101 protein-coding genes and 2 riboswitches (1 of these 103 running past the window's edge) are annotated in these 115,343 nt (G+C 42.3%); of the genes, 47 read left to right on the top strand and 54 right to left on the bottom strand.

Translation table 11 applies throughout. The features are described 5' to 3' along the window. The 3 genes from JMX95_RS04515 to JMX95_RS04505 all read left to right on the top strand — a co-directional run. Positions 1 to 913 carry the 3' portion of a pyridoxal phosphate-dependent aminotransferase gene (locus JMX95_RS04515; protein ID WP_201560110.1) on the top strand. The gene continues 140 nt to the left of window position 1, outside the view, so 913 of the gene's 1,053 nt are visible here — the last part of the coding sequence; its start codon lies beyond the left edge, outside the window; its stop codon occupies positions 911 to 913. Positions 914 to 1,440: 527 nt separating this feature from the next. Continuing rightward, the gene (locus JMX95_RS04510; protein ID WP_227675964.1) at positions 1,441 to 2,493 is read left to right on the top strand and encodes a pyridoxal phosphate-dependent aminotransferase; all 1,053 of its coding nucleotides are present in this window, start codon (positions 1,441 to 1,443) and stop codon (positions 2,491 to 2,493) included. Positions 2,494 to 2,770: 277 nt separating this feature from the next. After that, positions 2,771 to 3,148 (top strand): hypothetical protein, encoded by a 378-nt coding sequence (locus JMX95_RS04505; protein WP_201560109.1) that lies wholly within the window; start codon positions 2,771 to 2,773, stop codon positions 3,146 to 3,148. 153 nt (positions 3,149 to 3,301) lie between these two features. Here JMX95_RS04505 and JMX95_RS04500 read toward each other — a convergent pair whose 3' ends face one another. Both JMX95_RS04500 and JMX95_RS04495 read right to left on the bottom strand, forming a co-directional pair. Next, complete coding sequence (locus JMX95_RS04500) at positions 3,302 to 3,691, bottom strand: hypothetical protein (RefSeq protein WP_201539954.1); 390 nt, start codon at positions 3,689 to 3,691, stop codon at positions 3,302 to 3,304. A 196-nt stretch (positions 3,692 to 3,887) separates the two neighbouring features. Then, positions 3,888 to 4,121: a hypothetical protein gene (locus JMX95_RS04495; RefSeq protein ID WP_201560108.1), complete on the bottom strand. Its 234-nt coding sequence runs from the start codon at positions 4,119 to 4,121 to the stop codon at positions 3,888 to 3,890. Positions 4,122 to 4,325: 204 nt separating this feature from the next. Here JMX95_RS04495 and JMX95_RS04490 point away from each other — a divergent pair, with 204 nt between their 5' ends. Continuing rightward, entirely contained in the window at positions 4,326 to 4,640 is a 315-nt protein-coding gene (locus JMX95_RS04490) for a hypothetical protein (RefSeq protein ID WP_201560107.1), read from the top strand. Between the two features lie 109 nt (positions 4,641 to 4,749). Here JMX95_RS04490 and JMX95_RS04485 read toward each other — a convergent pair whose 3' ends face one another. Beyond that, a complete protein-coding gene (locus JMX95_RS04485) occupies positions 4,750 to 5,265 on the bottom strand; it encodes a hypothetical protein (RefSeq protein WP_055123847.1) in 516 nt (171 codons plus the stop codon). 317 nt (positions 5,266 to 5,582) lie between these two features. Here JMX95_RS04485 and recJ point away from each other — a divergent pair, with 317 nt between their 5' ends. Then, positions 5,583 to 7,412 carry a single-stranded-DNA-specific exonuclease RecJ gene (recJ, locus tag JMX95_RS04480; RefSeq protein WP_201560106.1) on the top strand — a complete coding sequence of 610 codons (1,830 nt, stop codon included), beginning with the start codon at positions 5,583 to 5,585 and terminating at the stop codon, positions 7,410 to 7,412. A 73-nt stretch (positions 7,413 to 7,485) separates the two neighbouring features. Here recJ and JMX95_RS04475 read toward each other — a convergent pair whose 3' ends face one another. The 7 genes from JMX95_RS04475 to JMX95_RS04445 form a co-directional block, all read right to left on the bottom strand. Next, positions 7,486 to 8,151, bottom strand: coding sequence for a trimeric intracellular cation channel family protein (locus JMX95_RS04475; RefSeq protein ID WP_201560105.1), 666 nt, complete (start codon positions 8,149 to 8,151; stop codon positions 7,486 to 7,488). Between the two features lie 118 nt (positions 8,152 to 8,269). Beyond that, on the bottom strand, positions 8,270 to 8,905 hold the full coding sequence (locus tag JMX95_RS04470; protein ID WP_201560104.1) for a trimeric intracellular cation channel family protein: 636 nt from the start codon (positions 8,903 to 8,905) through the stop codon (positions 8,270 to 8,272). 116 nt (positions 8,906 to 9,021) lie between these two features. Then, on the bottom strand, positions 9,022 to 10,176 hold the full coding sequence (locus JMX95_RS04465) for a multidrug resistance efflux transporter family protein (RefSeq protein WP_201560103.1): 1,155 nt from the start codon (positions 10,174 to 10,176) through the stop codon (positions 9,022 to 9,024). A gap of 61 nt (positions 10,177 to 10,237) precedes the next feature. Continuing rightward, complete coding sequence (gene queE / locus JMX95_RS04460) at positions 10,238 to 10,969, bottom strand: 7-carboxy-7-deazaguanine synthase QueE (RefSeq protein WP_201560102.1); 732 nt, start codon at positions 10,967 to 10,969, stop codon at positions 10,238 to 10,240. Positions 10,970 to 11,210: 241 nt separating this feature from the next. Then, entirely contained in the window at positions 11,211 to 12,032 is an 822-nt protein-coding gene (dapD, locus tag JMX95_RS04455) for a 2,3,4,5-tetrahydropyridine-2,6-dicarboxylate N-succinyltransferase (RefSeq protein ID WP_193007586.1), read from the bottom strand. Between the two features lie 143 nt (positions 12,033 to 12,175). After that, on the bottom strand, positions 12,176 to 13,132 hold the full coding sequence (locus tag JMX95_RS04450) for an alpha/beta fold hydrolase (RefSeq protein ID WP_201560101.1): 957 nt from the start codon (positions 13,130 to 13,132) through the stop codon (positions 12,176 to 12,178). A 135-nt stretch (positions 13,133 to 13,267) separates the two neighbouring features. Further along, on the bottom strand, positions 13,268 to 15,001 hold the full coding sequence (locus JMX95_RS04445) for an amidohydrolase (RefSeq protein WP_201560100.1): 1,734 nt from the start codon (positions 14,999 to 15,001) through the stop codon (positions 13,268 to 13,270). 535 nt (positions 15,002 to 15,536) lie between these two features. Here JMX95_RS04445 and arsS point away from each other — a divergent pair. Genes arsS through JMX95_RS04425 form a run of 4 tightly spaced genes read left to right on the top strand, consistent with a single transcriptional unit; the run spans position 15,537 to position 18,832 of the window. After that, positions 15,537 to 16,535 carry an arsenosugar biosynthesis radical SAM (seleno)protein ArsS gene (gene arsS, locus JMX95_RS04440; protein ID WP_201560099.1) on the top strand — a complete coding sequence of 333 codons (999 nt, stop codon included), beginning with the start codon at positions 15,537 to 15,539 and terminating at the stop codon, positions 16,533 to 16,535. 12 nt (positions 16,536 to 16,547) lie between these two features. After that, positions 16,548 to 17,411: a DUF547 domain-containing protein gene (locus JMX95_RS04435; RefSeq protein ID WP_201560098.1), complete on the top strand. Its 864-nt coding sequence runs from the start codon at positions 16,548 to 16,550 to the stop codon at positions 17,409 to 17,411. Between the two features lie 30 nt (positions 17,412 to 17,441). Then, a complete protein-coding gene (locus JMX95_RS04430; RefSeq protein WP_201560097.1) occupies positions 17,442 to 18,176 on the top strand; it encodes a TIGR04283 family arsenosugar biosynthesis glycosyltransferase in 735 nt (244 codons plus the stop codon). A 17-nt stretch (positions 18,177 to 18,193) separates the two neighbouring features. Further along, positions 18,194 to 18,832: a TIGR04282 family arsenosugar biosynthesis glycosyltransferase gene (locus JMX95_RS04425; RefSeq protein WP_201560096.1), complete on the top strand. Its 639-nt coding sequence runs from the start codon at positions 18,194 to 18,196 to the stop codon at positions 18,830 to 18,832. Positions 18,833 to 18,959: 127 nt separating this feature from the next. Here JMX95_RS04425 and mtnP read toward each other — a convergent pair whose 3' ends face one another. Then, positions 18,960 to 19,853 (bottom strand): S-methyl-5'-thioadenosine phosphorylase, encoded by an 894-nt coding sequence (gene mtnP, locus JMX95_RS04420; protein WP_201560095.1) that lies wholly within the window; start codon positions 19,851 to 19,853, stop codon positions 18,960 to 18,962. 510 nt (positions 19,854 to 20,363) lie between these two features. Here mtnP and JMX95_RS04415 point away from each other — a divergent pair. Genes JMX95_RS04415 through JMX95_RS04405 form a run of 3 tightly spaced genes read left to right on the top strand, consistent with a single transcriptional unit; the run spans position 20,364 to position 23,968 of the window. Next, positions 20,364 to 21,383 (top strand): TAXI family TRAP transporter solute-binding subunit, encoded by a 1,020-nt coding sequence (locus JMX95_RS04415; RefSeq protein ID WP_193011126.1) that lies wholly within the window; start codon positions 20,364 to 20,366, stop codon positions 21,381 to 21,383. Beyond that, positions 21,364 to 21,906, top strand: coding sequence for a DUF1850 domain-containing protein (locus tag JMX95_RS04410; protein WP_227675963.1), 543 nt, complete (start codon positions 21,364 to 21,366; stop codon positions 21,904 to 21,906). The genes JMX95_RS04415 and JMX95_RS04410 overlap by 20 nt, the downstream gene beginning before the upstream one ends. Beyond that, complete coding sequence (locus tag JMX95_RS04405) at positions 21,878 to 23,968, top strand: TRAP transporter permease (RefSeq protein WP_227675962.1); 2,091 nt, start codon at positions 21,878 to 21,880, stop codon at positions 23,966 to 23,968. The genes JMX95_RS04410 and JMX95_RS04405 overlap by 29 nt, the downstream gene beginning before the upstream one ends. A gap of 140 nt (positions 23,969 to 24,108) precedes the next feature. Here JMX95_RS04405 and lipA read toward each other — a convergent pair whose 3' ends face one another. After that, a complete protein-coding gene (gene lipA, locus JMX95_RS04400; RefSeq protein ID WP_201560093.1) occupies positions 24,109 to 25,152 on the bottom strand; it encodes a lipoyl synthase in 1,044 nt (347 codons plus the stop codon). A 174-nt stretch (positions 25,153 to 25,326) separates the two neighbouring features. Then, entirely contained in the window at positions 25,327 to 25,722 is a 396-nt protein-coding gene (locus JMX95_RS04395) for a carboxymuconolactone decarboxylase family protein (RefSeq protein WP_201560170.1), read from the bottom strand. A gap of 584 nt (positions 25,723 to 26,306) precedes the next feature. On the opposite strand from JMX95_RS04395, the gene acnB reads away from it, so the two are divergent. The 3 genes from acnB to JMX95_RS04380 all read left to right on the top strand — a co-directional run bounded on the left by acnB (position 26,307) and on the right by JMX95_RS04380 (position 30,716). Beyond that, positions 26,307 to 28,910 carry a bifunctional aconitate hydratase 2/2-methylisocitrate dehydratase gene (gene acnB, locus JMX95_RS04390; RefSeq protein ID WP_055123861.1) on the top strand — a complete coding sequence of 868 codons (2,604 nt, stop codon included), beginning with the start codon at positions 26,307 to 26,309 and terminating at the stop codon, positions 28,908 to 28,910. A 189-nt stretch (positions 28,911 to 29,099) separates the two neighbouring features. Continuing rightward, the gene (locus tag JMX95_RS04385) at positions 29,100 to 30,047 is read left to right on the top strand and encodes a hypothetical protein (protein WP_201560092.1); all 948 of its coding nucleotides are present in this window, start codon (positions 29,100 to 29,102) and stop codon (positions 30,045 to 30,047) included. A 225-nt stretch (positions 30,048 to 30,272) separates the two neighbouring features. Next, positions 30,273 to 30,716 carry a PACE efflux transporter gene (locus JMX95_RS04380; RefSeq protein WP_201554283.1) on the top strand — a complete coding sequence of 148 codons (444 nt, stop codon included), beginning with the start codon at positions 30,273 to 30,275 and terminating at the stop codon, positions 30,714 to 30,716. Positions 30,717 to 30,843: 127 nt separating this feature from the next. Here the strand turns inward: JMX95_RS04380 and JMX95_RS04375 are convergent, their stop codons facing one another. Beyond that, positions 30,844 to 31,641, bottom strand: a complete 798-nt coding sequence (locus JMX95_RS04375) for an enoyl-CoA hydratase/isomerase family protein (RefSeq protein ID WP_045451320.1) — start codon at positions 31,639 to 31,641, stop codon at positions 30,844 to 30,846. A gap of 343 nt (positions 31,642 to 31,984) precedes the next feature. Between JMX95_RS04375 and JMX95_RS04370 the strand changes: the two genes are divergently transcribed. After that, positions 31,985 to 32,797 (top strand): alpha/beta fold hydrolase, encoded by an 813-nt coding sequence (locus JMX95_RS04370; protein ID WP_201560091.1) that lies wholly within the window; start codon positions 31,985 to 31,987, stop codon positions 32,795 to 32,797. A 252-nt stretch (positions 32,798 to 33,049) separates the two neighbouring features. Here the strand turns inward: JMX95_RS04370 and JMX95_RS04365 are convergent, their stop codons facing one another. The 7 genes from JMX95_RS04365 to JMX95_RS04335 all read right to left on the bottom strand — a co-directional run bounded on the left by JMX95_RS04365 (position 33,050) and on the right by JMX95_RS04335 (position 42,070). Then, positions 33,050 to 34,114 carry an HpcH/HpaI aldolase/citrate lyase family protein gene (locus tag JMX95_RS04365; protein ID WP_083475641.1) on the bottom strand — a complete coding sequence of 355 codons (1,065 nt, stop codon included), beginning with the start codon at positions 34,112 to 34,114 and terminating at the stop codon, positions 33,050 to 33,052. 213 nt (positions 34,115 to 34,327) lie between these two features. Then, positions 34,328 to 35,524, bottom strand: a complete 1,197-nt coding sequence (locus tag JMX95_RS04360) for a cysteine protease StiP domain-containing protein (RefSeq protein ID WP_201560090.1) — start codon at positions 35,522 to 35,524, stop codon at positions 34,328 to 34,330. A gap of 63 nt (positions 35,525 to 35,587) precedes the next feature. Continuing rightward, positions 35,588 to 36,415, bottom strand: coding sequence for an HAD hydrolase family protein (locus tag JMX95_RS04355; RefSeq protein ID WP_201560089.1), 828 nt, complete (start codon positions 36,413 to 36,415; stop codon positions 35,588 to 35,590). 82 nt (positions 36,416 to 36,497) lie between these two features. Beyond that, entirely contained in the window at positions 36,498 to 37,826 is a 1,329-nt protein-coding gene (locus tag JMX95_RS04350; RefSeq protein WP_227675961.1) for a phosphoribosyltransferase domain-containing protein, read from the bottom strand. Further along, a complete protein-coding gene (locus tag JMX95_RS04345) occupies positions 37,823 to 39,487 on the bottom strand; it encodes an NYN domain-containing protein (protein ID WP_201560088.1) in 1,665 nt (554 codons plus the stop codon). The genes JMX95_RS04350 and JMX95_RS04345 overlap by 4 nt, the downstream gene beginning before the upstream one ends. A gap of 65 nt (positions 39,488 to 39,552) precedes the next feature. Continuing rightward, a complete protein-coding gene (locus JMX95_RS04340) occupies positions 39,553 to 40,794 on the bottom strand; it encodes a trypsin-like peptidase domain-containing protein (RefSeq protein WP_201560087.1) in 1,242 nt (413 codons plus the stop codon). Between the two features lie 100 nt (positions 40,795 to 40,894). Beyond that, positions 40,895 to 42,070, bottom strand: coding sequence for an ATP-grasp domain-containing protein (locus JMX95_RS04335; RefSeq protein WP_201560086.1), 1,176 nt, complete (start codon positions 42,068 to 42,070; stop codon positions 40,895 to 40,897). A 305-nt stretch (positions 42,071 to 42,375) separates the two neighbouring features. Here JMX95_RS04335 and JMX95_RS04330 point away from each other — a divergent pair, with 305 nt between their 5' ends. Next, complete coding sequence (locus JMX95_RS04330) at positions 42,376 to 43,647, top strand: TerD family protein (protein ID WP_201560085.1); 1,272 nt, start codon at positions 42,376 to 42,378, stop codon at positions 43,645 to 43,647. 133 nt (positions 43,648 to 43,780) lie between these two features. Here the strand turns inward: JMX95_RS04330 and JMX95_RS04325 are convergent, their stop codons facing one another. From JMX95_RS04325 to JMX95_RS04285, 9 genes are all read right to left on the bottom strand, one after another. Then, entirely contained in the window at positions 43,781 to 44,389 is a 609-nt protein-coding gene (locus tag JMX95_RS04325) for a TerD family protein (protein WP_201560084.1), read from the bottom strand. A gap of 109 nt (positions 44,390 to 44,498) precedes the next feature. After that, on the bottom strand, positions 44,499 to 45,251 hold the full coding sequence (locus tag JMX95_RS04320; RefSeq protein ID WP_109589145.1) for a TIGR00266 family protein: 753 nt from the start codon (positions 45,249 to 45,251) through the stop codon (positions 44,499 to 44,501). A gap of 171 nt (positions 45,252 to 45,422) precedes the next feature. Further along, entirely contained in the window at positions 45,423 to 45,998 is a 576-nt protein-coding gene (locus JMX95_RS04315) for a TerD family protein (RefSeq protein WP_045445372.1), read from the bottom strand. A 468-nt stretch (positions 45,999 to 46,466) separates the two neighbouring features. Beyond that, positions 46,467 to 47,531 (bottom strand): DUF475 domain-containing protein, encoded by a 1,065-nt coding sequence (locus tag JMX95_RS04310; protein ID WP_045445375.1) that lies wholly within the window; start codon positions 47,529 to 47,531, stop codon positions 46,467 to 46,469. 274 nt (positions 47,532 to 47,805) lie between these two features. Beyond that, a complete protein-coding gene (locus JMX95_RS04305; RefSeq protein ID WP_055123872.1) occupies positions 47,806 to 48,381 on the bottom strand; it encodes a TerD family protein in 576 nt (191 codons plus the stop codon). Positions 48,382 to 48,781: 400 nt separating this feature from the next. Continuing rightward, a complete protein-coding gene (gene rlmKL / locus JMX95_RS04300) occupies positions 48,782 to 51,085 on the bottom strand; it encodes a bifunctional 23S rRNA (guanine(2069)-N(7))-methyltransferase RlmK/23S rRNA (guanine(2445)-N(2))-methyltransferase RlmL (RefSeq protein WP_201560083.1) in 2,304 nt (767 codons plus the stop codon). A 228-nt stretch (positions 51,086 to 51,313) separates the two neighbouring features. Beyond that, positions 51,314 to 52,501 (bottom strand): mechanosensitive ion channel family protein, encoded by a 1,188-nt coding sequence (locus tag JMX95_RS04295; RefSeq protein ID WP_226950312.1) that lies wholly within the window; start codon positions 52,499 to 52,501, stop codon positions 51,314 to 51,316. A gap of 115 nt (positions 52,502 to 52,616) precedes the next feature. Then, a complete protein-coding gene (locus JMX95_RS04290; RefSeq protein WP_201560082.1) occupies positions 52,617 to 54,113 on the bottom strand; it encodes a dihydrolipoyl dehydrogenase in 1,497 nt (498 codons plus the stop codon). A 193-nt stretch (positions 54,114 to 54,306) separates the two neighbouring features. Beyond that, positions 54,307 to 54,804 carry a peroxiredoxin gene (locus tag JMX95_RS04285; RefSeq protein ID WP_201554252.1) on the bottom strand — a complete coding sequence of 166 codons (498 nt, stop codon included), beginning with the start codon at positions 54,802 to 54,804 and terminating at the stop codon, positions 54,307 to 54,309. Between the two features lie 351 nt (positions 54,805 to 55,155). On the opposite strand from JMX95_RS04285, the gene JMX95_RS04280 reads away from it, so the two are divergent. From JMX95_RS04280 to JMX95_RS04225, 12 genes are all read left to right on the top strand, one after another. Next, entirely contained in the window at positions 55,156 to 56,484 is a 1,329-nt protein-coding gene (locus JMX95_RS04280) for a tyrosine-type recombinase/integrase (RefSeq protein WP_201560081.1), read from the top strand. Between the two features lie 37 nt (positions 56,485 to 56,521). Further along, entirely contained in the window at positions 56,522 to 56,824 is a 303-nt protein-coding gene (locus JMX95_RS04275; protein WP_201560080.1) for a hypothetical protein, read from the top strand. A gap of 139 nt (positions 56,825 to 56,963) precedes the next feature. Beyond that, positions 56,964 to 57,803, top strand: a complete 840-nt coding sequence (locus JMX95_RS04270) for a hypothetical protein (protein WP_201560079.1) — start codon at positions 56,964 to 56,966, stop codon at positions 57,801 to 57,803. Positions 57,804 to 57,950: 147 nt separating this feature from the next. Further along, on the top strand, positions 57,951 to 58,190 hold the full coding sequence (locus tag JMX95_RS04265) for a helix-turn-helix domain-containing protein (protein WP_201560078.1): 240 nt from the start codon (positions 57,951 to 57,953) through the stop codon (positions 58,188 to 58,190). Positions 58,191 to 58,192: 2 nt separating this feature from the next. Continuing rightward, the gene (locus tag JMX95_RS04260) at positions 58,193 to 58,435 is read left to right on the top strand and encodes a helix-turn-helix domain-containing protein (RefSeq protein ID WP_201560077.1); all 243 of its coding nucleotides are present in this window, start codon (positions 58,193 to 58,195) and stop codon (positions 58,433 to 58,435) included. Then, entirely contained in the window at positions 58,432 to 58,719 is a 288-nt protein-coding gene (locus tag JMX95_RS04255) for a hypothetical protein (protein ID WP_201560076.1), read from the top strand. The genes JMX95_RS04260 and JMX95_RS04255 overlap by 4 nt, the downstream gene beginning before the upstream one ends. Further along, a complete protein-coding gene (locus JMX95_RS04250; protein ID WP_201560075.1) occupies positions 58,712 to 58,993 on the top strand; it encodes a hypothetical protein in 282 nt (93 codons plus the stop codon). Before JMX95_RS04255 ends, JMX95_RS04250 begins: the two co-directional genes overlap by 8 nt. A gap of 177 nt (positions 58,994 to 59,170) precedes the next feature. Next, entirely contained in the window at positions 59,171 to 61,276 is a 2,106-nt protein-coding gene (locus JMX95_RS04245) for a DUF3987 domain-containing protein (protein WP_201560074.1), read from the top strand. A gap of 355 nt (positions 61,277 to 61,631) precedes the next feature. Continuing rightward, positions 61,632 to 62,120: a hypothetical protein gene (locus JMX95_RS04240; RefSeq protein WP_201560073.1), complete on the top strand. Its 489-nt coding sequence runs from the start codon at positions 61,632 to 61,634 to the stop codon at positions 62,118 to 62,120. Positions 62,121 to 62,173: 53 nt separating this feature from the next. Further along, a complete protein-coding gene (locus tag JMX95_RS04235) occupies positions 62,174 to 62,377 on the top strand; it encodes a hypothetical protein (protein ID WP_201560072.1) in 204 nt (67 codons plus the stop codon). Between the two features lie 3 nt (positions 62,378 to 62,380). Continuing rightward, positions 62,381 to 62,632, top strand: coding sequence for a hypothetical protein (locus JMX95_RS04230; protein WP_201560071.1), 252 nt, complete (start codon positions 62,381 to 62,383; stop codon positions 62,630 to 62,632). Next, positions 62,613 to 62,840 (top strand): hypothetical protein, encoded by a 228-nt coding sequence (locus tag JMX95_RS04225; protein WP_201560070.1) that lies wholly within the window; start codon positions 62,613 to 62,615, stop codon positions 62,838 to 62,840. Before JMX95_RS04230 ends, JMX95_RS04225 begins: the two co-directional genes overlap by 20 nt. 172 nt (positions 62,841 to 63,012) lie before the next feature. Here JMX95_RS04225 and JMX95_RS04220 read toward each other — a convergent pair whose 3' ends face one another. Together JMX95_RS04220 and queC are read right to left on the bottom strand one after the other, a co-directional pair. Then, positions 63,013 to 63,342 carry a hypothetical protein gene (locus JMX95_RS04220; RefSeq protein WP_201560069.1) on the bottom strand — a complete coding sequence of 110 codons (330 nt, stop codon included), beginning with the start codon at positions 63,340 to 63,342 and terminating at the stop codon, positions 63,013 to 63,015. 236 nt (positions 63,343 to 63,578) lie between these two features. After that, the gene (gene queC / locus JMX95_RS04215; RefSeq protein WP_167541684.1) at positions 63,579 to 64,295 is read right to left on the bottom strand and encodes a 7-cyano-7-deazaguanine synthase QueC; all 717 of its coding nucleotides are present in this window, start codon (positions 64,293 to 64,295) and stop codon (positions 63,579 to 63,581) included. Positions 64,296 to 64,725: 430 nt separating this feature from the next. Here queC and ttcA point away from each other — a divergent pair, with 430 nt between their 5' ends. Next, positions 64,726 to 65,883, top strand: coding sequence for a tRNA 2-thiocytidine(32) synthetase TtcA (gene ttcA / locus JMX95_RS04210; protein ID WP_201560068.1), 1,158 nt, complete (start codon positions 64,726 to 64,728; stop codon positions 65,881 to 65,883). Positions 65,884 to 66,035: 152 nt separating this feature from the next. Here the strand turns inward: ttcA and JMX95_RS04205 are convergent, their stop codons facing one another. From JMX95_RS04205 to ccoN, 6 genes are all read right to left on the bottom strand, one after another. Next, the gene (locus JMX95_RS04205; RefSeq protein WP_087813718.1) at positions 66,036 to 66,617 is read right to left on the bottom strand and encodes a FixH family protein; all 582 of its coding nucleotides are present in this window, start codon (positions 66,615 to 66,617) and stop codon (positions 66,036 to 66,038) included. Between the two features lie 345 nt (positions 66,618 to 66,962). Beyond that, positions 66,963 to 68,372, bottom strand: a complete 1,410-nt coding sequence (gene ccoG / locus JMX95_RS04200) for a cytochrome c oxidase accessory protein CcoG (RefSeq protein ID WP_201502321.1) — start codon at positions 68,370 to 68,372, stop codon at positions 66,963 to 66,965. A gap of 479 nt (positions 68,373 to 68,851) precedes the next feature. Further along, the gene (gene ccoP / locus JMX95_RS04195) at positions 68,852 to 69,988 is read right to left on the bottom strand and encodes a cytochrome-c oxidase, cbb3-type subunit III (protein ID WP_201560067.1); all 1,137 of its coding nucleotides are present in this window, start codon (positions 69,986 to 69,988) and stop codon (positions 68,852 to 68,854) included. Next, positions 69,985 to 70,167: a CcoQ/FixQ family Cbb3-type cytochrome c oxidase assembly chaperone gene (locus JMX95_RS04190; RefSeq protein WP_010199605.1), complete on the bottom strand. Its 183-nt coding sequence runs from the start codon at positions 70,165 to 70,167 to the stop codon at positions 69,985 to 69,987. The genes ccoP and JMX95_RS04190 overlap by 4 nt, the downstream gene beginning before the upstream one ends. Beyond that, positions 70,167 to 70,805 carry a cytochrome-c oxidase, cbb3-type subunit II gene (gene ccoO / locus JMX95_RS04185; protein WP_045445396.1) on the bottom strand — a complete coding sequence of 213 codons (639 nt, stop codon included), beginning with the start codon at positions 70,803 to 70,805 and terminating at the stop codon, positions 70,167 to 70,169. The genes JMX95_RS04190 and ccoO overlap by 1 nt, the downstream gene beginning before the upstream one ends. 9 nt (positions 70,806 to 70,814) lie before the next feature. Then, positions 70,815 to 72,296: a cytochrome-c oxidase, cbb3-type subunit I gene (gene ccoN / locus JMX95_RS04180; protein WP_201560066.1), complete on the bottom strand. Its 1,482-nt coding sequence runs from the start codon at positions 72,294 to 72,296 to the stop codon at positions 70,815 to 70,817. Positions 72,297 to 73,157: 861 nt separating this feature from the next. Between ccoN and JMX95_RS04175 the strand changes: the two genes are divergently transcribed. Beyond that, complete coding sequence (locus JMX95_RS04175) at positions 73,158 to 73,547, top strand: SCP-2 sterol transfer family protein (RefSeq protein ID WP_201560065.1); 390 nt, start codon at positions 73,158 to 73,160, stop codon at positions 73,545 to 73,547. A 130-nt stretch (positions 73,548 to 73,677) separates the two neighbouring features. Here the strand turns inward: JMX95_RS04175 and JMX95_RS04170 are convergent, their stop codons facing one another. Then, a complete protein-coding gene (locus JMX95_RS04170) occupies positions 73,678 to 74,652 on the bottom strand; it encodes a hypothetical protein (RefSeq protein ID WP_201560064.1) in 975 nt (324 codons plus the stop codon). A gap of 458 nt (positions 74,653 to 75,110) precedes the next feature. Between JMX95_RS04170 and JMX95_RS04165 the strand changes: the two genes are divergently transcribed. The 3 genes from JMX95_RS04165 (at position 75,111) to JMX95_RS04155 (ending at position 77,827) form a co-directional block, all read left to right on the top strand. Continuing rightward, complete coding sequence (locus JMX95_RS04165; protein ID WP_055123885.1) at positions 75,111 to 76,346, top strand: lipoprotein-releasing ABC transporter permease subunit; 1,236 nt, start codon at positions 75,111 to 75,113, stop codon at positions 76,344 to 76,346. Positions 76,347 to 76,501: 155 nt separating this feature from the next. After that, positions 76,502 to 77,182: a lipoprotein-releasing ABC transporter ATP-binding protein LolD gene (gene lolD, locus JMX95_RS04160; protein WP_045451357.1), complete on the top strand. Its 681-nt coding sequence runs from the start codon at positions 76,502 to 76,504 to the stop codon at positions 77,180 to 77,182. A 333-nt stretch (positions 77,183 to 77,515) separates the two neighbouring features. Next, entirely contained in the window at positions 77,516 to 77,827 is a 312-nt protein-coding gene (locus tag JMX95_RS04155) for a hypothetical protein (protein ID WP_227675959.1), read from the top strand. Positions 77,828 to 78,010: 183 nt separating this feature from the next. On the opposite strand, the gene JMX95_RS04150 is transcribed toward JMX95_RS04155, so the two are convergent. Then, positions 78,011 to 78,586 carry a DUF2062 domain-containing protein gene (locus tag JMX95_RS04150; RefSeq protein ID WP_045445416.1) on the bottom strand — a complete coding sequence of 192 codons (576 nt, stop codon included), beginning with the start codon at positions 78,584 to 78,586 and terminating at the stop codon, positions 78,011 to 78,013. A gap of 323 nt (positions 78,587 to 78,909) precedes the next feature. Here JMX95_RS04150 and JMX95_RS04145 point away from each other — a divergent pair, with 323 nt between their 5' ends. The 4 genes from JMX95_RS04145 to JMX95_RS04130 all read left to right on the top strand — a co-directional run bounded on the left by JMX95_RS04145 (position 78,910) and on the right by JMX95_RS04130 (position 85,223). Then, positions 78,910 to 81,897 (top strand): ComEC/Rec2 family competence protein, encoded by a 2,988-nt coding sequence (locus tag JMX95_RS04145; RefSeq protein WP_201560063.1) that lies wholly within the window; start codon positions 78,910 to 78,912, stop codon positions 81,895 to 81,897. 206 nt (positions 81,898 to 82,103) lie between these two features. Beyond that, the gene (sppA, locus tag JMX95_RS04140; RefSeq protein WP_201560062.1) at positions 82,104 to 83,159 is read left to right on the top strand and encodes a signal peptide peptidase SppA; all 1,056 of its coding nucleotides are present in this window, start codon (positions 82,104 to 82,106) and stop codon (positions 83,157 to 83,159) included. Positions 83,160 to 83,294: 135 nt separating this feature from the next. Further along, the gene (locus JMX95_RS04135) at positions 83,295 to 84,185 is read left to right on the top strand and encodes an alpha/beta hydrolase (RefSeq protein WP_201502314.1); all 891 of its coding nucleotides are present in this window, start codon (positions 83,295 to 83,297) and stop codon (positions 84,183 to 84,185) included. A gap of 249 nt (positions 84,186 to 84,434) precedes the next feature. Beyond that, positions 84,435 to 85,223, top strand: a complete 789-nt coding sequence (locus JMX95_RS04130) for a CPBP family intramembrane glutamic endopeptidase (protein ID WP_227675958.1) — start codon at positions 84,435 to 84,437, stop codon at positions 85,221 to 85,223. Positions 85,224 to 85,289: 66 nt separating this feature from the next. Here the strand turns inward: JMX95_RS04130 and dusA are convergent, their stop codons facing one another. The 3 genes from dusA to JMX95_RS04115 form a co-directional block, all read right to left on the bottom strand. After that, on the bottom strand, positions 85,290 to 86,261 hold the full coding sequence (gene dusA, locus JMX95_RS04125) for a tRNA dihydrouridine(20/20a) synthase DusA (protein WP_201560061.1): 972 nt from the start codon (positions 86,259 to 86,261) through the stop codon (positions 85,290 to 85,292). A 129-nt stretch (positions 86,262 to 86,390) separates the two neighbouring features. Further along, the gene (locus JMX95_RS04120) at positions 86,391 to 87,692 is read right to left on the bottom strand and encodes an MFS transporter (RefSeq protein ID WP_201560060.1); all 1,302 of its coding nucleotides are present in this window, start codon (positions 87,690 to 87,692) and stop codon (positions 86,391 to 86,393) included. Between the two features lie 335 nt (positions 87,693 to 88,027). Continuing rightward, entirely contained in the window at positions 88,028 to 89,668 is a 1,641-nt protein-coding gene (locus JMX95_RS04115) for a phospholipase D family protein (protein ID WP_201560059.1), read from the bottom strand. Positions 89,669 to 90,264: 596 nt separating this feature from the next. On the opposite strand from JMX95_RS04115, the gene JMX95_RS04110 reads away from it, so the two are divergent. The 4 genes from JMX95_RS04110 (at position 90,265) to JMX95_RS04095 (ending at position 94,326) form a co-directional block, all read left to right on the top strand. Beyond that, the gene (locus tag JMX95_RS04110; RefSeq protein WP_201560166.1) at positions 90,265 to 91,539 is read left to right on the top strand and encodes an O-succinylhomoserine sulfhydrylase; all 1,275 of its coding nucleotides are present in this window, start codon (positions 90,265 to 90,267) and stop codon (positions 91,537 to 91,539) included. Between the two features lie 251 nt (positions 91,540 to 91,790). After that, on the top strand, positions 91,791 to 92,120 hold the full coding sequence (locus JMX95_RS04105) for a YbaB/EbfC family nucleoid-associated protein (protein WP_045445429.1): 330 nt from the start codon (positions 91,791 to 91,793) through the stop codon (positions 92,118 to 92,120). Positions 92,121 to 92,239: 119 nt separating this feature from the next. After that, positions 92,240 to 92,833 (top strand): recombination mediator RecR, encoded by a 594-nt coding sequence (gene recR / locus JMX95_RS04100; protein ID WP_055123892.1) that lies wholly within the window; start codon positions 92,240 to 92,242, stop codon positions 92,831 to 92,833. 158 nt (positions 92,834 to 92,991) lie between these two features. Continuing rightward, positions 92,992 to 94,326 (top strand): ribonuclease D, encoded by a 1,335-nt coding sequence (locus tag JMX95_RS04095; protein ID WP_201560058.1) that lies wholly within the window; start codon positions 92,992 to 92,994, stop codon positions 94,324 to 94,326. Between the two features lie 39 nt (positions 94,327 to 94,365). Here the strand turns inward: JMX95_RS04095 and JMX95_RS04090 are convergent, their stop codons facing one another. The 6 genes from JMX95_RS04090 to gcvT form a co-directional block, all read right to left on the bottom strand. Beyond that, complete coding sequence (locus JMX95_RS04090) at positions 94,366 to 95,055, bottom strand: esterase/lipase family protein (RefSeq protein ID WP_201560057.1); 690 nt, start codon at positions 95,053 to 95,055, stop codon at positions 94,366 to 94,368. Positions 95,056 to 95,165: 110 nt separating this feature from the next. Further along, on the bottom strand, positions 95,166 to 95,786 hold the full coding sequence (locus JMX95_RS04085) for a hypothetical protein (RefSeq protein WP_045451377.1): 621 nt from the start codon (positions 95,784 to 95,786) through the stop codon (positions 95,166 to 95,168). Between the two features lie 337 nt (positions 95,787 to 96,123). Next, positions 96,124 to 99,021 carry an aminomethyl-transferring glycine dehydrogenase gene (gene gcvP / locus JMX95_RS04080; RefSeq protein ID WP_201560056.1) on the bottom strand — a complete coding sequence of 966 codons (2,898 nt, stop codon included), beginning with the start codon at positions 99,019 to 99,021 and terminating at the stop codon, positions 96,124 to 96,126. Positions 99,022 to 99,097: 76 nt separating this feature from the next. Further along, positions 99,098 to 99,880, bottom strand: coding sequence for a nitroreductase family protein (locus JMX95_RS04075; protein WP_201560055.1), 783 nt, complete (start codon positions 99,878 to 99,880; stop codon positions 99,098 to 99,100). Between the two features lie 258 nt (positions 99,881 to 100,138). Beyond that, on the bottom strand, positions 100,139 to 100,519 hold the full coding sequence (gene gcvH, locus JMX95_RS04070) for a glycine cleavage system protein GcvH (protein ID WP_110922708.1): 381 nt from the start codon (positions 100,517 to 100,519) through the stop codon (positions 100,139 to 100,141). A 69-nt stretch (positions 100,520 to 100,588) separates the two neighbouring features. After that, positions 100,589 to 101,776, bottom strand: a complete 1,188-nt coding sequence (gcvT, locus tag JMX95_RS04065) for a glycine cleavage system aminomethyltransferase GcvT (protein WP_201560054.1) — start codon at positions 101,774 to 101,776, stop codon at positions 100,589 to 100,591. A gap of 188 nt (positions 101,777 to 101,964) precedes the next feature. Continuing rightward, positions 101,965 to 102,124: riboswitch (glycine riboswitch) on the bottom strand. 54 nt (positions 102,125 to 102,178) lie between these two features. Then, a riboswitch (glycine riboswitch) is annotated at positions 102,179 to 102,316 on the bottom strand. A gap of 235 nt (positions 102,317 to 102,551) precedes the next feature. Here gcvT and JMX95_RS04060 point away from each other — a divergent pair. The 5 genes from JMX95_RS04060 to JMX95_RS04040 all read left to right on the top strand — a co-directional run bounded on the left by JMX95_RS04060 (position 102,552) and on the right by JMX95_RS04040 (position 108,010). Continuing rightward, complete coding sequence (locus JMX95_RS04060) at positions 102,552 to 102,872, top strand: YcgL domain-containing protein (RefSeq protein WP_087813732.1); 321 nt, start codon at positions 102,552 to 102,554, stop codon at positions 102,870 to 102,872. Between the two features lie 309 nt (positions 102,873 to 103,181). Next, positions 103,182 to 103,823 (top strand): hypothetical protein, encoded by a 642-nt coding sequence (locus tag JMX95_RS04055; RefSeq protein WP_045451384.1) that lies wholly within the window; start codon positions 103,182 to 103,184, stop codon positions 103,821 to 103,823. Positions 103,824 to 104,203: 380 nt separating this feature from the next. Then, positions 104,204 to 105,067, top strand: coding sequence for an AAA family ATPase (locus JMX95_RS04050; protein WP_045445446.1), 864 nt, complete (start codon positions 104,204 to 104,206; stop codon positions 105,065 to 105,067). 86 nt (positions 105,068 to 105,153) lie between these two features. After that, positions 105,154 to 106,377 (top strand): vWA domain-containing protein, encoded by a 1,224-nt coding sequence (locus JMX95_RS04045; RefSeq protein ID WP_201560053.1) that lies wholly within the window; start codon positions 105,154 to 105,156, stop codon positions 106,375 to 106,377. A gap of 436 nt (positions 106,378 to 106,813) precedes the next feature. Continuing rightward, positions 106,814 to 108,010 carry a globin domain-containing protein gene (locus JMX95_RS04040; RefSeq protein ID WP_201560052.1) on the top strand — a complete coding sequence of 399 codons (1,197 nt, stop codon included), beginning with the start codon at positions 106,814 to 106,816 and terminating at the stop codon, positions 108,008 to 108,010. 132 nt (positions 108,011 to 108,142) lie between these two features. Here the strand turns inward: JMX95_RS04040 and JMX95_RS04035 are convergent, their stop codons facing one another. The 5 genes from JMX95_RS04035 to JMX95_RS04015 form a co-directional block, all read right to left on the bottom strand. Beyond that, a complete protein-coding gene (locus JMX95_RS04035; protein WP_201560051.1) occupies positions 108,143 to 108,958 on the bottom strand; it encodes a phosphodiester glycosidase family protein in 816 nt (271 codons plus the stop codon). A gap of 72 nt (positions 108,959 to 109,030) precedes the next feature. After that, positions 109,031 to 110,833, bottom strand: a complete 1,803-nt coding sequence (locus JMX95_RS04030) for an FMN-binding glutamate synthase family protein (RefSeq protein ID WP_087813738.1) — start codon at positions 110,831 to 110,833, stop codon at positions 109,031 to 109,033. 207 nt (positions 110,834 to 111,040) lie between these two features. After that, positions 111,041 to 112,144: an RNA 3'-terminal phosphate cyclase gene (rtcA, locus tag JMX95_RS04025; RefSeq protein WP_201560050.1), complete on the bottom strand. Its 1,104-nt coding sequence runs from the start codon at positions 112,142 to 112,144 to the stop codon at positions 111,041 to 111,043. Between the two features lie 77 nt (positions 112,145 to 112,221). Then, the gene (locus JMX95_RS04020) at positions 112,222 to 113,853 is read right to left on the bottom strand and encodes an LA2681 family HEPN domain-containing protein (protein WP_201560049.1); all 1,632 of its coding nucleotides are present in this window, start codon (positions 113,851 to 113,853) and stop codon (positions 112,222 to 112,224) included. A 39-nt stretch (positions 113,854 to 113,892) separates the two neighbouring features. Continuing rightward, the gene (locus JMX95_RS04015) at positions 113,893 to 115,125 is read right to left on the bottom strand and encodes an RtcB family protein (RefSeq protein ID WP_201560048.1); all 1,233 of its coding nucleotides are present in this window, start codon (positions 115,123 to 115,125) and stop codon (positions 113,893 to 113,895) included. Between the last annotated feature and the right edge of the window lie 218 nt (positions 115,126 to 115,343).

The following is a 115,343-nucleotide window of genomic DNA, read 5'->3' as shown; positions in this document are numbered from 1 at the left end:
AATTGCCACCATCCATGGTGTGGCAGAAAACCAAATCTCCTTAGGCAATGGCTCGACTGAAAATATTCGAGCTACCTTACAAATGTTGCAAAACAAAGCATTAAAAGAGGGCAAGCAGTTTCAAATGGTGATTCCTGTGCCAACGTTTGATTGTGCAGAGATGTATGCAAATTCCATTGGCGTGCCTGTGGTCAAGATACCACTAACCGCTGAAAACTATGATTATGATTTTGATGAATTACAAAAAGTAGCTGATGATTTTGATGGCATCAGCCTACTTTATATTTGCAATCCAAATAACCCAACTGGCATCATTACATCAACGTCAAAGCTTAAAACTTGGGTAAGTAAGGCGCCAGATAGCCATTACTTTTTATTAGATCAAGCGTATTTGGAGTACGTATCAGATCCAAGCTTTGAGAGTGGTATTGAATGGGTAAAACAAGGGTTATCAGACAATCTTATTGTTATCCATACTTTCTCAAAGTTATGTGCCTTAGCCGGTATGCGAGTGGGCTACGCGGTTTCTAACCCGCAAGCTATTGAGAGTGTCGAAGCTTTTATGTCTATGGACAACACCAACTTGTCAGGTGCGGTTGCTGCTATTGCGACGTTAAATGATGCCAAGTTTTTAGCGCTCAGCTTACGCAATACCAATCAGTCGCGCCAGATGATTGAGACAGTGTTAGATGACCTTAGATTGCGTTATTTACCTTCACAGACCAACTTTATTTTTCATGAAATAAAAGGTGATTTAAAGACTTATATCGATAGAATGCGTGACCATGGCATCAAGGTTGGTCGCGAGTTTCCACCTATTACAGGCTTCAATCGCTTGACGCTTGGCACGCCTGATGAGATGGTAGCATTTATTAAAGTATTAAAGCTGTTCCGTGAAAAAGGCTGGGTCTAAGTAGTACATTAGAAAACTGCTAATTTGAAATATCGATAAACTAACAAGACTAGGGCGTGTCCTCAATCCAATCGATTACTTGCTAAATGGGCTAAAAATGGCTAAATTTTGCCAAACATCGTCAAATAGCTTTTTAATATCTCGATATTATTTGCGCTACTTTCCTTGTTTGACGGCAATTTATCTCATTTTTATCACCATTTTTAAAATGAGGACACGCCCTAGTATTAGCAAAGTGATTTGCCTATAGGGTGGCTCTTTTTTATTTAATGGATACTATCAATAAATGAGCATCTTACTCATAATAGCTGCTAACGAGTTTCATCGCTCAGAGCGCTTGTAATCAGGGTAAATGCCACTTACCATAACCATTATTATCCGAATGCATCTCACCATCCATATATAAACCCTACTAAATAATCAGAGTAGCAAAAAAGACGAGCGCAAGTGCTACGTCCGCTGGCTGAGCGAGTTTGACATTGTTCATCGCATATTTGGTATGGGTATCAATTAGGCGTATTACTATTGTGCTTACCAATCCATTAATAGAATTAAACTCTAACGAAAACTCATTGGGCATGGCAAACTCTGCCAAAAAAGCAGTTATCGATGCTTTAGACATCGGCTTCCGTTATCCAGATAACCAGCGTGCAGCCTTAATCACTAAAGTTGCGAAAATTAATGACGTGACTGAAAGTCAAATATCTCTAGGCAGCGGCTCCAGTGAGAATATCCGCACCGTCGTACAAATGCTGCAAAACAAAGCGTTAAGGGAAGGCAGAAATTTTCAAGTAATTGTGCCGCACCCAACCTTTGCTTATGCGGAACTATATGCAACCTCTATCAATGTGCCCGTGGTAAAAGTAGCACTGATGCCTGAAAGCTATTCTTTTGATTTACAAAATATGCAAAAAGTGGCTGATAATTTTGATGGTATAAGCTTGTTTTATCTCTGCAATCCCAACAATCCTACAGCGACGATTACTGACACAGATGAGTTAAAATCGTGGGTAGGAACGGCACCAGACCATCATTATTTCTTGCTAGATGAAGCCTACTCAGAATATGTCATTGACCCAAGTTTTGAGAGTGGGATTGCGTGGATAAGAGAGCAGCGCTCAGACAATATTATCGTGGTTCGGACTTTCTCCAAACTGTGTGCGCTAGCAGGTATGCGTGTCGGCTATGCAGTTGCCAGTCCGCAAATGATCACTGAGCTAGAGGCGTTTATCTCAGTGGATAACACCAATCTGTCTGGTGCTGTCGCCGCGATAGCAACCTTGAATGATGAGGCGTTTTTGGCCTTGAGTTTGCATACTGCCAATCAATCGCGTCAGCTGGTTGAGCAGACGTTGGATGAGCTTGGTCTACGCTACTTACCATCACAAGCTAGCTTTATATTCCACGAAATCAAAGGCGATGTACAAACCTATATTGATAGAATGTACGACCATGGCATCGCTGTTGGTCGCGAGTTTGCGCCTATCACTGGCTTTAATCGTTTGACGCTTGGCAGACCTGATGAGATGGCAGTGTTTGTTGAGGTGTTGAAATCGTTTCGTGAGAAAGGCTGGGTGTGATTAAGCCAGATAGAGTAGTTTCATCATTAGAAAAGGGGAGTTGCCTAGTTTGCCACTTCCTTTTTTTATTGCAATAGGATAAAGGAGCCACAGCTAACATTCTATTTTTACCAACATCAAACGCAGTTTTACATATCCTGTCTTAAAAAATATCACGTCATCTTATAGTATTGATTCATAAAGCACGAACGAACAAGCATGCAGTTGAATGCTTGGTGATAGTCATAAAATCAGTCGTGCTAACGTATATTATAATTTTAAGGTCAGGGATATATCCATGTTTGATATCAAATCATTTTTTAAGAGAGAAGTAGAAAAAAAACTCATCAATGTAGACGATTATATTTTTATGCCTGAGCGAGTAGAGATGGAGCTGGAGGGCGGAGTATTAAATTGTGTACTCAATAGTGATGGACGAGTCGATATTTTTTATAGTAAGCAAGGCGTGACAGAGGTCGGCTCGGCATCACGTAAGCATCCCTTTACGGCATTCGAAACTGAACTATATCATGGCGTTTATGATGACGTTATTAATGAGTTGATCAAAGAAGTAGATAAGATTATTGATAGCTCTTCTAAGTATTTTAGCCGCAGTAAAATACTGCCTTTTACAGCAGCGCTGTCACAGAATCCAGTTGACAAAAACAAGTTCTAAGCCAAGTTAATAAGATAAGCGGATGGTATAAAGACTTAGCAATAAAAAGGGTGCGTTATTTATAACGCACCCTTTTTATGGTTTTATTTTAATGTCTTAAAACTTGAATGTTGTACAACTATATCTACTGTACATCAGTAGATATATCATATTTTATTTCATAAAACTGGTATAGCAACTTTGTAGAGATTTTGCGACGACTTTCGTGACCAGCTGTGTGCGATATTGCGAATCGATAGCAGCATTACCCAATTCAACGAGCGTCACTTGTTGCGGCGCTTGCTCACTGACGCAGCCACAAACATTACTTTTTACAGCTTCTTGTTGTGTGTCGGTCATAGCCACGCTAGCCACACGCCAAGCAGTTTGCTTTTCAATCTGACTGCGGCATTGGTTATCAATCGCTGATTTAAAGACATTCATACCAATCTCATTGGCAGTACCGATAGCAGTACCTGCATTATTATTCATGCCATCAGTCGTTGTGCATCCAGATAGAGCGAGGGTAGCGAGCATAGCCGTTGATATTAAGATTTTTTTCATGGGTCTGATCCTTTAAGATTTTTATTGGTTTGAAGGTTTATGCTTAATAGAAACTGGCATTTGGTACGAGTTGATGTTTGCTAATTGAAATGTATTTTCTCCCAGCAGGTCGTATATTATCAGCAAAATTAGTGCATGACATCATTAACCACTACTAGCACAGAATTAAGCCATTTTGTATCAAAGCTTGACGTTATCAATCCAGCCGCGCATAAGGGTAATAATATGCATAGGCTTTATAACCAATATAGCCGATAATCATCAATAAACCACCGACGATAAATAACCAAGTGGTGAGGTGTTCCCACGAACAAGCATCAAAATAGTCATTGAACGCCGCAGAAATACTGGCGATGAAAAGAATGAGGCAACCCAATAGCAATATCAGTGTTGAGGTTAGCTCATAACTATCTACGCTAAAGTGCAGCATACAAGAATCTATGAATAAAATTTATCTTACTTTAACGATTTTAATCAATAAGGCAGGTGAATTGTTCATGAAGTATTGCTATATTTGGTGGTGGTTTTTGCCATTTTCCACTGTTGATGCTATGCATCGAGATATCATGAAACATACATGGACAGGAATATTTATTTCATCAAAATAGGTTTCCTAAATTCAATTAGAGATTCAATGAATAAAAAGCTATCAATACCCTGTCTTTTAATTGCTTTGATACCCAGCCTGTTTTTTATAAGAAGTGTATATGTGATGTCTGATTATCACGTACAGCAGTGTCATTGGAAAGGCTCTACATCAAAAGTCATGGGAGATGGATTTAGTTTTGATAACGATGTTCGGCTCGAAGATGGCGTCATTCTCATAAAGAACAAACCAGCGGCAAAAATAATGGTTAGAAAGTATCGTCCTTATGCAGATAACCTTATTATAATTAGTGATATAGAGTATTTTGAGTTAGAGATGTATTATGAAAAAGGCTGTTATTAAATTGAAAAATTAAACCCATATATGCGTAGCTCAGCACAAAAAAACCAGCTAAGGCAATGGCTCTTAGCTGGTTTTATTTTATAAAGTTGATGTCAGTTTTTTAACTGTTTTAGACATTTTTACCGTGTTGCTTTTGCTGAATGTCTTTTGCAAGCTTGTAACACTCATTGATGTGGTCATTGGCGATTTTTTTGAAAATCATATAGCCCATTGTAGCAGCAACCATTTGACCCCCTAGTGGGATGAATTTCGTTACTTGTTTGGCAGCAATACGACCACCAAAGCCTTGTACGGTCTTTTTAACAATACCACGAGTCGCCATCAACCCTGCAAAATCGACAGTACGATCTTTTAATGCGCCCCAATGAATGGCTCGTGATTCTAAGTCAACTGCCGCCTTACGGTCTTCAAGTAAGCCGAATCGCTCGCTAATGTCAGGTAATAGTTGAGTAAGCATACCTGCGTCTACTGCGACATCAAAAAATGGTACAGGAACGATGGCAACACCAGCAGAATATTTGGCACGTTTTTTTACCAACTTTTGACATTCCTTTTTTACTTGTTCAAGATCCAAGCTAGGGTCAATGGTATTTGGTAGTTTTTCAGCCAGTGGTGTGGTTTTCATAAAGCATCCTTATAAATGGTTAAAATAAAAAATCTCAATAGATAGATAGCAAGTATCTCAGTTGCTTACCATTTTATGGATTTCTGAGCGGCATACAATCATTGCTTTGTAGCAAAATGCAGAAAAATGCAGTCGCTATGCACCGTTTTTGTAAATGAAATATTATGTATATTATATGGATAGAGTATAAATTATTTGCTCTATGCTGGTCTGGTATTAAAATATGGCTTATCACAATGTACTGCAACAAAAAACGATAAACCAAGCCGCCAAAAATTGTCATTGTGACCCTCTGCTAAAGCCAGTAGAATATGCACATGCTAAATTTAACCCCCCGTTATACCAGCACTCGCATCGACGAGTTGCCCGCCGCGCTGCAACCACTTGCCGCCCAATCATTGACGCTTGCCCGCCTGTATGCAGGTCGCGGCATTACTCAGCCTGATGAGCTAGAGACGCAACTCTCTGCGCTATTGCCAGCCGAAATGCTACATGGTGTCACCGAAGCAGTGCGTCTGTTAGACGTCGCCATCGATGACGGTCAGCGTATCCTTATCGTGGGCGATTTTGACTGTGATGGTGCGACCAGTACCGCATTGATGATGCGCGCGCTCACAAAAATGGGCGCAGTCGTTGACTTTTTAGTGCCCGACCGTTTTAAGTACGGTTATGGTTTGACACCAGAAATTGTCGAATTGGGTATTGAGAAGTATCATCCTGAGGTGATAGTGACCGTCGATAACGGTATCTCAAGCCATGAAGGCGTGGCACGTGCGCAAGCCGATGGCATCACCGTGATTATTACTGATCATCATTTGACGACTAAAGAAACACCGCCTGCGGAGGCTGTGGTTAATCCCAATCAGCTCGATTGTCACTTTAGCAGTAAAGCGCTCGTAGGGGTGGGTGTGGCATTTTATGTGCTTGGACGCTTGGCCAAGCTGCGCCGCGAAGCTGGTAAATCTACCGTGCAAGTGAGTCAATATTTGGATTTGGTGGCATTAGGGACGATTGCTGACGTTGGGGTGCTTGATAAAAACAATCGCATTTTAGTGCATCATGGACTGGCGGCTATCCGCCAAGGGCGCTGCTCGCTTGGTATCTTGGCACTCCTTGAACAAGCAGGGCGAGATCCTAAGCAGTTGCAGGCACAGGATTTTGGGTTTGTCTTAGGACCTCGTATCAATGCCGCTGGTCGTATGGACAATATGCGCATCGGTATTGAGTGTTTGTTGACGGATGACTGGAGTACGGCGCAGCGTTTGGCGCAAGAGCTTGAGCAGTTAAACCGGACGCGTCGGCAGGTAGAAGGCGAGATGCGCGCGCAAGCGGATAGCATCGTACAGACATTAGCCGCTGCGGATACAGACATGGACGATGAGGCTACGGCGGATAACCGTGAAAGCGGGGATATTATTGTTCAAAATAGATCTGAGAAAAAGACGAATAATAATCATAAACGCAGTATCGTTTTATACCAAGATGATTGGCATCAAGGCGTCATCGGCATCGTCGCTGGACTGTTAAAAGAAAGTCATTATTTGCCAAGTATCGTCTTTGCGCCCGCGGATACAGAGCGTACCGCTGAAAATGACCCTATCAAAGGCTCGGCGCGTTCTATCGCTGGCGTGCACATTCGTGATGCGATTGAACAGGTTGCCGAGCGCCATCCTGATTTAATCAGTCATTTTGGTGGTCATGCAATGGCAGCAGGCTTAACGATCAAACGCCGTAACTTTGATGGGTTTGTTATGGCTTTTAATGACGTCATGGCACAGATGGATAATGAAGTGTTTGCTGAGCAAAAATTCACTGATGGCGCGTTGCAGGCGAGTGACTTTAGCTTGTGGTTTGCTGAACACTTAGCTGATGCTAATATTTGGGGTCATGGCTTTGCACCGCCAATATTTGATGGGGTCTTTGAAGTGTTAAGCTTTAGGATATTAAAAGACAAGCACCTTAAACTGTCGCTGCGTTACCCTGATGTGCAATATCCGATTGAAGCAATTTATTTTAACTTTGATAGCGAGAGATGGGATTATCGTGCAGAAAAAGTGCATGTACTATTTCAGCTAGACATCAACGAGTGGAATGGCAAACAAAGTCTACAGTTGGTGGTAAGGGATTTAGCAGTCGTACAGGAATGATGGCATTATCTTATTATAAGATACTCAACCAGTAGCAAATATAGCGTCGACTTTGTTTAAGGTTGACGCTTTTTTAGTATTTCCATTCGATGGTTGGAAACTGCCAGTCATAACGAATGGCGAGCATGCGTAAGGTAAAAATCGTACTCATAGTAGCGATGTCAGCAATCCAAGCTGTCATACCCAGATTGTGTAGTGCAAAATAGAGGATGCCGCCAGCCAAAGCTGCCGAAATATAAATCTCTTGCTGCAACACCAGCGGAATCTCATTGCAGATCATATCGCGGATGATACCGCCGACAATGATGGTAATCACCCCAAGTAATAATGCCACGGGCACATTTGCACCCATACTATCGGCAACCTTGATACCGATTAAGGTAAAAACTGACAGTCCAATGGTATCTGAGAGTTTTAGGAACTTATTAACGCGTTTAGAGTTGGGGTGAAAGAATATTTGCATCACTAATGAAGAGATGGTGATAACAGTCAGGTAGCTCATATCCACCATCCAAAATAGTGGATGGCGATCTAAAATGACATCACGCACAGTGCCGCCACCGATAGCGGTGACAATAGACACCAGTAAACAACCAAAAACATCGAAATTTTTGTGTTTTGCCAGTATCGTGCCTGAAATACTACAAGCGATAATACCAATCATATCAAAAAGATAAATGAGAGAGCGTGGGTCAAACGTAGTGATTAGTGCTGAAGGGTTCAATGCGATAGCCAGCATGAGCAAGTCTCACTAAGTGTGTATGATGATTGTCTGATTATTTTTAGCTCATTTAGAAAGTAAACGATTGAATTGAGGACACGCCCTAGTGTTTAAACCATATATATATATATCGGTCTTATTTCACCAAACGTATAGAAGGCAGGTGCCAATCAAAACGCAATGCTAGCATCCGTACAGCAAAGATAACGCCCAGCATAATAAATTCATTCAATCCAGCATTTACATCCAAACGATCAAGCAGCAGATAAGTGATCGAACCTACAATACTAGCAGAGATATAAATCTCGCGTTGAAGTAACAGTGGTATCTCATTACAGATGATATCGCGTAGCAGACCACCAATAATAGCCGTCCAAACCCCCATCATAATAGCGATAATAGCTGACATATCTTGTGTCAATGCTATCTTAAAACCGATCACGCTAAAAGCCGCCAACCCAATGGCATCAAACAGCTTCAATGCCTTATCAATCTTATGATACAGATGAAAGAATATTTGTAAAATAAGCGATGTCACTGTGATGACGATCACATAATTGAGGTCAGTCATCCAAAAGAGCGGATGACGGTCTAGCGCCATATCACGTAGTGTACCGCCGCCGATAGCATTGACCATCGCAACCAAGATACAGCCAGCAATATCAAAGCCTTTGTGCTGTGCCAGCAGTGTACCTGCGATCGCACAAGCAATCACACCAACCATATCTAATAAATATAATAAAATATCAGGAAAAATTAAATCATTAACCATGATTATATTACCAATATAATGGCCATCAAAATAGATTGGCTGTGCTGGACTAGGTTAGTTTTGAAGTTGTTTATATCAATAATTTAAATAGAGTTAACCTAATTTTAGGTAGTAGTTTAGCCATCTTTTGCAAATAGAATAAGCCCAATGATAATCAGAGCAATACCTATTAAGCCCATCGCTGATGGCAAAGTATTATTGAGCAATAGCATACCGCCAATTAAGGCAAATATCACTTCACTTGCCTGAGTGGCATCAACCCCAGCCACTTCACTTGAAGTTTCCGCTTTTTCACGGGCATATAAAAAGATACTGGTTGCCGCCACACCTGCCAATAAAGCCACAAGTAAGGTATTGAATACCTGTTTAGTATCAGGCAAATCCGGACGAACGATAAAACCCAAAACCAACCAAAATGGCAGACTGCCCAAGGTCATTAACCATACTTTGTTAAAGGCATTTTGTAGCAGGGTGGTTTTGATAGCAGGTATACGTGTGATTAAAGTTTGCAGCACAGAGCTCGGCAAGGTTTGAGTGGGGTGGTTAAGGTTTAAGGAATCGACCGCGTCCGCCGTATAACTCATATCGGCTGACAATGCAGGTGCTTCTGTAATAAGTGAGGTTGTTTTTTTACTAATCTCGTTGGCTTGGATATCAATTTTTTGAGTGCTAGTAGGCTCGGCACTACGCTTGCGCGCATTGTAAGATACCTGCCAAACCAACTGGTTACCAATGGGATAGCTAAAGGCGGCTACTAGGGCAGGCACGGCACCATAAAGCAGCATATCTTTCATAGGCACTGCATCAGCATCTAGCAAAGAAGCGGCATGCAGCCCTTCACTGATATTGACCAGTACCACACCGGCAAATACTAATAACGCATATGCAATGAATTTTTTATCAAAACGTTGTCCGAATGCTAGCAAAACGAGTAGGCTTGCGACCACTGTAAACATAAAGGTCGCGGCGACTACCCAGCCTGCGACATGATCAGCCGCGTAGCATATTCCTGTATAAAAAATTCCAAAACCAATACTGCCCGTAATACACCAAAAGCCCCAATGTTGACGGAATATAGTCATCAGCTCCGTAATACGCCCAAAACCATGCTGCATAATTATAATAGCCGTGAGTATTAGCCACATAAATGCATAGCGAAGGCTAGCTGACCAAAACCAATGCCCACCAGCCGCACTCATAACTTCGTTTAACACAAACGTCGAGCTAAAAAATGCCCCCGATAATAAGCCCAATAAAATGAGTTTGACCATACCTATATTCCTATCCTTGGGTCGCTATTTATGTTGAATATCCATTTAGATGATTGGACTATTATTTGCCTTTAGCATCTGCCCAGATGATTTTATGCAGTTGCAATTGGAAGCGTACGGGCAGCGCGTCAGCCAACATCCATTCTGCAAGTTCGCGCGCCAACAAAGGTACATCGGGGCTGACTTCGTCGTCGATATCCTCTGCGACATTAAACATCGGCGAAAACCAAACCGTATCGACCAATTTATTTAATTTATGCTCAGACAACATGGCTTTTGCCCAGTCGTAATCAGTACGGTTCATGATGACAAACTTGATTTGGTCATGCTGAGTGAGGTGGTCGATATTTGACCATAGATTCTTATCGACTTCGCCTGAGCTTGGCGTTTTGAGATCCATGACTTTACTGACCGCTTTTGGCACGTTTGCTACCGTGAGCGCGCCTGCGGTTTCAAGCGAGATTTCATAACCGTCGCTCAGTAAGCGCTTCATTAGCTCAATGGCGTTCGGCTGAGCTAAAGGCTCGCCGCCAGTCAGACAAATACGCTTGCAAGGATAGCTTTTGATGGTCTCTATAATGGTTTCTAGCGACTGCCGCTCGCCACCAGTAAAGGCGTATTCAGTATCGCAATAGACACAGCGAAGTGGACAGCCAGTCAAGCGTACAAATATCGTTGGCAAGCCTGAGGTCAGCGCTTCACCTTGCAAAGAATAAAAGATTTCTGTCAAACGTAGACCGGCTTCAGGATCAGTGACAGGAATGGCGGCGGTGCGTAATAGTGATTCACTCATAATATGTCAAATACAGTTAAAGATTGCTAATGGGATGAGGCATTTATCAATCGTAATAAAAAGGCAGGTTCTGGTATGGGCGTTTTGCGTTTGGATAAAGCCAAACCAAAAAAAGGGATTATAACGCACCACCCTCTATTAAGCTGCAAAAAAGACGCTGAAGTTTTCTTCAGCGTCTTTAATAAAGAGGATCTGTCGCTGTCCGTACGGTTTGGGTACGAGACTCTAAGTATTAAAAATACTAAGCTAAACGCAATAGCTCATTGACTGATGTTTTAGCGCGGGTTTGTGCATCGACTTTTTTGACGATGATAGCAGCATATAAGCTATGCGTACCATCTTCTGATGGCAAGCTACCCGGTACGACAACAGAGCCTGCTGGTACACGGCCACGATGAATCTCACCCGTTTCGCGATCATAAATGCGCGTTGATTGACCAATAAATACACCCATCGAGATAACAGCACCTTCTTCGACGATTACGCCTTCAACGATTTCAGAACGTGCACCGATGAAGCAGTTGTCCTCAATGATTGTTGGATTCGCTTGCAATGGCTCTAATACGCCGCCGATACCAACGCCACCTGATAAATGGACGTTTTTACCAATTTGGGCACATGAACCCACGGTCGCCCACGTATCTACCATCGCGCCTTGATCGACATACGCGCCGATGTTGACATACGACGGCATCAATACTGCACCAGCTGCGATGAACGAGCCTTTACGAGCAACGGCTGGTGGTACAACGCGTACGCCAGCTTCTTTGAACTGTGCTTCGGTCCAGTTGGCAAACTTAGTCGGAACTTTGTCATAGAATTGCACATGTTCGCCCGCTGCCTGAACATAGTTGTCGTTTAAGCGAAAAGAGAGCAAAACGGCTTTTTTTGCCCACTGATTGACGACCCATTCGCCATCCTTTTTTTCTGCAACGCGCAATGTACCGTTATCTAGTTGCTCAAGCACTTGATTAATAGCATCACGCACGTCTTGTGGCATCGTGCTTGGGCTGTATTCATTGCGTTTTTCAAAGGCTTGTTCGATGGTTTGTTGTAATGACATAAAGGTTCCTAAAGTTAGTGGAAGGTAAAGCATATATTATCGTTAAATAACTCGCATGACTTGGCGTAAAAACTTGCTTGCCGTATTGTCGCTAATTTGGCGACTTTTAGCAAACGAGTTAACTGCCAAGATGAGCGCTGCTGTTAATTGCCTGAGCTATGGCTTTCTATCCATTCTAAGATATCTTCATAAACGGTTTGATGGTCTTTTTCATGCAAAGGCTCATGACGCATATTTGGATAGAGTTGGATATCTACCTGACTGAAGTTTTGCTTGTTTAAGCGCGTGACAATTTTGCGGATACCGTTGCCCATATCTCCAATAGGATCATCTTCGCCGCTGATAAATAGCATCGGGAAGTTTTTTGGGATAGTCATTGCCCAGCCTTTGTTTAAGCCAGTTTCCATCAGAAAGAATAGTGTCATAAAGCCATTATTGGTGAAATCAAATCCCGTCAGTGGATCTGCTTCATAGGCTTCAATGGCGGCAGGGTTTTCAGTTAACCATGCAAATTCTGATGAAGAGATGCGATCTTCAAGCTTACTATTCAAGACTTTATTCATCACCTTGGCAAACATTGCATTTGGTTTTTTAGGGGCTACTTTTGCCAGTATTTTATTGACTGGGAGTAGCACTTTAGTCAAGGGGTTGGCATCTGCTGTACCCATCAAAATAGCACCTGTAAAATTGTGTGCATGGTGCTTTAGGACATTACGCACAATAAACGAGCCCATAGAATGACCCATTACAAAGTGTGGCACGTCAGGATGGCGGTTTTTTAAGCTATCTGCCATGACAATGACGTCTTTTAGCAGGGACTGTACTGGATGCTCTTCACCAAAAAAACCTAAATCTGCTGATGTTTTGACGGTCTTTCCATGTCCCAAATGGTCATAAGTTGCCACTGCGATACCATTATCCGCTAAAAACTGAGCGAAGTCTGCGTAACGTCCGCTATGCTCTGCCATACCATGAACAATTAGTAATGTGGCTTTTACCGCTGTGTTTTCATGGCTTGGTTCAAAAAAACTATGATGCAAGTAATGAATATTATCGGAGGAGAGAATGTGGTCGTTACCTGTATCGGTGTTGATACTCATATAGGGTTCCTTAAACAGTTTTAATGAATGTTTTTAATAAATAGCTTTAACGGTTCATCATCTTAATGAATAGCAGGCATGATGATTTGAAATCGCCTGCTAAAATTTGGCTTATTATACGGCGCTTACCATGAACTATTGTACTGGACGTTGGTAAATCGTTTGACCTTCTTTAATGGTTGTGATGACTTTGATGTCTTTGAGCTTGCTTGCCTCTATGGTTAATGGGTTGGCATCCAAGATAACCAAATCAGCCAGTTTCCCTGGCGTCAAAGTGCCTTTGCTGTCTTCTTCAAAATACTCATAAGCAGCATTGCTGGTAATGGCTTTTAACGCTTGATACGGCGTCGCTCGCTCATTTTTACCAATGATTTTACCTGAGCGCGAAGTGCGATTGACTGCTGACCAGACTGTAAATAGCGGGTCAACAGGTGTCACTGTGTCATCAGAGTGATTGGTGTATCTAAGTCCCATTCTATCAGCAGTGGCAATCGGGCTTGAAAAGTCGGCACGTTTTTTACCTAAGTTTTTAACGTGTACATCTCCCCAAAAGTAAGTATGGTTGGTAAAGAAGGACGGCACCATATTGTATTTTTTGAATGCTGCTAGCTGATCAGGTCGGGCAAATTGAGCATGGATGGGCACAGTACGGCGATCTTTATCAGCTGCTTGACCAGTCTTTTTGACGGCATACTCGTGTGCCTTGATGAGCATATCGGTTGCGCCATCACCATTATTATGAATAAAGAGCTGATTGTCACGAGCATAGGCTTTGACAAACATCTCGTTCAGCTCATCTTGGCTGACACTTGGTAGACCACGGCAGTCCTTTTCACAATCTGGAACTGGTGTGAGATAAGGTTGGCTAAAATAGGCGGTCTTGCCTTGTGGCGAGCCATCTGCGACGATTTTGGTACCCTGTACTTTAAAACCATTTTGATAGGTTTTCCATACGAAGTTTTTATCAGCCAAATTCTCATCTAAGTCACTCACTCCTGCCAGTGCGACCAAGTCAATTTTAAGTTTACCTGCATCGGCTTGTTTTTGAAAAAACTGAATGGTGTTTCGAGCCGTTGAGCCATTTTGTGCCGTCGTTATGCCATTCTTTGCATAATACTCTTGCGTCTGCTCAAAGAATTTGCCTTGATTCGGCGCTAACACTTCTAGCATATTGCGCACGAACGGATACATCGCCGTTTCTTGTACGAGACCGTTTGGTTCATTAGAGCCTTTAATTCGAGCAATATTACCGCCTGCTGGATTTTTACTGTTAGCAGTGATGTTCATCATGGCAAGCGCCTTGCTGTTTGCGACGCCCATGTGACCACTTGTGTGTTGTAAATACACTGGATTGTTTGGCAGTACTTTATCAATCTCGCTTTTGGTCGGATGACGCCCCTCGGCGAGCTGAGTTTCATCATAACCCCAACCAAAGATCCAGTCGCCATCAGCAATGTTATTGTCCACTTTATACTCTTTTAGCGTTTGCATCATTTTTGGAATACTATCGACTTGACCGATGGGCGGCGGGTTGAGATTGACCTGACCCATGGTGTTTGACACCATATCAAAATGACTGTGCGGATCGATAAAGCTGGGTAATAAGGTTTTATCTTGTAGATTAATCTGCGCGGCATTTTTATATTTCGATTGCGCCTCTTGTAAATTGCCCACATAGGCAATCTTGCCCACTTGGGTGACTAAGGCTTCAGCCATTTGTGGCTGATCGCCCTCCATCGTGATGATGTTGCCATTGTAATAGACAGTTGCTGAGTTGCTCATATCCTTGGGCGCGGTCTGCATGGTAGTGCAACCTATGACACTCATTAATCCAATGCTCAGTACAGTTGGTTTTAGTAATGTGCTCATATTCATTACGTTATCCTTAAAGGTGATTTGATGCTTACATCCGTGTGTCATAAGCATTGGTACGTGGTGGGCTTTCTATATTCTAAAAGTATTTATATTTTATCAGTGAATGTTGTTTTAAAAGATATGAATGTTGCAACCAATTTAGCGATAAAGCCTTGTGCGGTCAATGCTATTTAAGGGTTTTACACTGACAACTGTGGCATTGCCAATTGGATGAGAAGGTCGATCTATAAATCTGCTGAATATAATATCTTAAAAGCCAAATTGACAAGTGCTGTATGACATCCTACGAGACGTCATGCTCATTTGGTATAAAAGGTGAAAATTACGATATTAGTTGTCAATATTGTTTCACAATCAGGTATGATTAATTAGATAAATCGTAAAGTGATAAGGCTAAAAATGAGATGATCGTTTTATTAAATAGTCATAAGAAGCAATTGCTTGCGTAGAAATTATTCTTTTTTTAACCTTTTATTTTTGTGTCATCATTTTTGCTTTAGAGGTGCTACTAACAGGGTTTTATACCATTATGAAATCAACTATCGAATTACTCGAGCACACGGATTTCCCAGCGATCAAACGTCGTGAGTTAACCACGCTACAGGTCAATATGGGTTACTTATGCAATATGTCTTGTGTGCATTGTCATGTGGCTGCCAGTCCTTACCGCACAGAGATGATGTCGCGTGAGTTGGTTGAGTTGATTCTAGAAGTCTTGCAAGCACAAAATATTGATACGCTTGATTTAACGGGCGGTGCGCCTGAGATGCACGAAGACTTTAAGTATTTGGTTACAGCCGCGCGCGCCTTGGGTGTAAAAGTGATTGATCGCTGTAATCTAACTATCCTGATGGAAGAAGGCTTTGAGGACATGGCACAGTTTTTGGCAGACAATGCGGTCGAAGTAGTGGCTTCTCTGCCATGTTATTCATTAGAAAATGTCGATAAGCAGCGCGGTAAAGGCGCATTTGATAACAGTATATTGGGACTGCATAAACTCAATGCCTTAGGTTATGGCAAAGCTGGCTCAAACTTAACGCTTAATCTCGTCTATAATCCGCAAGGTGCGACGCTGCCGCCCAATCAACAGCAGCTTGAAGCAGATTATAAGCGCGAGTTAAAAGCGCATTTTGATATCGAATTTCATCAGTTATTTGCCTTGACCAATATGCCGATTCAGCGTTTTGGTGCGGTGCTATTGGCTAAAAACCAATTCTATCCCTATATGGATTTGCTCAAAGCCAATTACGTGGCCGCCAATTTAACCGAAGTCATGTGCCGATCGACCATTAGCGTTAATTGGTTAGGAGAGTTGTTTGATTGTGACTTTAACCAGCAATTAGAGATTCCAGTGCCCAACAAGTCCCGTCGGCATCTAAGCGATTTATTAACGCAAAATCCTGCTGGCGATGACATTGCCATTGCAGATCATTGCTATGGCTGTACGGCAGGGCAAGGAAGTAGCTGCGGTGGTGCGCTAGAAGAAGAGACAACAGATCAGACGATAGAAAAAATATCATTGATTTAAATGGAGTGACTCATGTCAGTATTGAATAGCCGAAGATTTAATAGTACAAGACTTAATAGTAAAAGCCTTTTTTTAAGCAGTGGTTTATTAATCAAAACGGCAGTGACCACTTCTATCCTGTTAGCCAGTATGGCAAGTTATGCGGATTTTAATCACAGCACTTGGGATAGTTTACTGAATAAAAACGTTACTATGACCAATGATGGCAAAGCCTCAGTCGTTAATTACAACGGTATGAAAGCCGATAAGAGCAAGCTTGATAGCTACATGGCAGCAACTAGCAAAGTCAGTCAATCAGAGTTTAATGGTTGGAGTAAAGATGAGCAATTGGCATTTTTGATCAATGTTTATAACGCAGGTACGGTAGAGTTGATACTGACTAAGTATCCTAATCTCAAGTCGATTAAAGATATCGGTGGCCTCTTTGGCTCGCCATGGAAACAAGATTTTGTCACGCTATTAGGCAAAAAGCGCTCGCTTGATGACATCGAGCACAATCTAATCCGTGGCTCTAAACGCTACAACGAACCGCGTATTCACTTTGCAGTGAACTGTGCGAGCATCGGCTGTCCTGCGCTATTAAATGATGCTTTTACAGGGCGTAAATTAGATAAACAATTAGAGCAAGTGACGAGTAAATTCCTCGCGGATAGTAGTCGTAATCGTCTCAAAGGTAATACGTTAGAGATATCGCCAATTTTTAAATGGTATAAAGACGACTTTGAGACTAACTGGCGCGGTACTAACGATTTAGAAGGGTTTTTGGCTCGTTACAGCTCATCTTTAGGGCTTAATAAATCGCAAACCACTGAGCTAAAAGCAGGAAAAATGAAGATTGGTTATACCGATTATAATTGGAGCCTTAATAAGAAATAATGGTAACAACAAGTAAGAGTACTACTAACTATGACGGCTATGGCGACGGTTTCTATCATTATTCCAGTACTCAATGAGGCAAATAATTTGCCTTTATTGCTTGATAATATCAACAAGCTAAATCCAAACCCGCAGCAAGTGATAGTGGTCGATGGTGGTTCAAACGATGATTCTATTGGCATAATCCGCAGTTTTATTAATGAGTTAATGCTTGATAATGATCGTAAAATTGATTGGCAAATGACTGAATCTAAAGCAGGGCGCGCGCTGCAAATGAATGCAGGCGCAGCGTTAGCAACTGGTGAGGTATTGCTGTTTCTGCACGCCGATACGCAATTGCCAATAAACGCTATAGAGAGTGTTTCTGAAGCGATGAAACGGGCAGAGTGGGGACATTTTGATGTGCAAATAGCCAGTCGTCAACCGACACTGCGATTGGTCAGTCAAATGATTAATTGGCGCTCACGGTTGAGCGGAATCGCGACAGGCGACCAAGCCATTTTTATCAGCCAGTCTTTATTTGAGCAAATCGGTAATTATCCTAACCAAGCGTTGATGGAAGATGTTGAGCTTTGCAAACAGCTAAAAGGTAAGCAGTTAAAGGGTATTGCTAAACCTGCTTGTTTAAAAAGTAAAGTCATCACATCAGCAAGACGTTGGCAACAGCACGGCACTTGGCGGACGATTATTTTGATGTGGCATCTACGTTTTGATTATTGGCGCGGCGTATCAGCTGATAATATCAAAGCGCGTTATTATAAATAAATGAACAAACTCTTACCATGAATCAAAACCAACAAACTTGCATTATTCTCTTTGCCAAATTCCCCGCACAGGGTATGGCAAAAACGCGCTTGCAGCCAGCTCTTGGTATTGAAGGTGCGGCGCAAATGGCGCGTAGACTGCTATTGCATAGTATAGAGCAAGCCGTCGCTACCGGCTTTACGATTGAGTTATGTGTCAGTCCTGCGCCAACTGATCCATGCTGGCAAGCGCTTGGTTTGCCTGAATCGCTGCATTGGTCAGCGCAAGTGGATGGTGACTTGGGTTTGCGTATGTTAACCGCCAGTCAGCATGCATTACAACCTATTGAATTAAAAAATTTTAAAAAGGTTTTATTAATCGGTACGGACTGTCCTAGTCTCACAGCTACTCGTATGCGACAGGCTGCACAGCAATTAGAGGCACAAGATAGTGTAATGATTCCGGCTTTTGATGGTGGCTATGTGCTGTTTGGCTTTAAGCAAGTTGCTGCTCATTTATTCAGCAATATCGAATGGAGTACGGCGAGCGTAGCAAAGGTTACTCAACAGCGCTTGGCAGAATTGAGCTGGTCTGTAGCGTTGTTAGCGCCTTTGCCTGATATTGATGAGCCTGAAGATTTGCAGTATTTGCCAAATGGCTGGCTTGATGGTTATTAAGGATTAAGAATTAAGAACGCCTTATCATTTGGAGCTTTTATGTATTAAGAAGCCATTAAACTATTTTGTTGACCCTATTAGGTTGATTATAGTTCGATGGCTTTTTGTTGATTATAAATTCGTATGACTAAGGCAATAATGCTGACAGTCTGGTTTTAGTCTCTTCACTCATCGCCTCTACTGGCGTTACTAACGCTTGAGCTAAAGCCGTATGAGCAATAGAGTCGGGCTGTTCTGCAGCGAGTAGGGCGACCGCTTGCTTAATAACGTGCTGCGCATTATCGGCATTTTTCATCAAATTCTGAATAGCGTAATCGGCGCTAACAGTTTCCTCAGTAGGGTTCCAACAATCAAAATCTGTTACTAAGGCTAGCGTCGCGTAAGCCATACTTGCTTCACGAGCAAGCTTAGCCTCTGGCATATTGGTCATACCGATGATGTCCGCTTGCATCTGCCGATACCAGTGTGACTCTGCACGAGTGGAAAACTGTGGCCCTTCGATACAGACATACGTGGCTTTTGCATGACATTGACCTTCAGCTATCTGCGCCTGAACATAAGCACGCGTTAGAATATCCGCGACTTTAGGACATAAAGGATCAGCCATCGCGACGTGTGCCACTGCACCTTCCCCAAAAAAACTGCTGTTTCTATACTTAGTCATATCGATCATTTGATCGGGAATGACCATGTCTAATGGCTTAAGCGCTTCTCTTAGCGACCCCACTGCCGATACCGAAATGACGTAACGTACGCCCAAAGTTTTGAGGGCATAAATATTGGCACGATAGGGGACTTCGGAAGGAGTGAGTTTGTGACCATGACCATGACGAGTTAGAAAGGCGACCGTTATGCCATTCAATTCACCTAAGACAATATCGTCAGAAGGTGTACCAAAAGGCGTCAATATTTTTACGTTACGCTTATTGCTTAGCGCTTGCATCTGATAAAGACCACTACCACCAATGATGGCGATATCAGCAGATACCGCTGCTGATTTTTCTACACTAGATGTTGTCATAAAGGTTTTCCAGATTTTTAGAATAAAAGATAAAGTTGCCAATATATGTGGTGACGAATGTATTATTCAGACTGCGTCTACTTTAAGTTAGCTGCTTTAAAAAACGCCCGCTTAGGTTTTATATATGAAATACAACAAAGCCTACAGTATTATAAAAATACATTCAGGCATACCATTCAGTCATTCTATATCAGTATTTTTGGTCAAATAACCTCGTTTGTATTTAGATTATTATAAAGGTTTACAATCGACACAAACTTTGTTTAAATAAGATAACTAATGAAACATTGTTCCGCATAGCAAAACTATATTTAGCTTTTGATTGCTTACAAAAGCTGCTGCCACTTGACCTAAATGGCTTCGAATATAAGGTTTTGAGCGTAGAAGAGAATGTAGATGGCAGTTTATTTATAGCAAGAATTGCTATATTATTACAGGTATGTAACGCATTAATATTTATATACTGATACTGTTAAATGTACTAAATCGATTATTTCAAGGATGAATTCAATGCTCCACTCTCTAAAATCCCCGTTACTTTTATCAGCAATGTTAAGCGCCACTTTAGGGCTGACGGCATGCTCATCGCCAAGTTCAGAAAGCACTGACAGTACAGCAACAGATAGCGCTGCCACGGACACTGCTGCCGATAAGTTGGATACCAAGTTTCTGACCATCGCCACTGGCGGGGCATCTGGCCCTTATAACATCATCGGTACCTCATTATCAGAGGTCTATGTCAAAACCTTTGGGGTCAACTCAAAAACGCAAACTACTGGTGCTTCAGTCGAAAACGTCAATCTATTGACCCAAGGAAAGGTCGACATGGTGTTGGCGCTTAGTGATGTCGTCACCGACGCAGTCGAAGGCAAAAATAACTTTGATAAGCCGATAACCAACATCCAACAGATTGCAGTCTTGTACCCTAATGTGGTGCAAGTCGTCACCACCAAAAAATCTGGCATCAAAAATATTGAAGATTTACGTGGTAAACGCATCGCTGTAGGCGATCAAGGCTCTGGAACAGAAGTAAATGCTAGAACTTTATTAGAAGGTTTTGGTATCACGTATGATGATGTTACCGTTGATTATTTAGGCTTTGCGGAAGCAGCGGACGGTATGAAAGCGGGTAAAATTGAAGCAGCATTCTTTAGTAGTGGTCTGCCAAACTCTTCATTGATGGAGCTAGAGCAGGGCTTAGACTTACAGTTGATCACCATCAATCAAGACAAGCTAAAAGAAATCATTGCGACCAAGCCTTACTTCAAAACCTTTGAGATTCCTGCTGGCACTTATGGCAATGAAGCAGCGATTCCAACCGCAGCAATCATGAATGCTCTATTGGTGAGCTCTGATTTGTCTGAAGCTGATGGTTATAAATTGACCAAAGCACTATTTGATAATTTAGACGGTCTAAAAACAGCGCACCAAGCGGCCAATGATATTAGCTTAGAAACCGCTCGTGATGGCATGGTCGCCCCTATCCATCCTGGCGCTAAAAAGTACTATGATGAGCAAGCAGCTAAATAAGCAATTAGGGTTATTAATTGGCGTGGTAGGTATTGCCGCGCTGGTTTTTTTTACGCTATGGCATCTATTTGTCCGTCAGCCTGTGGTGGAAGTGCGTGTTGCAGGCGTTGATGGTGCTAATGATAAGGTTTGCTATTTCGTCGAGCCAAATTTTCAATTGCGCTGGATACATTCTGTAGAAAAACAATGGTGGGAAGAGCAATACCAACGTGAGAGCGATGGGTTGCTGCTGACCACCACTTATTTTGAAGCTTTTGGGGCGGGTACACCCTCAACCGAAGCGCTTGCTCTCATACAAAAACCTGGCTATCTGGGTTATCAAATCAATGAGAAATTGCCCAAGCTCAATTGGGTGGTCTCTCGGCTTACCAAAGGTGAGATTGAGTATGGTAACTACCGGATGCTCATTCATCGCTGGGTGCCAGACTATTCTGAAGTAACGATCATGCCGACAACGTATGGTTTCATTGATAGATTTAACAAGGACTTGTGTCATGAACTCCCAAGTGATGGATCACGATAATGTGACAACGATGTCAGATATCAATAACAATAGCGACTTGCCTATACATTCCAACACGGATGCTAATACTAATATCGACGCTGAACTTGAAGCGCAAGCCCACAATAAAGCCATACTAGAAAAGTATGACCGAGAATCCATCACACGGCACCTCACTCAAGGACCAGTGAAGTATTTTATCGCTGGAATTTGCATTTTATATTCACTATTTCATTTGTATATCACTTTTAATCCCATGCCAGCATTGCTACAGCGCTCTGTACACGTGGGCATTGGTTTTGCATTAATTTTCTTGATTTTTCCAGCAAGCAAAAAAAGCAGCCGTCAGCGCGTTGCATGGTATGACTGGATATGGTTTGCCCTGTCTTTATCTGGGATGGCTTATCTGATATATGAATATCAAGACATTGTGACCTCACGTGGTGGTATGGCCAACCAGATGGATGTGATATTTTCACTGATTACGGTGGTCTGTGTGTTAGAAGGCAGTCGCCGTATCACAGGTTGGATTTTACCGATCTTGGCAGGAATATTTTTGGCGTATCCGTTTGTCAGTCATTTGGACTTTATGCCTGACCGCTTACTGACTCGTCCTTATGATATGGGTGATATTTTTGGTCAATTGTTTCTAAAAACGGAAGGTTTGTATTCTGTTGCGATTGGTGCGTCGGTCACCTTTATCTTCTTATTTATTCTTTTTGGTGCGTTCTTAGCACGCTCGGGAATGGGACAGTTGTTTAATGATTTGGCATTGGCCATCGCCGGTCACAAAAAAGGTGGACCAGCAAAAGTAGCGGTCATTTCTAGTGGCTTTATGGGCAGTATCAATGGCTCTGCTTTGTCAAATGTGGTTAGTACCGGTGCTTTTACCATTCCGCTCATGAAAAAGGTCGGTTATCACAAAGATTTTGCGGGCGCAGTTGAGGCGAGTGCGTCTGTTGGCGGGCAGATATTGCCACCGATTATGGGTGCCAGTGCATTTATTATGGCTGAGACGACAGGCTTGCCTTATAGCACGATTGCGTTGGCAGCATTACTGCCCGCGATTTTGTATTATCTTGGTGTGATTGCACAGGTGCATTTCCGCGCTGGACGCCGTGATCTAAAAGGTATCGCTAAAGAAAGCTTACCAGCCGTCAAAGAAGTGTTAAAAGCACGCGGTCACATGCTGCTACCGATTGTATTTTTGATTTTCTTATTAATCAGAAACGTGCCCGTTGGTTATGCAGCGGCTTATACCATTGGCTTTACCGTCGTGGTTAGTATGCTGCGCAAAGAGACCAGAATGGGTTTCTCTGACATTTTGGGTGCGCTAGAAGATGGCGCACGCCAGTCGCTCGCAGTAATGGCTGCCTGTGCGGTCGTCGGTATTATTATCGGAGTAGTGAGTCTAACCAGCTTTGGTACGGTAATGACTTCATCTATTGTGACGCTAGGTGCAGGATCATTATTCTTTACGCTGATTTTAACCATGCTAGCATCGATGGTCTTGGGCATGGGACTACCGTCTATTCCTGCCTATATTATTACGGCAACAATGGCAGCACCAGCATTGGCTGGTTTTGATATTCCAATTTTATCGGCGCATATGTTTGTCTTCTACTTTGGTATCTTCGCCAATATTACACCGCCTGTGTGTCTAGCAGCCTTTGCTGGTGCTGGTATATCCGGTGGCGATCCGATGAAGACAGGGTTCTTGTCGCTTAAACTAGCACTCGCCGGATTTATCGTGCCGTTTATGTTTATTTATAATCCAACGATGCTGATGATAGATCCAACTGGTTTGGCAGTAACAGCGAAAGATTTCCCACTGCCACCTATTTTAGATATTATCACGGTAGTAGTGACTTCAGTGACAGGTGTTATCGCTTTAAGCTCAGCACTTGAAGGGTATTTTAAAGGGACTATGAATCCAGTGACGCGCGTCATCTTGACCATTGGTGCTTTATTACTGATTTATCCTGAGATTACCACGGGATTATTAGGCGGCGTTATCGTATTAATCGTCGCTGTATTCAATATCAAAACAGCTGAAAAGCCAACGCCAACTTTAACTGTTTAAAGTGTTAAGTGTTAGGGGCTATCCTAATATTTAAAACAATCTATCAAAGCTAAAAAAAGGGGTGAATAACATAAACTGTTATTCACCCCTTTTACATGCTTCGCTTAATTTTTAAGCGTTAGCTTATTAAAACCCGACACTTAGCAGCCAAGTTTGCCTTCAGCTTCCAATGCTTTTTTACTACGGATTGGCGCTGGGCAATCTTCGCCATAGTATTGACGATCGGCGAAGTAGCTTGAGCGTACCATTGGGCCTGCCCAAATGCTAAAGAAGCCAATCTTTTTGCCATAGTCCATATAGCGCTGGAATTCGTCTGGATGGACGTAACGATCTACAGGCGCGTGGTTTTTACTAGGTTGCAGATACTGACCAACCGTAATCATATCCACATTGTGCGCTTTTAAGTCATCAAGCAGTGCATAGATTTCTTCTTCAGTCTCGCCAAGGCCAACCATAAAGCCACATTTGGTGGCGATATCAGGACGACGCTCTTTATAGAGCTTGAGCAAATCTAGCGAATGCTGATAGTCAGAACCTGGACGAAACGCTTTATAGAGGCGTGGTACGGTTTCGATGTTATGGTTAAAGACATCTGGCGGTGTTTCAGTCAGTAGGTCTAAAGCAATCTCCATACGACCACGGAAGTCTGGCACTAATATCTCAATGAGGCAATTTGGGCTGAGTGCGCGAGATTCATTGAGTACTTCAACGAAGTGGGCAGCACCGCCATCTTTAAGATCATCACGATCTACAGAGGTGATAACGGCATACTTCAACTGCAAGCCTAAAATGGTCTCGGCAGTATGGCGCGGCTCATCTGCATCTAGCTCATTGGGACGACCATGTCCTACGTCACAGAACGGACAGCGACGGGTACAGATATCACCCATAATCATAAAGGTCGCCGTACCATCAGCGAAGCACTGCGGCAGGTTAGGGCAGGCCGCTTCCTCACAAACGGTATAAAGCTTCTGCTCACGCAAGGTGGCTTTGATACGAGCCACTTCAGCAGGCGAGGACATTTTAACCCGAATCCAATCTGGCTTTTTCTTTGCCTCGACGGTCGGGATCACTTTAATTGGGATACGTGCAACTTTATCGTAGCCACGTAGTTTTTCGCCTTGAATGGCTTTTTTTGGTTTGACCTTAGCAGCAGGCACATGTGTTTGTACGGCAGTTGTCATAATAAAGTATCTCTTAACCCTTTATAGCATAAGGGTTTATGGAATTATTAGAATATGTTATGAGTTGAGGTATTATAGCAGAAACTTAGGGGCTAATTTTCAATGAATCTTGTTTAACTGACCATTTTGAAGTCGATACTCAAGGCTACTATGATTTGTCGCTCAACCATAGTTTTAAATATCTATATCAATATCCAACTCATTCAGGATTTCTATGGTGGCACGAAACGCTTCTTGGGTGGCAGGTGCACCGCAATAAGGCAAGCTGTGCATTAATACTTCTCGAATCTCAGCGACACTAGCGCCATTATTAATTGCACCTCTAATGTGCCCTTTTAGCTCAGTTGGACTTTTTTGCGCAATTAAAAAAGCGATAGTAATTAATGAGCGATATTTGCGTGGCAATACTGAGTCATCTTGCCAAGTGCTGCCCCAAGCGTGCTCAATAATCCAGTCTTGTAATGGTTGGGTGAACTCAGTCGCTGCATCAAGCGAGCGTTTGACATGTGCCTCACCCATCACATCAGTGCGAACTTTGAGACCGTTTTGATAATTAGCGTTACTCTTCATATCGCTGTTTTCCGTGTGATTGTTTTCCATCGTACTACTGTCCATATCATCATCCTTAATATTTATTGAATTAGTATATGGCTAGGGTGTGTCCTCAATTCAAGCAATGAGCATCTAAATGGGTGAAAAATGGCAAAATTTTGTTTAACGGCAACTCATCTCATTTTTATCTCCATTTTTAAAATGAGGACACACTCTAATAACCTCTATTTTTTCAAGCGCTATCTTTTCACATGCTGCTTTGTAAGATGATATTTTATCAAATAATATCTTACAAAGCGTCTAGCAGTCATAGCGTATTTATTTAATCATAAATCGAGCGGTGATTGACTAAAATGACAAGCCATATATCGGTTGTGAAAGGGTATTCAATCATATTGTTGATGGTACTATTTATATAATAAATGTTCAATATGCACCCTTTAAAACTGCTTTATGAGCCTTTTAAAGTCTGAGCCATTAACATTTAGAGCGTTTTAAGCTATGATTGCACGGATAATTATTCCATCTAGTATATAGACGAAGGCGGTCATGCTGACTACCCACGTAATGTGCTAATACTCCAACTAACGAGGACGACTATTGTGTTAGAAGCTTATCGTAAACATGTCGAAGAACGTGCTGAGCTAGGAACGGTTCCGCTACCACTGAACGAAAAACAAGTAGCAGAGTTGGTTGAACTACTAAAGAATCCACCAGCAGGCGAAGATGCGTTCTTGATGAACCTGCTAGAAAACCGTATTCCTGCTGGCGTTGACCAAGCGGCATATGTTAAAGCGGCGTTTTTAGCAGCGATCCTTAAGGGTGAAACCTCTTCACCACTTATTAGCAAGCAAAAAGCCGTTCAAATCCTAGGCACGATGCAAGGTGGCTATAACGTTCAGCCATTGGTTGCGGCACTGGATGACGCGGAAGTGGCACAAGATGCTGCTGAAGCGTTGAAAAAGACGTTACTGGTGTTTGACGCGTTCAATGACGTGACTGAAAAAGCAGAAGCGGGCAATGCTATCGCTAAAGAAGTGGTTCAATCTTGGGCTGACGCTGAATGGTTTTTGAACCGTGATGCTGTACCAGAAAAGACGACTTACACGACGTTTAAAGTGACTGGCGAAACCAACACTGATGACTTGTCGCCTGCGCAAGATGCGTGGAGCCGTCCTGATATCCCATTGCATTCATTGGCTATGCACAAAAACTCTCGCGACGGCATCACGGCTGACGAAGAGGGCGTTGTCGGTCCAATGAAGCAAATCGAAGCATTAAAAGAAAAAGGCCATCCACTCGCTTATGTTGGTGACGTGGTAGGTACAGGCTCTAGCCGTAAGTCTGCAACCAACTCAGTATTGTGGCTCATGGGCGATGATATCCCTAACGTGCCAAACAAACGTGGCGGCGGTCTAGTACTTGGTAACAATATCGCTCCTATCTTCTTTAACACGATGGAAGATTCTGGCGCATTGCCAATCGAAAAAGTAGCCGTTGATAACCTAAACATGGGTGATGTATTTGACATCTATCCGTACGAAGGCAAAATCACTAAGCATGATTCTGATGAAGTGTTGTCTACATTCAAATTGAACTCACCAACATTGCTTGACGAAGTTCGTGCAGGTGGCCGTATTCCACTAATCGTTGGTCGTGGTTTGACCAATCGTGCTCGCGCATACATGGGTCTTGGACATTCAGATATCTTTGCTAAGCCAGAAGAGCCAGTTGATACGGGTAAAGGTTTTACCCTAGCGCAAAAAATGGTCGGTAAAGCTTGTGGTCTAGAGGGCGTACGTCCGGGCATGTACTGTGAGCCTAAAATGACGACTGTAGGATCGCAGGATACGACTGGTCCGATGACTCGTGATGAGCTAAAAGATTTGGCTTGCCTAGGTTTCCAAGCAGACTTAGTCATGCAGTCATTCTGTCATACGGCGGCTTATCCAAAGCCAGTTGACGTTGAAACTCAGCACACACTACCTGACTTTATCATGAACCGTGGCGGCGTAAGCTTACGTCCAGGTGATGGTATCATTCATAGCTGGTTGAACCGTATGCTACTTCCAGATACCGTCGGTACTGGTGGTGACTCGCATACTCGTTTCCCAATGGGTATCTCATTCCCAGCAGGTTCTGGTCTAGTAGCATTCGCAGCAGCGACTGGTGTTATGCCACTTGATATGCCTGAATCTGTCCGTGTCCGCTTCGTTGGCGAACGTCAAGCTGGTATCACGTTGCGTGACTTGGTTCATGCGATCCCTTATCAAGCGATCAAAGAAGGTCTATTGACCGTTGATAAGAAAGGCAAAATCAACGAGTTCAATGGTCGTATTCTTGAAATCGAAGGCCTAGAAGACTTGACCGCTGAGCAAGCATTTGAGTTATCTGATGCCTCAGCTGAGCGTAGTGCTGCTGGTTGTACCATCACTTTGTCTGAAGCATCAGTGACTGAGTATTTAAACTCAAACATTACACTACTTAAATGGATGATCTCAGAAGGCTATGGCGATGCGCGTACGATTAGCCGTCGTATCGAGCAGATGCAAGAATGGCTAGCAAACCCAAGCCTATTGCGTGCTGATGCTGATGCAGAATACGCCATCGATATGACTATCGATATGAGCACTATCAAAGAGCCTATCCTTTGCTGCCCGAACGATCCAGACGATGCAAAAACGTTGGCTGATGTCGCCGGCGATACCATTGATGAAGTGTTCATTGGTTCATGTATGACTAACATCGGTCATTTCCGCGCTGCGGGTAAACTGCTACAAGACGTACCAGCAGGTAGTTTGAAAACTCGTCTATGGATTGCGCCGCCGACGAAGATGGATGCGCGTCAGTTGATGGAAGAAGGTTACTACAACATCTACGCTCAAGCCGGCGCTCGTACTGAGATGCCAGGTTGTTCGCTATGTATGGGTAACCAAGCACGTATCGCACCGAAGTCTACTGCGGTATCGACGTCTACTCGTAACTTCCCGAACCGTTTGGGTCAAGGCGCTAACGTATATCTAGCTTCTGCCGAGCTTGCAGCAGTCGCAGCGGTACTTGGTAAATTGCCAACCAACGAAGAATATCAGCAGTACGCTGGTATGCTTGATAGCATGGGCGAGGAAGTGTATCAGTACATGAACTTCGATCGTATGGATTCTTATACTGAAGAAGCCGACAAAATTAACGTTGCTCAGTTGACCTAATTTTGGTTAAATCTTAAGTTAAAAATTTTTAAGTTATAAAAAAACCCCGTATCGTGATGATGCGGGGTTTTTTGTTTGAGTGTGATAAGTTAACACGTCATTGGTTGACGTCTGAAAGTAATTTCTAGTTGTAACCTTTCTTTTGTTGGTTAATAATTAATGAAATTAACTTAATGGAGGGTAACGTATATGTCTAAATCTGAAAAAAATGAGGTGAAAGTAGAATCTACAGATGGAGAAATCATAATTCCAGATATCATTAATAAGTATCATTACAATTTTTTCTCTAGAAAGGATTATAAAGTTCCTATCTGTTTGAGAGCCATTAATATATTTTTACTATCTCTTGCTCTAGGCAGTATTTACCTTACACTAAAACTAATAGGTATTAATATTTCTTATTTAGGTTTTACAATATTTATTATTATAGGATTTTTATGGCTTTTGAATTCTTTATATATTCAATATATAGTTAATGCTAAAATAATTATAAAATTTTATATGCTACTAGAGCGTAATGATCTTATGAATTTTATAAATGAATTGAATGAATTTAATGAGAATAGAAGAATAGAAATCAAAGATTTTACTGTTAGAGATATAAGGCAAGCTATAAAAATAAAGTCGACTTTTGTATCTATTTTAACAGTTGGAAACAAAGTGTACGTTGAAAAGATTATAGATACTTGGGTGTTAAGCATAGTGAAAAAAGAAGAACAGTTACAATTTGCAGGTAAAATTTCTAACTGGAAAAGCTTACAAGATCAATATAATTTGGGGAATAGTTTTAATATTAATAATTTCGTATTTAATCCTGATTCTAAGTCTAGGATTACAGGTTTGATGGCGGTATTATTCACAGTAACTGCTGCAATAATTATCAAAAATGGAGATGTTAATATTTTTTATGAGGTTTTCTCATATGAGGGCTTAAAATTATTTGCAGTAACAGCTATACTTGTAATCGAGTTGCTTTCTATTGCTTATATGATTATAGGCCTGATTAAAGAAATAATTGATTATATAGATGATTGTTTTAACGATTTCTTTGTTATCGACAAAAACCCAAGCAATTTAAGGATAAGTAGGTTTATCAGAAGATTGCTTTTGAAAGCTACTATAGAGACTAAAAAATAAGTACTCAAAATACTTATTTTTTAAATTTCTCTTTTTCAAATAATAAATCTGCTTTGAAAGTAACCTATGGTATAGCCACCAACTGGCTTCTTTCACTATCTTCTGTATAATATAAGGGCAGGCGGAAACCGTGGCTCTGCACTCAATTTATCTTGTTTCTCTCGGGACGGACCGATACTTTGATAGGCACTTTTTTGTTGACGCTCAAGTGCTTTGGAGTCTTGGTTGATTACTTTATCCCCACTCAAACGTCGTATCGTCTATGTGACTATTTTCGAGCTTATCGCTATCATTTCTTCTACTTTCGTATTGATGAAGCTGAGCGGTAGCGACGCGGCAGAATCATTACCAGTTGCTGTGATGGTGTCATTGGCAGCAGTGATTTGGAACTTCTTATACAATACAGCTTTTGAAGCGTGGGAACGTCGCAAGCATGTGGCAAAGCGTACCTTACTCATTCGCAGTGCGCATGCATTAGGGTTTGAAGGCGGATTGGTATTGATTTGCTTACCACTTTATATGATTTGGTATGACGTTGGCTTAATCAAAGCCTTTATGATGGAAGCGGCGTTACTGCTATTTTTCTTGGTTTATACCTTTATCTTTACCTTGGGTTTTGACAAGATATTTACTTTACCGCATCACTATAAGACAGCCTCTGATTCTTAAGAGTTAAAAGTGTTACTTAAAGATATGCTTAATACGGAATTTTCTTGATACTGTATGACCCAAAAATAAAAGGCTGCCATTAGGCAGCCTTTTTGATGATAGCGCAAAAAAGAGTGTGATCAGGTTATTATTTACCTTGATAAACTGGCTTACGTTTTTCCATAAAGGCGGTAATACCTTCTCTAAAATCATCCGTTTTAGCAAGCATGGTCTGTTGATCCACTTCCATATCGAGCGCTTCATTTAGCCCCATATACGCATGGGTATTAATCATATGCTTCATCGATGCCAATGCTTTTCCGGGCAGATTGCTCAGGCGCGTTGCCAATGCTAGTACGCTAGCATCCAGCTCGTCGCTACTGACCACATCATTAACCAAGTTTAAGCGTGCCATATCTTCCGCTTTGAGTTTATCGCCAAGCATGACCATCTCAGTGGTTTTAGCTACACCGATCAATTGATTCAGTAAATAAATGCCACCAGCATCTGGTATTAGACCGATATTGACAAAGGCTTGCACGAATTTGGCATTATCAGCGGCTATGCGAAAATCACAAGTCAGTGCCAAGTTCATGCCAGCACCTGCCACTGCGCCTTCTAATTTGGCGATAATAGGCTTATGAATATTACGCAACTTTAAGCTAATCTCAGCGACTTCGCCAACCATAAAGTTTAGCTTATTCGACAGTGCCTCGCTTTCCATGCCGTTTTCTAACATCTCACCGATATGCCCGCCACTTGAAAAGTTATTGCCTGCGCCTTGCAGGATGATAACTCTGACGTCTTTATCTTCATCTGCGTTCGTCAGTGCATTCATCATGGCATCTTTTAGCACTGTGCTAAAGGCATTCAGTGTTTTGGGATCGTTCATCGTGATGGTTGCGATATGGTTTTCTACTTGATATTCGACGAGAGGGTGTGACATGGTTGATATCCTTAATTGAGTTTTCTATAAAACGTTTTTGGTAACACTAGCTATTGGCAGTAAATGTGACAAATAATGCAATGCCAAATACTATAGCAGTTTGAGCTTATTATAAAAGCAGGATCTGTGCGCGCTTAAGACATATCTAAACGTTGGTCAAATTTTCAAATGGGGGTACGAGCTTTTAGTAAACTAAGAGGTGCAAACTTGTGATTGATAAAATCGCTATTCACTGAGCTTTTAATAGATTATGCTAAAACCTGTGTCAGGGACTTGCTTATCAAAATACGTGAATCCTCAATGAGATGCTGATATCTCTAATTTAGCAAACAAGGAAGTGGTTATGCCAATTATTCATGTCAATAATGTTGAACTTTATTATGAAGACAGCGCGCCAAATGATAAGCAAAAACCCGTCATGGTATTTGCCCACGGTCTGCTGTGGAATACACACCTATTTGACAAGCAAGTTGAGTATTTCAAAGCTGGTTATCGCTGTATTACGTTTGATTTTCGAGGACAAGGTCAGTCTGAAATAACCAAGTCTGGCTATGATATGGAAACCTTAACCGAGGATACATTGGCATTATTAGAGGCGCTAGATATTCATAAATGCCATTTGTTAGGGTTGTCGATGGGTGGGTTTGTCGCCCAGCGTGTCGCACTCAAACGCCCTGAGTTATTGCTGTCGCTTACCCTGTTAGAGACTTCTGCTGATCCTGAAGATCCCAAAAACGTGCCGCAGTATCGTAAGCTGGTCAAAGCCATTCGTTGGTTGGGTCTCAAACGCGTGAGTAACAAGGTCATGCCTATTATGTTTGGCAATACTTTTTTGACAGATAAGTTGCGTAAGTCTGATCGTAAGCAGTGGTTAACGATGCTACAAGGCAATCGCAAAGGTGGAGTCATTAAGGCAACGATGGGCGTCATTGAGCGGGCAGGCACCTACGATCAGCTAGGGAGTATTACGGTGCCGACATTAATTGTGGTCGGTGATGAGGACACAGCAACCCCTTATTCAAAGGCTGAACGTATGCATTTTGCGATTGCAGGGTCTAAATTAGCAGTAATCAAGGGCGCTGGTCATACCGCAACCGTAGAAGAGCCTGAGCAGGTCAATCGAGTAATTAACACCTTTTTAGCGGACTGTGTCTAGTTTTGAGTTGGTCTTGAAATAGCCTTAAATAAGGCATCGTTTTAATAATAATAGAGTAATGGAACCTTTGTGCTAAAAAAAGCCGTTATCTTGAATGTAATAACGGCTTTTTTATTGAGTGCATGTAAAAGAGTGCATTTAAAATATTAATTGGAAACATTGATTTGAAATTAGGGCACGTAATCATTTTTAGCCCATTTAGGCGCTTTCGTTCAGATTGAGGACATGTCCTATTAACCTTAAGATTTTTATTTATAACCGTGCCGTATAGTCATTATTACCGTCATCAAGAGTGCCACATGCCTCGGCACGATTGACGATTTCTGTTGCCCAAGCGCGATGGGTAGCAGGCTCTAGCATAGTATTGTTATATTTAAACACCGCTTTTGCCTCGCTATGCAAGATTGCTTGTGCTTCATCTAAAATGCTCAATGGTACACAATAGGCCTGTTGCACCAGCGCAATTTGGCTTGGATGAATGACCGTTTTGCCGACCAATCCTAAGCTAACATCGCGGGTTAGCTCTTGCATAAATAGTGTTGGCTGATCCAAATATTCAAAGACAGGCGCTGTTAAATAAAAGCCATGCGGCACAAAGCAGCCGAGCAGCTGATAGGCAAGGGTGCCGATAGGAGTATCATAAACGATGCTGTTTTTGGGACGGCGCAAACGCAATGCTGCAAACAAATCATTGCCACCGATACGCAAGGCAAATACAGGCTGGCTAAAGGCTTCTTTAAAACCAATGGCCAATTCCTGATTATGATGCGGATTAAATAGGGCTGCGGTCTCAAGCGTCGGCATCAATAGTTGCTCAGTACTCAGATTTTGACAGGCCATACGCCAATTGGATAGGCTATACATATCGACTTTTGGCATGACAAAGCCATCAATCAAATCGATATGGGCAAAACCTGAGAGCTGCTCTAACATCGCTGGATGACGCGGGCGTATAAATACCAGCGGGCGTGTTGGTTGCTCAATCTGAATATCGGCATGTTTTGATGGGTCATTGATGCTATCGACATGCGTCGCCCATGTATGCAGCAACGTTTGCAAGCGCTCAAGTGCCAGCTCAACATCATTATGGCTAACCGCATCTTCTAGGCAGATGATAATACTATTAATCGTTGGTAATTTATCACGCTTAATGACTTGCCAAATATCTTGGCGAGTTGCTGGCATGTATAGGCTAGCTCCCAACTGATACGGGTGATGCGCATGTGGTTTTAGCATCGCATGACGCTCAGTAATAAGGTGAGCGTAAGACTGGGTGTTTTGATAAAGAGTAGACTCGTTGTTTTGCATATCTGACATAATTGGCATCATCAATAGTGATAAGTGAATGGTTATAAAATCTAAGAAGTATCATCAAGTAATATGGCTTAGCAGCAATGACCGCAAACCCAAAAATACGTTTGGTAATGTCAAATTCGTTTAGCCGACAAGAGTGAGTACTTGTACTTTTTTCTTTCGCTACTTTGAGTTTGAGACGGGTCTGTTTTATAAAAACCGCGAGTGTAGCAATGATTAATGGTCTTCGGTACGTTGCTTGATAAGCGTGATGGCTTGATAGGGATGTATTTTATCACCTAATACACTCATAATGATATTTCGCTGGGCACATAAATGTCTTAGCAGTATGGTATCAGGATGATCAGCGCTGGCTAATAGTATGCGTTCAGGGTCACGGCGTAATATCGCCCGTGTTGCCTCTGCAATCGTTGGCTTAATGCGGTTACGATTGGTGATAGCGTAGTCTGCTGCCAGCTTGTCGATTAAAGCAGCTGTCTGATAGCGCGGCTGCTGAAACGTCGGCAAGCATTGCAAAGGTGGGGCTAATGCACGGCGCGCTGCATCGATATGAGTGATGAAAGCTAAGCTATGGTCGACCTCAATTAAGTTATCATAAAACACGCTGCGGTGTAGCCCTAATGCTGGCTCGGTATATAAGCTACGTGATATAAGCCCCGACACCGTGCTATTTAATAGCCCTGAAGGAATTAGCCAGTCATCGATGCTAGCTGCGAGCCAAGCAACGCCAGCTGGATCAGCCAGCGTTAATAAGGGAATAACACCTGCGCCTTGATGAAAGATATTGGCAAAGTTTGCATGGTTAGGATCGCTAAATTTTTCTAAACTATGAGCAAGCTCTTGATAAATCGCGCCTTTGCCCGTCCAACCGTCAACAAATACGATAGGACTGTGTGGATGAGCATTCAATATCATTTGTAACGCAACTGGATCAAGTCCGCGGTCGCGAATGATGCTGATACCATAATGTACGCTCGGCAAAGCATAGCTGCTATTAACGTCTGCTAACGCACGCTGCAACAAAACGCCAACTGGCAAACCTGCGCGCACCAAACTGACTAAGACTAGCGGGCGCTCATTACTAACGGTATGCTCATTTCGAGATTTTTGAAAAAGATGATGTAGCGTATAAGCCAAATTAGCAATATCAGCGGCAGTCCTCTCAGCTCCTTGCTCTAATGCTTGCGTATATAGCTGCTCATGCATAGCAGTAGGCGCTTGCTCCAAGGTCAACATATCAGAATAATGACGTTGCCCACTTTGGATGAGCGCTTCTTTTTGACTGACTGGCACATCGGCGACCGCGTTTTTAGCGACGATATCGAGCAGTACGGTCACATCACTGGCAAGATAGCTGCCTGAGCCATATGCTTCTAATTTTTGAATATTAGGGTTTGTTATATGATGGGTCATAAAATAATTTCTACTTCTATAAACGGCGGCGATTATTGTTTTTATTTAGGAGAGATTAAGTGTTTAGAATGATTGAGCGCTAAGTCGTTCATGTAACTGACCATGATTGGGCATACCATACCAGTCAAGCAGCTGTAAAAATGGTAAATCTGCCAGACTGTCACCAAATCCAAAACTTGGTCGCTGACTGTCTAAATGATTAGCTAACAAGAACTGTACCGCATGGCGCTTATGAACTGCGTGCGGCAATATCGCTAGATTATTAGCATTCACGTGCACATAAAAATCCTGCTCAAAGTCTCGTATTAACGTTGGCAGTTTTGCAGCGAGATCTACTAATGCTTGATGGTCTTTTTGCGCATGTTTGATAGCCAGATAAATGGTTAATTCTTTATTATCAGCGCCATTACTAAAGCTATCGATATGCGGTGTAAAGACCAGCTGGCTACTGTCATTTTTGCTGTGATTCGCGAATAGCTGGCTCAGCTGCTGCAATTTTTCTTGCAATGGAGCAAGCTTACTATACATATGCTGTTGCCACTGGGTTTGTAATGCCCCGTCTTCATCAAGAATAATCGCGCCATGAGTCAAAACTTGCCAACTGTCAAAAGGCAGTTTAACGCGCTGGATTTCACTACGGTCACGTGCCGTCACTACGATTAGATCAGTGCTAACAAGTAGCCAGTTAAAAAACGTGGCTTGGCGCCGACTCATAAAACTTAATGGCTCGCCTTGTTTGTTAACGGTTGCGCAAACTAAGTTTTCAGTTTCAGTGGTGGGTAAGTCCCATGCGTCAATTTTACGCTGAGTTTGAAAGAGCGTATCGTCCAAATCCATTAGCGCGTAAGGCTTGAGAATATCAGGCTTGGCTTGAAAGAATGGGCTGGTCATAAAGGTTTCCGTAAGGGTTGAATGTGAAAAGCAGAGCGGGATTTAGATGGTGGTTTTAATGGGACAGTTCTTATAAAATAATTTACAGCGTCGGACTCACCACCAATACATTATTCAAACCTTTCCACATAGCATCAACGCTATCAGCGGACGTTTCCACACACAAGACAATCAAATCCCAATCGCTAGGTGTAACGTTATACGCAAAGTTGGTCATACCAAGCCCATAATTATCATTAAAACTTAGCATCGAAGTAATTGCGCCACCAAGCGCAATCGGTGAGCGGGTCAACGCACTAAAATTAACCGTATTCTTACTATTCTCTATATGCGTATGTTGCGCAAGCCATTCCGCCAATAAAAACGGCAACCAAACAAACTCATTACTGCCCAATACTAAGATACGCTGTGGCAACTGTTCTTTATCAAACGGCTCTTTCTCAGGTTGAGCTTGCTTGTTAAAAACGTTAAAGGCAGTTTGAAACCTCAAAAGATAATGATCAAACCCATCGGTGCTATCTAGAGTGGGGAAACGTCCCCAATTACCAGTATTACCTAGAGACTGACTGCCTGCTTCAGTTGTATCAACCGATGGCATCGTTATCGGTTCGGGATTGGGCGCATCCGTCCAAGTCCATGCACCAGACAGTAGATGATGACGTTGAAAGTGGATATTGGGCAGGCGTTTTGCGATTTGGTCAGACACAGCTTCATTTGTATCGGCTGCATTCTGATTCTGGTTTAAAGACCAATCAACCAAAGTGGTAAGATGTACTTGCTCTAGTTGGTCAAGTCCTGCGTTACGAAGGGCAGTGACGACATTGACGCAAGTATTGCCCGTCGATGCTTCATCATCCACCATAATCAAGGTCTTGCTCGCTAGTAATTGCGCTTGGGTCACTGTATCTGCACTTTGATAAATGAGATGCTGGCTGGCATGACTGTGATCTTCGCTGAAAGTGGTTAATAAAGAGTCGCTGCTACTGTTTTTATTGTCATCATGTTGCGCATGACGCGTAGAGTTCAATAGTAAGGCATTGGGATAACGCGTTTGCAGCGCTTGGTGCACACCGGCCGATAAGCCAACCGCCGTCTCTGCCATACCGATGACTAAAATCGGCTCAGGCAAATCGCTAGGAACCAAATTCGCCAAGTCAGTAAAAGCATGACGCATGGTACTAGGAGCCACTGGAACATGACGACCTAATACTTTTGAGACAAACAAAAATGCGCGTTTAGGATTAATGCGCTGCGCAAATCCAAGCAAGTCTTCTAATTGATAGTGATTGCTTTGTTCTATTCCATCTTTTGCAGTGGCTGAATTGGTTTGATAGGTTAAATCAAGAGTGCCACGTGGTAGGGTGATGCTGCGTTTATACATAGTATTAAGTGCTACATTATTATGGGTCATAGTTTAAGGCTATCCGGTATATGGCAAAGTTCTCGTAAGTCGCTACTAATTACTGTGTTTCGTGGTGAAAACTGCCAACCATTTCCAATTCGATCCAATGTGAATAGTAATAGGTTTTTGCCAGTTTTATTCTGAACATTAAACTCTTCGGAAAACAACATGCTTTTATGGCGATTACTTATAGTTAATTCAATGTTTGGACAGTTCTTACTAAAAGTATTATTGAATTTACTGATAACTGCAAAAATAAGTCGGTCAGTATCTTTTCCTTGTTTATGTAAATTACAAATAAAAATTGATTTAGAAATTCCATTTTTCTCTTTACGAGTCAGTAAAATAGAACAGTCTTTACTATGTCGATTGTCAGTATGAATAATGTCTTTAGCACCCTTGCTCTCCTCTTTAGAGTTCATACAAAATAACCTTATATCAGTTTGACTGCTAGAATAGACAGTAACAGTTGTATGCTCATCAGGAATAGTTTGTGCAGAATTATCATTATTAAGCTCAGCATTAATAATTGGAAACCCTATCTTAGGTTTTTTAATATTGATAGTGGGTTCTAAAGTATTGTTTTTAGTCTTTATTTTTATAGATAAAGCACTATCATTTTTGCGTGTTTCATACAAATCTATGGCTACAATCAGGTCAGAAAATTTCTTATATCCATATTTATCTAGGTTTATATTTTTATAGTTTTGTTTAATTTGACTGGCAAGATAAGAAGTATTTGACCAACCTTTATCAGAATTTGGGTCTCCTTTGATAAGTTGATTAAGTACCCTTATTAAATGGGTTTGCTTTTGTAAGTTTTCAGTTGTCCAAGTGGGATGTTTTTGATTAGATGCAAGTGGTACTGGTGTCTTTCTACCATTATTAATGCGTACATAGAATGTCGATTTTTCGATTTTGGTTTCAAATAAATCAATTTTTTTAATCAGAGTAGTGATTTTCGGATAACCATAATTTTTTGAATCAAATTCTGGATGGTTTTCTTGCATTAGACTATTTACTGCGCCGATATTCACCCAGCATTTTGCATCTGCTTTAGGATGGTCGATAATAGAAGTACGTAAACTATTGAGTAGCTTGGTATCAGATTTTAGACGTCTCTCATTCCAAGCAGCTACTGTTTTACTGTTCGTTTTAGCATTATTGTGTTGAGTTAGTTTGTTGCTATTATAAGCAGGAGGATTGATTGCGTTTTGAACCTTCTTTTGAGCACCTAGCAAACCCTCTACATAAAAGAATTTATCACAAGCCTGTGAAAACGCGCTAACCGTATTGCGTTTGCCAAAGCCAAATACTTTTACATGGTTTTTACGAATACGTAGCGCCAGTGAAGTAAAATCACTATCACTTGATATCAGACAAAAACCATCGTAATTGTTACTATAAAGTAAATCCATGGCTTCGATAACCATGCCGATATCAGTGGCGTTTTTGCCTTTTACATAAGCGAAATGTTGCATAGGGTCGATTGCATATTTAAGTAATGCTTCTTGCCAGCTCTGAATATGTGCATTGCCCCAGTCGCCATAGATTTTTTTACAAGTGATATGTCCAATATTCTCTATCTCTTGCAAAATATAATCAATATTCTTTGCTGAGGCGTTATCGGCATCAATAAGTACGGCTATACTTTTGAGTTTAGCGGGCATTTATTTTCCTTAATACACTTTCTTAAAGTGACTATTTCAATTTTTTATATCGTTGTAATGACTACTTAACCCTGACATCCTACTAACCACAAAGCACCGCGACTTTGCTTACTCAATTGCGGTGTGGTCAGCGTGGCAGCTGTCGTGTGTGACATGCTAGAGGACTCAGATAAGTTATCTAAACTCATTCCAGCGCTCGCGAGTAGGGCGGATAATAACTGAAATTTCACCGCATAGTTCATATTTTGTGCATGCTCGTGGACGAGGCTAGACGTCACCATCCCGATAACTTCGCCAGTCGGTAGTAATAAAGGGCTGCCACTAGAACCGGGTTGAATGGGCGCGGTAAATTGCATATAGCGAATATCATCACCAAACCCCGTCAGTCCTGAGATACAGCCTTGCGTTACTTGTAGTTGGCTGCTCAATCCTGATAATGGAAACCCTAAAGTCGTAATGGTTTCACCTAAATTATCAGTACAACGCTGTGCTAAGGGTAAATAACTTGGCAGCGGCTCGCTTACTCTAATAATGGCTGAATCACTACCGATATCGCTAAGCACCACTTGCGCCTCACGATCAGGCTGACCTTGTTGTCGAATTCCAATCATTGCCGCCGACTCAATGACATGATAGCAAGTCAATAGATGATAAGGGTCAATAGCAAAAGCCGTCCCTGTCCAAGTTTCACCAGACTGAACGTGTCTTGGTGGGCGCGTATCACTGTTAGGATAATCCTGCTGCGCACGTTGAGCATCTTGGATAAGGGCGTGCGTATCTGGCGGACGCATATCGAGGCTAATTTGCACATGATGCTCTAGGCTTGCCAGCCCTTGCGTAGAGCTTTCACCAAGGGCGCGGCATTTAAATTGTCCATTGCGCCGATATATTTCTAATATGATCGCTGCTTTAACATGGCGCTCACTTGCGATAAATTCATAACGAATATCGCCATTGTTTAGCGTTAAATTTACTTTGCTTAATTCGACAGCGGGTAAGTTGAGGCTTGGCTCATGATAAACATAAGCAATCAATTGTAAAAAGCTTACCCCTTGTTTATCAAATAATGCAGGCAAATCCAATTGCCATGCGTTTGGGTTATCCTTGCTATTGAGCTGCGCCCACTCTTTCGGTTCATGCAGATAAGCAGGGCTACAAGCCGCTTTACGATGCTCATCTAAAGGCAGCCATAATAGTCCAAGCTGCTCGCCAAACTTTAGCTGATTTGTCGTCGCAAAAGCGACCGAACAATTCGATTGGGCGATAACCGTATTTGCCCCTAACACTAACGTGGTTTGTGCTGTCATCGCCTGCCTCTTGTTGAATATATTCGGTTGCCGTCGATTTTGACCGCCGATTTATTACTGCCGATTTATTACTGCCGATTTTTTATTTCATTGTTTTTACTTACTCGCTAGCATCTTCTTCAATCTTTACGCTAACCATAATTGAGCGTACTTGGCAGGGAATGATTTGCTGTGCAATATCCTCAAGTTTTGGTTTATCGGTTAAGCTCAGCCAATAGCCAAATCCAACTTGGGTTAAATCGACCCCGCTATGGGTGGTGTAATCGATGCCACCAGAGGGGCGACTGTTAATTTCAAGCACACGGTGCTGCCCGTCATCATCGGCCTTGGTTTGCACGCTGACGATACCATCGCAGCCAAAGGCTTTAATCAGTGGAATAACCACATCCATGACTGATTGCTCATAGCCGATATGCTGAATTTTCCCCGTTTTATAACGGGTGATGGCAGCCAATACTTCACCATATTCGCAAACGACATCGATAGAGTATTCTTGCCCTGATAAATAAGGCATCAGCAACATAGGAATAGGGCGCTCACGCACCATGACACTGTTTGCATAGGCATTAATAAATTGCATGGTATTGATTTTTTTCTCTTCGGTAAAGTATAAATGCTCAAAGCTATCGTATGGCTCGCTTGCTTCTTTGTCCGCATCTTGAACTTTGCCTAAGCGCCAAAAACCTTGGGCAAAAATACCCGTAACCGGTTTAACGCATAAAGGCTGATGACCGTACGTAGCAAGTAACGCCTCAAGCTCTGCGACATTATCAAAGCGCCACGCTTCTGCCACGGGAATATCATGCTCATGACACTGCTGCATAAAGGCAAACTTATCATCTATCGCTTCTAACGCCGCCACACTTGTCGCGCCAGTCAATAAACGAATGCCAGCCGCGTCAAATGTCTCACGGTGGGCTTCATAATCAATGCCATTGCGTCCAGTCAGTAACACTTTAACGTTATTGTTTTTGGCTTGCTGTAAGACAAACTGCCAACGCGGCATCAATGGCTCAACAGGTTCGAGCATTGCTTGCTCATCGCTATCTGCAGCGCTTGCAGAAGGCTCACGGTAAATGCTATCGGCAAATTCAAAAATCTCAGGTCTATTATGGCGGTGTGAAGCGATGATGTTAAAAGGCGTATCAGATTGGGCTTTTAATGTTTGCAGGCTGGCTAACATATCACGCTGGCTTGACTGACCTTCAGCTAACCAAACGGCAGATGGCGCGGCAATCGACGTTGTATGAGGGCTTTCGTTAGCAGGGGTTTTCATAATTCTCTCAGCATTATCGTAGGTTTTAGATATAATTGAATAATTCACTATCGTCATCGCAACACCATCAGGAATATAAGCAAGCCGTAATATTGCTAATAGTAGGGGCTATTATATACAAATGCTAAGCGTTATAAATGCTGCTGACAAAATAGCATGAAGGATTTGTAAAAATATTTTTTAGGGTCATTGGCACGTTATTGAACGGTCGTACGCTTTAAAAGTCAGCGGCCATCCATGCTACTATATGACAATTATTAGCATAACAAACACACGCACATAATAAATAATTCAAAGGATGTATGATGAGCCAAATCCAACCTCAACAACTGATTGCTGGTGCCAATGCGCCACTGCCAACAGATCATATTAGCATTCGTATTTTAAGCCAAAGTGCGGTCGATTGCGCGGCATATCGACTGACAACTGACGGTAAAGTACGCGGCGATGGCGACATGATATTTTATGGGCAGACACGTAGCGATGATGGCAGTGTGAGTTTCCGTGGTCATGATAGCGATGGTTTTTTTGATATTAATTTACCTGCGCAGCCTGCAAATATCGAGAAGATAGCATTAGCGTTTTCTAGTGCGCAGACGCTTGCTCAAGTTGGCGATGTCGATATTCAGGTATTGCAAGGCAGCCAAGTGCTGATGACTTGTCAGTTAAGTGCTGCCGGACGTAATGAAAAAGCCATTATTTTAGCGGAATGTTATCGCCGCCAAGGTAGCTGGAAGTTCCGTTTTATCGCCCAAGGTTTTGAAGGGGGGCTGAAGCCTTTGTCTGAGCATTTTGGTGTTGAAATTGCTGATGAAGCGCCCGCTCAAAGCCCTGTACAAGACCAGTCACAAGGTCAAGCTCAGCCCATCAATACGCAGAAAGCAGGTAGTGCACCTCAAACAAGCACGCCGCCGCCAATTCCTACAGCTTCTCCAAATCCGTCAATTAACCTAAGCAAAATCACTTTAACCAAAAATCAGTCTAGCATCAACCTAAAGAAACGTGATGACTTTGGTAAAATCTCTGTTAACTTAAACTGGAACCAAAATCCGACTGCCAATCAGCAAGCACCCAAAAAAGGCTTGTTAGGCGATCTTTTCAAACAACATAAAGCGGGCGGTATTGACCTTGATGTTGGGGCGATGATTCATCTAAAAAATGGTGAAAAAACCTTGATTCAAGCTTTGGGTAATCGCTTTGGTAGCTTAACATCAGCGCCTTACGTTTGTTTGCGTGCTGATGATAGAACGGGACAGGTGAGCGGCGGTGAGTGGCTAGATATCAACGGTCAGCAGTGGTCGCAGATAGAAGAAGTCTTTATTTTTGCTTTCATTTATGAAGGCGCACCCAATTGGGCGCAAACAGATGGTGTCGTGACCATTCATGTGCCCGACCAACCCCCGATTGAAACGCGTTTGACAGAAGGTACGGGTAATCTACCAATGTGTGCCATCGCGCGTTTGGTCAACCAGCAAGGTAGTATCAACGTCGAGCGTATCAATCAATACTTCAAAGGGCATCAAGAGATGGACAAAGCCTTTAATTGGGGCTTTAGCTGGAAACGTGGTAGTAAATAACCGCTTTAAGAGTATTCTGTAATGTAAAAAAGCCAGTCCATCTATTATTAGATGGGCTGGCTTTTTTCAATGACGTTGTTTCAATGTTTTACTTTAACGGATGAAAGCTAATCTAGATAAAGCCTTGAATCCATTACGCATGCGGTGTAATAGCAGGCATCAAATCATGGAAGGTGCGACCAGAAGCCGTTTCACCGATAGCATGCATTTTCCACTCATTATTATGGCGATAGACTTTTGCCATAATCATCGCCGTATGCCCACCTTGCGCTGATAAATTGTAGCGCGCGACTTCCTGATTGTTATTGGCATTGACGATACGACAAAATGCATTTTCTACCGTTTCAAAGGTTTGACCAGTGAAACTATTGACGGTAAATACGAGAGAGACGACATTGGCAGGGATTCTTGAAAGATCGACATTGATAACTTCGTCGTCACCATCGCCGTCGCCAGTGCGGTTATCACCAGTATGAACGATACTGCCATCTTTTGATTTCAGCTGACTGAACCAAATCGCATCGATGGCTTGTTTATTGGTATCAAACATGATGCACGAGGCATCTAAGTCAATCGAGTCGCCGCCGCTACCACCACCAAATAATTTGCCCAAGAACCCACCTTTTTTATCTTGAGGGTTTTGAGCAACGTCCCAGCCTAGACCCAGTTTTATTTGGGTAAGCTCGCCGCCCGCTTCTTTGCTTAGGGAGATTTTCTGACCTTTTTGTAAACTAACTGCCATGTGATATTCCTTATACTACAGTGTTATAGTAATTGTGAGTAGAGGGTTAAATAAAGTCTATGATGACGAGGAGTCGTTGTAACATACAGCTTTAAAAACATAATAATAGCTATAAGATATTGCCAAGTAAGCCGCTATTGCCGCCGCGACCGCCGGAGCTAGTCCCTAAGATGCTCTGTAGCCAGCCTTGGTAGCTATCACGATTACGAGAGCAGATAATGACTTTGCCTGAGCCTGAGAAGTTTAAAACCATACCTTCGCCACTGGTGACCGAATTGATAATATTGCCCATGAAGCCTTTTTTCTTACTGGTGGCGACTGAGAGTTTGTATTCCAAACGCGAGTCCCAACAGACCACATGACCGTTATCAATGATGACGTCTTTACCAGGTTCGACATCAATCTCAAACAATGAGCCAAAACCCGATACCACTACCTGACCTTGACCTTGCGTCTGCATCACCATAAAGCCACCAGTATCACCAAAGACGGCGCCACCTAGATTACGTTGAATCTTAGCCTTCACATCGACACCCGTTTGCGCCGCGACAAATGCGCCATCGCTTAGCGTATATTGCTGTGCACCGCAATCAATGATTTGCATATCACCATCGAGCGTTGGCGCAAGTAAACAATCGCCTTCACCATTGACTGCTTCGATTTGCTGTTGAAATAGTGACTCGTCGTTGGCAAAACGACGCATGAGTGATTGCATTAGCCCGCCTTGCAGCTTACCTTTTAGTTCAAGGTTTGATTCCATCATCACCATTGCATTGGCTTCACAATAGATGGAGTCGCCTTTTTTGAGATTACAATGAAGAAATGGTTCAATGGTACCGATCAAGCTAAACGTGGCGGTCATAGGGTGCGAATCCTTATATCAGTATTCTATATGTTTGTAAGTCATGTCTGTAAGTCGGCTTCACCATAGATTTTCGCTAGCCTATTACTTTTAAAGCCATCAAATGCGATAGTAGGGCACACTTGATGGCTTTTCGGGCTTATATTATTAGCGCTAAATGTTAGTCAGCTCTTAAACATTAACGCCATAAGAAGCCGCTAATGGTCCAAGACCACCGCTGAAGCCTTGACCGACGGCACGGAATTTCCAGTCACCACTATGGCGATATAATTCACCAAAAATCATCGCGGTTTCGGTGCTACCGTCTTCTGATAAGTCATAACGTGCGATTTCAGCATCACCATTGTCATTAACAACACGGATGTAAGCGTCACCCACTTGACCAAAGTTTTGATTGCGGCTTTGACCTTCATAAATAATCGCACAGATAGCGACTTTGCTCACGTCAGCTGGAATGCTAGCAAGATTGATTTTGATTTTTTCATCATCGCCGTCGCCTTCACCAGTACGGTTATCACCTGTGTGCTCAACCGCGCCATTGTCTGACTTTAAGTTGTTAAAAAAGATGAAATCTTGGTCATTACGTACTTTGCCCGCTTCATTGACCAAAAAGCCAATTGCATCTAAGTCAAACTCTTGACCATCAGTAGCACGTGGATCCCAGCCAAGACCGACTGTAATATTGGTTAAACCCGGCGCTTCTTTTGATAAGTTTACGTTGCCGCCTTTTGTTAAGCTAATAGCCATATAAATATCCTTTTGATTAATAATTGAGTGGATTGAATGATAAAAAAATAAACTAAAATAGTGCAGTGGTCGATATATAAATGCAAACAATGAATAAATTTACTCGTATGCCACGCCCTGCATATCATTACGATTTACTATACTAAGCGATTGCTTACTAAGCAAGGCGTATTTTGTGTGATTACGATATGATTACTAAGGGACATATCAATGCTGCAAGTCTGATACTTTTTAACCGTCCGAGCAACAGTCGTTAAGGTGTTGTTATCAAAAAGTAAATTAGATCGTCAGGCAGTGCAACATAAAAAAGCACTTATTCAACGGGTGTCAAATAAGTGCTTTAAAGCAAAAACGGGTCATACCAACTGCTTTGGTACAACCCGTCTATTTTTAAACTAACTTTATCTATCCACTTTATACTGTTTGATATTGAAAATTTTTGCTTGGTTTTTTAACATCGAACGAGCATCAAGTAATTGATTTGGCTTCTCGCTTACGATAATTGAGTGAAGCAACAAACGCCCAACCAATAAAGGTAATACCAATCAGACCAGTGATAAGCTCTGGTACATGGAATTTCACTGATAGCAGCATGATGATAGCTAAAGCACCGATAGCATAATGCGCGCCATGCTCAAGATAGACATATTCATCAAGGGTGCCTTTGTCGACCAAGAAGATAGTCATCGAACGTACAAACATCGCACCAATAGCCAGACCTAGCATAATAACGATTACGTCATTAGTAATCGCAAATGCGCCAATCACACCATCGAAACTGAATGAGGCATCAAGGACTTCTAGATATAAGAAACCGATAATACCACCTTTCATAATCGCGCTAGTTGCAGCACCAGTACTATTACCTTGAGCGTCTAATTCTTCTTCAAGATCACCCTCTAACATACCAGAGACCACTTGTACGCCAAGGTAAACTAAGATACCCCATACGCCAGCGATTAGGACCGCAGCTGATTGCTCAGGCTTGGCAAATGATACGGCAATCATCAAGACGATAAGCGCGACAAACACGCTCATGGCATCGACTTTGCCTAATTTTGCCAGACGGCTTTCAAGCCAATCGAACCAGTGTACTTCTTTTTCATCAAAGATGAAGTTTAAGAAAACCAGTAATAAGAAAATACCACCAAATGCTGAGATTTCGGCATGATGCGCCAATAGTCTGGCTGAGTATTCTTTAGGATCGTTCAAAGCCAGATCGATTACTTGCATCATACCAAGGTCGGCAGTAACAGCGACGATAACAATAGGGAATACCAAGCGCATACCAAAGACGGCGATTAAAATACCCACCGTTAAAAATATCTTTTTCCAAAACTCGTCCCAGCCTTTAAGGACTGAGGCGTTGACCACCGCATTATCAAACGATAATGAAATCTCCATGACGGCCAAAATAGCAGTAATAGATAGGGTGGTTATCATACCGCCCATACCGCCATGTGAATATCCCCACCATGCCGCGACCGCTAGGGCGATGGCGGTGAAAATAAAGTCTAAATAAAAATGTCTCATGACACATCCTGTCTGGTTGCATAAAGCTAAGGTCGGCCTACTATAGGCACAAACCACAAAAAAAGCGGTTATCGCTAACCACTTTTTTTGCATAATTCTAAACGAAACATAAAGCATTACTAGTCATTTAGCTATGAATAATTGTGACTATTTTGCAACCATATTTTACAGCCATTATCATTGCTAATGGTGAGTACAAATAGAGGGCTAATACTTGCTTTATATTTTGAGTTTAATTGTCATATAGTAGTCTAAGCATGAATAAGTTATCAAATTAGATAACAACGCCATACTGTTGACACATGGCTTGCAAGCCGCCTGAATAGCCTTGACCAACGGCACGGAATTTCCATTCACCGTTGTGACGATAGACTTCGCCAAATACCATGGCTGTTTCAACAGAGTAATCTTCTGCCAAATCAAAACGTACCACTTCAGTGCCTGTCTCTTCATTCACGACACGAATAAAGGCATTGGCAACTTGACCAAAGTTTTGACTACGAGCCGCCGCATCATGAATAGTGACAGTGACGACAATTTTATCCACATCAGCAGGTACTTGAGTCAGATTTACTTTAACGACTTCATCATCTCCATCACCTTCGCCAGTGCGGTTATCACCAGTATGCTCAACCGCGCCATTATCAGACTTAAGCTGGTTATAGAAAATGAAGTCATGGTCGCCGCGTACTTTACCTGCCGTATTCAGTAAAAACACACTGGCATCCAAATCAAACTCAGCACCAGAAGTTGCGCGTTCATCCCAACCAAGACCGATAAGCAGCTTGGTTAAATTTGGATCAGTCTTGGTGAGCGATAAGTTACCGCCTTTATTAAGTGATAAAGCCATGGGATTGTCCTTATTATTAAAGTAAAAGGTTATTAGAGTAGGGAGAGGGGCAATAAAAGCAATAGCAATGCAAGCTATCAGACGTAAGCTAAAGTAGCAAAATCGATAGTGGGATTGAACTGGTCGAAAAATTATATAGTCAAGGAATTTTAGAATCGCTACAAGGCGACCGACCGCAGATAGTACACTGAGTACATCTAGGGCGGGTAACACCGTAGCGGTTTAAAAGTGCTCTGACTATAGCTGCAAAACGATTGCTTAATGACGCTCTATCATAACAACAAAAAATGACCCAATCAAAGCCGATTGGGTCATTGTTATGTGTATGACAAGATTGACTATAAAAGATGGCATCTAAATGCGGTGGTTAACCTTCATATCCATCCATAAACTTAAATTATCAGCCCTGACGATGACGAATCTCAAAGCTTTGATGAATAGGCTTTTTAATATCAAAATCAAAACCAATGGTTTTTTGCGTGATATCAATAATTTCATAACGCTCAGTTAACTGCTCATCGAGCTCAAAGCGGGTAAAGTTATTTGAAAAATACAAAATCCCGTCAGAGGTCAAGCGGTTCATCGCACGATTAATGAGGGCAGAGTGGTCGCGCTGCACATCAAAGGTACCTTGGAACTTTTTCGAATTCGAAAAAGTCGGTGGATCGATAAAGATGATATCAAATTGTTCAGTATTGTCTTTAATCCATTCAAAGATATCGGCTGCGACGAATTGATATTTATTGCGGCTAACGTCCAGACCATTTAATACAAAGTTTTGCTTGCCCCAGTCTAGATAGTTCTGTGACAAGTCAACGCTAGTGACTTTTTTCGCGCCAGCAAGCGCCGCATGCACACTTGCAGTACACGTATAAGCAAATAAGTTCAGTACAGATTTATTACGACTGTTGTCTTTGATACGGGCACGCATATTACGGTGATCAATGAACAAACCCGTATCTAAATAGTCCGTAAAGTTGACGTAAAAATAAGCACCATCTTCACGTGCAACGTGGAATTTACCACGCTTTTCTGTGGTGTTCTGTTTGCTATATTGGTCATTACCAGACTGGCGTGCACGGGTCTTGATAAATATTTGTTCACGGTTAATACCAAAAACTTCACGAATACCCATTAATGCCAAGTTGAAGCGTTTTTTAGCCGTCTCAGGTGGAATGGTTTTTGGTGGCGCATATTCTTGCACGTGCACATAGTCGCCATATAAATCGACGGCGACTTTGAAGTCGGGCAAGTCAGCATTGTAAACGCGCAAATTACTGACCTTGTCTTTTTTAGCCAACTTCTTCAGCTTGGACAGGTTTTTTTGCAAGCGGTTGATAAAGTCTTGTCCCTCTTCTACTTCAATCTCACGTTTTTCGAAGCGACTAACGAGATTGCCCGTTTGTCCCGCAATCAACGTACCGTAGCGGAAATAAACGGTGATAGCACCATTATGACAGCGTAAGGTTTTTGGTTCTTTGATAGGTAAGATATCAACTTGCTCAACATTAGATGCCAATATGCCAAGCATCGGATCGACGCCGCTACCAGCAAAGCTGTCTTGCAAAATAAGCCCAATCGCCTGATATAACGGCTTAATCATCTCTTCGTCACCCAAACGCTCACCATAAGGTGGGTTGGTGATGATTAGAGGATTGCTCAATCGACCGTCATCGACCAATGGCTTCAAAATAGTGCTCAGCTGGTCAAGCGCACGCGTCTCAAGATCAAGTAATGGGAGTAAATCTTGCAAACCTGCGGCAATCAGGTTTTTCTCTGTTGCTAAAATCGCGCCACTATCGGCATCAAAACCCAAAATCAGCGGTAATGTATCTGGTTGCTCATTAGCAATTGCTAAGGCTTCGCGGAAACGTGTCTGGGCATCATCGATCATCTGTTGCCATAAGGCATCGTCATGATGCTGCCATTGGTAAAAACCAAATTGATTGGCGGCTTTATCGATACCCACAGCATAATCGCAATGCATGAGTAGTGCTTCAATAATAAAGGTGCCAGACCCACACATTGGATCAATTAGCGCATTATAAAAAGGTGCATTGCCAGCTTCATTTTTCTTGTGCCAGCCTGCACTATATAGTAGAGCCGCTGCCAAGTTTTCTTTGAGTGGCGCTTCAGTCATTGCCACACGATAACCACGGCGATGCAAACTGGTACCTGATAAATCTAAATACAGCTCAGCTTGCTTATCATTCACGGTTGCAAATATAGAAAAGTCTGGGTTTTTACTATCGACGTTAGGACGGCTGTCATAAACTTCATTGAACGTATCTGCAATCGCATCTTTGATACGTAGCATCGCAAACTGTTGGCTGACGGCGACACGCTTGTCGACCGACAGACGAATGGCAAAGGTTTGCTCTAAACTAAACTGCTCAATCCAATTGACCGATTTTGCCAAGCCATAAAGTTGCTCAGCCACATCGTATTCGGCATTGATGTTTTTGCGTTTAATGAGCATTAATACCCGCGAGGCGACACGTGACCACAAACAAATACTATATAAGTCACGCAAAGTACCAGTAACTGCCAGACGGCCTGTACTTTTGATTTCGCTTGCAATACCAAAACTTGTCAGCTCAGTTTGGAGTGGTGCCTCAAGCCCATCGGCACAGGTGATAATAAGGTCAAGCGACAATTCTGGTGAAGCTGCTGTTAGAGATGCGGGCGCGGTTGTTTCGGTCATACGGATACCTGTGGGCTAAATTGATAAGTAATGCACATCATAAAATAAGATGTTTAACCGCCGATTTTACCATAATTCAAGGCAGGATGGTTTAAAGTGGTGGTGTTTATCAAAGAGAGATTCAGTAATGTCATCTTTCACAGAATCATGCTTATCATACTAAAGATGAAAACCTTGAGCCTAAAAATTGTGGGATAAATTGTTCAAGGGATAAATAATATAATGAGCTTATTTATCCGCTTTGCTCAGTGGTGGCGTTTCTGACACGACCTGCGTTGTAGTTGCAAAAGGTTTAGTGGCAATAGGATAATCCACATCCTTTGGCATAAGCAGACGCATATGAGGGTAAGGAGTAGAAATATTAGCGGCATCAAAGGCACGCTTGATATCTTCTTTTAGACCTTCTTTAATTTTGGGCATGCGAGCGACAGCGGCAGGCTTGACCCAAAAACGCACGATAAAGAACACTCCATACTCACCAATTTCATCCACGGTGGCCGAGGTTTCAGGACGGCTAAGTACCACATCGGTGTCAGTAAGCACCTGCAAAATTTCCTTGCGGGCAGTATCGACATCATCTTCAAAGGCGATACGCACACGAATATCGAAACGTATGAAGTTCTTGGAAGTTAAATTGGTCACCTCAGAGGAGGCAACGTTAGAGTTGGGAATAATGACGGTGATGTTGTCTCGCGTCAAAATATGGGTGGTGCGTAACGCAATGAGTACGACGCGACCCTCATTGTCATTGATATGAATCCAGTCGCCAACCTGGAAAGATTGTTCAAGTAAAATGGTAATACCTGCAATGAAATTAGCAAGCGTTGATTGGGCAGCAAAACCGACTGCCAAACCCACAATCCCTAAACCTGCGACCAATGAGACGATATCGAAACCAAATTGCGCCATGACGCTGGCAAGTCCGAGTACCAATAGCAGCACTGACAAGATGTTTTGAAGCAGCTGCTCTATAGAAGCATTGAGACCATAATGCTGTAACACCTTATGGATAATCTGTCCAGATGACGCCCAAAGTACATAATAAATCCCCGCCCATGTACTGGCTTTTGCAGTAGCTTTGATAGTCTCTGGCTCAAAGTAAATCTGGCTCATAATGGCAATCAGGCTGGCAACTATCCAAATATAACGCAAGACTGAACGAACAATCTTGGTACGGCGCTCATTCAGGCGGATTTTTGTCCTACTTTGCTTAAGGATATAAATGGCAAGCCAATAAAAAAATCCCAACACTGCCAGCAGTATTAGGATTTTGATGGCAGTACTAGCGAGCTCTACCGCTTGAGACGACCAATCAAGCGACTCTTCATCGACAGAGCCACCAAGCGCAAGGTAGAGGCTAGTATGCAGGTCACGAACAATCTCTTTAAAAAAATCAGTAATACTAGCGATTGCCATTTTTTGGTCCATGCAGAGTTTTTAAAGTACCTCAAGTCGTCAGTGCTACCAAACACAACATGAGTGATGATTAATACGGCACATCCTTGTTTTGAAAGTGTAGCTGAGCTGATGCTTAAAAGCTATCTTCCTGTGTGTCTTGATACTGATAAGGTATTGCCATTTTGTGTTGAACATCGCGTAACGCGGTACGTAAGCCCTCTAATATCGTAGGATGATAAAAAGGCGTATCGAGCATGGCCTTAACACTCAAATCATTGGTAATCGCTGCCGCTAAAATGTGTCCAATATACTCGGCATCGGGCCCCACCATACTTGCGCCTAAGATTCTATCAGTTTTTTTACAGCCATAGATATGTAGCAGGCCACAGTTGACGCCCATCACGCGACTACGTCCTTGATTGTCGAAGCTGACACTACCGATGACATATTCTAAGCTTGTATCCTGCTGAATGTCTGGTAGAGACATGCCGACGTTAACGATTTGTGGTGAGCAAAACACAATCGAGAAGGGCGTGGCGGGCGGGCGAATATGAGCGGCGTCTTCATTCTCGCAGACCATACTTCCAGCGCTATAGCCTTCATCACTGGCCACATGCAATAGTGGGAGATTGGCGTTGGCATCACCAACGATATAGACATCTAAATCACCAATCTGACCTGTTTTTTTATTCAAGTGCTTTGGACGATCTTTGTCGTCAAGCTCAACGCCTAAATGTTCGACTCCCAGCGGTTTGATATTATTGCGGCGACCAGTGGCAACCAGTACATACTCCCCTTGCCATTGTTGCGACTCTCCAGCACTGTCTTCATAATCAATGAACGCGGCTGAATGGTCATTATCCGTGGCTGTTTGCACGCCGACATCGCTGATTTTGCTGCCCAAATGCATGGTCAATTCGCGGCTTAAGCAATCGATAGCTTTGTTATTGATATCATCGTCTTTGAGACCTGCAACACGTTTGACACGATTAAACAAAGTTACTTCTACACCTAAGCGGTTAAAGGCTTGCGCTAGCTCTAATCCGATAGCGCCTGTACCGACGACGGCCATTGTTTTTGGTAAATTTGTGAGCTCAAAGATCGTATCAGAGGTGAGCATGGCGTCACTAAGCTTATCTGCCCAGCCATCTGGGATAAATGGAGAGCTGCCCGTGGCGATGATGATTTTGTCAGCGGCAATCAGCTCATCATTGACTTCAATGAATCCTTGGTTATTGATATGAGCGCGTCCTGAGATTTTTTTGTGATCAGGCCAGCTATCTACTTGAGCTTTGATATAGCTAGCAAAATGAGCACGCTCGTCCCGAACGCGTTGCATGACTTGCTTGCCATCTATCTGGACAGTGGCATGGACGCCAAATTCAGCAGAGTGATTGGCTTCATACGCGCGATCAGCGGCGGCAATCAATAGTTTGCTTGGCATACAGCCGACCGCAATACAAGTGGTCGTCCAGAATCCGTCATTAATAATAACAACATTATCATGGGTTTTACTGGCTTGACGAAAAGCATTTTGCCCAGCAGTACCTGCACCGATAACGGCAACAGATACTTGGCGAGTAGCTTTGGATGCTGTGTTATCCGCTGCAGTATCGGCTTGTTTATTCATATGATTCTCAAGTTATAAGATGTTTAGTATTCAGGGCTGTTTTTTAGATGAGTTTTTTAAGAGATTTCTCTGATAAGAGCTTGCTCTAAAAAATTATTAAAAAACTATTTTTAGCCTCTGATATCAAGCGTTTATCGTAATGATTATTAGCGTCTATTTTAAAATGCTTTTTTATGACTCTTAGTTTTATTGGTTAAGGTGCTAAGGTTTCAAGCAAACGTTCAGTGTAGCCTTTGGCACGTAGATTTCGCTGAGCATGGGTCAGCTCGCCATCTTTGTTAAAGATGAACGCTGAACGGACCAGCCCTAACGTTATTTTGCCGTACATATTTTTTTCTTTAATAACGTCAAAGTATTGGCATAGTTTTTCATCAGTATCGCTGATAAGGGCAATGTTTAAATCATATTTGGTGATGAATTTCTCGTGAGATTCATCACTATCACGTGAGACGCCGATAATGTCATAGCCTAAATCATCAAACTCATGGAGGTGAGCAGTAAATTCGGTTGCTTGAGTGGTACAGCCTGGCGTACTGTCTTTTGGATAAAAGTACAAAATAAGCCCTTTATCAGTATTGGCAATCATCTCTTGGAGATTGATTTCATCATGGATAAAGTTGCCGGCAAGCTTTCGTACTATCGTCACTGGAAAGTCAGGTAAGGTTAGGTTTTCTGTGGTCGGTTTTGCCATTGTAAAATCCTTATTCGTTTTTGTTTATGTCAGTACTTATGTAAGTGCTTATGCCGATTGGTAATCTATGCTGTGTGCTTATTATAAGCAGATTAGCAGCGATTCATCATCAGTTTTACACTTTGCGCCTGCATTGACAACAAAAAAGACTGGCAATAGCCAGTATATTTTAACTCTATTTTTTCCTACATCAAAAAACAACGTTCAATAAAAAATACTGCAAAACCCTTTAAATACCTTGATATACGGCCGTTTTAGCTATAACATATCTAACAACGTACAACATTATGCCACGATGTAAAGCATTTTAAATGGCTACCAAAATGGCTACCAAGGTAAAGGCAAAGGGATATGACTACAAAAGCGATAAAACTAGACTCACAAATCCAAAAAGCCACCAAGGACACAATCCAAGCTGGCAAGACTGTTAGCTATCCAATCGCTGGCTATAAAGGTCTAGAAGTACGGATAAGGCCGCATAAAAACGGCTTAGATGCTGCAGTAGATTTTAGACATAGATACAGCCACCCAATAACAAGCAAACGCCCTTATATGACGCTAGGACAATACCCAGCGTTAAGCCTTGCTGATGCTAAAGACATGTACAGAAACAACATGACACTGCTAGCCAAGGGTAGAGACCCTTTAGAACATAAAGAGGTAGAAAAACAAAACGAGTTACTCGATAGGCTCAACACACTGGATCACTTCATTAGCGAGTGGCAAGAACTACAAGCCAGCAAAAACCTAAGCCCTAAAACACTATATAACAATCAAGTGTTGTTAAAGCCCATTCAAAAGCAGTTAGGGCATATGAGGGTTACAGAGATAGCACCTAGCATGGTCATAAAGTTTATAACTGACATACAAAAAACAAGCCCAGTTAAAGGCCTACAAGTCAAAATATTGTTAAAAAGTATTCTACAGCTAGCCAAAAAGCATAGAGTGATTGAGTACAATCCAGCCAGCGACTTGCAAGGCACGTTAAAGACTCACAAAGCTATTCACTATCCATCATTAACAGACCCTAAAGAATTTGCCGAACTGCTAAGAGATATTGAGCAGCTAGATGATGCAAGCCAGCTATACAATAAGCACATATTGCAGCTACTAGCCCTTACCTTTACTCGCGTAGGTGATGCTTGCGCCATGCAGTGGGCAGATATTCATTGGTTTAAAAAACAATGGGAACTTAAGCCGCAAAAATCAGGCACTAGGGCAGATATGGTAGAAAGTATGGTAATACCACTAGCACCGCAAGCCATAGCTATATTGGAGCATATGCAAAGCCTGACAGGTGATAGCAAGTATGTATTCCATAATCCAAGGCGTAGAACTGAGCCTTATCACCATACGCAAGAAATAAACAAAGTATTAAACAGTGATCTAATGAATAACGGACAAGGCTATAAAGATATTCACAGCCCACACGGTTTTAGAAGTAGCGCAAAAACAATGCTAATGGAGCGTTTAGGCTATGACGAACTGATAACTGAACTGGCACTAGGTCACCGCATGCTTAACGCCTATGGCACTGCATACAATCGAATGACTGGACTAGAGCAGCGAGCCGAAATGATGACAGCATGGGCGAACTACTTAGACGCTATCAAGGCTGGCAAGTTTGATAATGTTATTCATGCAGATTTTAAGAAAACAGCCAAACAGAAACACGGCTAAAACCTAACCAACAAAACCCACCAATGGAGAAGTAACAATGATGACACTAGACACCAAGCCAACACGCCAGCAATTAGATGACCGCTCATTTTGGGATAATTTACCGCCTGATGGTGCAGAATATGACGGCTTTGAATACTCACCTTGTTATTCTATTTTACAAGATGGTGAGCCTATCGACTTTAAAACAGATGACGGCAAAACATTAATGAACTCATTCCCTTATGAGTTGGCAGTTAAAGAAAGGCAAAGCCTATCTAAAAAGCATGACAATATCACTTTAAAGATCACTGGGTATAGTCAAAGCCTTGTAAGACGCGATAGACGTTTAAAAGCATAACCCTATTTAGCGGATAACACCGCTACAATGACCATGCAAGGCTAGGACTAATTACCCGAACGCCAGCTATTTCATGCCTTAAGCTGGCATGCCTTGCACCTATTTTTATTAAGGTATGAATGACAGGTAAGGCATGGTTATGGAAAAAAATGCAGATGAAATAACTGATGTACAGCGTAAGTTTTTTGAACTTATAGCTATGGCAGATGCAGAAGGTGGAAAGAGTAAAGTATTAAGCATAGAAAAAAGATTGAACTATTTTCATACACTATTAAAAACTGTCTATGAGTTAGAAATGAACTCTATGCTCACCTATTATGTAGGTATAACTAAAGATCAAAACATTCTCTTAGAGAAATCTACAGAAGTAGAAAGACTTTTATACTTCAACTATATAGCCCTCGATTATAATTTTACATACTCCAAATCAGTACATAAAGGTTTTCATGAGGCAAGACTAGATATTACAGATTATTTTATCAAAAATTACCAAATCACTGATAGATCAGAGATCTATAACCATCTCATCGGGCTAAACAAAGAGTTAGAATACCTAGGTATGTTGAGTGAAAATACTAACGTACAAATTTATCCAGATACCGTATTCAGTGCTTTTTTGAACTCATTATTATCTCAATTATATATTTTGACAGAGAATTATAGTGATGCTTTTGGCAGTATGATGAATGCATCTTTTTTTTATGGAATGTTACAAGAACGATATAGCCCCATACCTAATGAAAAAATAGACGAGTTTGTAAATGCTAGTTTATCTGCAAAAAATAGAGAGAGGTCATTAGGTTATTGGAATGAGAAGAACAAAGAAAAAGAAAGTCTAAAAGTTAAGTATTTAGAAATAATGAAGAAAGAAGGATTTTCGAAATATAGTGATGCAGCTGAGCACATATATCTCAATGCAAACCCAGAGCAAAATAAATATCGATATATATATGACGCTTTAAGAGAAGCTGATAAGTAATGTATCGCTAGTCTTCACATGATGCCCGTAGTCTGTACAAAATCCAAGGATTATGCACAGACTACGGGCTTTCGTTTGTTAGCAACATCTACCTACAATAGCATGTCCTTAACGACTTCAATCCATAACCGTTAAGGAGTTAAGGCAATGCCTAACACTACCCACGCAGCACCCACCAGCAAGCTAAACCTAGCTTACCTATTGGCGAACCCAAAAGAGCTATATCAGGTTAAGCAGATAGCCGATGTATTCCAAAAACACCCTGAAACCATTAGACGCTGGATCAAAGCTGGCACGATAACAAAGCCGTTATCTATCAATGGCGTTTACTACTTTAAAGGTAGCGATATTGTGGAATATCTAAACGCTACTAATGAGGGGATATAGTCATGGATAAGCCAAAACGCACTCAAAACCAAATCATTAAAGATCATCTTTTGACAGGCCAATCAATCACACGCTGGCAAGCTATCGAACTTTATAGAATAGCCACGCTACCCACTCGCATTAACCAGCTAGAAAATACAGGCTTAACCATACAGCGCAAGCGAGTAGATAAAGACGGCAAGCACTGGAACGTCTATTGGATTGATACACCCGTTACTAATGCAGCCGATGAGGTGACCAAATGAATAACCACCCTAGCATATCAATCGACACCCCAGCCAGCCGCCTAGTAACTGTGGATAGCCTTTACTTACGTCTTATGAATGACCGCGTACAAGATATTTATATTAATACCGAACACTTAGCCACCGCGCTAGATGCTATCAATACAAAAGACGATGTTAGCCAAGGCGTGCTTGTGGCAGTCAAAGCCGCACTTTATGCCAATAGCGAGCTGGCAGGTATTGTTAGCGAGATGTTTTGTGAACACGCATTACCGTACCAAGCGGAGGCAACAGACCATGAGTGATAACGACTTTATAACTCAAGTCATGGACGGTCTAAAAGATGAGGGCTTTTTGATGATACCTGATGACTTTATCGACCAGCTAATCATTACCTTGCACGCCAATGTGACCGCTATTAATAGCTTGATAGAGGTAGTAGAAGTAGAAAACAAATTACTAGCTTTACATGGACGGTTACCAACAGGCAGCAGACAAGTGGATTCACTAAAAGGGCTATCGACACGCATAGCAGAAATAGCCTTTAACGTGGAGGACGTAAGAAATGACCAAAGATAACAGAACCAATCTAACAGCCGACCACGGGCAGCCCAGCACCAGCCAACCGCAAAAACGCGGCTTATTACTTAGGTTTATCATCTTTATGGCATGGGTTATAGGCATTGGCTTACTAATATCATTAGTAGCTTGCCAGCCAACTGATCCTAAAATGCTTGTCATTAAGGAGGGCAACAAATGACTATTGCAGACAAAGCAAAGCCCCAAGCTGATGACAAGGGGCTTAACACTTTACTAGGCAGTACAAAGCAAACTACAGATAAGATTATAGCAAATGATGATGTATTAACCAGTCTTATAGCACTAGGTCAAGGTGATAAAGTAAGACAATTTAGTGATAATTTTTATATATCAGGTGAAGTAGTAGATACCGCTGGCAAGGTGGCTATGATATTAAGCGATAATATGCACCAGCCAGCCAATATAGGCATTTACACGCCTAACAGTGATAAGCCTATAGAGATAACAGACCCAAACCAGCCATGCGCTTTTGTTATTGGCAGTCTTAGCTTAGATAGTGTTTGGTACGCGGTAAGGAATCTTACTGAGGGTATAGAGCTATACAGGCAGCTAACAAGCCAAGGGCTAAACGTTACTATATTAGTTAGTGTTAATCCCTTTCATTTTAATAATATGGTTAGGCATTTTGCTGAGGTTAAGCAAGTTATTGTTATGACCACTATAGAGCGAAAAGATGAATTAATTAAGCCACTGCTAGGGGTAAACGTCAAAGCTATTATTACTACTTTTGACTTACTGCTATCGTTTGATAATGAGCAGACACTTGATGATGTTTTGAATGAGCCTGAAACAATTATCAAGGACTTGTTAGCTGAGGCATGGGGAAAGCTAGGCGATATTGCAGATCAACACAGCAAAGCCACACCCTATCCAGTAGAAGCATGGGGCAAAGAGGGCGAAATATTAAGAGAGGCTTTAACGGCAATTACCTATCACGCGCAAGTACAGCCAGCAATGGCAGGGCAATGCATGCTAGGGGCATTAGCTACCACCATTCAGCAATACATAAACGCCCCTTATGCGTTAGGTGATAAATTTATGCCAGTATCGCTATTTTTACTCACTGAGGGCGACAGTGGCAGCGGTAAAAGTAGAACGGTAGGCTTTACTCATAAAGAGCTATTCAATTATCAAAACGACAAGCGCAAAGAATATAGGTTATTGCTAGATGAATGGTTAGCACAAAAAGCCAGCATGCCTAAGAAAGATTTAGAGCTATGGTTACTAGAAAATCCCAAGCCTAAGCAAACCATACTTTTGGTTAAGTCTGGCACTATTCAAGGCTTTTTAGATAATATGCTGATCGGTAATACCACCGATATAGCATGGTCAACGGCTGAGGCAGCCCTATTTTTAAGCGGTCATAGCTTAACCAGTGACACGGCTAAAAGTAATATTAGCCAGCTATGTGATATATGGAGTGATGGATCGTTTGATAGGCTGCTATCGCCTCGTTATGACACCATAGAGCAAAACAGCATGAATGGGGTTAGATTTACTTTAGACTTGCAAGGACAACCGCCAGTTATCGCCCCAGCGTTAAATGATGAGGCTATGAATGGTCAAGGATTGTTACCGCGCTTTTTGTTCGCCTTTCCTGACAATATGAACGGTCAAATAGTTTATAACACTGATGAACGGCTAGACGCTAAACCAGAGCAAGACCCAAGATTGCAGGCTTACTGGCAACGATGCCAAACGCTGCTAGACCCTATAGCCGATAGTGTAGATAAAGATAGCGAGGGTAATATTATCCGCTTTAATATGCCCTTTAAAGATAGGCAAGCTAGAAAGGCATTAGCCAATTATCAAACCGAAAAAGAAAGCCAGTTATGCAAAGGTGGCAAGTTAGAGAAGTATGCAAGCTATGCTAGACGCTTACATGAGAATACCAGCCGTATCGCCTCAATACTTGCTTACTTTGATGGTAAACGCTTTATATCAGCTGATGATATACATAGAGCCTCATTACTGACTGACTACTCTATAAGCGAGCGTATGAGATACACTGACAAGCCCCAAGCTGGTGATAATGACGCTCAAAAGCTAATCAGCTGGCTAGTGAAATACTGTAATAGGCAATCGGTTAAGGAGCTGGCTTATTCAACAGCTCAAAGCAAGGTTACCCCTAAGCACTTACGGCAAAAGCATAACTTTGAATTGATAGCTGAGGTATTAGAAAGCGAGGGTTATATTAAGATCATAACCAATGGCAGGGCTAGAACCATACAGGTAAGACCTGAATTATTAGAGGCTAAGTAGGGGGAAAACTAGGAAAGTGGGAAAGCAACGGTTAGAACGCTTGTTATACCTACCCTAGCCAGCTTTCCTATATTTTAACCCATTAGGCAAGTGGGGAAAGTGAACGGTTTAAAGACTGCTAACTTTCCTTACTTGCCTTTTTGCTTTCGAAAGGGGAAAACGTTATAGGCTATATAGGTCAAAGCTTTAAGAACTTACTTTCCTACTTTCCCCATTTTCCCCATTGGTGGCATGAGGAGTTATAGCAACGGCTATTTTAGGGTATTGTTAGAAGCGCCCAAGCTGCTAAGTAATGCTAAGGTTAAAAGCAGATGAATGTTATAATATAACAAAATTGCTTAATGATTTAGATAACATGCCAGCACTTGCCACTACTCACAGCTTAAACGACTACTTAAAGTTACCTATCTCACGCTATCGTGAGCAGCTAAGACAAGGTAATGCTCAAAGTATCGAAGTCAGTTATAACCATCGCAGCAAACCCTATCAATACTCTATTCAGCTAACAAAAACATCATGCAACTATGGCGGTCATCGTTACTGGTGGCTATGCCCTAAGTGTTATCAAAGAACATCGACCTTATATTGCGCTGGCTTGTATGTTTGCCGTCATTGTATTGGTGCAAACTATGGCAGTCAGTTACAGCAACCGATTGACCGCGTATTCAGTCGTGCTGATACCATTAGACAGCGTTTAGGGTGGCAATCAGGCATTGCATACGGCAACGGCTCAAAGCCAAAAGGCATGCACTCAAAGACGTTTGATAGGCTAGTGAATGAGCATGACAGACTGACTGCTAAGATATGGCAGCAAACACTCGATAAACTCGGTTGCACCAGTTGAGGCTAAGCAATGAAAATACCTGATTTAAATGACCTGATAGCAGACTTGCAGACTTGCAGACAGCCAAACAGATAGCGATTGATGACCGCAATCCGAACGCTATCGTTACTGCTACAGTCGCACAAGCTAAATTGCTTGGCATGGACAACATGAGGGACGTGACACCGCATAACAATCAGCCAGTCGTTTTCAATATTGCAGGATTATCACCTGATGCAGCACTGGCAATCAGTAAGCGATTAGATGAGGAGTATTGAACCATGAGCAGATTAACGCTTGATGACCTACTTGACCAGTTAGAACAGGCAAGGCAAATCGCCATAGATGACCGCAAACCGTCTGCAATGATACAAGCCACTGCTACTATGGCAAAGCTGACAGGGTATGACAGACCACAGTTAAAAGACGTAAATGCCGATGCGGTGCAGACCATTAGTGACCTGATGAATGAATTGGCAAACGATGACCAGTTGCTAACTCAAAGGATAAGCCATGCAAAAGATGAGTATTGATGACCTGATGACAGAATTAGACGATGCTAGATTGACCGCTAAGGCTAACGGACAAGCATCTGCTATGGTTGCTGCTACCATGTCAAAAGCAAAGCTGCTAGCGCTATTAGACAAGCCAACAATGAAAGACGTTGAGCCAATAGCAAACAGACCTACAGTGATAAGACTGATCGCGCCGACATTAGATAGTAACGGCAAAGCGGTATAAGTAAATATTAAAGACGCTCGCAAACCTGAAAAGATAAGTTAGCAGTAAAAATGGCTACCAAACTGGCTACCAATTTATACCAAGTATTGAAAATTTATATTAAAAACAATCACTTATACATATACAAAAGACTGGCAATAGCCAGTCTTTTGTATATCAAACGAGATGTGTATTACGCTGGTTTTTGTGGCTGTTTTAAATCTAAGCCAACGGTGCATTGCTGCAAATCTTTTTGCATTTTTTTGACGTAAGGCAGTCCAGACGGATCTTTTTTGTCTTGGGCATAGCTCTCAATTTCCCACATCTGACCGATGGTCATGTTGCTACGCACGCCAATAGTGCAATTGCATAGTTTGGTCGCATCGCTTTTGTCAGCGACTTTATATTTGACCGCACCATTAACGCAGGTATTGATGTTATTTTGCTTAATATCGGCAGCGTTTGCTTGTGGCATCACAAAAATGGCAGCTAAAGCTAGGGGTAATAATGGCAACAACTTCATAAATATCCTCTTACGGGTAGCATCAATTTTCTAAATCTTGTACTCAAAGTAAAGCAAAAGTACTCATAGTTCGTTGACTAATGTGGTTACTTATATCTTGTGATAAATGCAATCGCTCATACCATAACAAGTATGTGAGTTAAAACACAACGGCGGCGTGCTGTGTTAATGCAAGCGAATGTTTCGCTAATGTTGATTGCTATCACGCTTTCATGCAAGTGCAATTCTATAATTCATTAAGATTGATAATGGGTTGGGTCAGTGATGCCAGCCTGAGCAAATCCTTGACGGCGTAAGGCACAGCTATCACATACACCGCAAGCAAGACCTTGTGCATCGGCTTGGTAGCAAGATATGGTTTGCCCATAATCGACGCCCAATGACAATCCAAGCTCAATGGTTTTTGCTTTTGACAGTTGCTGTAATGGCGTTTGAATGGATAAGTGATGACCGGTAACGCCCGCTTTGGTGGCAAGGTTAGCCATATGCTCGAAGGCGGCAATATACTCTGGACGACAGTCAGGGTAGCCTGAGTAATCGACTGAGCTGACGCCAATGACAATATGATTGGCATCGGTTACTTCAGCAACGGCTAGCGCATAAGACAAAAATATCGTATTACGTGCAGGCACGTAGGTGTTAGGAATAGCGTCGTTATCGATCTCATCACGCTTTTTATTAGGGAATTTATCCGTATCGCCATCAGGAACAATCATACTGTGATCTGTCAGCGAAGAGCCACCAAGCTGAGCGATATCAATATCAATGATTCTATGATTGACCTCGGCAGTCTCAGCGATGGCTTTTGCCGCGACCAGCTCACTATTGTGGCGTTGACCATAATTAAAACTGACCGCAGTCACCGACGCATAACGTGCCTTGGCCCAATACAAACAAGTCACCGAATCAAGCCCGCCTGACAGTAGCACAACGGCATTTTGGCTTTTATGCAGAGCATTTAAGTCAGTATCGAAGGCTTGATTATTGGAGGTACTTTGCGAAGTAACATTAGTCATAGTGGTATCTATTATTGGTTTGCGAAATGGGTTTGCGAAAAACACCTATTTTAGCAAAAATACGCGCATTACAGAACCACGGAGCCATTATAAATACGATATGAAACCTTAATCAGCTCAAATGAGAAGTTTGTTTATAAAAGTGTGGAGCTATCAGCAGTGCTATGGTCGAATGTTAAGCATGCCCTAAGCTAAGCCATAAAAAAGACTGAATATTTAATCTGATAGTTTAATCTCATCTTTTCAATCTGTTAGCAAATTTTGTTATAATCGCTGCTTTTAGAGCCACTGTGCTATTACTTCCTTGCTAAAGGCTTTATGCTTCCATTTTTTAGCAAAATTTCCTTGTAAAGATATTGAGTAACTTATGACCGCAGCAACCTTGTTTACGCCACAAATTACGCCTGAAATCGATGATATGTCAGCTGATACAGGTTTAGATAATCATGCTTGGGACACTGATGGTGATAGCATGGAATATGAGGATGTTGCTGACGATCATACAAATGAAGACAGTATCGCCGCTGCACCGTCAACGTCTACTGAATCAGCAGAGTTCCGTAAACTACAAAAGAAGCTGCGTAGACAAGTCTCTTGGGCGATTCGTGATTTTAATATGATCGAAGACGGCGATGTGGTGATGGTCTGTGTTTCAGGTGGTAAAGACAGCTATACCTTGCTGGATATTTTACTATTACTCAAGCGTATCGCCCCGATTAACTTTGATATCGTCGCGGTCAATCTCGATCAAAAGCAACCCGGTTACCCTGAGGATATTTTGCCAGCGTATCTAAACGAGCAGGGCATTGCTCACTATATCTTAGAAAAAGACACTTATAGTATCGTTAAGAGCGTGGTGCCAGAAGGCAAAACTTATTGCTCGGCGTGTTCACGTCTCCGCCGCGGCTCGTTATACGGTTTTGCTAAGCAGATTGGCGCAACCAAAATTGCGCTGGGTCATCATCGCGATGATATGTTGGCGACTTTCTTTTTGAATTTATTTCATGGCGGTACTCTTAAATCGATGCCACCGAAATTGCTCAGTGATGACAAGCAAAATCTACTTATTCGCCCATTGGCTTATGTCGAAGAAAAAGACATCATCGAATATGCTCGCTTAAAAGAATTTCCAATTATTCCGTGCAACTTATGTGGCAGCCAAACCAACTTACAAAGAGCCATTATCAACGATATGTTGCGGGAATGGGATAATGCTCATCCGCAGCGTTTGGCCTCTATTTTTAAAGCCATGCAAAACGTCGCACCGTCGCAACTAGCAGACCGTGAATTGTTTGATTTTGAGCAGTTAAGTCTTGATCGTGATGAAAATGAGCGTTTGTTTGAAGGAGATAACATTCAAGCTGGGCAGACCGAGAGCTTGGCTGAAATTGGCTTACCTGTATCGCCAACAACCCAAGCGTTCAATCCGAAGTTTGATCGTAAGCTGCTTTCGACAGAGTCGGATAATTCAGCAGAAAATAAGCATACGAATCAGAAAATTCCAACAATAAATCCTGTTATTTAACGATTCGCTTATTCGATAATATTAAGTGACATTTATAAAAAATAGCATAAACCGTTAGTGTAAAAAACCAGCTCATTATTGATAAATGGCTGGTTTTTTATGTGTTAATAAATTGAATATTAACCATGCTTATAATAGCAAGATTGGTAAAATCAACTTTCTGCAAAAACAGGTAATGGGTCAAAGCTAACTTTTGAACGTGGTAATTTCGCTACATCTTGCATACGCCAGTCATCTTTACCATCACTACTTACTTGTAGATAATATTTTGCTTTTAAAGGATCTATATCTACCTGCGCACTGTATTTATTGCCCTCGACATGTTGAAGTACGACATCGTGATCTTTTTTGATGTCGGTTGCATGCGAGATAGACAGATCTAGTTTTTCAGGATAAGCCAGAGGATTGCCATTCAGCAGTTTACCTGATTGCAGACTCTGTTCAGGATAATTTAGATAGAATACAACATCACCATTATCTGCAAACTGCATTTCGCCGTGCAAATCTAAGTCATAAGTCAATTTGTCACGTGATACATCATGATAAAGCGTCTTACCATCCATATACCAGTCGTCACGTACCACGCTATCCCGAATTTGATAAGAGTAATAAACAAAAAAGATACAGGCCACTACGACAAATGCTGGCATGCCAATAACAAAAATAACCACCATGTAATTCTTATACCATGGCTGAGTATCTTGATGCTTAAAATTTGATGCTGGAGTAGACATAAAATACCTATTAATCAGATATCTGTTTATCAGATATCTATAAACTGTATCAATGGATAAGCTGACAGCGAAACAGCTGCCAGTTTAATGATAAATCGTCCACCTGCTAGCCACTGACTCACAGGTGAAATATAGAATTATATACTAGGGCGTGTCTTCAATCTGAATGAAAGCACCTAAACGGATTAAAAATGGTTAAATTTTGCCAAACTATATCAAACAGTTGGTTAATAGTACGATATTATCTATACTATTTTCCCAGTTTGGCTGCCATTTATTGCATTTCTATTACCACTTTTAAAATGAGGACGCGCCCTAGCTAAGCTATCAATCGCTCATAAAAACCTACTGCCCTTGAGTAGTAAATACGTTTTGTTTACTGACTTTATACTGACCATCTTCACTGGTCACATTTAGGGTCACTGATGTTTGTTCAAAATCGATGACCTTAGGATCGCCATAAATACTCACAGGCATATCAAAGCTTTCACCTGCTTCTAATGGTACATCGTTGAATCGCAGCGCCAAGCTCAAACCTTCTTGTGGAGCAAGGGTTATTGTATAGGTATGCGGCTCTTGTGTTTTATTAGTCAGCTTGACGATATAGCTGTTTTCAATCATGCCTTGATTATTCACTGAAGACAACTGATTACGGTCACGGCGAATATCAATCTCTAACGGTACACGGTCCGTCAATGCATAAATAACGCCACCACATAAAATAGTAATAACGGCTAAATAAGCAAATAGACGTGGACTGATGACGCGGGTATTTTCTTTTTCTGACAACTGTCGTTCTGTCGTATAACGAATGAGTCCACGTGGATACCCGACTTTATCCATAATTTCATTACAAGCGTCAATACAAGCAGCACATTGGATGCAACCAACTTGCAAGCCATCTCGAATATCAATCCCAGTCGGACAAACCTGTACGCACATGGTACATTCGATACAATCCCCTAAATGTTCAGGATGGGTGCCTTTTTTACGTGCCCCGCGAGGTTCGCCACGTTCATAATCATAAGACACAACTAACGTATCTTTATCAAACATAACGCTCTGAAAACGACCATAAGGACAGATCTGTACGCACATCTGCTCACGCATGTAGCCCGCATTGGCATAAGTGGCAAAGGTAAAGATAAACATTGATACCCATACCCATGTTGGCCAATCAGGAATAGGAATAAAACCAATGGTTTGCCAGCTCTGATATAAATAATCTGTTCCAGCGACATAACTGACAAAAGTTGCCGCGGTAATCACTGAAAATACTAACCAAATAAAATATATCAAAGAACGTTTAAAAGCTTTTTTGGCGCTCATCGGTTCTTTGTCAAACTTGATACGCTTGTTGCGATCGCCAATCACCCATTTTTCAACATATTGATAAAGATGTGTCCAGATCGTCTGAGGGCAGGCATAGCCACACCAAACACGCCCCGCATATACAGTCACCATGAATAAAGTGAATGCGGCAATAATCGCAAAGGCGGCAATGAAGTAAAAATCTTGGGTCAGAAAAGTCATGCCAAAAATATAGTAATGCTGCGAGGGAACATCAAGCCATATTGCTTGCCTACCATTATAACGTAACCACGGCAAAAGCAGAAAAGCGGCTAAAAGTGCATACATCGTGACGACACGAATGTTTTGATAAAAACCGGTGACAAACCTAGGGTGAACTCGATGCTTGGTCGCATCAAGGTCAATTTGCTGTACAGGGATTTTATTGGGTTGTGGTGCTGACATAAACGTGCCTCTTTTAAAAAAGAATCAGTTTGCTGGCATGATGAACAAACATCTTTAATCATCAGATGTATGAGTGTGTGATGTTATCAATGTCAGTAAGTAGCGGATAAAATATTGAACAGAAAAATATTTTAACCCATCTACCAAATGATCGATTGCAAATAGCTTAATGAGAATGGATGACTATCTTCTAAATTCGCCACTAATAAGTGGTTTTTATGTATTATCATTTTAGCATTCTCCCTATTATAAATGGGGTAATAATCTTAAAAACCAATCAATATATCAGCATAATGATCGATATATTGGTCATGCTCTATGCAGTATTAAACTCCATTTCATTTGCTACTCAAATTTTGACAATGCGGTAGCAGTCGATAAATTCTCATCAAAGAATTTATAAAAAAAGGAGAACTGCAATAACAGTTCTCCTTTTATCAAATCTTATCCACTGATGCTATGACAACCATCTTTAAATATTAGTTAGCCGTCGTTTCTATAGTGGTTGCTATTTGAGTAGCGGTTGGTGCTTTAGCAGCAGGTTGAGGGGTTTTATCTGATAATGAGTAAACATAAGCTGCAAGTAGCATAATACGCTCATTACCCAGTTTGGTTTCCCACTCAGGCATCACACCAGCACGACCATAACGTAAGGTTTCGCGGATGGTCTCACGATCACCACCATATAACCAAATGTTATCTGTCAAGTTTGGCGCGCCAGTAGAAGTCATACCTTTGGCATCTGCACCATGACAAAGTACACAGTTAGTCGGCTCATTAAAGATTTCCTCACCTTGAGCGACTTGAGCTTTATCAAGCTCGTAACCAGGTTGGTTGCCAGATATTGATAGCACGTATTCAGATACCGCACGTACCCCATCTTCACCGATTTGATCACGCCATGCAGCCATACCACCAACTCGACCTTTATGTAGCGTGGTCAAAATGTTTGACGCTTCTCCGCCATATAACCAGTCATTGTCAGTTAGATTTGGATAGCCTATCGCACCTTTGGCGTTAGAGCCATGACAGACCGCACAGTTCTGTAAGAACAAACGACTACCAACTTTTAAAGCATTCCGGTTTTCTGAAAGCTTTTCTACATAAGGGGATAGTTCTGCAGTTTTCTTGTCAATTTGATCTTGCAGATCTGCTGGTGGTGTTTCACTGCGGCGCATCGTTGCCTGTAACTCAGCAAGTGCCGCTAAGGTCTGTGTCGCACCACTAGCATCCGCTTTTGCTAAAATATTTTTCTCAAAGTTATCCGTAAATACTTTGTTATTACTCTCAAGTTCGCTATATAGCTCGTTCTTAGAGGTCCACGGTACCGTTTCGCCATCGACTTCTACAGTGGCAATACCTTCCCATTTTGATGGGAAAATACCTGGGAAAAATACCCAATAGGCAACACCCCAAGCGATAGAGCCAAAAAATATTACGAGCCACCATTTAGGTAATGGCTTGTCGTACTCTTTGATACCATCATAAGCGTGGCCTGTCGTACCGTCATCTTCTAGTTCTGGCTTGTACTTCAATACCATTAGTAAGACACCGAGGATAGCAGCCCAACACATGATACTTAGTATGGTAATCCAAGAACTCCAAAAAAATGTCATCGTTTATCCTTATTGCGCTGCTCTTCAGACAGAGATTTTATATCCTCGTCATCAAGCGCAAGTTGTGCATCTTCTTCGAAGCGTTTTTTGTTTTTTGGCGAATACGCCCACCATGCAACACCTACGAAGGCAACAAAGGCAGAAACGGTCGCAATTGTTTGTAATTCACCAATACCCATTAGCGCTGTCCTTCCATCGCGGTGCCCAGTTGCTGTAGATAAGCAACCAAAGCATCAAGTTCAGTGGCACCAAGTACAGCATCTGGTGCTCCTTCGATATCTTCTTCAGTGTAAGGTACACCAAAGCGATCACGGAATAGACGCATTTTAGTTTGAACGTTTTCACCATTCACTTCGTTGGTAGCAAGCCACGGGAAACCAGGCATTACTGATTCAGGTACTAGTGAACGTGGCGCAATTAAATGCTGCTTTTGCCAGTCTTCAGAATAACGACCGCCAACACGTGCCAGATCAGGTCCAGTACGTTTTGAACCCCATAAGAACGGGTGATCCCACGTAGATTCAGCAGCACGTGAGTAGGGCCCATAACGTTCAACTTCAGCACGTAGTGGACGAATCATCTGAGTATGACAAACGTGACAACCTTCACGAATATAGATGTCACGACCCTCAAATTCTAGTGCAGTCCATGGCTCCATAGAGGGCAGGGGAGCATTCACCCCACCTTCTTCAGGACCCTTGTTGTCATATATCAATGGTACGATTTCAACTAGCGTTGCAAAGCTAATAGCAATAACGATACCGATAACCAACAAGCCTGTATTTTTTTCAATAATTTCATGCGGTGTACCAGACATGATCGCTCCTTATACGTTAGCTGCTGAGGGTTTATCAACACTAGGTTCATGATCAGTAGGATCTGCGATATCGACAGGCTTACCTTCTGGCATTTTAAGTGTTTTATAAACGTTATATGCCATCACAAACATACCCGATACATACAAGAAGCCACCAAAAGCACGACCAATATATGGGAAATGTGAGAACTCAACTGTATCAACGAAGCTATATACCAATGTACCGTCTGGATTAGTAGCTAGCCACATCATGCCTTGGCCAATACCTGAAATCCACATAGATACGATATAGAAAATAGTACCCGCTGTCGCCAACCAAAAATGCGTGGTGATTAAGCTGATAGAATACATCTTAGGTTTGTTATAAATACGTGGTAACAGTACATATAGCGAACCAATGGTAATCATACCTACCCAACCAAGTGCACCTGAGTGTACGTGACCGACTGTCCAATCCGTGTTATGCGATAACGCATTCACTGTCTTAATCGACATCATTGGACCTTCAAAGGTCGACATCGCATAGAACGACAATGCCACAATCATAAAGCGAATGATCGGATCGGTACGTAACTTATCCCAGCTGCCCGATAGTGTTAGCACGCCGTTAATCATACCACCCCAAGATGGCGCAAATAGAATGATTGAGAATACCATTGCTAGAGACTGCGTCCAATCTGGAAGCGCTGAATAATGCAAATGGTGACCACCAGCCCACATATATGACGCAATCAATGCCCAAAAGTGAACGATAGACAAACGGTAAGAATAAATAGGACGACCAATCTGTACTGGAACGAAGTAATACATCATTCCTAAGAAAGCTGCCGTTAGATAAAAACCTACCGCGTTATGTCCGTACCACCACTGCACCATCGCATCGGTCGCACCGCCAAATAACGAGTAAGACTTAAATGCGCTAACAGGAATCGCCATGCTGTTTACGATATGCAGTAATGCAATCGTAATAATAAAGGCTGCAAAGAACCAGTTAGCCACATAAATATGTGAGGTTTTACGTTTGATGAGCGTACCGAAGAAAACAATGGCATAAGAGATCCATACCAAGGCAATCAAAATATCGATTGGCCACTCAAGCTCAGCGTATTCCTTTGTCGATGTTAAACCTAAAGGTAGGGTAATAACCGCTGATACGATAACGGCTTGCCAACCCCAAAAGGTAAACCAAGCTAAATAAGGAGCAAATAACCTTGTTTTACAGGTACGCTGAACAATATAGTAAGACGTTGCGAACAGGGCAGAGCCACCGAACGCAAAAATGACCGCATTGGTATGTAGCGGTCTTAAACGACTAAATGTCAGCCATGGAATGTCAAAGTTAAGTGATGGCCATGCTAACTGTGAAGCAATGAACACACCAATACTCATGCCGACGATGCCCCATACCACGGCCATTATCGTAAAGAATCTTACGATAGTAATTTCGTACTCACGGTCAACTGGGGCGACTGCTGTGTTTTGTAAACTCATTGGATGATTCCTTTACAGCCCGAATTATCAACAGAATTAACTAACTCTCCGCGCTATCTGCATCATAAAAGTAATAGTCAGATAAAAATAGAATCGCGGCACATGCTGTTTTTTGTCTCGCTTATCACCATAATATTATTAACTATCAATCTAAGCTTTCACTTTGTATCAGCTGGTATTGAGGCATAAAGGCGTTTTAAACGCACGACACTCACAGCTGGTCGATAGTAGGATTGTTAATAAATCATTAAGGTGAATAAGAAGATGCGCCGTTTTTGAGCATCAAACATCTAAAGAGGTGAAGTATTTATCTTAATTATTACCAAAAATTCTGTACTAATGAAGATAGATACCAATATCCATAGGGCCATAAAAATGTACTGACCATAGACGTATGCTAGCGGCGGCTGACAAAAAAACATGTTTGCGTAATGTTTAGTTAAAACTCCCGACTCTGTTTAAGGGTATTGTAACGCAATCCTAATCAAATATCATCAGAACTATGCGGCAAAATACAAACTCTTTGGTAAAAATCTTAGCAAGCAACTTATTATAGCTATGCAATTTGTCTATTTTATACCCAATTTTATCACGATTCTAGAAATACATTTTGGTGATAGATGGACAGTAATTACTGCGCTTAGATATCATGACCAGCAGCATTTTTGTAACAATGGCCGCATGAGCACTCTAAATAAGTTTTACTTATCAGCAAGTCGACCCTTATAATGAGGCTAAATATAAGTGATGATAGCAGTTTTCATACTGCTATTATGAGCAACTATTTTATCACTTGATATCCAGTCAGGCGAGTGAGCCAAACAACGGTAGCCTGAAATAACATCAATTAAGGACAATAATATGGCAGTTTTTTTGACAGATGAGTGGTTTGAGCAAGTTGAGCAAATGGGTAATGAGGCAGGCGAGCTAAATTTGCCGCCAGCACTGGCGAATATGATCGTCAATCTAAAAGTATCTGACACTGAGCAAGACATCGAAGCGAACTTTGCAAACGGTTTATTGCATCGCGGCTTGAACGATGCCGCGACAACTACCTTGTTGCTTGACCGCAGTATCTTGCAATCAATTATCACTGATTTCGATACCAATGAAATTATGGGTGCCTTTATGGGTGGTAAAATTCGCGTTGAAGGCGATATGTCACAACTGATGGCAGTACAAATGGCACGCCCAAGTGCTGAACAAAAAGAGCTATATACTCGTATCAAATCAATGACGACCATGGCTTAATTTCATATTTTCAGGGTTTTATCCCGACGATTGTAAGAAGACAAAAAGCCCCTAATGCTTATTAGGGGCTTTTTATTTGATGATACATTTAATGGTCATTATTAAAAGTAGCTGATGACTCGTAAAGTAGTTAACTGGCTTTTGATTGCTGCGCCGCACTTTGCTGGTTTTCTTTATAGATGGCAGCTTGTAGCCAGACGTTCGCTTGTACGTAGTCATGCACTTTAATAGAAGCCGTCTCTGGCGTGTTGAGCGCACCGATACGAATCACGAAAGGATCGGCATCTTGTTCGCGTAGTATCACGACATCAAACAGAATAATGGATTTATCATTAAATGTTGTTTCTTGCTTGCCGAGCACCTGACCTTGGCACCATGCTTCATCTTCTTGTCCCAAAGTATCACCGAATAGATAGGCACACATGTGACCTAAGTTGATCTCAACTGGTGCCATTTGTGCTTTGGTCTCTGGTTTCCATTCTTTGATTTGCTCTTGCAGATCATCGGGTATTTTTCCATCATTGGCGGCAACGATGTCGTTAAATGCACGATGGTAGCGGATCGCTTCTTGATCTTCAACCATGATGACTTCGTTTTGCTCACTTAGCTTAATCTCATGTGCCCAAGCGCTAAAGTTCACAAAGTAAGACGTGTCTTGCTGATATAAATGGCGATTGGTGGTGTAGAGCTGGTCAAAGGCGTAAATAATACTGCCATCAGCGGTACGCAAGCGTAATACAGCATCGTGTGAATTGTCATTGGCAATGATGCGCTCAATCTTACAATTGAGTCCATACGGGCTATCGACACAAGGATAAGCATTGATAAAGCATTTAGGCTTGCCATTTTTCATGGCCAATACTTGATTGATATGACAAGGCTGGTTTTCAGACAGCAATAGGCAGCTGTCTTGAGCGCTGACATTGCTATTGAGACCTTTAGGCATGGCCGCCTTTTCGATCATTTTTTGTAGCCATTCTGGCACGTCATGACTCATGTCATCGGTCAGAATACGCCAATGATCGGCGTGACCTGCAGATTGTTCATCAGTCATGGTGATCTTGGTGGGAGATTGGACGTTTTTGTATTGATAATTAATGGTCATGAAGATACTCAAAATTAGTCAGCGTGAGGTTTGGACCTGAAACGGCTATTGCTGGCTATCATAAGGCTTTATTTAACACGATAGATTTATGATAGTTGGCAACGTTGTCATCAGTAAAGGGTCAACAAACAACAATGAAATGAATGGTTAATGACAATTGTCCTTAGCATACAATATATAGGTATTGACGCAAGTAATAGCAAGCCCCTCATAAAAAATAGTAACAAAAGCCAGTTTTTTATTAAAAAATACGCCCAGTTTTTGCTAATGACTGGCACATATCAGCCAAATTGTGTCAAACTAGCTCCCTTTTGACGGCTGTCTTTGGCTCGTCTGAAACCCTGTTTTTGTGTTCGATTTATATGTGACTATGGCAAGTGCAGGTGTGAGATGCATTTGCTGTTGCTCGTTGTATAGTATATATAAAGTCGCACGTAGATAAGATAAAGAGTTTGAATATGTTTCGTCCTTTAGCGTTGTTTATCGGCTTACGATACACCCGAGCAGAGCGTAGTAATGGTTTTATCTCCTTTATCTCGCTTATCTCGATGATTGGTTTGACTCTTGGGGTTGCCGTATTGATCACGGTGCTATCAGTCATGAATGGTTTTGATCGGGAGTTAAAAACCCGTATTTTGGGTATGGTCCCGCAAGCAACGGTCGTTTCCACCGAGATTATCAGTGATTGGAAGCAATTGGCTGATAAAATTAAAGAAGATCCTGAAGTGGCAGCTGTAGCGCCCTTTATTCAACTGCAAGGGATGTTGACGTCAAACGGTCAGGTTGCAGGGATTATGGTCACTGGTGTCGATCCTGAATACGAAAAAGATGTCTCTATTATCAATGAACATATGGTTCAAGGCAGCATTGATACTTTACAAAGTGGTGAGTTCAATATTGTGCTGGGTGAAGAGATGGTACAGTCTCTAGGGCTGCAACTGGGTGATAAAGTGACGCTAGTGCTGCCAGAGGCATCGCCTTCACCAGCTGGCGTGATACCACGATTCAAGCGCTTTACCTTGACAGGTATTTTTACCATCAGCCCAGAAGTGGATAGCCTCATGGCATTTATCCCGATGGGTGATGCGGCAAAACTGTTGCGTCTGCCAGATGGCGCGCAGGGTGTGCGTATGAAGCTCAATGACATCTTTACCGCTCCGATGGCAGCAGAAAAAGCCGCCGCTATTGCCCCTCAGCAATTGTATCCTAATGATTGGACACAAACACATGGCAACCTATTTGGCGCGATTCAAATGGAAAAAGCCATGGTCGGCTTGCTGCTATTTTTAATTATCCTAGTGGCTGCTTTTAATATTGTCTCCAGTCTAGTGATGCTCGTTACCGACAAAAAAGCGGACATTGCGATTCTAAAAACTTTTGGTGCATCTCCTCGTTTGATTACCCAAGTGTTTATGGTGCAAGGTGTGGTCATCGGTGTGATTGGTACGATTGCTGGTACGATACTGGGCGTGATATTTGCGCTTACAGTGAGTGATATTTTAGGATTTATTAATCAAGTCTTTAATTTGAACTTGTTTGATGCGTATTTTGTTAATTATTTGCCATCAGAGTTGCGTGTACTAGATGTAGTATTGATTACAGGTGCGTCTTTCGTACTGAGCTTTTTGGCAACTATTTATCCAGCACGCCGAGCGGCTAAGATTCAGCCAGCACAGACGTTACGTTATGAATAAATGATTTTATATGCCGCTTAAGTTTTTATATACAGTTTAAGTTATTACCAATGCTTGTTAGGTAAAATTAATTTTAGTGCAAGTTTAGGCTGATAAATTGTATGTAGCGCTGAATAAAGCATCAATACCAGTATAAATAGAATAAAGGAAAAGCCATGTCTGCCATTTTAGAGGCGAAAAATATCAACAAGATATATGATGAAGGGGCGGTTAGTACGCAAGTACTGACTGGCTTGGATTTGACCGTCCATGCTGGCGAGCGCATCGCCATCGTTGGCACCAGTGGTTCAGGCAAGAGCACTTTGCTACACTTACTTGGTGGTCTTGATACGCCAACCAGCGGTGAGGTCTGGCTACATGGTCAATTGTTAAATAGCATGAATGAAACTGAGCGCGGTGCCATGCGTAACAAGCATCTGGGATTTATTTATCAGTTTCATCACTTATTAGCCGAATTTACTGCCATTGAAAACGTTGCGATGCCGTTATTGATGCGACCAGAGGTCTCAACGACTTCAGCAAGAGAGCAAGCAATTGCGATACTAGAAAGTGTCGGACTTGAGCATCGTTTGGCGCATAGACCTGGTGAGCTATCGGGGGGCGAGCGCCAGCGTGTGGCTATTGCCCGTGCTTTGGTTACGAAGCCGTCGCTTATTTTGGCAGACGAGCCAACTGGTAATTTGGACTATGACAATGCGCAAAGCGTGTTTGGATTATTATCAGAGCTGCAAAATACCATGCAAACCGCACTATTAATGGTGACACATGATCGCAATCTAGCGGCGCTGGCGGATCGTCAGTTATTGCTACGTAATGGTCATTGGGAGCAGTATTAACTGTTTTTTAACGCTGCATTTTTTAACGTTTTATTTTTAATAGCGTAAATGGTTATGGTTGCTAAGTAGTAGGGTGTGTCCTGATTTAAGTCAATTGATATCTACATGGGCTAAAATTTGTCAAACGTCGTTGAACTGAACTGCTGATTAATATCACTATGATCTGTGTTATTTCTCTTGTTTAACGGCAATTTGTCTTGCTTTTATCATCATTATTAAATGAGGATATACCCTAGAACGACAAGATTTATGTTCAACAGACCCTAAGTTTTAATAAAAATAAACGCAAAATGGGGCTGCAAAATGCCACCAATTTATTAAAGAAGGACTATTATGATGGATAGAGATGACGACCCAATCGCTGCTTTTGGCAGTGCCGAAGAAGGCAATGAACCTTTAAAACCCTATATGGATGTGACGTTATTCGAGACAATTGATAAACAAGCACAAATAGATCTATTAACCCCCGTTTTTGATGCCATTACTTTGGCTGGCGTTGATTACGATCTAAAAGCTCAAGACAGTGCAACGGGCAAACGCTATACATTACTTAAAGATGAAAAAGTGGTTGAAGTTTTCGAGATGGACACTAGCCTTACGGACAACATCCTTGCTGCCATAGAAAAGAATAAAGAAGCAGAGTGACTGGTATCAACAAAGAAAATGGCTTTTGTTTTTAGGTCATAGCCAGCTTAAGGTGATATCGAGACATAGCATAGAAAAATCGATAATAGATGGTGATCTAGATTGCTATCGTTAGCGAATGGTTGAAAGTAAAGGGTGGTTCGCTACGTTATGGTTACCATGACTTGATAACAGCAACATATATTAGATTTTAGGCGGTTTATCAGAAGGTTCTTGCTGACGTTTTTGCCAGCTCACGACGGTTTTGTAGCGCCAAACTGCCTTAAATGCTAGCCCACAAACGATGCTGGTCACAATCGCTAATATCGTCAAGCCTATGCAAAAAGCAGCAATTGATACCGTGCCGCGATAGGTAATGAATGGATTTGCACCATCTGACAGTGCCCATAAGCTAAAATCAGCAATCATCCTGCCGATAAGCCGCAGACTAATCATCGGTACGTCAAGGATTTTGGCACCGATATAATAGCCTGCATAAAAGATGGGCAAGCTCGTAAGTGGATTGGTAATCCAAGTCAAGCCGAGCGCCATGGGAACATTGGCACGAAAAATTAATGAGCCAACTAGAGCCAGCAGCATCTGCCCTGGCAATGGGAAAAATGCACTAAGCACCCCAATATAGACCGCTTTATTTAAGCTATGTCGATTAAAGTGCCATAATCGTGGATCAGCCAGATGCGGTGCGAACAGTTTTAAGGTGCGGCTTTCTAAGATTTTCTCTGGCGTAGGAAGCAGGTCTTTCAGACGTTTTTGGGGCACAGGATCGCCTTTTGTAATCGTTAGCTACAGTCCGCTCAATCGCATTGATGGTCTGCTATAAAGTAATATTATTCATAAAGTGTACAGCTGAGGATATAGAGGATAATGATGTCAGATTATCATCATCGCAATATGTCAGTCAGTATAGGGTAATAGTTATATAAATGCTATTGCATGACGTATCAGTTGTTGTTTCTGGCTTTAGTATCAATCTGTGTTTTGGTGTTTCGGTACATTTTCGTCATATTAAGTGGCTATTTATCATAACAAATGGCTTTATTTAGGCAAAAACTAATATTCACCTCATCAAGCAAGGAGCGCTGGTGTACTGGTTGATTGGTAGCTTGATTATTATCGCCATGATGGGCGTTTTGGCAGTCGCAGATAGTATGGCGATACCCACTAGCTCATCGTTAATGGATATATTAAATACTCCCATCTTATCTTTATCGCTCATTATTTTTGCTATTATCCTGATGGTTATTGCCCAGTTTAATGTACCTTCTGCAAAACCCAGCCATTTATCGCAACATACTACTGGTCTCTCTTCACGTAATCCTTCATATAATACTTCACATAAATCTAAACCCTTCTTTCGTATCTTGAATCATGTTTTAGTTGCTGTATTGGCAATTGGATTAATCATTGGCAGTGCGCTGCAAGCCCTGATTAGCCATCAACAAGCAGAATTAACAGAAATCACTGAGCCAATGCGTGTGCAAGCATTAGTCACTATCGAAGGGATAAGTGACAGCGTTTATGACGTCGCCACGGACAGTGGCTATCGACAAGTTGCTGTCATTAGTGATATATCACCCTTGGTGTCGGCGTTGGCGGTTGAAGATTTAGATGCTATGACCAGTAACTTTCTAATAGATAAAAATAATAGCCTAAGCAATAATAACCTATATAAAAATAACTCAAATAACAATAACGACAAAGATGGCACGTACCGTGTATTGCTCAACGCTTATCCAAAAAATTCATCAAAACAATCGTCCAAGAAAAATTTGGACAATAATCCGTTTGACCGCTTAAATTATTTACAACCTGGCGATCAGCTGTTTATAAGTTTAGCGCTTGCACCACTGGCGACCTCTGAGCAAGCGTTGAGCAATCCATCTGGTTTTGACAGTTATCGCTGGCTGCGAGGTCGTCATATTGATGGAGTCGCTAATATATTGACCGTTGGCACATCAAATGTCACCAATACTGAGGTATTAGAGCCAGCGTTTGCCTCTTCTTCATATCTGCAGCGTTTTCAGACTTATATCAACCAAGGGCGTTGGCAATTACGCCAGCATTTTTATCAAGATTGGTCAACACAGACCACAGCAGCGCAACAGGCAAAAGCGGTCACTTTAAGTTTGCTCATAGGTGATCGCAGTTTAATCAATCGCGATACCAAGGATTTGTATCAGCTGGCTGGTATTTCACATTTGCTGGCTATCTCTGGCACTCATGTATTGTTTTTAGCGATTATACTGGCGGGTGCGGCGGTGTTGCTCTTTGATCGGCTATGGCCAAAGGTTTATCGTTATGTACCGCGTTGGCAAGTGCGCTGGTGGGTGATGATCGCTGCTGCTTTTATTTATGCGCTATTTACTGGTTTTGATGTACCCGCTGCTCGTACCGCATGGATGTTATTCGCGATAGGTTTGGTACGTTTAACATTATTGCCGGTTAGTACGATGCGGGTGTTGTTTGCATTGGCAGTGTTAATGGCATGGCTTGATCCCTACGTATTATGGCAGGCAGGGTACTGGCTATCTTTTATCGCAGTGGCATTACTCCTTAAATATGATGATGTATCATATACGCAATCAGCTGTCGTATCAAAAACGGCATCTGCTCATAATGCCAGTGTAGTAAATACTACATTCAAGCGTGTTTGGATAATAGGCAAACGTGTATTCAAATTACAATTTTGGCTATTTATTACTTTACTGCCTATTACATTGCTATTATTTGGCAAGGCGTCGCTGTGGGGTCTTGTCATCAATCTGTTTGCTATCGGTTTATTTGGTTGGGTGATTGTACCGCTTAATCTGTTGGCAGGGCTTTGCTATCTTTTATCACCTGCTATTGCTGATAGTATTTGGCTGCTCGTTAGCGCCATTGTCGCGAAATTGCATGAACTGATAACGTGGTTAACTTCATTATCTGCATTGTCAGAAGCGTGGCTTTATACCCCCGTGAATGTCGCCATATTGCTGATGGTACTATTAAGTATGTTGCCATGGCTACTACCACGAGGATTTATCAGTCGTTGGCTGGCACTGCCGCCGCTAACCTTATTAATGATGACAGTATATGCCAATCAGCAATCACTCACGACGATACCGACCTTGTATATCTTACCAACGGGTGACCCCTATATAAGCGCTGCTTTGTTGCAGTATCCTGTTACCAATAATAAGCAGTCATCCACAACAAATACGCATAAGACAAACATCAGCTGGCTATTTTTATCTGACCACAGACCCAATGCCGCACGAATGATGCCCAGTAATCTAATGGCGAATAAGCTGTCGATGACATTGGCGCAGCAGCTGGGTAGCTTGTCAGTTGATACACTAGAGGGTATGGTTGTGCAGAGTAGTAGTGCTGGATTGACGGATACGCTTGCTACTGATAAGACGTATTTAGCTTCTAATGCTAATGCTTCTGAGCTGTTACCTTTGACGGTTTTTCAGTTTAATCAGCGTTTACCTATTAGTCAGTATTGGCAAGCAGGACGCTCTGATCGTTGGTCTGCATTTCAGCAAGCCTATAAAGTCACTAGCCAATCCAAGGACATGACGAATATCAGTGTGCAACGCTGTGAACAAGGCAAAACGTGGCAGTTGGGCAATGGTGACTTGTCCATACAAGCATTGACAGGGTGGAGCAAAATAGACAGTCCGAGTGTTTGGGATTGTACGGTGGCTATAGATGCCAGCTTGCCCATAAGGGTGTTAAAGTATAATGCGGCTGATCCACTCAAATCAACACCTGCCACTGCGCAAACACTCACATCAAGTAGCCAGCCACCGACTCATCAAGCCAATATGCCTCAGGCACGTCTGATATTAAATGCAGATACTCATCAGCGTATTTGGCAAATGTGGACATTGTTATGTCCAGTTGAACCACCTGAGCAACCACGCCCTTTTCGTAATGTGACATGGCTAGGACATAGCACATCACAGATAACTACCGATGTGATAAATCGTCAAACAATCACTGAAATGATCACTTATGATGACAAAATGCTAGAAGCAACGTTGTCTCTCAATGCGGCAGTAGATACTACCAATATGACGCCATAAAAATATCGCTTATCTAATCAATGTTACAATATAGTGATATTTCACAGTTATACTATTGAACCATGATTGAAATACCACCATACTTAGCAGCCTATGAATATAGATGACTGTGACCGTATTTGGAGTGAGAAGCAGCTCCTTATTACTGACTGTATTTCTATCTTCTCTTTTTATTGCTTTAGACTGTTTCTGACTTAGGAAGTTATATGCCCAACTGGCCACCAGACCCTAACAAACGTCCTGACAATTCGGCAAATCAGCCAGTACCGATGTCGCCGCCAAGCCAGCCGAGTGGACAAGAATGGCGATTGCTTGAAAACACTTTATTGGCTAGTGTGGTCGAGCAACGCCGCGCCCGTCGCTGGAGTATCTTTTTTAAACTATTGACCTTTGGTTATATTTTACTGATATTTCTGACGCTTGGTCGTAGTTGCAGCAGCAGCGCGCCAACGGGTCTAGATGGTGTAGACACGAGCAAGCCGCATTTAGCTGTGGTTGAGCTACAAGGTGTCATTAGTAGTGGTGATGTGGCCAACGCTTATGATGTCAATGAGGCATTGACCCGTGCTTTTGAAAACAGCAATTCAAAGGCGGTAGCATTGGATATCAATTCACCTGGTGGCTCACCAGTACAGTCTGATGAGATTTGGCAGACTATGATGGATTTGCGTAAAGAATATCCAGACAAAAAACTCTATGCAGTGATTGGTGATATGGGTGCTTCTGGCGCGTATTATATTGCTTCTGCGGCGGATGAGATTTATGTGAACCCGTCAAGTTTGGTTGGCTCTATTGGCGTGATTATGCCAAGCTATAACATCAAAGGTTTGATGGATAAAGTTGGCGTAGAAGATCGTACGATTACTGCTGGTGAATACAAAGACATCTTAAGTTTGTCACGTCCGTTAACGGATTATGAAGAAAAACATGTGGAAAAAGTCTTGGACAATACCCACAAGCATTTCATTAATGCAGTCAAAGAAGGTCGCGGTGATCGCCTCAAAAATCCTGAACAAAATAAGCTGTTCTCAGGATTATTCTGGACAGGCGAGCAGTCGATTGAGCTTGGCTTAGCCGATAAGAAAGGCAGCATCGCTAGCTTAGAAAAGCAGTTAGAGCTGAGTAATGTCATCAATTATAGCCCAACAGATCCGTTCCAATTATTCATGGACCGCTTTGCTGTTAAATTGGGTGCGGGCATTGGCTCTAGTGTCAGCCTTGACGTTTTACCGCAAGAAGAAGGTAATGCGCAGATGCGTTAAGCGTTTTATGTTTGAGATTTACTGTGTATGATTGTTGAGGCTGAGCGTATGATTATGCTCAGCCTTAATTGTATATGAGATTCAATGACTATAGAAAATATCCTAAATAGCGACTTAAATCGAAGAGAGCTTGTCATGAGTGATGAAATTAATTTGCCAACTTTTACTGCTTTACCTGTCTCTACAATAACCAACAAACCTGTCCTGCATTTTGCTCATGCTAATGGGATGCCAAGTGCGGTTTATCAACCATTTTTTGAGAAGTTAGCAGAATTTTTTACCATTGAATATATTGCCATGCTGGGTGCAACGCCTGATTATCCAGTCGATGACCATTGGCGCAGCCTTACACAGCAGATTATTGATAGTGTCAAAAATACCTGTGAGAAGCATGGCGTGTCGCAAGTAGTGGCAGTGGGTCATTCGCTGGGTGCGATGTGTACCTTGCAGGCATTGTATCGTGCGCCGCAGTACTTTGCCCAAGCGGTACTCATGGATCCACCTTGGATTTATGGCAAAGTGAGTTTGCTATGGCATTTGGCAAAGACGGCGGATAGATTGCCGATGATGAATAACCGCCTGATGGATAAATTGTCACCAGCTGGCGTGTCTAAGCATCGCCGTGATGTCTGGGAGAGCCGCGCAGATGCGTACGATAAGATGCGGCATAAAGGCTTTTTCAAAAACTTTGATGAACGCAGTTTTCAAGGCTATATCGAGCATGGGCTACACGAACGTGCGGATGGCAAAGTGACATTGGCGATTCCGAAAGCCAGTGAGGTCGCTGTCTTTCGCACCAATCCATCTTGGTATTGGCTGGCACCAAATCATGGACCAAAGCCGCCTGTTACTTTGATTATCGGTCAAGACAGTATCTTTTTAAAACGCCGATTTCCGCAACAAATAAAGTCGCGTTTGAATATTCCTTATGAGACCCATGCCGGTGGTCATATGTTCCCACTTGAGTATCCAGAGTCGGTCTCTCAGCAAGTATTATCATTGATTGAGCAGCAACTACCAACATAATCGCTGATGACTATTTATGCTCATTATTGCTTATGCTAGGGCGTGTCCTCATTTTAAAAATGGTCATAAAAATGAGATAAATTGCCGTCAAACAAGGAAAGTAGCGCAAATAATATCGAGATATTGATAAGCTATTTAACGATGTTTGGCAAAATTTAGCCATTTTTAACTCATTTAGAGGATAATCGATTGAATTGAGGACACGCCCTAGATGCGAGCTGACAAAATATCCGTTTGAGTAATGACTTTATGCTAAAAAATGCTACTGGTTCGCACAATCTTAATACGCCGCCTAAGCGCACGCCGCTATTTTCACCATTGGGTGTCTTTCTACTGACTGTTGGTATGCTAATGGCATTTTTTATCAGTCAGCTGCTAGGCGTGTATATCGCTGGCAAGCTAGTCTTACCAGCTTCTAAAAATTCAACCATGGCTGATATCTTCTTTTTTGGTAGTAACGATGGCACCGTGGTCAGCCTCTCTATTATTATAGGCTGCGTGTTATTGATCGCTATTAGCCTTTTGGTGATCCGTGTAAGAGGCGGCGATAGTCGGCAGTATTTAGCGCTAAAACCGTTCTCATTTGCGGTGGGTATGGGATTGCTTGGGCTGCTATTGATATTTATGATTGGCAGTCAGGCATTGACTTATTTACTTGATAAATCGCCACTGCTCTTCGTTGACCCTTTATATCAGTCTGTCAGCTCAGTATGGCTGTTGATATTTGCAATGGTCATTGTCGCGCCCATCTACGAAGAGCTGATATTTCGTGGTCTATTATGGTCAGCGATCGCAGAGCAATTTACCTTGTCAACTTATTCAAGGCATCGAGGGGAAATCGTAGCAAGCGTCGTGACCAGCTTGATATTTGCGGTGATCCATGTGCAGTATGGTATTTATGAAATCAGTACCATTGTGGTACTGGCATTGATATTTTGCTACGCGCGTATCAAGTCAGGCTCGCTGTTACTGCCGATATTATTGCATATCGTGAATAATGGGGCGGCGATGTGGCAATATATTGCGCAAACCGCCTAAATAAATAATGGATATTTCGGCATTACTATTGCTCTTTTATAGCTGTCATCATAATGATGGATTTTCTTAAGCATCAGGATTTAGTAGTAATACCTCATCCGCTGCCCGTTTGATATCGTCGATTGTTAGCTGAGGTTTGCCACTCAAAGCCTGTCGCCATTTGCGCGCACCCGTCAGTCCTTGAAACAACCCTAAATAATGTCTTGTCATCGTTGGCAGTGCTTCACCTTTAGCAATCTGCGCCTCCATATACGGATACAGCTGCGCTAAAATATCTGAACGCTTAGGTGCTAGTTCGTTCCATAAGCTATTGGTTTCTGCTAATAGGTAGGGGTTGTGATAAAACGCGCGACCAATCATCACGCCATCCACATGCTGCAAATGTGCTTCGATGTCTTTAACAGTATCGATGCCGCCATTAATCTCGATATCGAGTTGTGGAAAGTCTTGTTTGAGACGATAGACATCCTCATAACGTAGCGGTGGTATCTCGCGATTTTGCTTGGGGCTAAGCCCTTGTAGCCATGCAGTACGTGCATGGACAATAAAGCGTGTACAACCCGCTGCTGCCACTTTTTCTACAAAATCCACCATAAACTCATAACTGTCAAAATCATCGATACCAATACGATGCTTCACGGTTACTGGGATATCGACCGCCGCTTGCATGTGCTTGACCAAATCGGCAACCGTGTGCGGCTCTGCCATGAGGCAAGCACCAATCTTATTATGCTGTACGCGATCAGAGGGACAACCAACATTGATATTGACCTCATTATAACCATGCTGCTGCGCAAATTCAGCACATTGCGTCATCTCGCTAATATCTGCTCCGCCCAACTGTAGTACCAGCGGATGCTCAAGCGTATCAAAGCGCAGATGCCGTGCTCGATTGCCATGTATCAGCGCGCCCGTACTGATCATCTCGGTGTACAAATAAACATGCGGATTAAAAAGCCGAGCGAAATAACGATAGTCCGTCGTTGTCCAGTCGATCATGGGTGCAACGGAAAGACGTTTGTTGGTCATATCAACCATGGTTTTGAGCCTTAATATTTTAATATTGGTGTCTTAAATAAATGAACAAGGTGCAATGTATGAGACATGCGATTGCACCTTAATTTTTAATTTCAATCGTTAAGCAGATAATAGGCAGCCATTAACTAGCTAAATAATGTGGTCGATTTTTTTAAATTCAGGCAAATTATAAAAATAAATACCCATTATTATGCCGATAAAACCGATAAATGCAATGTAGAGCGCTGGTGAGAAACTCACATACAAAGTGGCATAACCCAGCCCGAAAGGCACAAGCACTCCAACAATACCGTAGGCGATATTATAACAAAAAGCCATTCCTGTTAGTCTTACATTGGTCGGAAATAACTGTACAAGGATGGCAGGTATCATCCCAACGATGCCAGCACAAAAGCCTAAAAGCGCATACATAATAAGGATGTAGTCACCGCTGGCTTGCAGATGGTAAAAAAAGGCAAACATCTGAGCGATTAAAAGAATAGAGCCAACCGTCAGAATCTTACCGAAGTTTTGGTGGTTGGATATTATCCCATAAAAAATACAACCAAAAATCATGAACACAATACCCAGACTGTGTGAGAATCCAAATAAATCGCTGTCTAAGGTAAAACGTAATTCAATCAAATCGGGTAGCAATAGCACAACAACGGTCGTGATGCTAGAAACAATAAGCGTGAGAACCATACCGATAAATAGCGAATGTTTGCAATGCTTAAAGAGTAAATTAAAGGGTTTGGCAACATAATCGCTTGGTTTTGAGTTTTTCATTTCCAGAAAAAAGGGTGACTCATCTATCCATCGCCACGCCAATAATGGTAATAAACTCAGAATAGCCGCGATGAAAAATGGCAAGCGCCAGCCGTAATTAGCCAATTGCTCAGTCGTCATAGAATTGGTTAACCAAAGAAAAAAGGCATTAGAAAACAGCACGCCTACATAAAAACTGGCGGTGACATAGCTACAAGATACTGACGAATATTGGCGTGGTACATGCTCTGCCACAAAAACCCAAGCGAGTGGCACATAAAGACCAAATGCCATGCCTTGTATCAGCCTCAAGACTATAAATAAGGTTGGTGCAATCAGCCCCCACTGTCCATAGGTCGGTAAGCATGCCATCGCCAACAAGCTGACCGCCGTCACTAATATACTGATCAATAGTATGGGTTTTCGGCCTTTGATATCACCATAACGACCAAAGATGATACCGCCAAGTGGGCGTGCCAAATAGCCAATTGCAAATAGACCAAGCCCTTGCACCTTCGTAATAGCTGGGTCGATATTAGCAGGGAAAAAAGCGGTCGCCATGATATCTGCTAGATATAAATAAATCAAAAAATCAAAAAACGCGACTGCGCTGCTAAAGCAGATAAACAGTACGGTGTTTCTGTCTTTAGAAGACATCATTGCATATTGAGAACGAGAAGGCATAATAGGTCGCGCATCCACATATAATAGTATTCGTTAAGCCGATTATTATCTGGATAACCGGCTATAATAAAAAACGACAAATCAATATGAAAAATAATGATTTGCCGAAAAAATAAAGACGTTTGAGCTAAAAGTTTTTGGGCAACAAGCCTCGGAGTTAAAAGCACTTGAATGAATAGTGCTTAAATGAATAGTGCTTAAATGAAAAGCACTCAAATTAAAAAGTACTCAAATTAAAAAGTATTCAAACTAAAAAAATTGGGCAAAAGAATCACTCGATAACGCTGTTATTATGTAAATATGACTAGGTTTTAAAGTGCTTTTGATGGTGGCAGCTATAGCAACCAATCAATAGGTAGCCATGACATGATAGTCAGCCAGACATGATCGCTGATATCGACGCGTGGCTCTGAATCATAAACCACTTTTTTATCGTCTTCCATAGTATGCCACTGTAGCTTACCATTATCTGATAGTTTGACTTCATAAGCTTGGTTTAGCAGGTCATCGCTCAGCGCACCATGCAATTGTTTTGCCAGCTCATCATCATTGATGATCACACCCATCTCTGTATTGATATTGGCAGAGCGAGGGTCGACATTATAGGAGCCAATGAACACTTGATAGTCATCAACGGCAAACGTTTTTGCATGTAAACTGGTTGAGGATTGACTACGAGCTTTCCAAAGCTTGTTTTCGCGTTTTTCCTCAGAGGCGGTGGATTTTAGCTCGTAGATTTTGACACCGGCGCGCAGCAAGTTAGGTCGCCATTGACTATAGCCAGAATGCACAGCAGTCACGTCGGTCGCATCAAATGAATTGGTCAAAATCTTAATCTCGATACCAGCGTCAGCCAATTGCACTAAAGTACTGACACCATCTTTGGTGGGTACAAAATAAGAAGAAATGATGGTTAGCTTTTTGGTTGGGCTGCCTAATAAGGTACGCAATTGATGCACCAAATTGGTATCTGCTGGTACCGTTTTGGTCAGCTTGCCTACATCATCACTCAAAAACTGCATGTCTGTCCAGCGAAAAGGCACGCGTTTGTTGACCAAGTCACTGTCTATCGTTGACTCTTCTAGCGCTTCTTTATATACCGTCAAATGATTGTCGCTACCTTTTTCATCCTGACCGAGCTTGTCCAGTGCCGCTAGGAAATCAGGCGCTGTACTGTTGTCAGGCTTCACTAGCGTTTCGATGTCAAATGACAAAGGCGATGACCAATAGCTTGAAAAACTGTTGTCAATATCTGCGACGACTTTACCGATGAGTAAAACATCCAAATCCGCAAATTGACTATTTTGGTCATTGCTTAAATATTCATTGCCAATATTACGTCCCCCAATAATGGTAATCTGCTTATCAAAAGTCATGCTTTTATTGTGCATGCGGCGATTGATACGTGGCAGACCTGTGACGTAGTTTAATGTTTGAAACTTACGGTGCATCAGCGGATTGATGATTCGTACCGCAATATTCGGGTGACTGGAAAAACGTAATAAATGCTGATCGAAGGTGGCATCATTATTAAAATCATCTAATAATAAACGTACAATGATGCCGCGTTCAGCCGCTTCCCACAGATCTTTCAGTAATAGCTGACCAGCTTGGTCATTATGCCAAATATAATACTGCGCATCGATATTACGTGTGGACATGTCCGTTAATATACTGCGAGAAGCAAAAGCATTGGCACCAGTTACAATGGGGTGATAGCCGGATAAATCTGGGTGAATATCATTCTGTTCACTAATCGATGCTACCAAATCAACGTCATTGGTTGCTACTGTGTCACTGCGTCCAGTTTCTTGATTGTCTTCTTGTTGATATAAGTCATGTACTCGTGCTGATAATGCTTGGCTCTCAGGTAAGTGCGGCTGTTTTGGCAAAACCTGACATCCACTAAGACCTAAGGTTAGTCCGAGTGTTAGACTCAACGATAAGTTGCTTGGTTCTATACTGAACATCGACATAAATGAATTACCTTAGTGAGCCTTACATAAAGAAGTATTTGTTAGAAAGTAAGCGTGAGGGCATGTCCTCATTTTTAGCCCATTAAAAAGACTATCAATTGAATGAAGGACATGCGCTAGTGCATCGTTTATTTTACCGATGATAGCACTGATTACGAAGCGTATAACAATATCGCCCAAGGCAAAAATTAAATCGCCGCTAAGCTTATCAGCTGTCGTCATCTATGCCTATTATAAATACGTTATTTTTGTTAGATTCAGCGACTTATCCAGTCATTATTTACTTATCGTTTAGATATGCTCTCTCTTTCATCTATTGTTAAGAAAGAGGTATAGTCAATCCTATATAAACCAGATACGGTGTCAGGCTCGCTTAGCCTACTATTTGTAGTACTTTCGCTTGCCTTCCTTGTATCTAAATTATATTGAACCGACTATAGATGTGTATTCAAAAATAATGTTTAGCCATCGCTTGAAACCAGCTGTGTGGAATAAGTTGACATGATATGATAACGCTGATGCATTCGGTCGATAATCAGAAGAATAAGCAGTCATTTTATATCAATCAAAATACCAATCAAAGCAACGGAATATTTATGAGTCAGTCGCAAGCCCATGATGATAAAAATGTAGATAAATTAGATCCAAACTGGCGCAGTGACGCGCTCAATTTAGATCTCGATTATGGTATGCAAACCATTGCTGTACGGGCAGGGCAACATCGTACCGATGAGGGTGAGCACTCAGAGGCTATCTTTACTACCAGCTCGTACGTTTATACCTCAGCGGCAGATGCCGCGGCACATTTTAATGGAGACAAGACGGGCAACGTTTACTCACGCCACACCAATCCAAGTGTGCGTACCTTTGAGCGTCGTTTAGCAGCGCTTGAAAACGGTGAGCGTGCAGTGGCGACAGCCTCTGGCATGGGCGCGATTTTGACTATGTGCTTGGCATATCTGAAAGCAGGCGATCATTTGCTTGCTGCCAATCAATTATTCGGCTCATCGATTGGTCTATTTAATAATTATATGGCAAAGTTCGGTGTGGAAGTCAGCTACGTTGATTGCTTCGATAATGATGCGTGGGCAAACGCCGTTCAACCAAACACCAAAGTCATTTATTGCGAAAGCCCTAGCAATCCATTGGCACAGATTTGTGATATCGGCTATTTAAGCCAGCTGTGTAAAGCCAATGATATTCTACTCGTTGTGGATAATTGTTTTGCTACCCCAGCTTTGCAGCGTCCGCTTGATTTGGGTGCAGATGTGGTGATTCATTCTGCAACTAAGTATCTAGACGGTCAGGGTCGAGTACTTGGCGGCGCATTGGTCGGCAGTGATAAGCTTATGCAAGAGGCGTTTACTGTGGTACGTTCAGGCGGTATCAGTATGAGTCCGTTTAATGCTTGGGTATTTACCAAAGGGTTAGAGACGCTGAAACTGCGTATGCAAGCGCATTGTCAAAATGCCAATCAAGTGGCAGAGTTTTTGATCAATCATCCCAATGTTAGTGCCGTACATTTCTCAGGTTTGAGTGATCATCCCGCTCATGAGCTTGCTACTCGCCAGCATCATATGAAAGGTGGCTATGGCGCTATCATGGGCTTTGAAGTTAAGCCATCTGTTAGCCTTGACTCAAAAGCGGCTGCTTGGCATGTCATTGATTCCACTCAAATGGTTTCTATTACTAATAATTTAGGTGATGCTAAAACCACCATTACTCATCCTGCAACAACGACCCATTTTCGCTTGAGTGCAAAAGAGCGCGCAGAAGCGGGCGTCAAAGATGGCCTTATTCGTTTATCGGTCGGTTTAGAAGATGTAGAAGATATCATCAAAGATTTGACGCGTGGTTTAGACAGTTTGTAAAGATAACGGTATAATCGCGGTTAGCACTTTATATTAGGGCGTGTCCTTATTTCAAAAATGGTGATAAAAATGAGATAAATTGCCGTCAAACGAGGAAAATAGCGCAGATAATATCGGGATATTAACCAGCTATTTAACGATGTTTGGCAAAATTTAGCCATTTTTAGCCCGTTTAGATATGATCAATTGAATTGAGGACACGCCCTAGTAAAATATCAATCATTTATGATTAAAAAACAAAAGAGGCAACTATGAATATTCAAGCATTAATGCAACAAGCACAAACGATGCAAAAGAAAGTCGAAGCAAACGTTGAAAATGCTAAAAAAGAGCTTGCGAATAAAGAAGTACAAGCTGAAGCGGGCAGTGGTCTGGTAAAAGTCACCATGACGGGTCGCCATGTGGTTAAGCGTTTAACCATCGATCCAAGCTTGCTAGAAGATGAGCCAGATATGATCGAAGATCTTATCGCTGCTGCTATCAATGACGCCGTTCGTCAAGCAGATGCGCTATACGAAGAAACCATGGCTGGCGCGACCTCAGGCATGGGTCTACCACCAGGTATGCAAGGTATGTTCTAAGTCGTTATTTTTTAAGCCAAACACGACATATTAAAGATAAAATGGGGTTGTTATCGACATGATACGACCCCATTTTCATAGCTACGATTTATAAATTAAGTTAAATAAAGGAAGATGCTTTGCTGACAGCCAAATTTGATCAGCTGGTTAAACAGCTGCGTATTTTGCCGGGTGTGGGTCAAAAAAGTGCCCAACGTATGGCACTGCATTTGCTTACCAAAAAACGCCCACAAGGCATGGCACTTGCTCAAGCGCTTGATGAGGCGATGCGCGATATCGTCGAATGCCAACGCTGCCACAGCTTCAGTGATGATCACATCTGTCCGCTGTGCCAAGATCCGCGCCGTGATGATGCCTTGCTATGTGTGGTCGAAACGGCAGCAGACGTGATGGCTATCGAACAAACCGCAGGCTACCGTGGCCGCTACTTTGTGTTAGGTGGTCATTTATCACCGATTGATGGTATTAGCGCTGATGATTTGAATATTGAACAACTGGTCTGGCGGGTCAAGCAAGAGCCTGTTGAAGAGTTGATATTGGCGACTGGTACGACTGTCGAAGGGCAGACCACCGCGCACTTTATCAGTGCAGCGGTTAGTCGTCATGTTAATAAGGTCACACGTTTGGCACAAGGTGTACCAATGGGCGGCGAGCTTGAATATCTTGATAGCATGACCCTTGGACAAGCGATGCAAAATCGTTCATTTTTATAGCACACTGACATTTTTTCTATAACTTCTTTATAAAAACCAAGTCTTGTCCATTTTATTTCATGAAATTGTTATAATTGATTCACTAGTATTTTATTATTTACTTTTATTGAGACGCCCTTTAGCGTTTTATTTTTTCCTATTTATGCAGGTATCTGCCCGTGTCCAACCATGCTCCAACAGCTTCAACTGCTGCCATCCAATCAAACCTTGCAGACAACATTACCATTGCTGCTTCTAATGATTTATTAGCGCCATCAATCAGTTCTAAAATAGAGTCAGCAGATCTACCGTCAGAGCCAGATATTGATGCGCTGCTAGATAGTGCCGACGAAGCTGCTGTCACGTGGGTGCGTGAGCAAAATGGTTTGGCTGAAGTGATCGATGCATTGGCAACTTGTGGTCGGGTGGCGTTAGATACTGAGTTTATCAAACGTGATACTTATTATCCGCGCTTGGCATTGGTGCAGCTGAATACTGGCAATCATATTTATTTATTAGATGCCCCTCAGTTGCAACTGACTGAATTGTGGCAGGCACTGGCCAAAGTTGATGTGGCGATTTGGCATGCCTGTGGTGAGGATTTAGGGATTTTTTATCTACTCTCTGGTTGTCCGCCATTGACCAATATATTTGATACGCAAATTGCGTTGTCTTACTTAACGGGTCAATTGCAAATGGGCTATCAGCAAGCGCTTGACGACCAGCTAGACATGCACATTGATAAAGAACAAAGCCAGTCTGACTGGCTGCAACGCCCATTATCAGATGAGCAAGAGCAATATGCGATTGATGACGTACGCTTTTTGCCAGCGCTTTATTTAAGTCTTGAATATGCGCTAAAAAAGCAAGGTTTATACGATTATGTATGGGCAGATTGCCAGCTTTATGCCAGTGATTTGTATGATGCTCAGCATGTTGAAGACAATGCAATGTACCTAACAATGGCAGATTATCGTTATACTTCACAGCAGATGGCGATACTGCAAGCGGTTGCGACGTGGCGTGAGGAGCTGGCGCGTTCGACCAATCAGCCACGTACGTTTGTGATTAAAAAACAAGCAGTACGTGAGATCATCACTGAAAGACCAAGTAATATGCGAGAGCTTGCGCACAAAACCACGATGCATCGCAGTATGTTACGCTTATACGGCGAAGAGCTGCTAAAAGTGATAAATCAAGCAAAAAACTTGCACCCTGCTGAATATCCTGACTGCCTATTACCGCCGTATCGCTCAAAAAATAAAGTACTGTCAAAAGCGGTGCAACAAGCAATAGACGACCAAGCAGAAAAAACCGGCGTACCTGACAATGTATTGATGCGTAAGAAGTGGCTCGGGCAATTGTATGAAGTGATTGCTTTTGATAAGGAATTAAGTGAATTGCCAGAAGGCTTAAAAGGCTGGCGGAATGACTGGGTCATGAACACCCTGATTCCAGTCATCAAAAAACATAAAACTGAGTTGCAGCAGGGTATGGGTATCAACGTTCGATAAGCCATAAGATTCTATCATTGATAAAAGATGATGCTTTTCTCAAGACGTAAGTTTGTTATGCTCGAACTGTCCATGTTGTAAAAAGTACTTGGTTTGCGCGGCTACTGTTTTATCGACCAGCATCCCAGTATGCGAAACTGGTAAAACTATGTGATCCGTGGCAGCCTCTATTTTGGTTTCTTCTATATATACTGTGCCATCGTGTAGTAGGTGTTCTACTGATGGCATATTATTTGTCTTACGCAATTTTCGATTATGATACTGTAAAAACAACTGCCCTAGGCCATAAGGACGATTACCCGCAATCACCCCAAGGGTAATATGCTCCGGTAAAGGTGCTACGCTGCCATCTAACGCATCGATGTATGAGCGACCCACTACAGCTGGGGTCAAGCGCCAAATGTAGTCAGCACATACACTGCCTACATGCGGTGTCCCAAGTGTCACGCAGCGTCCTATCTGCCACTGCGGATATGCAGTGACAAAATCACGAATAATCAGACCGCCCAAACTATGACCGACCAAATCTATCGGTTGGTCAGGGTGATGATGGTTTTCTAGCCAGCTATTTAGGCGGGCACTATTGGTTTTGATACCGTCACGCATACTACGATAATCGAATTGATGAGTATCAAATCCTGTTGCTTGCAAGCGTTTGGCGAGTGGTCGCATGATCCAAGCGGTTTGGTGCAGACCATGGATGAGAATGACGCAGTTTTTTTGTGGCATGGCATTTTCCAACAAAGTAAAAATAGTTTTGATAACATATGAAAAAGAATGCTAAAAACATGAAGAACCAGTCTTTATAACTCATATAATCTATGTATATTAAATCTAGCTCAAGTTTGACTCATTTTACGGAGTTCTATTCCCAACCTTATATGGCAATATATAATAAGGATAATTGAGCAAACCACTGCCCAACCTAGAAAGCTTAGTAAGTACTTATCCCAATGTTTATAGATAACAAGTTGGTAGTTGTGATTCAGCTTTCTGTTTTCTGCAATTTCTTGATTTTCTAAGTAATCTATAAAAGCGCCACTATCATCATATCCAAAGCAGTTTTGTTTCCACCATTCATTAGAATGCTGAGTTTTCCAAATTACTTCTCCATAACTACCATATAATTGAGCTTTGCACAGCTTTTTTTGGAAGTTGTTACTAACTGCGCTAGGACTTCTGTTAAAAACTACTACTCCTAATATATTAGCAGTAGTAATAGGTTGGTCATCAAATAATACAGTCTTCTGATCAAGTAGGTTTACTTTAACAATTTGGCAGATTGCTATTTCATCAGGTCGTTTTTTTTCACAGCTGATGTTTAACTTATAGTCATTAAAATAGATACTGATAACTGTGGCTAGAGCAGCAAAAAACATGATGCCTGCTATGAGTATGACACCTTCAAGCTGAATGGGCTCGTGATTAGACACTGTCGTATTTTTATTTGCACGAGTCATTTTAGCTATTCCACATAAGATTAAATGAGAAGATCATTATAAAGCGTTTGCTTATAGACACAATTATGATTTTAACTAACTATAGTCGATTAAATTTAAAAAGAATTAAGTGTTGCTGAGATAAGTTTTACGTAGCATCTACAGTGACGAAGTCGCACAGCAAGCAAGGAAAATATGTATTAGTAGCAGGCTATTCTGATCATCTTTTGTTTTATTTAGAGTTAACCATGCTAAGAGCATAACAAGTCAGATAAAGTACATACAAAATAAAAACCTCCAAGCCAGCTGCTGACTTGGAGGTTTATTTTTATATCAACTGTTCATGCTTATTTGAAAACTACATATAGTTTTCGATACTTGGGCAAGAACACATGAGGTTCTTATCACCATAAGCGTCATCGACACGTGCTACGCTTGGCCAGAACTTATGGGCGCGGATATAAGGCAGTGGGAACGCTGCTGTGTCACGGCTGTATGGGTACGTCCATTCGCTGTTGGTGACCATCGCAGCGGTGTGCGGTGCGTTGACCAGTGGGTTGTCTTCTAACGTCCAACCCTCTTCGCCAGCTTTGGCTTTCATTGCTTCGGCTTTGATAGATTTTAGGGCACTGATGAAACGATCTAATTCTTCTTTAGATTCAGACTCAGTTGGTTCAATCATCAAGGTACCCGCAACTGGGAAGCTCATCGTTGGTGAGTGGAAACCGTAATCCATCAAGCGCTTAGCGATATCGCTTTCACTGATGCCAGTCTCTTCTTTCAACGGACGAATATCGATGATACATTCGTGAGCAACGCGACCGTTTTTGCCCGTATAAAGGACAGGGTAGTGGTCTTTTAATTGAGCAGCGACATAGTTAGCATTTAATAGCGCAAGCTCAGTGGCTTTTAGTAGACCATCACGACCCATCATGGCAATGTACATCCATGAAATTGGTAAAATGCTTGCTGAACCATAAGGGGCTGCCGATACGGCCGAGCAGTCTTTTTGTGCATTATGCACAGGGCTCAATGTATGGTTGGCCATAAAGGGTGCTAAATGCGACTTCATGCCGATAGGGCCCATGCCTGGACCGCCGCCGCCATGCGGGATGCAGAAGGTTTTATGCAAGTTCATATGTAATACATCAGCGCCAACGTCGGCAGGCTGCATCATGCCAACCTGTGCATTCATATTGGCACCATCCATATAAACTTGACCGCCATGTTTATGGATAAGGTCACAGATTTTACGGATGCCTTCTTCAAACACGCCATGCGTTGATGGATAAGTAATCATCAATGCACCTAGATTGGCACTGTTTTCTTCACACTTAGCAGTTAGATCATCGATATCAACGTTACCATTGTCATCGGTTTTAACCACGATTACTTTCATACCCATCATCATAGCCGTCGCAGGGTTAGTACCGTGCGCTGACTGAGGGATTAAACAAACATCACGGTCAGTTTCACCCAATGATTCGTGATAACGGCGAATCGCTAGCAGACCAGCATACTCACCTGAAGCGCCAGAGTTTGGCTGCATAGACACATCATCAAAACCAGTAATGGCTTTCAGCTGGTCTTGCAAGCTATCAATCATGGCAACATAACCTGTGACTTGGTCACGTGGTGCAAAAGGATGCACGTTAGCAAATTCGGGCCAAGTAATCGGTAGCATCTCACTGGTGGCATTCAGTTTCATGGTACAACTACCCAATGAAATCATGCTGCGGTTCATTGCTAAATCTTTGTCTTCAAGCGATTTTAAATAACGCAGCATTTCGTGTTCAGTATGATGCGAGTTAAATACTGGATGCGATAAAATAGCATCGGTACGCAAGTGTGCACTATCAAGAGAAACGCGAGCGTCTTCTGGTAGGTCATGTGCTTTACTGACAAACAGTTGAGTTAATACATTAAAGTCATGCTGATCGCTGGTTTCACTAAACGCGACGCTTAATTTGGTTTCACCAAGACGCCATAAGTTATAGCCCACATTGTCAGCATTTTCGAAAATTTGAGTGGCCAGTTTTTCTGAGCCACAATCAACGACGACACTGTCAAAGAATTGGTCATGTACGACATTTAAGTTGCTGTCGTTAGCATTTTTGATGATATCAGCAAAGGCAGTGGCAAACGCATGGATACGAGTAGCGATACGCTTCACGCCACCTGGACCATGATAAACGGCATACATACCGGCTAGGTTGGCAAGCAATACTTGTGAGGTACAGATGTTTGAGTTGGCTTTTTCGCGGCGGATATGCTGTTCACGAGTTTGTAGTGCCATACGTAGGGCAGTATTGCCTTGCGAATCTTTAGAGACGCCGATAATACGACCAGGTGCTGAGCGTTTGGCTTTATCAGAGAAGGCAAAGTAGGCGGCATGTGGACCACCAAAGCCCATTGGAATACCAAAACGCTGCGTGCTACCTAAAGCGACGTCTGCGCCCATATCTGCTGGTGATTTTAATAGTACCAAGCTCATGATGTCACTGACGACACTCACATAAGTTTTGTTTTTCTTCACGGCAGCAATGACGTCGGTTAAATCTTTAACATCGCCTTCAACACCGACATATTGGAATAGCGCACCGAAATAATCGCCTGATTTAGCCAGTTCAAAATCACCAACCACCACTTCCCAACCAAAGTACTTGGCACGGGTATTAATAACATCTAATGTTTGTGGATAGATACGGTCATCAACAAAAAACTGCGTTGATTTGCTTTTGCTGACACGCTTTGACATTGCCATGGCTTCTGCGGCAGCGGTTGCTTCATCAAGCAATGACGCGCCAGCAAGCTCAAGACCAGTCAAATCAATACATACTTGTTGGAAGTTAAGCAAGGCTTCTAAGCGACCTTGGGCAATCTCTGCCTGATAAGGCGTATAAGCGGTGTACCAGCCTGGATTTTCAAGGACGTTACGCTGAATGACCGCTGGCATACGTACTGGCGAGTAGCCTTGTCCGATATAGCTCTTATTAACAGTGATGTCATCTGCCATGGTACGCAATTTGGCAAGCGCGGCATGCTCACTCATCGCCACTGGCAAATCTAGCTCTTTATGCAAGCGCACTGGCTCAGGCACGGTATCGTTGATGAAGCTCGCCATGTCTTGATAACCAACGGCACTGAGCAGGTCAGCTTGCTTGGTCTCATTAGAGCCTAGATGACGATAGACAAATTCAGCTTCGTTGAATAAACCTTTAAAGGTATCAAACGTTGGGTTTTGCGAGATAGTCATGACAATCCTTGGTTAAGGGAGTAATAAAGGGATGGCTAAAATAACTAGTAATAACAACTAATGACGATTTAAGATTTTATACGTAATGAACAAATTGCTTTTGGTCAAAGCGGAACTGGCTGTTGTAAACGCCATTATCAGCGCGTTCGCCAGCACCAATCATCATAATGATATGTTGATCATCACTTAAATTTAATAAGCGCTTCATGGCAGGCTCATCAAAGCCGCCCATCGGACAGCTATCAAAGCCATGCGCGCGTAGTGCAAGCATTAGGTTTTCAGCCGCAAGGGCGGTATTGTTGGTTGCCCAGTTTTTGGTGTCTTCAAAAGTATAGTAAGGTGATTTAATCGGACCTTTTACCCGTCTGACCACTTGAGTCGCACCCCATTTAGCCGCTGATACCACATTGGCAGGTCCTCGTAAGAAGTCCATGGCAACGACTTTGGTATAGTAGTCTTTGACCTTTTTGGGTACTGGCTTATCAGGGTATTCGCGCAATATTTGCTTGGCATGGTCATGCCACACATCGGTGCGAGCAACGACTGCGATTAAACGAGCGGCGGTTTTCGCTGCATTTTGATTCATGCAGTTTTTCACCGCACTTTTGCGCTTGTCCGCATCATCAATCACATAAAATTCCCATGGCTGTAGATTGCTAGAGTTTGGTGCAAGCATGGCCAAACGCAAACAGTCTGCTAACACATCATCAGGTATCTTTGTGTCGGTAAAGCGGCGCACTGAACGACGTGATTCAACCACCTCACGAAACGCTTGCAGCTGCGGTGTATTATCAGGCGTGGCAAATTTTTCTTGAGAACTTGCTTGAGCGTTTGCTTGATTATCAGTGTCAGGGGTCATATGAGAATCCATGCTGGAGATTAAGTGATCAACTTGGGGCAGTATTGAGTACGTCTCTTTAATAGCGCCTGACAAGTAATTGATATGAATAAATCAGATAGCGATTGGAAGCAATAAATTGAGCGATAAACATTCTAAGAAAAAGCGTACAGATATCAGCTGACGCCAATATCTGTCATAACAAGCTATGTTTTTTAAGGTTATAAGTAGCGGCATTTAAATAAAAAACCGCTTTTAAGCGAGAGAGTGAAGCTGCTATTACAGCTCGTTTTCGTACTCATCAGCGGTTAGCAATGCTTCGTAGTCAGCGATGTTGTCAGGCTTCATTCTAAAGAACCAACCTTCGCCATATGGGTCAGAGTTGATGATTTCAGGATCATCTTCTAGTGCTTCGTTGATTTCCACAACTTCACCTGAGATAGGGGCATAAACGTCAGAAGCCGCTTTTACTGATTCAACCACTGAGATTTCGTCATCAACAGCGATGATGTCGCCGACGTCTGGCAGTTCAACAAACACCACGTCACCCAGTAGGTCTTGAGCGTGGTCAGTGATACCAACAGTGATAGTGCCGTCGTCTTCTAAGCGTAACCACTCGTGGCTGGCGATGTATTTTAGTTCTGCTGGGATATTGCTCATGGTCTCTCTCCTAAGTGATAGAGGATGGTTAACAAAAATAGTGGACGTTAATAATAGGGTTTATAATGCCTACGAGTCAAACTGCTGTTTGCCATTACGGACAAACGGTAGCTTAAGAACACGCACATCAACGAACTTGCCTTTGCCGCGCAGATCGACCTGAACGCTATCATCATCTGATACGCTGGCAGGCACACGGGCAATCGCAATCGAATTTTTTAGGCTAGGGGAGAATGTACCACTGGTGATAATGCCCGTTTGCTCATTGTCCGTGCCTTGATTGATGGTGACTGTCATGCCTTCACGCAATACGCCGCGTGTCGTTAGCAACAAGCCAACTTGCTTCATGGCAGAGCTATCGTCTTTTGACTGTTGACGCTTGCTGACCAAAGCGTCACGACCGACAAAATTACGATCGTCTTTTAACGCAAGTGTCCAGCCCATGTTGCACTCGTAAGGACTGACGTTGTCGTCCATGTCATGACCATAGAGGTTCATGCCAGCTTCCATACGCAAGGTATCACGCGCGCCAAGACCGGCAGGTTTAATGCCATTGGCTTTCAATTGTTCAAAAAACGCTGGTGCATCATCACCATGCATAATGACTTCGACGCCATCTTCACCAGTATAGCCAGTCCGAGCGACGAACCAATCTGCGCCTTCGATGTCTGTTAAATCAGCACCAACGAAAGGCTTAAGACCAGCTAAAGTATCTGCCCAGCTAGGTTTGGTTTGCGCGAGTTTTTCAACAGCGTTTGGTCCTTGCACGGCAATCATCGCAAGCTCTGGACGCTCAGTGATGCTGATGTCAAAACCTTCGGCGACTTTATCAAATTGCGCCATGTCTTTATCACGAGTAGCAGCGTTTGAGACGATACGATATTCAGTAGCGTCTTCGTTCATTAGGTAAACGATTAAGTCATCGATGACGCCACCTTGCTCGTTGAGCATGCCAGAATATAGCGCTTTACCGACGGTTTTGAGTTTATCGACATCATTGGCCAGTAGCTTTTGTAGCCATGCTTTGGTATCGCTACCTGTGACATCAGCGACGACCATATGTGAGACATCAAACATACCAGCATCAGTACGCACCGCTTCGTGCTCTTCGATTTGCGAACCATAATGGATTGGTAATTCCCAACCAGAAAAATCCACCAGCTTGCCGTCACTATCAACGTGAGACTGATAAAGAGGTGTGCGTTTAGGGGCTGAAGTGTTGGCGCTTTGAGCAGTGTTATCTTGAGTAGTGGTCATAACAAATCCTTATGTGGACATCAGCTGCATTCGATAACCAGTCGTAAAAACAAGTATCAAAGTATGAGGGCTGATGTGCCTTATCATAGTAGCGAGAAGCAATATTGCAAGGTGCAAACATTGCAACCAAGGGTAGCACAGAAAAATAGCGCAATCCGCCAAACAGACGCTGAACGTCGGTTTAAGCAAAAGCCCTATCTGTCCTGTAACCTGAGATTTTCAACACGAACCATCATTTCACGTTTTTAAAAGCACCAGCCTTAAAAAACCAAATTAAATGATGTCGCATTTTCTCCCCTTCGGTGGGTAAGGCGTCGTCCGTCCTTACCGCTCTCCAGATTTGTTATGCCTTATGTTTGGGTGTGCTACGCAATTGATGGTAGACAGCGAAACAGTCGTGACATGTGTTTTTCAGTCCTTTTACCTGAGCGATTGGCAGGGTGGATGCGCCTTCGGTGGTCAAGTAGCAACTATCAGCGCCAGCTCATTAATATGAACGCACCTGATATTGTGCTCAAGACTCTCTCCTGAAAAACGCTTTTATTATGAAAGGTTCAAGGCGCTTTTACAAGCCATCTACGCGATTAAAGTGAATAATTTTGGCAAAAATGATTTTTTGTGAGAATAATCAATACCGTATCGATAAGCAAAGCGTTTTACGTTTGGTAGATAGTAGTCAATTTAGCATGAATGCCCATCGTAAAACGTAAAGCGACTACTGATATTCACCCAAAATATGCTAATCTATGGCGATAGTTTCTGATAGGTCATTATTATGCATTGTGATATTTATAAATTCCCCAAACATAACGATATGTATGTCTATATTGCCCGTCCTGATTATCCTGACGATACCGACGAGATTAAAGATTGGCTTGGCGTATTACCAAAAGATTTCCGTGCCAGTTTAGGGCGCAGTAAATTTGTGATGCACTTGGACTTAGCCAATACGCCGACGCTTGCGCGCGTTGACAAAGAAGAGGTACTGGCAAAATTACAGTCGCAAGGGTATTTTGTACAAATGCCACCGCAAGATGTGATGCGCCGCCAAGCGGAATTACGTGCACGTGAAGCACAAGACAATATTTATGATTAATGGGTATTTTTGAAGCGAGTTTTTAATTAGCCTCTTTTGGCTATGTTGCATGACAGCCAGCAAGAAAAAGTTTACGACACATTTGCGCTCATGCATTTTGGTAGAAAGTCGTGATAAACTAGCAGGCTATCAATGAGTGACAAGACAAAAAATACGTGGCGAGGCAAAAGGTCGTGTTTCAAGTGCTTATGTCTTAAGGGCTTTTGACGATAATGTATTCGATATTATGGTTCGTTGAAACAGCACACTGTCTATCGTTAAGCGCGTAAACGCGCTGCACAATTTATAAACGCAGGTAACTACACACGCATGGACTGGTTAAAAGGTATTATAAACAGCTTACCGCTGGAAGCCATTAGTGATATTCTCGGCGAAATTGCTATTTGGTGGGGACAGCTGGTAAAAGACGTGCCACCCGCAGACTTACCGATGTACGCGTATTTGGGTGGTGTCGTTATTGTGTTGGTATTGTGGTTGCTGGTCGCTCGTATGCTGCCGCGGCCGTTGGGCGGTATGAGTTGGATGATATTGTTTGCTGTGTTATTGGCACCAGGTACTGCCCTTGGCGATCCAAGTGTGATTGCCCCTGCTAGTATCGCCGTGGTTTATGCGATTATGATGAAAGACACGGCTGGCGCGATTACCAATATGCTGCCGATACTTGTGGTGTTAGTGGTCGGCTTGTTTGTGGGCTTTGTCTGGCAGCTTATTCGCGGTGCTTTTGAGTCAAGTCTAGACAAAGCGCGGAGTCGTACTGCAGAAGATACACAAGCGACCATGCAGCTGACGACTGGCAATTATTTGACAGAAGGCACGACTTTAACCGATCAAGCCACTGTTGCTGAACCGTCTAATAAAACGCCTTTAGCGGCTAATCCTAAAGCAGACGTTAGCTTAAAAAAAGACAGCAGTTTAGCTAAAAAGCCTAATATGGAAAAGCTCGATAAGTAGTAAATTAACATTAATAAAGTGCCATCAGAAAAATGACGTCAGTAAAGTGATATTAAAGTTTTGCTAGCGATGATTGGAGCTTTGCTTTTATAGTAGCTATATAAAAGACGCTATCAATAAAAATACTGTGAATGAAAAGCACCATAAAAAAAGACACCATGCGTGTCTTTTTTTATGAAAAAATGTTTTATGACTTTGTCGACCAACCGTCAATAGGCGTTCAAGGTATCTATTATTTTTCAACAACTGCGAACGCATGAGTATTTTGGCAATCAATCATGCTGTGCTAATCTAAATGATTATTTATTTGCTATCAATTGCCTTTAAGCCTTTTCTGGCTCTTGATAGCCCTAATCTATAACAATAACTGAGACTTGATTATGAGCACGACTGATAAAACGAAAAAAAGCTTTACTGGTACGCAAAATTATATTGCCACTGACGATTTGCAGTTGGCGGTCAACGCCGCGATGACGTTACAAAAACCACTATTGATTAAAGGCGAGCCGGGCACCGGTAAGACATTATTGGCGGAGGAGGTCGCTGAAAGCTTAGGGATGCCGCTGATTACGTGGCACATCAAGTCAACCACTAAAGCGGAGCAAGGGTTGTATGAGTACGATGCCGTATCGCGCTTGCGTGACTCGCAACTGGGTGATGATAAGGTGTATGAGATTGGCAACTATATCAAGCCCGGTAAGTTATGGGAGGCATTTACCAGTAACGAGCGCAGTGTGTTGCTGATTGATGAAATTGATAAAGCCGATATCGAGTTCCCAAATGACTTGCTACATGAGCTTGATAAAATGTCTTTTTATGTCTATGAGACAGGCGAGACCATCACTGCTGCACAGCGTCCTGTGGTTATTATCACCTCAAACAATGAAAAAGAGTTGCCCGATGCTTTCTTGCGTCGTTGCTTCTTCCATTATATTGACTTCCCAGAAGAAGAAACTATGCGTCAAATCATTGACGTGCATTTCCCTAATATCCAAGAAAAGCTGGTCAATGATGCGCTGGATATCTTTTATAAGCTGCGTAATGTCCAAGGGCTTAAAAAGCCGCCATCAACCTCAGAATTGGTCGATTGGTTAACGTTACTACTGGCTGATGATATGGCGCAAGCAGAGCTAGAAGAAAACTTACGTGGTGAGAAGTCTATTCCACCGTTATATGGCGCGCTGCTTAAAAATGAAGCCGATGTGAGCTTGTTGCAACGCTTTGCTAATATAATGCGCCGTTAAGCAACAGACTATTTTCAAAATGACGACACGCCCTAATAAAATGGCTTCACTCGTCACCATATCAGCCAATAAGCGATGCGACTCTTATGTTTATCAAATTGTTCTATACCTTACGTACTTATGGTGTGCCAGTCAGTACGCGTGAGCTGCTTGACCTAAATGCCGCATTAGATCAAGGGCTGATGATGCAGCCGCATCCTGAAAATCCAGAGCTGTCTACCTTTGCCAGTCGTGAGGATATGTACCGGCTGATTCGGCTTTGTATGGTCAAAGACGAGCGCCATTTTGATAAATTCGATCGAGCAATGGCAGATTATTTTGAAGGCGTCGACAGTCTAGATATGGATGAGCTATTGGCTAAATTGACGGACATTCCTAAAGAATGGCTCGATTTAAAGCTTGATCCAAAAAACCTAACCGAAGAGCAGCGCCGACTGCTGAAAAAATACGGCTCGTTAGAGGAGCTGATGAAAGCGCTTGAAGAGCGTCTCAAAGAGCAAAAAGAGCGTCATCAAGGCGGTAGTAAGTGGGTTGGTACAGGCGGTACATCGCCATTTGGGGCTTATGGTGACCATCCAGAAGGCGTGCGCGTTGGCGGTGAATCGCGTAAACGTAGCGCCGCTAAAGTCTGGGAGCAGCGTAAATACCGCAACCTTGATGATGACAGTCAGCTTGGTACCCGTCAAATTCAAATGGCACTACGAAACTTGCGCCAGTTTGCCCGTACTGGTAGCGCCGATGAGCTAGACATTCATGAGACTATTAAACGCACGGCAAAAAAAGGCGTGCTCGATATCCATATGCAAGCTGAGCGTCGTAATCGCGTCAAAGTATTGATGCTGTTCGATGTGGGCGGCAGTATGGATGTCCATGTTGAAGCCTTAGAAAAGCTATTTTCAGCGGCTAGAAATGAATTTAAAACCTTAGAGTTTTTTTATTTTCATAACTGTTTGTATGACTATGTCTGGAAGGACAATAACCGTCGCCATAGTGCGCCGATGCCTACCTTTGAGCTGCTCAATAAATACGGTCGCGAATATCGCGTTATCTTCGTCGGTGATGCGTCAATGTCGCCATATGAGCTGATGACAGTTGGTGGCAGCGTTGAATATATGAACAATGAGGCGGGTACTGTTTGGCTTAAGCGGGTGCTCGCGCATTTCGATAAAGTCGCTTGGCTCAACCCTGAAGATCCAACATACTGGCAATATACCCAAACCATCGTTGAAATTAAGAAACTATTCGACAATAAAATGTATCCGATGACCTTACATGGGGTAGAAGAGATGACCAATTATCTAGCGCGTTAGTTTTGACGTTTGGATAAAGATACGCCCTAATTTATAAAACCTGTTAATCCACATATTTTTTGATAATAGCAGCCGTTATGACAGCATAGCGGCTGCTTTTTAGTCAAAAATAATCAGTTTTGCAGTCATACGGCATTGGTATAAGTAGCAAAATATGATAACATTCATTTTAAATGAATCTTATAGAAGCGTTTTGACTGGTTCGGCGAAAAATTTGATGACAAGAATTTGATAATCGTTTGTAAAAATCAGTCGTCGTTGCTTATTTAAGCACTTCATTTTCATATGTTAATCAACCAATCAATGTAATGAACTTATGCCATTTTCAACCATTTTAGTAGCAAAAAAGCGCGTGCAAGTACTACATTCAGTAGACTACACGAGTTTGACGGTGCTCCTCAGATATTTTGGAATTGGTATTAATAAGAGAGACAGTATGGCTTCATCAAAGACTTTAGAAATCGTCACCGCAACTGTTCCCGTCCTTGAAGAGCATGGAACGGCAATCACCACGGTGTTTTATAAAAATATGTTTGAAGAGCATCCCGAGCTGTTGGACATCTTTAACGAAACCAATCAAAAATTGGGTCGTCAACAGACGGCTCTGGCGACGACCGTGTTAGCCGCTGCTAAGCACTTGGATAAATTGGCGACGTTATTGCCACAAGTCACGCAAATCAGCCACAAGCATCGCGCGTTACAAATTTTGCCTGAACATTATCCTATCGTTGGTAAGCATTTAATCGGCGCAATCAAGGAAGTGCTGGGCGAGGCTGCCAATGACGATATCATCAATGCTTGGACTGAAGCTTATGATGAGATTGCCTCAGTATTTATTCAGATTGAACATGGCATGTATGAGGAGGCGATGTGGCAGGGTTTTGCGCCTTTTGTAGTGACTAAAAAGGTAGCAGCTGCTACGGATATTGCGGCTTTTACAGTTGTACCAGCCAAGGATAATGCAGAAAGTCATCAACAGATCGACCTGAGCAAATTGACTTTAACAGCAGGTCAGTACATCACGGTGAAAACAGATCCAAAAGACAGTGACCATGTTGCCCTGCGTCATTACTCTTTGTACTCTGCTAGTACCGATGCAGGCATTCAGTTTGCGGTCAGACGCGATAACCGCAATGAGCATCATGGTTTGGTCTCTAACTATATGCACGACCAATTAGAGGTGGGTGACACGGTTTTATTATCGGCACCAGCAGGTGACTTTGCGCTCAATCAAGACTTGGTACAGCAAAATGAGATTCCGCTAGTATTGATAAGTGCTGGTGTTGGTGTAACCCCTGTGCTGTCTATGTTGGAGGCACAAGTATTAGCCAATCCAAAACGACCTATTATCTGGGTTTATGCTTGCCAAAATGATGCGCATCACGCTTTCAATACTGAAGTGGAGACGCTGTTAGAAAATGCTGAGACTGTAGAAAAGCATATTTTCTATTTTGAGTCTGGACAACTATTAGATGAGGCGTGGCTTGCTCAATTACCTAAGCCTGCTGATATTTATGTCTGTGGCTCGATGCCATTTATGGAAAGCATGATCGATGGGCTAGTGACGCTAGATCACGGTGTTGATAGCGTTCATTATGAACCGTTTGGTCCCAAGATGAGTTTGGGCGGTTAATTTTAGCTACTGTTAGCCATTAACTGTTGCTATTAATAAAAAAAGCACTTGGATGACAAAGTCGTCTCAAGTGCTTTTTATTCAGTGCAATTTATCTTATTTTTATCACTATTTGAAAAATGGATACATCGCCTAATCTTTATTTTCAACCAATCCAACCATCACACCCATCTCTTTTTTATCATGCTTATCAATGCTGGGCGCATATAATGCCGAAGCAATCCCGCCATCTAAAAACAGAGCATTCGGACAGTTTAAGTCATTCTTAAACAACGATGCAAATTGATAAAATGTCACTGGCTCATCGCTATTGACAAATTTTATGTGGCCGTCATCGCAAACACCTGCGCCATTACGAATCTTGAGTGAGGTGCTATCAGGATTAAACTGTGGATGTATCTCGTTATTGATAACCAACATAGGACCTGATTGGGTGGCATACCAAGGCTTCGCTTCGCCGCTGTTAAGCTGCTCGTTTAAGGCGTTGCTTTCTGTGATATGTACGTTTCCAACTTTATCCCACCACAGCACACCATTGGGCAATAAATGGAAATTGCCACCGCCTTCTTTGAGATTTAGCGATTTGATCTCTTCACCATCAATGATGGTATAGCCAATCGGTGCATAGTTCTCATTGTACATACCTGCATTCATAGCAAAGCTCAGCGCTTGATTTGAGGGCAATGTGGCTAATAACGTCTCAAAGGTGAGTAACGATTTCGTACTATCAGGCTGCTGCCAAAATAATTTTAATGAGTAGCGGCCATCCGTCAAAGCTTCAGCATCAATGCTACAAACACTATAAGAAAATGGTGCATCTTGAGTCTGACACGACCATTTTTGTATCTCGCTGTCAGCAGCATCAGTGCTTATCGGTTGGCAAGCACTGACACTTAGCAACAGTAGGGCGACTGCTCCTAAAGGTAAGGGAAGAGCGAAATTTGGCATCAATGATATATCTTTTATAGTATGGAGTGAGATATAAATAGTCAGGGCTCACGGATTTTTGATCGCTATTTCTTAATCGCTGCTAGGCGGAAATTCGCGAAAAGTATTGTTGACGTTGCCGATTAACTGCCCACCGCCAGTGATACTCGCAAAGTTACCAAGGCTCTGTTCCACCGATGTGGTGGTTTCTCTACCTTTATCCCGTGAGTCTTTATTATAAGCAATGAGGGCATCATCATTGGCTAAAAAGCTATCTGGGTTCGCCATGACCCACATCTGATTAAACACATCTGCGCGGGCGCTATTATTGAGTAGCGCTCCCTTATCTGTAAAATAAAAGAACTTCGATAATAGTTTTATCTGCCCATCATCGAGGCGGCGCGCGATATGATACGGTTGTAATTGGCTTGGGTGTTGTAAGCCGACCGCACCGACGATACTGGCTAGGGATTTCAGGGTGTTTTTATGGAAGCTTGCGACACGCTCAGCTTTGCTTGGTACATCCAGCGCCTTTTGACGATACGGGTCTTGGGTGGCAACGCCAGTCGGGCAAGTGTTGGTATGGCACGAACGTGATTGAATACAGCCAACAGCAAACATAAAGCCGCGCGCTGAATTACACCAGTCTGCGCCCAAGGCAATCATACGGGCAATATCGAAACCAGAGACGATTTTACCGCTCACGCCAAGTTTGATTTTATCGCGAATGCCTGCGCCGACCAAAGTATTGTGTATTAATAAAAATCCTTCAACCATTGGCATGCCGACATTGTCCATGAATTCGACAGGAGCCGCACCAGTACCGCCTTCTGCGCCATCGATGACGATGAAATCAGGGTAGTTATCGGTTTCAATCATGGCTTTCACAATCGCCATAAACTGCCAAGGCTGACCAACACAAAGTTTGAAGCCCACAGGTTTGCCGCCTGACAACTCACGCAGTTGTTGCCAAAAAGCCACCAATTCTCGCGGGGTGCTAAAGGCTGTATGCGACGAGGGCGACACACAATCTTGACCTGTCGGTACTTGACGGGTATCAGCGATTTCTTGGGTGATTTTCTCCGCGGGTAGCACGCCACCTTTACCAGGTTTTGCCCCTTGGGATAATTTAATTTCAATCATTTTTACTTGTGGATCAACCGCTTTTTCGGCAAAAGACTGCGGGTCAAAATTGCCACTATCATCACGGCAACCAAAATACCCTGTACCTAGCTCCCAAATTAAATCACCACCGAACTTGCGATGATAAGGGCTGATAGCTCCTTCACCCGTATCATGAGTAAAGCCGCCCATTTTTGCGCCTTGATTGAGCGCCATAATCGCGTTAGCCGATAAGCTGCCAAAGCTCATCGCCGAGATATTAAATACCGACATATCATGCGGCTGCTGACAACGCTCACCGCCGACCATAATACGAAAATCTTTGTTTTCTAGAGGTTGGCTAATCGCTGATTGTAAAAACCATTCTTTACCATTGGTGTATAAATTATCTAGCGTACCAAAGGCGTTGGTGTCACTAACATTCTTAGCACGTTGGTAAATTAGCGCCCGCTGCTGGCGTGAAAACGGTACTTGCTCTTTGTCATTTTCTAGTAAATATTGACGAATTTCAGGACGAAAGTCTTCAAGTACATAACGAATATGTCCGGCAACGGGATAGTTTTTCAAAATAGCATGCTTTGATTGTATGACGTCATAAATCCCCAAGCATACCCCAAACCCACCGAGAATAATTAACCACCAATTTAGCAATAGTAGACCTGCTAAAAATATTAATATAGCAGCGCCAAAGGTGCTATAACGCAGCAATAAGCCGACCAAATACGGAGAGTTGGTTTTAGGTTCAGGATTTAGATTGGTACGAGATTGGGGCATGGCTACACTCAACAGTAATACATAAATATTAAAAAGGTGACAATGATTCAAAGAGAGAGTAGGGCAAAAACCACCCTCTTATGACCATTATTGTTAGACACTGACAAAGCGCTCAGATTTATCGCCTACATCATACACATATGATATCACTGCATAGCAGTAATTGGGTAACAGAGTGCTACTGTTGATGTTGCTAGTGGCGTGATTTTAACAGACAACTTGTACCAAAGTTTTCTGCTCATCGATCACTGTAAGCTGAATCTCAACGGGCAAAAATTGCTGAATGAGCCATGCTTGGGTTTCAGCGTGCTTACTAACGACACGCGCGGTAAACTCGCCACCGCCTGCCAACGCCAACGGTAAGAGTAATTGGTCGGTTAAGTATTCATCGACCAGTGAGTCGGTGTTAAATACATAACGTTTGACTAAGCCTGATAAACGACAACCTATCTTTTCCGCCGAGCTGCGTTTTTCTCCTAGTAAAGTGAACACCTCGGCATGATGTTCTTTATGATTTCGGGTGTCAGAAACCTCATGAGTGACTTGTGCATAGCAGCTATTGCCTTCACCGATACCTTGTAATTTAAAACTTTTAGTCGTAATTAGTGTCTTATCAATACCTGCTTCAACCAATGATGCTTGAGCACTGGCAAGCTCACGTTTGCAAATATCGTATTCTAAATTTAATGTATTCGCAGCCAGCTCTATGCCGATAAGCTCTCCACGCTTGGTTAGCTGTAAGGGTGGCGTATTCGCACGGCGCATAAATGGCGTTATCGTCGCTTTAATCATGCCGCCACCAATAGGCGCAAACCCTGCTTGCACGCATTCGATACCCACGTGCATACCCAATTTCGCTAATGCAGGGACGAACGCTTGCTGTAGGAAGTCCGTGGTTGGCGCGAGTGGATTGTGCGTGCCGCCTTTTATTGTTACGGTTGATACCGTTTGTGTGTTGGTATTGGCAAAAAGTAGGGCAGGGAGTAGCGTTTGTAGCACGAGACTTGTACTGCCAGCTGAACCAATATCAAAATGGTAATCACCAGATTGAATCGCATTAGGTGCAAAGCGAAACGATGAGCTACCCAACGCTGCACCTGCCACGGTAGCGTCTGATATTTGCTGCGAGGCTTGTACGCACATCAAGTGCTGACGCATCAATCCAGATTTAGCTCTTCCAGCACGAATATTGGTGATCTCGATTGGTGTGCCTGTGAGCATCGATAATGATAGGGCAGTGCGAATGATTTGCCCGCCACCTTCGCCTGTACTGCCGTCGATTTTTAGGGTTTTGGGCTTTGTTTTAGTCATGAGTATTTATTATCTTTATTGGCAAATGAGTAGGGCCTCTGCGAGCTTCATTTTGGTACTCTCTTATTCTTCATTTTCTAAGTATATTTTTTTTGTTCAAGAAACTTATTTTGAATTAAAATATCAGGGATATTGTTAAGAGCTTCCCTCTCGGCTTTGATCCTAACTGCAAAGACGAAGGAAAAAATGGCTGAACGTGTCAATTGCAGGACATGCTCGGCGCTCTCAACAAATTCGGACTCTGAAATAAAAACTGGTTCTTCATAATAGGCTAATGAGGTTTCAATATCTTCAGGTTTTTCATTCTCATAAACAAATACAAAACTATGCTCCAAGGCATTTCGCCACTGCTTGTAAAAACTAAGCTCACCTTCTAGCTTGTGATTTAAATCACAAGCTATGCTATATAAACCAATCAAACCTTCATTATCATAAGCTTCGAACTTTTGACGTCTGTCTTCGTTTTCAAGTTCCCAAAAGGTATGAAAGTATGAGGGCCTGACTTTACCTTTATTGGTTTTAAGTTGTAAATCAAACAACAAAGCAATGGCATTACCTATCTTATCTAGTATACCAAAGCAAATTCGAAAAGCAGTACGAAGCTTTTCGATGTTTGTTCCTAGCAGCTCGTTGTCATATAGCTCCGCATAGCAAGCATCATCGTCAATATCGTTATCTTTCTTATCAGATTGATGTTCATACAACATTAATCTGGCAAGACCAAATTCGGATTTAAGCCTATTTAGTACCTTCTCCATCGGTAATATAAAATCTCCAGCAACTGCTCTAGTGGGCACTGGGATATTCAAGTTATCACGCGCACTTCCATGACACTTACAATATAAACCATGTTCACTAAGGCTTAAAAAATTATCTAAACACCATCTACGATATTCTGACAAATATTGATATTCCTGTTCGTCTAAATGTTTGTCATCTTCTATATCTATACCCAAATCCAAACAATAATCTTCGATCTCTTTTTTCGTGTGTTTAGCCTTATTGAAAAAGTTATTTTGCCAGTCATAAGGAAATTCACTCGAAACACTAGCATGATAATAGCCTTGAGCTACCTCTTTATATTGTTGGATCGAGAATACTTCTGTAATCTGATTTAATAGTGCTAAACATTCACTGCGATTTACCCAAGATTCTGGAATGTCTAATCCCATACAATTGACCTTGTCAAACAAACTTAATGCTTCTGAAAATCTATACTGCAGATATAGATTTATTCCCATATTAACCATAACCTGTGGCGACAAAACATCTTTATTTTTTCTACGAATCATAGTTGCTTTGAGAAGTAATGACCCTACTTCTGAAAATCTTTCTATCTTACTGACATCAGTTTTACAGTAGTTATTGGAATCACTTTGAGTCAAATTACCTTTAGCGTTTGCTAAGCAGTAGTAATAACTATCACGAGTTAAACAGTGTTCAAAGCTATTAGACTCCATTATTTCCAATCCGATTTGAGAAGACTCTAGGTTGGAATCCCTATTACCTAAATCAACAAATAGTCCAGCAAGTCTAAAAAATGCGTAGGAAAAACTAGGGTCACTGAGATCATGGACTTTTTCTAGAAGCTCCTTTAAATATAAGCATAACTTATAGCTTTGTTCAAACTGCCCTTTATTAATCATTTCAGATGCATTATCTAACTGCAAGTTTGTATATATAAGCTTAGACTGGATGGAATCTTCCATAATTTTATCCTTGTGATATTAGAAAATAATAGTTCCTACCTATCCTTTAACACAAACCACCTGACGCAAGGTATGTACCACTTCTACCAAATCACTTTGTGCTTGCATCACGTCATCAATATTTTTATAAGCCGCTGGAATCTCATCAATCACATCCGCGTCCTTTCGGCATTCTACGCCCTCGGTCTGCGCGATTTGATCGGCGACCGTAAATACCTTTTTCGCCTCGGTACGTGACATGATACGACCTGCACCATGTGAGCAAGAGCAAAACGATTCTTCATTCCCTTTACCGCGCACGATGAACGATTTGGCACCCATTGACCCCGGAATGATGCCGTACTCACCAACGCGGGCACGGACAGCACCTTTGCGGGTCACAAATACTTCCTCGCCATAATGTTGCTCTTTTTCCACATAGTTATGATGACAGTTCACCGCTTTTACGGCTGCATCAAACGGCTTAGGTATGATTTGGCGTAGCGCTTTGATGGCTTTTTCCATCATGATTTCACGGTTTTTAAAGGCAAAACGCTGCGCCCAACCCACCGCAAACCAATAGTCATCGAAATGCTCTGTACCCTCGGCAAAGTAGGCCAAATCTTTATCTGGCAAGTTGATAAACCACTTGCGCATGTCCTCACGTGCCAGCTCAATAAAGTAGCGACCAATGGCATTACCCACACCGCGTGAGCCTGAGTGCAGCATGATCCAAACTTGGTCAGTTTCATCAAGGCACACCTCGACGAAATGATTCCCCGTACCCAGCGTACCCAAATGATTAAGGTTATTGGTATTTTTTAGGCGAGGGTGCTTTTGGGTTATATAATTAAAGTCATCAACCAGCGTTCCCCAACCGTTCATTACGGTATCATCAGGGTTTGCCCATGCGCCAACATCACGGCGTGACCCGCGACCACGCGTTTTACTACGACCATGTGGAATGGCTTTTTCTAGTTCGGTACGCAGACCAAGCAAGCTATCTGGCAAATCGTTTGCGGTTAGGGTGGTTTGTACAGCCATCATTCCGCAGCCGATATCGACGCCAACGGCTGCCGGAATAATCGCTTCTTTGGTGGGCAGTACGGTACCAATAGTTGCACCAATACCGACATGTACATCGGGCATCACCGCAAGCCATTTATATACAAACGGCATTTTTGATGCTTTGATCAATTGGTCGTGCGCTTTTGGATCAACAGGCACGCCCTTGGTCCAAAGTCTGATAGGCGTTCCGCCGTCTTGAATGATGTTATGAGTGGTTGGTTGCATGTCGTTGTCCTTAGCAGTGCAAAGTTTGTTTATTATGAAAGATGATGCTTACTTTATATAATGCTAAGGGTGTGCCAAGTTTTTAATATACTCAAAATTTAATCGTAAGTATTTGATATTAATGCTTTAAATAATATTATTTTTATACATCTAAAGTAGGTTAGTGAAAATATTGAAAAATAAATTTATAAAATATTCTATTAGTATAGTATTTATTC

It is taken from the genome of Psychrobacter sp. NC44 (genome assembly GCF_904846655.1).
Lineage (GTDB): Bacteria > Pseudomonadota > Gammaproteobacteria > Pseudomonadales > Moraxellaceae > Psychrobacter.
Note: the sequence above shows the minus strand (reverse complement) of the source record. Positions and strands in the feature narration are given on the sequence as shown.

Excerpts from the sequence above, each read along its gene's own strand:
- JMX95_RS04505 (WP_201560109.1), top strand. The coding sequence starts at position 2,771 with ATGTTTGATATCAAATCATTTTTTAAGAGAGAAGTAGAAAAAAAACTC.
- JMX95_RS04500 (WP_201539954.1), bottom strand. The coding sequence starts at position 3,691 with ATGAAAAAAATCTTAATATCAACGGCTATGCTCGCTACCCTCGCTCTA.
- JMX95_RS04495 (WP_201560108.1), bottom strand. The coding sequence starts at position 4,121 with ATGCTGCACTTTAGCGTAGATAGTTATGAGCTAACCTCAACACTGATA.
- JMX95_RS04490 (WP_201560107.1), top strand. The coding sequence starts at position 4,326 with ATGAATAAAAAGCTATCAATACCCTGTCTTTTAATTGCTTTGATACCC.
- JMX95_RS04485 (WP_055123847.1), bottom strand. The coding sequence starts at position 5,265 with ATGAAAACCACACCACTGGCTGAAAAACTACCAAATACCATTGACCCT.
- recJ (WP_201560106.1), top strand. The coding sequence starts at position 5,583 with ATGCTAAATTTAACCCCCCGTTATACCAGCACTCGCATCGACGAGTTG.
- JMX95_RS04475 (WP_201560105.1), bottom strand. The coding sequence starts at position 8,151 with ATGCTGGCTATCGCATTGAACCCTTCAGCACTAATCACTACGTTTGAC.
- JMX95_RS04470 (WP_201560104.1), bottom strand. The coding sequence starts at position 8,905 with ATGGTTAATGATTTAATTTTTCCTGATATTTTATTATATTTATTAGAT.
- JMX95_RS04465 (WP_201560103.1), bottom strand. The coding sequence starts at position 10,176 with ATGGTCAAACTCATTTTATTGGGCTTATTATCGGGGGCATTTTTTAGC.
- queE (WP_201560102.1), bottom strand. The coding sequence starts at position 10,969 with ATGAGTGAATCACTATTACGCACCGCCGCCATTCCTGTCACTGATCCT.
- dapD (WP_193007586.1), bottom strand. The coding sequence starts at position 12,032 with ATGTCATTACAACAAACCATCGAACAAGCCTTTGAAAAACGCAATGAA.
- JMX95_RS04450 (WP_201560101.1), bottom strand. The coding sequence starts at position 13,132 with ATGAGTATCAACACCGATACAGGTAACGACCACATTCTCTCCTCCGAT.
- JMX95_RS04445 (WP_201560100.1), bottom strand. The coding sequence starts at position 15,001 with ATGAGCACATTACTAAAACCAACTGTACTGAGCATTGGATTAATGAGT.
- arsS (WP_201560099.1), top strand. The coding sequence starts at position 15,537 with ATGAAATCAACTATCGAATTACTCGAGCACACGGATTTCCCAGCGATC.
- JMX95_RS04435 (WP_201560098.1), top strand. The coding sequence starts at position 16,548 with ATGTCAGTATTGAATAGCCGAAGATTTAATAGTACAAGACTTAATAGT.
- JMX95_RS04430 (WP_201560097.1), top strand. The coding sequence starts at position 17,442 with ATGACGGCTATGGCGACGGTTTCTATCATTATTCCAGTACTCAATGAG.
- JMX95_RS04425 (WP_201560096.1), top strand. The coding sequence starts at position 18,194 with ATGAATCAAAACCAACAAACTTGCATTATTCTCTTTGCCAAATTCCCC.
- mtnP (WP_201560095.1), bottom strand. The coding sequence starts at position 19,853 with ATGACAACATCTAGTGTAGAAAAATCAGCAGCGGTATCTGCTGATATC.
- JMX95_RS04415 (WP_193011126.1), top strand. The coding sequence starts at position 20,364 with ATGCTCCACTCTCTAAAATCCCCGTTACTTTTATCAGCAATGTTAAGC.
- JMX95_RS04410 (WP_227675963.1), top strand. The coding sequence starts at position 21,364 with ATGAGCAAGCAGCTAAATAAGCAATTAGGGTTATTAATTGGCGTGGTA.
- JMX95_RS04405 (WP_227675962.1), top strand. The coding sequence starts at position 21,878 with ATGAACTCCCAAGTGATGGATCACGATAATGTGACAACGATGTCAGAT.
- lipA (WP_201560093.1), bottom strand. The coding sequence starts at position 25,152 with ATGACAACTGCCGTACAAACACATGTGCCTGCTGCTAAGGTCAAACCA.
- JMX95_RS04395 (WP_201560170.1), bottom strand. The coding sequence starts at position 25,722 with ATGAAGAGTAACGCTAATTATCAAAACGGTCTCAAAGTTCGCACTGAT.
- JMX95_RS04385 (WP_201560092.1), top strand. The coding sequence starts at position 29,100 with ATGTCTAAATCTGAAAAAAATGAGGTGAAAGTAGAATCTACAGATGGA.
- JMX95_RS04375 (WP_045451320.1), bottom strand. The coding sequence starts at position 31,641 with ATGTCACACCCTCTCGTCGAATATCAAGTAGAAAACCATATCGCAACC.
- JMX95_RS04370 (WP_201560091.1), top strand. The coding sequence starts at position 31,985 with ATGCCAATTATTCATGTCAATAATGTTGAACTTTATTATGAAGACAGC.
- JMX95_RS04365 (WP_083475641.1), bottom strand. The coding sequence starts at position 34,114 with ATGTCAGATATGCAAAACAACGAGTCTACTCTTTATCAAAACACCCAG.
- JMX95_RS04360 (WP_201560090.1), bottom strand. The coding sequence starts at position 35,524 with ATGACCCATCATATAACAAACCCTAATATTCAAAAATTAGAAGCATAT.
- JMX95_RS04355 (WP_201560089.1), bottom strand. The coding sequence starts at position 36,415 with ATGACCAGCCCATTCTTTCAAGCCAAGCCTGATATTCTCAAGCCTTAC.
- JMX95_RS04350 (WP_227675961.1), bottom strand. The coding sequence starts at position 37,826 with ATGACCCATAATAATGTAGCACTTAATACTATGTATAAACGCAGCATC.
- JMX95_RS04345 (WP_201560088.1), bottom strand. The coding sequence starts at position 39,487 with ATGCCCGCTAAACTCAAAAGTATAGCCGTACTTATTGATGCCGATAAC.
- JMX95_RS04340 (WP_201560087.1), bottom strand. The coding sequence starts at position 40,794 with ATGACAGCACAAACCACGTTAGTGTTAGGGGCAAATACGGTTATCGCC.
- JMX95_RS04335 (WP_201560086.1), bottom strand. The coding sequence starts at position 42,070 with ATGAAAACCCCTGCTAACGAAAGCCCTCATACAACGTCGATTGCCGCG.
- JMX95_RS04330 (WP_201560085.1), top strand. The coding sequence starts at position 42,376 with ATGAGCCAAATCCAACCTCAACAACTGATTGCTGGTGCCAATGCGCCA.
- JMX95_RS04325 (WP_201560084.1), bottom strand. The coding sequence starts at position 44,389 with ATGGCAGTTAGTTTACAAAAAGGTCAGAAAATCTCCCTAAGCAAAGAA.
- JMX95_RS04320 (WP_109589145.1), bottom strand. The coding sequence starts at position 45,251 with ATGACCGCCACGTTTAGCTTGATCGGTACCATTGAACCATTTCTTCAT.
- JMX95_RS04315 (WP_045445372.1), bottom strand. The coding sequence starts at position 45,998 with ATGGCTATTAGCTTAACAAAAGGCGGCAACGTAAACTTATCAAAAGAA.
- JMX95_RS04310 (WP_045445375.1), bottom strand. The coding sequence starts at position 47,531 with ATGAGACATTTTTATTTAGACTTTATTTTCACCGCCATCGCCCTAGCG.
- JMX95_RS04305 (WP_055123872.1), bottom strand. The coding sequence starts at position 48,381 with ATGGCTTTATCACTTAATAAAGGCGGTAACTTATCGCTCACCAAGACT.
- rlmKL (WP_201560083.1), bottom strand. The coding sequence starts at position 51,085 with ATGACCGAAACAACCGCGCCCGCATCTCTAACAGCAGCTTCACCAGAA.
- JMX95_RS04295 (WP_226950312.1), bottom strand. The coding sequence starts at position 52,501 with ATGGCAATCGCTAGTATTACTGATTTTTTTAAAGAGATTGTTCGTGAC.
- JMX95_RS04290 (WP_201560082.1), bottom strand. The coding sequence starts at position 54,113 with ATGAATAAACAAGCCGATACTGCAGCGGATAACACAGCATCCAAAGCT.
- JMX95_RS04285 (WP_201554252.1), bottom strand. The coding sequence starts at position 54,804 with ATGGCAAAACCGACCACAGAAAACCTAACCTTACCTGACTTTCCAGTG.
- JMX95_RS04280 (WP_201560081.1), top strand. The coding sequence starts at position 55,156 with ATGACTACAAAAGCGATAAAACTAGACTCACAAATCCAAAAAGCCACC.
- JMX95_RS04275 (WP_201560080.1), top strand. The coding sequence starts at position 56,522 with ATGATGACACTAGACACCAAGCCAACACGCCAGCAATTAGATGACCGC.
- JMX95_RS04270 (WP_201560079.1), top strand. The coding sequence starts at position 56,964 with ATGGAAAAAAATGCAGATGAAATAACTGATGTACAGCGTAAGTTTTTT.
- JMX95_RS04265 (WP_201560078.1), top strand. The coding sequence starts at position 57,951 with ATGCCTAACACTACCCACGCAGCACCCACCAGCAAGCTAAACCTAGCT.
- JMX95_RS04260 (WP_201560077.1), top strand. The coding sequence starts at position 58,193 with ATGGATAAGCCAAAACGCACTCAAAACCAAATCATTAAAGATCATCTT.
- JMX95_RS04255 (WP_201560076.1), top strand. The coding sequence starts at position 58,432 with ATGAATAACCACCCTAGCATATCAATCGACACCCCAGCCAGCCGCCTA.
- JMX95_RS04250 (WP_201560075.1), top strand. The coding sequence starts at position 58,712 with ATGAGTGATAACGACTTTATAACTCAAGTCATGGACGGTCTAAAAGAT.
- JMX95_RS04245 (WP_201560074.1), top strand. The coding sequence starts at position 59,171 with ATGACTATTGCAGACAAAGCAAAGCCCCAAGCTGATGACAAGGGGCTT.
- JMX95_RS04240 (WP_201560073.1), top strand. The coding sequence starts at position 61,632 with ATGCCAGCACTTGCCACTACTCACAGCTTAAACGACTACTTAAAGTTA.
- JMX95_RS04230 (WP_201560071.1), top strand. The coding sequence starts at position 62,381 with ATGAGCAGATTAACGCTTGATGACCTACTTGACCAGTTAGAACAGGCA.
- JMX95_RS04225 (WP_201560070.1), top strand. The coding sequence starts at position 62,613 with ATGCAAAAGATGAGTATTGATGACCTGATGACAGAATTAGACGATGCT.
- JMX95_RS04220 (WP_201560069.1), bottom strand. The coding sequence starts at position 63,342 with ATGAAGTTGTTGCCATTATTACCCCTAGCTTTAGCTGCCATTTTTGTG.
- ttcA (WP_201560068.1), top strand. The coding sequence starts at position 64,726 with ATGACCGCAGCAACCTTGTTTACGCCACAAATTACGCCTGAAATCGAT.
- JMX95_RS04205 (WP_087813718.1), bottom strand. The coding sequence starts at position 66,617 with ATGTCTACTCCAGCATCAAATTTTAAGCATCAAGATACTCAGCCATGG.
- ccoG (WP_201502321.1), bottom strand. The coding sequence starts at position 68,372 with ATGTCAGCACCACAACCCAATAAAATCCCTGTACAGCAAATTGACCTT.
- ccoP (WP_201560067.1), bottom strand. The coding sequence starts at position 69,988 with ATGACATTTTTTTGGAGTTCTTGGATTACCATACTAAGTATCATGTGT.
- JMX95_RS04190 (WP_010199605.1), bottom strand. The coding sequence starts at position 70,167 with ATGGGTATTGGTGAATTACAAACAATTGCGACCGTTTCTGCCTTTGTT.
- ccoO (WP_045445396.1), bottom strand. The coding sequence starts at position 70,805 with ATGTCTGGTACACCGCATGAAATTATTGAAAAAAATACAGGCTTGTTG.
- ccoN (WP_201560066.1), bottom strand. The coding sequence starts at position 72,296 with ATGAGTTTACAAAACACAGCAGTCGCCCCAGTTGACCGTGAGTACGAA.
- JMX95_RS04175 (WP_201560065.1), top strand. The coding sequence starts at position 73,158 with ATGGCAGTTTTTTTGACAGATGAGTGGTTTGAGCAAGTTGAGCAAATG.
- JMX95_RS04170 (WP_201560064.1), bottom strand. The coding sequence starts at position 74,652 with ATGACCATTAATTATCAATACAAAAACGTCCAATCTCCCACCAAGATC.
- JMX95_RS04165 (WP_055123885.1), top strand. The coding sequence starts at position 75,111 with ATGTTTCGTCCTTTAGCGTTGTTTATCGGCTTACGATACACCCGAGCA.
- lolD (WP_045451357.1), top strand. The coding sequence starts at position 76,502 with ATGTCTGCCATTTTAGAGGCGAAAAATATCAACAAGATATATGATGAA.
- JMX95_RS04155 (WP_227675959.1), top strand. The coding sequence starts at position 77,516 with ATGATGGATAGAGATGACGACCCAATCGCTGCTTTTGGCAGTGCCGAA.
- sppA (WP_201560062.1), top strand. The coding sequence starts at position 82,104 with ATGCCCAACTGGCCACCAGACCCTAACAAACGTCCTGACAATTCGGCA.
- JMX95_RS04135 (WP_201502314.1), top strand. The coding sequence starts at position 83,295 with ATGAGTGATGAAATTAATTTGCCAACTTTTACTGCTTTACCTGTCTCT.
- JMX95_RS04130 (WP_227675958.1), top strand. The coding sequence starts at position 84,435 with ATGCTAAAAAATGCTACTGGTTCGCACAATCTTAATACGCCGCCTAAG.
- dusA (WP_201560061.1), bottom strand. The coding sequence starts at position 86,261 with ATGGTTGATATGACCAACAAACGTCTTTCCGTTGCACCCATGATCGAC.
- JMX95_RS04120 (WP_201560060.1), bottom strand. The coding sequence starts at position 87,692 with ATGCCTTCTCGTTCTCAATATGCAATGATGTCTTCTAAAGACAGAAAC.
- JMX95_RS04115 (WP_201560059.1), bottom strand. The coding sequence starts at position 89,668 with ATGTCGATGTTCAGTATAGAACCAAGCAACTTATCGTTGAGTCTAACA.
- JMX95_RS04110 (WP_201560166.1), top strand. The coding sequence starts at position 90,265 with ATGAGTCAGTCGCAAGCCCATGATGATAAAAATGTAGATAAATTAGAT.
- JMX95_RS04105 (WP_045445429.1), top strand. The coding sequence starts at position 91,791 with ATGAATATTCAAGCATTAATGCAACAAGCACAAACGATGCAAAAGAAA.
- JMX95_RS04090 (WP_201560057.1), bottom strand. The coding sequence starts at position 95,055 with ATGCCACAAAAAAACTGCGTCATTCTCATCCATGGTCTGCACCAAACC.
- JMX95_RS04085 (WP_045451377.1), bottom strand. The coding sequence starts at position 95,786 with ATGACTCGTGCAAATAAAAATACGACAGTGTCTAATCACGAGCCCATT.
- gcvP (WP_201560056.1), bottom strand. The coding sequence starts at position 99,021 with ATGACTATCTCGCAAAACCCAACGTTTGATACCTTTAAAGGTTTATTC.
- JMX95_RS04075 (WP_201560055.1), bottom strand. The coding sequence starts at position 99,880 with ATGACCCCTGACACTGATAATCAAGCAAACGCTCAAGCAAGTTCTCAA.
- gcvH (WP_110922708.1), bottom strand. The coding sequence starts at position 100,519 with ATGAGCAATATCCCAGCAGAACTAAAATACATCGCCAGCCACGAGTGG.
- gcvT (WP_201560054.1), bottom strand. The coding sequence starts at position 101,776 with ATGACCACTACTCAAGATAACACTGCTCAAAGCGCCAACACTTCAGCC.
- JMX95_RS04060 (WP_087813732.1), top strand. The coding sequence starts at position 102,552 with ATGCATTGTGATATTTATAAATTCCCCAAACATAACGATATGTATGTC.
- JMX95_RS04055 (WP_045451384.1), top strand. The coding sequence starts at position 103,182 with ATGGACTGGTTAAAAGGTATTATAAACAGCTTACCGCTGGAAGCCATT.
- JMX95_RS04050 (WP_045445446.1), top strand. The coding sequence starts at position 104,204 with ATGAGCACGACTGATAAAACGAAAAAAAGCTTTACTGGTACGCAAAAT.
- JMX95_RS04045 (WP_201560053.1), top strand. The coding sequence starts at position 105,154 with ATGTTTATCAAATTGTTCTATACCTTACGTACTTATGGTGTGCCAGTC.
- JMX95_RS04040 (WP_201560052.1), top strand. The coding sequence starts at position 106,814 with ATGGCTTCATCAAAGACTTTAGAAATCGTCACCGCAACTGTTCCCGTC.
- JMX95_RS04035 (WP_201560051.1), bottom strand. The coding sequence starts at position 108,958 with ATGCCAAATTTCGCTCTTCCCTTACCTTTAGGAGCAGTCGCCCTACTG.
- JMX95_RS04030 (WP_087813738.1), bottom strand. The coding sequence starts at position 110,833 with ATGCCCCAATCTCGTACCAATCTAAATCCTGAACCTAAAACCAACTCT.
- rtcA (WP_201560050.1), bottom strand. The coding sequence starts at position 112,144 with ATGACTAAAACAAAGCCCAAAACCCTAAAAATCGACGGCAGTACAGGC.
- JMX95_RS04020 (WP_201560049.1), bottom strand. The coding sequence starts at position 113,853 with ATGGAAGATTCCATCCAGTCTAAGCTTATATATACAAACTTGCAGTTA.
- JMX95_RS04015 (WP_201560048.1), bottom strand. The coding sequence starts at position 115,125 with ATGCAACCAACCACTCATAACATCATTCAAGACGGCGGAACGCCTATC.